This window comes from Erysipelothrix sp. HDW6A, assembly GCF_011400295.1.
In the GTDB taxonomy this organism is placed as follows: Bacteria; Bacillota_I; Bacilli_A; order Erysipelotrichales; family Erysipelotrichaceae; genus Erysipelothrix.
The window spans coordinates 1,730,145-1,845,487 of sequence record NZ_CP049859.1 but is presented as its reverse complement, the minus strand read 5'-3'; the positions used below and the strand labels follow the sequence as shown (position 1 = coordinate 1,845,487).

The window sequence follows — 115,343 nt, the reverse complement described above, 5'->3', positions numbered from 1 at the left end:
GATTCTTGTGATAACACATGGAATAGGAATTGGGATTTTATGGGAAATAGAAATGATTGGGAAAATTAATTAACTTTAGGAAGGACGTATATTATGGATTTTTATACAGATGGTTCAGCTATCGGAGTTGTAGCAAGAATTTTTGTAATTATACTAAGTGCGCTATATGTTTAAGAACCCCCAGATTAAAATCTAGAGTTGTAGGATACAAAAATGTTTTCAATAAGTTGCCTGTTGCTCTTTATCAGGACAAAGTATTTTAACTTAAGATGCTATCTAAAAAGCAGTATTATGTTATTCATTTTGAACCACCTCATCTACAAAACGATTCTTCTACCATATGATTCTAATGAGCAAATGTTGTTTATTACAATGTTGTATTTTCACTCATTTTATCAAGAAAGCGCTTGCCACTGAAAAAACTTTGTGTTAGTATGAAAATGTAATTGGATAGTGATTGTGTAAACAAGCTAAACCTACATATCGACGGAACATGTGTTCTGCTTGTTGTGTAGGTTTTTATTTTTTCTAGCATAAACTCATATTAACAGGAGGGGAATAGCCTTGATTATCGAAAAAGTACTCAACAACAATGTTGTTGTTATTAATGAGAACAACATAGAACAAATCGTAATGGGACGTGGTATAGCGTTTCAGAAGAAAGTTGGCGACAACTTAGATGAATCAAAAATTGATAAGGTATTCACTCTAACTGACAAGGAAGTAGCAGGTAAGTTTCAAGAGCTACTAGTTAGTATCCCAATGGAACATATTGAGTTGGGTGAAGAAATTGTTACATATGCTAGAACTAAATTAGGTAAAAAGCTTAATGATACGATCTATATTAGCCTTGTTGATCACATCGATACAGCGATCACCCGTTCCAAAGAAGGAATTAATATCAAAAACTTCTTACTGTGGGATATCAAGCGATTCTATAAAACAGAGTATGAAATAGGCTTGAATTCTCTAGCAATAATTAAAGAGAAGACAGGTATCAGTCTTGAAGATGATGAAGCAGGATTTATTGCTTTACATATCGTTAATGCTGAGATGGAAGAAGATAAAATGCATGATGTCTATCAAATTACCAAAGTCATGCAAGAAATAACGAATATCGTAAAATATGAATTCAAGATAGAGTTCGATGAAGATAGTGTTTATTTCTATCGATTCATTACACATCTTAAATTCTTCGCGCAACGACTAATTGAGGGTAGAACTTACGGTGATGGTGAAGATGATGAACTGTTAGAGATTGTAATGATGAAATATCATAATGCTTATAGCTGTGTTATGAAAATTAGTGATTTCATTCAAAAGAAATACTTCTATTCAATATCTGATGAAGAAAAAGTATATCTAACAATTCATATCGAACGAATTGTCTATAAAACAAATTAATATCTATAAGAGAGGAGGTTAAGGTGAAATGTAGGAGAGAAAGGACACAATAGATAGAATTAACTTAACAACGGATGGTGACATTAAGTTGGCCAAACCTTCATATATTTACAAATAAATGGAGGAGAAAATTATTATGGGTAAATATTCAAGTCTTGCAAAGCAAATAGTAGAAAATGTTGGTGGACCTGACAATATTAATGGTCTTTCACACTGTATAACACGTTTACGCTTTCGATTAAAAGATGAAAGCAAAGCGAATGATGATGTTCTAAAGAATATGGATGGTGTAGTAACTATCATGAAGAGTGGTGGACAATATCAAGTAGTTATTGGAAACCATGTTCCTTTAGTTTATGAAGAAGTAGTTGCGGCAGCAGGTATTGCTGATGCTGGAACTCAAGGCGATGCACCTCAAGGCTTATTCAATAAGTTCTTAGATATTATTAGTGGATGTTTCCAACCATTCTTAGGAGTGTTGGCAGCGAGTGGTATGTTAAAAGGGGTACTTGCGCTACTCGTATCATTCAAAATGCTTGATCGTACAAGTGATACTTATCTCTTGTTCTATCAGATTGGTGACGCAATCTTCTATTTTATGCCAATCGTTATTGGTTATACTTCAGCTAAGAAATTTAAACTTCATCCAATTGTAGGTATGGCAATCGGTATGGCGATGTGTCTACCAACCTTACAATTATCAGGGTTCGAAGCTTCATTCGCAGCTAAAGAACTAATTCCAGAAACAATTTTTGCTGGTACACTTTTTGAAAGTAAAGTTTACATGAAAATATTTGGAGTCATTCCAGTTATTTTGAATAACTACACAAGTTCAGTAGTTCCTGTAATCTTTGTTACAGCATTTGCTGCACAAGTTCAAAAAATCGCAAAACGAGTAATTCCTGAAATGATTCAAAACTTCTTTGTTCCGTTTGTTGTCTTATCTATTGCTGTTCCAGTTGGTTTTGTAGTAATTGGACCAGTTATCTCAGTACTTACAAATGTACTTCAAAATGGATTCTCAAACTTAATGGCATTTAGTCCTATTCTTTATGGATTAATTCTTGGTACATTCTGGCAAGTTCTCGTAATCTTCGGATTACACTGGAGTGTTGTTCCATTAATGTACATTCAAATTGCACAGTTTGGTACATCACAAGTTCTTGTACCTGCATTTACTGCTTCATTTGCACAAACTGCAGTAGTACTTGCAATGTTCTTTAAACTTAAAGATCAAAAACTTAAGAGTCTTGCAATTCCTGCATTTATTTCTGGAATCATGGGAGTTACAGAACCAGCAATTTACGGTTTAACATTACCTAAGAAGAAACCATTTATCTTCTCATTAGTAGGAGCTGGTATCGGTGGTATGATTATGATGGCATTTGACCTTGTAACGTATCAATCAGGTGGATTAGGTATCTTTGGAGTCTTTAATTACATTAAACTTGATGGAGATGCATCAGGGGCTATTAAAGCTTTAATTGCAGTTGCTGCTGCAGTATCGACAGCATTCTTATTAACAATGTTCTTCTGGAAAGATGACTATGTTGATGAAGAAGAAACAACAGAACGAAAGGGTATCCTAGATCGTGAAGATGTACTTTCACCAATCACAGGTACAATCATTCCCTTAGCAAACGTTAAAGATGAAGCATTTGCAATGGGAACAATGGGAAATGGACTTGCTATTCAACCTACTGAAGGTAAAGTAGTTGCTCCATTTGATGGTACAGTAACTGCATTATTCCCAACAAATCATGCTATTGGAATTACATCTGATAATGGCATGGAACTACTAATTCATGTAGGTCTAGATACAGTACAACTTGATGGACAATACTTTGAAGCACTTGTTAAACAAGGTGACAAAGTAACTCAAGGTCAAACACTACTAAAGTTTGATATCGATGCAATTACAGAAGCTGGTTACAATTTAGAAACACCAATAATTATTACGAATAAAGATGATTATCTTGATATCTTGCCAATCGATGATGCAAGTGCAAAACAAGGTGATATTATTATTAGAACGGTTATTCGATAGGAGGATGTATGTCGTTTAAAGAAGGATTTTTATGGGGAGGAGCAACTGCTGCTAACCAATGTGAAGGTGCTTGGAATATTGATGGAAAAGGACCAAGTATGCAAGACCACAAACGTGGTGGGGGTTAAACAAAGCGAGACTATTCGATGATCCAATTATTGAAGGTCAGTATTACCCAAGTCATGAAGCGATTGATCAATATCATCGTTATAAAGAAGATATTGCTCTCTTTGGAGAAATGGGATTTAAAGTATACCGTTTATCAATAGCATGGAGTCGAATTTTCCCAAATGGTGATGATGAGACAGCGAATGAAGAAGGTCTTGCTTATTATGACCGTGTCTTTGACGAATGTGCTAAGTACGGAATCGAGCCTCTAGTTACATTAAGTCATTTTGAAGTTCCAATGGGAATTGTTAAAAAATATAACGGCTTCTCTGATCGTCGTGTGATTGATTTATTTGTACGTTACACTACAACTGTCATGGAACGCTACAAAGATAAAGTTAAATACTGGTTAACATTCAATGAAATTAACTTTGGTATGATGCCTCATGGTTCTTTAAGTGTATTAGGGATGCTTGATGAAGGAACACAAAATCATAAAGAAGCAATCGATAATCCAAAAGAAAGAATGCAGGCACTTCACCATGTATTCATTGCAAGTGCACGTACAGTCATTGAAGGACATAAGATTAATCCAGAGTTTAAGATAGGAAATATGATTGCATATCTCACGTTCTATCCACTAACACCTAAACCAGAGGATGTGTTGAAAACTCAACACGATGATAATATTATCAATAACCTTTGTGGCGATGTTCAAGTATTTGGTGAGTATCCATACTTTGCGAAGAAATATATGAAAGAGATTGGTCTTGAGTTGAAGATTGAAGATGGAGATATGGAAATTCTTAAAGAAGGAACCATAGACTTCTACACATTCTCATACTATATGACAAACTGTCTCAGTGTTACTCAAGGAACAGAACTAACGATGGGTAATCTGATGGGTGGTCAAAAGAATCCTTATCTTGAGACAAGTGATTGGGGATGGCAAATTGATCCTGTTGGACTTCGTTATACATTAAATAAACTGTATGATCGCTACCACATCCCACTCATGGTTGTAGAAAACGGCTTTGGTGCGGATGATGTGATTGAAGAAGATGGAAGCATCAATGATGACTATCGTATTGATTACATCAGAAAACATGTTGTTGCTATGAATGATGCTGTAGAAGACGGTGTTGATTTGATTGGTTATACAACATGGGGTCCTATTGATCTTGTATCTGCTGGTACGGGAGAAATGAAAAAACGTTATGGCTTTATCTATGTAGATAAAGATAATGATGGAAATGGAACCCTTGATCGTAAACGTAAGAAGTCATTCTTCTGGTATAAAGATTTAATTGCATCAAACGGTAAAAATATAGACTAAAATAAAAGACTGCGAGGGCAGTCTTTTTTATGCAATATCATCATTTAGGAAACTCGAGCGAGCTTTGGGTCCGGTGCGGAAGAGGTTATTAAGAATAAATAACAGAACAACACTTAAGATAAGTATGAAAAAGAGGTTCATAAGATTATTTTGTTTTAAAAACTCTCCAAATAGCATTACTGAGAAATAAATGATTAAAGAAATAATTGCTGAAGGAGTACTTCGATTCTTCTCACTGTTGTTAATGTTGTTTAGTACTGTATTGAGAAATACTTGGACGGATAAAATGTAAACCATTAGTAATATAAGTGTAGAGATGATGGTCATAATATCGAGTGCATGCTTCATGCTTAGAAGATCAACAAGCGAGAATATGATATTTGGAATTGCGATTGCTGCGAATATTTTTCTGTAAAAAACCGTAAGTTCGCGTAACACCATTTTCTTACTATACCCACGAGTTAGTAATTGCACAAGTGTTCCTCGTGTTAGGAACAATCCAACCTGTGCACCCGCAGTTATGACACAAATGAGAAAGACAACTGCTTGAGCAATGATACCCCAGCTAAAAAGCGCTTTAAAGAAATTGCTGCTGACAATTGAACTCAAGAAAAGGCTAAATATGCCACTTCCAAAAATAAGTAAAGGGTGATTTTCTTTAAAATAAGGATTCATAGCGCTTCATCCTTTCAATATTGTGAAGAAGATCTGCCAGTGATAAGCGTTCAAGTTCAAGTTTTGGATAAAGGGTCTTATCAATAATCGCTTGTGTTGTGTACTCTGTTTCCCAGGTGTTTAAGGTTTGTTCTGGAAGTGTTTCCTTAGTACCACTCCACAACATATAACGATCAAGTATGTCTTCAGTATAGCCTTCAAAATACACCTTTCCATCCTTTAAATAGACAAGATAATCTGCTAAGGTATCAAAGTCTTCTACATTATTACTTGCGATAATAAGAGTATTCGTTTCATCGAGAAGTTTTTCTTGTACTACTTCTCTTAGAATGGTTCTATAATTTGAATCTAAGTTTAAGCTGGGTTCATCAAGTAAAATGAGGCTTTCAGTATTAGCGAATGTTAAGGCTAAGAGTGTTCTCTTTTTCTCGCCTTTTGACATTTCGATGATTGGCTTATTAAGAGCAACTCCAAATCTTTTTGCATATTCTCTAAATAGATTTTTGTCGTAATATGGATAAACATCTTTCATCCAGTTTGAATACATATAAGGTGCATTCCTTTTTTCATAGTAAGGGAATTGATCAGGCATGTAATTAATACCCTCATTCTGTAGAAATGTGAAGAGGTCTTTGTCGTTAATGATGATACTTCCTGAGTCCATTTCAATTATTCCTGATAAAAGCTTGAGTATGGTCGATTTACCTTTACTGTTTTTACCTGCAATAAGGGTAAGTGAGCCATCTGGTATCGAAGCACTGATAGGTCCGACAGTCATTGTATCTCGTTTCTTAATTACGTCTTTAAACTTAATCATTGTGTATCCTCCTACCTTGCATTTTCTCCACAAAATCATGGATAGAATGAACCTTGCCATTAATGTCTCTTTTTTCTAACAATGTGCTTGCTTCATCATAAAAGGATTCGATGTCGCTCGCAATCAGTGGTATCCCTTGTTGTAAGTAGATGACATAATCAACACGATTACCCAGTTCTTGTACGTTGTGCGTTGAGATGACGGCAGATGCTTGGAATTTGTAGAGGTAATCATTAAGTATCTGCATAATGTCATAACGTGTTGCGGGATCAATACCTTCCGTTGCTTCGTCAAATACTAAGAGTTTTGCTTGATGAGAAAGGGCTATAGCAACTTGGAATCTTTGAAGCTTCCCAACACTCATTTTTTTGAATTTCTGCTTGGGATCAATCTCAAATCGATCTAACAGCTTTTGATAAGTAGTCCAATCCCAATTTTTATAGATAGTCGAAAGAAGTAATGCAATCATTTTGGGAGTGTAGTTCATCTCAAATGGAAAACTATCAGGAATAAAGCCGATATCTTCTCGAAAATCTTTCTTATCATCAAATGTGATATCAACATTAGGATTGTTGTAGGACTCGACAAGAACATTAACGATACTCGATTTCCCGCTTCCATTAGGACCTGTCAAAAGACAAACGGTTCCTGGTTCCATCGAAAGTGTTAGAGGACCTATATGGAAGGCTCCAAAGCTAAAGTTAAGCTTATTGATGTTTAATGAATTCTTCATATTGGATCCTTTCTGTTATTTTTCTATTGAATAAGTAAGGAGTCGTGCTAAAGACTAGTGTTTGCAGTGTTTTAAAGAGTGTAAATACAATTACGAAACCATGGAACGGTGTGAAGCTGTGAATCATATTGTTTGAAGAATCAATGAAAAATATAAATAGTCCAATTCCTGCTACAAGATTCATTACAAAATTAATTTCCCAATATTTATGACGGTATTTGATTTTTTGATAGACTGTAATGTACTGAGAAAGAAAGAGTATCATAAGGTAAACTGGAAGTGAGAAGGGTTGTCTACTAAATAGAATATAAATAAAGTAGAAGACAATGCCATCAATAGTAAGAGTTACACAATATCGTATGATTTTACCGATAAATGAATCGGGAAATGATTGATACATAACAGTACTCTTATTGATTACTAGTGAATTTCTTAGGTCATTAATATTGGCGATTGAGTATCCTATGAAATATGCAGGGACCTCTAGTCCAATAAGCAAGAGAATTGCGAGAAGATATCTAACCAACAAAAGAGCGTAATTAACAATATAGTTTTCATAAAACGAACGTTTGATGTTGCGTAGAATCATACTAATTACCATCCTCTTCTAAAATTGAATAGAGTTCTATAATTTCTTTTTTTGAAATATTTGCAGCTTGAGCGAGTACGAGAATATCTTCAAGATGGTCTTGAATTTGACTTAGATAATTTTCACGATGAAAATTAGGGTCTTGTTGCTTCACAAAACTACCTTTTCCTGGCACTGTTTCAATAAACCCATCACGTTCAAGTTCTTCATAGGCACGCTTCGTTGTAATAACACTTACAGATAAATCTTTGGCGAGTAAGCGTATTGATGGAAGTGGCTCCCCAGCTTTCAGTATGTTTTGGACTATATTGTCCTTAATTGCTTCTGCAATTTGCTCGTAGATTGGTTTATCAACGCTGTTACGTATCTTTATATTCATAAGTTATCACCTACTGTATATATATTATATACACAGTATATACAGATGTGCAAGACTTATTGATTAAAAATATAAAATTGAGTAAAATAAGAATAGTAAAATGGAGCGTATTATGAAACCAAATGTAGCTTTTATCTGTGTCCACAATTCGTGTCGAAGTCAAATGGCTGAGGCCTTAGCTAAGAAGTTTGCTTCTGAATCGTTTAACGCGTATTCAGCAGGCTCAGAACTTAAAAAAAGCATCAATGAAGATGCTGTTCAATACATCATTGAACGAATTGGAGTTGATATGACTTTAAGTCAGAAACCTAAGTTATTGGATGCATTACCAGAGATTGATATCGTGATTACTATGGGGTGCTATGATGTCTGCCCAAGCATACCATGCAGTCATCGTGAAGATTGGGGCTTGGAAGATCCAACAGGAAAGGGCAAAGAATTCTTTGAGCTGACAATTGATAAAATTATTGATAACATAGAGAATCTAAAAGCACGTATCGATGCTAATAAACTATAAAGACTTCCAGGCGGAAGTCTTATTTTTTTAGATTTTGATAATAGAATATCGCGAGTTGTGTGCGATCTCTCACTTCAAGCTTCTCTAGTAATGCACTGATTTGATTACGAACAGTTCCTTCACTGTATGCAACTACTTCAGCAATTTCTTTATTATTGAGTCCCTTAGCTACAAGTTCAATTAAATGATGTTCCTTATTGCTTAGTTCATCATGCTTAAAGCGTTGATGACGTGGTTGAAGTCTATTCATAACCCCTTCACCAAAGACAATCTGATTTGCCATAATACTTTTTAGTGCTGGTACAATATTCGCAAAGTCTTGCTTCAATAGATATCCCTTTGCCCCGAGGTTCAATGCTTCATCCACATATTCATCATCAAGAAATGTAGTAAGATATACAATTCGTGCATCGGCATCGTAAGCCATAATTTTCTTTCCAGCTTCGATACCATTTGTTTCTTTCATACGGATATCCATAAGGATAATATCGGGACTGTGTCTCATGTAGAGTTCAAGTGCTTGATTGCCGTCAGAACCTATCTCAAGCACCTTAATGTCAGAATTCACTTCTAAAATTGTTTTTAATGATGCACTTACGATTGGGTCATCGTCAATAAGTATCAGTTTCATAGATTACTCCTTTGGTATACTTAGATACAGTCTATAGCCGTTCTGTGTCTGGATATTAAGGATTCCTTTGTGATTGAGAACCCTCTTTTCAATGCTAGCCAGTCCAATTCCAGGATTTGGTGAAGGCTTGCTGATTGAACCGTTATCATGAATAACACAATAAATATGATGTTCTGATTCAGTAAGTTTAAGATGAACAGAAGTAGCGTTACTGTGCTTAGTTGTATTGGTTAGAGCTTCTTTAATACAGTAAATCAATGTTGATTGAACCTGTGTAGGTATGTTGGAATGTAACTGATATATGTAGTCAAAGTCTAAGTTAGTATAAGTAGTAAGTATCTGTGATATTTCTCGATTAAGGTCATAAGAATCCTTATAGAGTGCATGAACACTAGTTCGAATCGAGTTCATTCCGTCATCTAATGTATCTTTTAGAGTAGTGAATAAAGGGTCTAGTGTTTCGTTTGAATTGAGTGATTGCAAAGCACCAACCTGTAGTAAGGAACTGCTAAGTAAGTGACCAACATTGTCGTGAATGTCTCGAGCGATGCGATTTCTTTCATCAAGTACTGACATCTCAAGTTCAATTGCTTGGTTATGTATAAGTTCTTGTCGAAGTTTATTTTCATGGATTCCTTGGGATTGAAGTTCGTTATTAAGAGAAGTATGTTCATGAAGTAATTGCGTATAGCTCTTTGATAAAATTGAGTAAGCTTAGACTAGAATAATTGCTAATGCTTGAATTAAGAGTGTTGGCATGGGATTAAGAACGATAACTGTACCCAAAACGATCGATAATCCAAGTGGATTCTGTATATCCAGAATAAGGAGACATAATCCCCAAAGTAGCTGAGGATAGAAGTAAGCTAGAATACAGTAAACACCTAATATTATTATTTTGAATATTTGATTCTTAATTAATGAAACAATAAGCATTGCGGATGACAAGAGTAACCACACTAAAACACTATCCATGGTAATGCCTGAATAGAAGGTGAGAGCTGTAAATACACCATAGAGTATGAGTTTAATGATTAATGGGTTCATCTTATACCTCGATGAAGCTATTATACCAATGCAAGGAATAAATGACAATTGTCATTATTAGTGATTATTATCATCATAGTGATGACAGTGAACACTAGAATGTCATTGGTGAAATCATTATTATTAAGAGTGAACAGGGGGTACAGATAATGCCACTATTACAGGTTAAAGACTTAGTTAAAAGATATGGAGATTTCACAGCAGTGGATCATTTTGATTTGGTACTAAATGAGGGTGAGATTTTAGGACTATTGGGTCCAAATGGAAGTGGAAAGAGTACCACCATCCACTGTATTTTATCCCTTCTTAACTATGAGTATGGAAGTATTAAAATATTTGGTAAACCAATGCATCCAGCTGCTTATGATATAAAAAGAAATATCGGAATCATACCTCAAGATGTGGCAGTGTTTTTAGAGCTGACTGTCTATGAGAATATTGACTACTTCTGTAGTCTTTATATTAGCGATAAAAATATACGTGATTCTTATGTAAAGGAAGCAATATCATTTGTAGGCTTAGAAGAATTTAAGAATCACTATCCAAGAGAATTAAGTGGTGGTCTTCTCCGTAGACTGAATATTGCTTGCGGCGTTGTCCATAAACCACAGTTAATTATTCTTGATGAGCCTACTGTCGCAGTTGATCCACAAAGCCGACATAAAATACTACAAGGGATTCTTGAGTTAAACAAACAAGGAGCAACAATTCTTTATACATCTCATTACATGGAAGAGATTGAACAGTTATGTGATCGTATCGTTATCATGGACAGAGGTAAAGAAATTGCCCAAGGAAGCAAAGAGTCCTTGAAGCAATTAAGTCAGTATGGAGAAACTATCACATTTGAGTCGTATCAATTAAACGATGAATTCATCGAACTTATTAAAAAGCAAGATAATGTACAAGACATTGAACAAAATATGAGTGAATTAAAGGTTCGTTGTAAGAATGCAGATCAGAATCTATTCTCACTGATTAGTTTGTTTGAGAAGTATGGTGTTGAATATATTAGTGTTCGTCACGAACTGCCAACATTAAATGATGTTTTCCTAGAAATAACGGGAAAGGAACTGCGTGACTAGTATGCTAAAACAGTTTTTATACCGTTTAAAGATTATCTTGAGTGATAAATCATTATTGTTTTGGACTTTGCTCTTTCCAATGACCTTAGCATTCTTCTTTAATCTAACGATTAGAAATGCCTTTGAGATTAAGCCGATTGAGGTTATGCCACTTGCCAGTGTCAATGTATCTAATGTGGAGGTCCAACAATTTCTCGACACTTTGGAAGAGGATTACAGTCTTATTCAAATCAGAGACTACCCTTCAAAGGATGAAGCACTTGTTGATCTTGAAAATGGATCCATCCAAGGCATTGTAGAATACAACAATCAAATCAATCTTACAGTGACTGAGAATAAGAACAGCAATACTACGATTATTGCCAATGTCTTCGCTAGTTATAATAATAAACAAGCCATCATACAAGAACAGTTACAAGTCGATGCTTCAAAGGTAACACCTGAGTTTATTGACGAACTTGTTAATTCACAAACTTATTTGGATGCGAAACTTGATAGTAAAATCAATGATGTAGCGATGATTAATATGTATAGCACTATAGCAATGATGTGTATTTATGCCTCCCAATGGGGTGGACACAGTGGTTACTACATGCAAGCTGACAAATCTAAACTTGCAATTCGTACAAGTACATCTCCTACGAAGAAAGGTTATATTGTATTGATGGATTTAGCCGTTGTTTACCTTATATTCATTGTAGAGTTTGTCATTCATATCTTATTCCTTAAATACGCATTGAACGTATCAATGGGCTCTCAACCTCTTATACTGATCGTAACTGGATTGGTAGGTGGGCTTCTAAGTGCTGCCATGGGGTATATGTTGAGTGTATCGTTTACAGATTCAGAAAGTACTTTTTCATACCTTGTTTCCGGTATTGGTGTTTTACTTAGCTTTCTTTCAGGGATGATGAGTGTTGATGTGAAATACTTTATTGATACAAATCTACCGATTGTGAACAAGTTAAATCCTGCTGCTCTCATCACTGATAATTTTTATAATTCGTACATGGGGAGAAGCATTGGGGACTCTTTAGTAAACATACTGATTATGGTGGGTATGACATTGGTGTTTGGATTGATTGCTTATAGAAGGTTGAGAACCGTTTCTTATGACAGTATTTAAATCATTCTTTAAGATCGCAAACAAACGTAAAGCAAGCATCGTAATACCACTCCTAATTAGTGCTGCTTTTGCGCTTCTTAATAGAAGCAGTGTGATTGAGAAACAGGAGGAGTTTTCAAAACAACTTCCTAACATTGTACTTATTAACCATGATGAAAATTCAATTTCTTCAGGACTAGAGTCCTATCTTGAAGGCAAAGTTATCTTTGAAAGTTTCGACGAAAGTGAAATAGAAGAGGCGCTTTTCTATCGTCGTATTCAGTTTGCATTAGTTATACCTGAAGGCTATTCTCAAAGATTTATTGAAAAAGGGGAAGTACTGAACCCAGAGATACTTATTGATTCATCAAATGCTTATATTGCGGAATCATATATTCAGGAGTATTTGAGTAGTGTGAAGGCTTTGGTGAACCTTGGATATTCTGAAGAGCTTGCAGTTGAACGTGTTGTTGGATTAAAGGCAAACGATCCTTCAGTAAGTATTCATCATTCAGGTCAAAACAAGAGTGGAAACCTCTATGTTGGTTTCTCTACTATAGAAGTATATCCAATAATGTTTACGCTGATGTCAATCCTTATTCCAAGCTTGGCGGTATTCAAGGTTTATGGGGTAAAACGTAGGTCAGAAGTTGCATATATGAGCTCTTTCAAAAGAAATGCAATACTAATGGCAAGTACTGTTGCGTATGGTCACGCCTTATGGATATTCATGAAGAGTTTCTCGATCATTCTACTAAGAGATAATATAGAACTCACTTCATTCCTCTATTCTTCCTTAAATTCCTATGTTTTCTTATGGATAGTTATTGCCTTATCCTTTATGGTCAGTGAGATTGCGAAAACAGAAAGTAGTCAAATTGCCATTACAACGGTATCTTCGCTAGGTATATCCTTTATTTCAGGAGTTTTTGTTCCTAAAGAATTATTGAGTCCGGCTATCTTATCAGTAGCAAAGCTGTTTCCTGTATATTGGAATATTGAAGCGAATAGTGCTATTGCATCAGGTAAGGATATAGTGTCAACGATGAGCACTCCCTTGATTATTCAATGCTTATTCGCAGTTGTCTTTGCGGGTATTGGTCTTTTTGTAGCAAGAAATAGAAAAACTCGTTCAGGGTATTAGAAAAGGCGCATCCGCGCCTTTTGTGTTTTTAGTAGTGAGTATGATCGGGTCTAGATTTATTAGTAACTGTTGTGATTGTACTATGAGGGATAATATAGATTTCATCCAAGTCATGATTTCTTAAGGTTGTAGTTCTTAGCTCAATCTTCTCAACGATACCTGATCGTGTTGCTAAGACTACATCATCACCAACCCCATACTGTTCTTCAACGAGAATAAAGATTCCTGTGATGACATCTTTAATTAGTGTTTGAGCGCCAAATCCTATAGCAACACTACCAACACCAGCTACAGCTAAGATAGACGTTACGGAGATTCCAAAGATGTCTAAGACACCACAGATTACAAAGAAATTGATGATGTATTTGGCACCGCTTGTAAATACTTGAGTTAAGGTTTCTCTCTCGGTTGGTTTGCGTCGTAGGAATACAGAATGAATCACTCCTTTAGATATTCTAAAAGCAATTCTACCTAAAATTAGAATGATAGACACACGAATTGCCGCAACCACAATATCATGGACAAATCCCTTTGGTAGAATTTCTTCCAGTGTCGCTGCAAATACAAAATAGCTTGATATATTAAACATAAGATAGACCTCCAAATCTTCATGATGTATTATATCACAGGTATAAAACGACTTGCTAATACAGTTCAATCTATGAAATATAAATGCAACGATTTTGTAAAAACGAGAAAGAATAATTCAAGTAAAATAACGCTATATTAAGCCTTATTTTTACTTTTTAATAATGTATTTACATGTTTAACATACCTTTGTGCAAAGTTGAGTATAATTGCACTAAGTATGACAAGAGTAAACAGTTTTTGAGATTGACCGTTTCTAGTATTAATGCTATTATTAAGTTGTAAATAAACTAGTTGGCCAGTTTAAAACACAACAAGAAATTAATCGAATTATTAATTTTGGGGGTGTTTTAGAGTGGTTTTTTTGTGCATATTTTTATAGATAAAGGGGATATTACAATGGCGACTATGGATATTACGAGTATTGATTTAGTCAGTGAAATGTCACTGTTTAATCAAGGTCTGAATTTTAGAAGTTATGAATTTCTTGGATGCAAACCTTGTGACGAAGGATTTTGCTTCACTGTTTGGGCACCTCATGCTAAATCGGTGTCATTAGTTGGTGATTTTTCCGAATGGAACCCATTACCAATGGATGCATTATTTGAAACGGGTGCTTGGACACTACGATGTGACAATGCAAAAATAGGAGATTGCTATAAATATCGTATAGAAGATCAATTCGGGCATACAATCGATAAGATTGACCCTTATGCCCTGCAACATGAAGTACCTCCTAAAGATGCTTCAATTGTTTCGGTACTTCCTAAATTTGCTTGGAAAGATGCTACATGGCTTCGTTCGCGACGTCATAAAGTTCAGTTGAACCAAGCAATAAACGTCTATGAGGTTCATGCTACATCGTGGAAAAAAGCTGAAGATGGAAGAGATTTAAATCTTCAAGAACTAGCGGATGTACTGATTCCTTATGTTAAGGATATGGGATATACCCATATTGAGTTTATGCCTGTTATGGATCATCCATTGGATGCATCGTGGGGTTATCAGATTACTGGATACTTTGCAGTTGCCGGACGATATGGAACAGTAGAACAGTTTATGTATCTTGTCAATGAAGCTCATAAAGCCGGTATCGGAGTGCTTCTGGACTGGGTTCCAGGTCACTTCAATCGTAATGAGGTAGCTTTATCTTATTATGATGGAACTCCTACTTATGAATATCAAAGTCATATACGTGCGACAAATGTTCGCTGGGGAACGTTAAACTTTGATTTAGGTAAAAACCAGGTTCACAGTTTCCTTATATCTAACGCCATGTTCTGGCTCAAAGAACTCCATATCGATGGAATTCGAGTTGATGCCGTAAGTAACATGCTCTACCTTGATTATGATGAAGGACCACATGAACTTAATGAAGATGGCGGCAATATTAACCGAGAAGGTGTCCAATTCATTCAAAAGATGAATACAGAAATCTTCAAAGCATTTCCAGATGTGTTAATGATTGCTGAAGAAAGTACCAATTACCAAGGAATAACAAGTCCAGTACATCATGGTGGATTAGGCTTTAATTTAAAATGGAATATGGGGTGGATGAATGACACTTTACGATATTTTGAAACAGATCCAATCTATCGACCATACCATTTTGATTTACTAAACTTCCTGTTTGTATATATGCATAATGAAAACTATATGTACGCATTATCGCATGACGAGGTTGTTCATGGTAAGCATTCATTACTCGGTAAAATGCCAGGAGATCGCTATAAACAGTTTGCACAGCTCCGTTTATTGCAAGGCTTGATGTTAGGGCTACCTGGTAAGAAGTTAAACTTTATGGGATATGAAATTGGCCAATTCTTAGAGTGGCGATTCAAAGACGAGTTAGAGTGGAATGTCTTATCATATCCTCATAATAGTGAGTACAAGCATTACATTAAAACATTGAATTCAATCTATACGTCTCACAATGCTCTGTATCTTAATGATTTTGAAACCGAAGCAATTAAAATACTAGAAGCAGATGATCCAATCATGATCTTTACACGTTATGGAAAGATTCATCGTGACTTAATCATTTGTATCTATAACTTTTCTTTCGAAGAGAAGAAGGATTACAGAATTGGAGTTCCTTATCGAGGAACTTATGAAGTGTTATTAAATTCAGAAATGCAAGAATTTGGAGGGTGTTGGCAACAAAATCTTGAAGTCATGGAGACTCAAGTAAGTGAAAATCATAATGAAACCTACGCAATTGATGTATTAATTCCGTCGATGTCTGTTCTGTTTATTAAACCAAAAAGAATTTATAAAGAATAGGAGAATCATATGAAAACAGAAATTGCTGCAATGATATTAGCTGGAGGACAAGGATCACGTCTTGGAAAGCTTACAAAAGAGACTGCAAAACCAGCAGTACCCTTTGGAGGTCGATATCGTATTATTGACTTTGCTTTAAGTAATTGTGCGAACTCAGGCATTTATAATGTCGGTGTTATCACACAGTATCAACCTTTAGAATTAAACGAGCACATTGGAAATGGAGAAGCATGGGGACTTGACCGCTACAACAGTGGTGTCAAGATTCTTCAACCGTATTCAAGTGAAGACGGTGAAAAGTGGTTCAAAGGAACTGCTAATGCTATCTATCAAAACTGTGCATTCATTGATTCTGTAGATCCAGAATATGTCTTGATATTATCAGGAGACCATATTTATAAAATGGATTACATGAAGATGTTGGAAGATCATAAGAAAAACAATCCTGCCCTAACTGTTGCGGTTATTCCTGTAGAGCTAGAAGAAGCTTCTCGCTTTGGAATTATGAACACTGATGGCTCTATGCGTGTTATTGAATTTGAGGAAAAACCAAAAGTTCCAAAAAGTAATTTAGCTTCAATGGGGATTTATATTTTCAACTGGAAAATACTAAGAAAATATCTTGTTGAAGATCAAGCGAAAGAACGTCGATTAGAAGACTTTGGGAAACATGTTATTCCTGAGTTTATTAAGAATGGTGAAGCAGTATTTGCCTATTCATTTGAAGATTATTGGAAAGATGTTGGAACCATTGAGAGTCTCTGGGAAGCAAACATGGACTTTATGAATCCAAATCATGAGTTAGAAATTCGTGATGCTAACTGGCCAATCTACACCAAGTCACAAGCTTACCCACCACAATTTGTAACTGAGACAGGAAACATTAAGTACTCCATGGTTTCTGATGGTTGTTACATCGCTGGAGAGGTAACCAATTCTTCTCTATCCGAGAATATTAAATTAGGTACTAATTCAAGTATTGATCATTCGGTAGTTATGTCAGGAGCGACACTAGGCAAGAATGTCCGTGTTGAATATGCCATTATCGGCGAGAGCGCAAAAATCGCTGACAACGCCGAAGTCATAGGAACACCTGATGAAATTGCAGTAGTAGGATATCATGAAACAGTAGGAGGATTAAAAGATGACGAGGAATAATCAGTTATGTGCAATACTTAATCTATACAAGAATTTTGATGAATTGAAACCTCTATCGCGTAATCGTCCTGTAGCTTCATTGCCATTTGCATGTCGTTACCGTGTGGTAGATTTCATGCTATCAAGTGTAAGTCATGCAGACATTAGCTCTGTAGCAATGTTCATTAATTCCAGTGGCCGTTCTCTTTATGACCATATCCGTGGTGCTCGAGAATGGAACTTAAATACTACAATCACAGGAGGTATCTTTACTTTCTCACAACAAGACTGGAAGAAGAACTACTTCATTGACAGTGCCCAAACAGGAGACTTCTATGAAGACCATCACCTTTTCCTACAACGTTCTCGTTCAGAATATGTAGCCGTCATGAGTGGAGAAATTGTTATGAACATTGACTTATCAGAAGTGATGAGAATCCACGAACATACAGACTCAGATGTAACACTTGTTTATGCTACACGTACTCAAGAGGGAAGTTATAAGCCAGAGCAATATTTACTCATTGATGATAATGATTATGTAACAGCTTATGAAGATACTTTTGAATTTGGTAAGAAGATGAATATCAACATGGAAACAAGTATTATGAAAGTATCAACACTTCAAGCAATCCTTAAGCAAGCAAATGAAGATAAGTATTATGAAGAAATTGGAACAGTACTTCGTAAATACTTATCAGAAGGTGAGTACAAGGTTAAAGCGTATGAGTACACAGGATACTTTGCAATCATTGATTCCATTGAAACATACTACAAACACAACATGGAAATGCTGGATATTAATAAATACAATGCTTTATTCCATAGTAGTAAACACATTATTACGCGCTCAAAGAGTGGTATTCCAACGTTCTATGCCGACAATAGTGATGTGAATAATAGTTTATTTGCTTCAGGATGTATGTTGTATGGAGATGTAAAGAACTCCTTAATGTTTAGAAATGCAATTATTTTAGAAGGCTCAGTAGTTCGTGATTCAATTATTTTACCGGGTGTACATGTTGGTAAGAATGCCGTAATTGAGTATGCTATTCTTGATAAAGGAGTAACAGTTGATGAAGGAGTGACCATTAAAGGAACTCCAGAAGCAATAATTGTCGTACCTAAGAACACTCATGTAACTCAGGAGACTCATTTATGAAAATATTGTTTGCAGCAACAGAATCCGCACCCTTTTATAAAACCGGGGGTTTAGGAGATGTCGTTGATTCACTATCTATTGAACTCAATAAACAAGGAGATGATGTACGGGTAATTCTACCGTACTTCAAATCCTTCCCAAAGAAATACAAAGATAATGTCAGAGATATTATGTATTTCTTTGTTCAGATGGGATCAAACTCAATGTATTGTGGAATCAAAGAATTAGTCTATAAAGGTGTTACATATTACTTTGTAGACAATGAGTCATATTTTAATCGCGATAATTTGTACGGATATTGGGATGATGGCGAGCGTTTTGCTTTCTTTTCAATGGCTGTATGTGAAGTAATGGAAAAGATAGACTTTATTCCTGATATCATTCATGTTCATGATTGGCATGTGGGAATGGTGCCTGTTTTATTAACACATAAGTACCATTGGATTAATGCATATCGCAATATTCGTAAAGTTCTTACGATCCATAATCTACAATTCCAAGGAATTTATGATCCGTTAATGCTTGATGTCGTCTTTGGTATGGGATATGATGCATATAAAGATGATGGCTTAAAGTATAATGATCGTATTAATTATCTTAAAGGAGCGATTCATTACTCTGACCGTATTACTACTGTGAGTCCAAGTTACGCCAAAGAGATTCAAACTTATGAGTTTGGCGAACATTTGGATGGAGACCTACGATACAATAGCTGGAAGATACGAGGTATCTTAAACGGAATTGATGTTGAAACTAATAATCCAAAAACAGATGAACGCATTGCATATCAATTAAAAGAATCTTTCCCACGCTACAAAACGATGAATAAAGTAGCCTTACAAGAAAGACTTGGCTTACCTACAAATGATGCTATGTTAGTTGGTATGGTAACGCGTCTGACAGATCAAAAAGGTATTCAGCTCGTTATCCAAAAACTACATGAAATCATGCAACGCCATGTACAAGTTGTAATCTTAGGAACTGGAAATCCTGACTATGAAAACGAACTTCGTCATATTGCATCAATGTATCCGGATAAGTTAAGAGCAATTATTGAATTTGATATTGGTTTAGCGCAACAAATTTATGCTGGAAGTGATGTCTTCCTAATGCCTTCTGCCTTTGAACCTTGTGGACTATCGCAGATGTTCTCATTCCGATATGGAACCATTCCATTAGTTCATGAGACAGGTGGATTGCGTGATTCAGTAATACCTTACAATCCATTAAGTCATGAAGGTACAGGATTTAGTTTTAATACCTTTACAGCAGATTCAATGTTAGAAGTCATTGACTTATCATTAAATCAATACTTTGATTATCCTGAGAACTGGAAAGCTCTTGGTGAAAAAGCATTAACCCTTGATTTTAGTTGGAAGCAATCTATCAAACAATATCAAGAAATGTATCAAGAACTGTTGAACGAATCTTAATCAATTAACCAAAACAAAAATACTTCAGTCTGATTACTGAAGTATTTTTACCCAATAAATAATAAAGAAGGGTGGAAATCAAATGATTAATAATGCACAGGTTTTTGTACTTGAATCAAAGAAGTTAAGAGTTTCAATTACGAATTATGGAGCTCATATACTGCGTGTTGAGATGTTGAATAGAAATGGAAAATGGTCGGATTGTGTCTTAGGTTATGAGACACTAGAAGATTATAAAAAGTATGATGGATATGTAGGAGCTACAATAGGGAGAGCCTGCAACCGAATTAAAGACGGTCGTTTTACCTTGCATGGAAAAAACTATCAACTGGGATTAAATGATGGCGACAAGTCACTTCATGGTGGAATCCATGGATTTGATAAGCGTATGTTTGTAGCGAGTATTTATGATGAAGGGATGCTTCAACTGCAATACCGAAGTGTCGATGGTGAGGAAGGTTATCCTGGAACTGTGGATGTGATTATTACCTATCGTACCTTTGACGATACGTTATCAGTCACTTACGATGCGGTATCTAATAAAGATACTCTTGTGAACTTGACCAATCACAGTTATTTCAATTTATCCGACACATCGAATCAATTGAAGAATCATACATTACAAATTCAAGCTCATGAGTTTGCGGAAATCGATGAAAACCTAATAACTACCGGTAATTTTATTCCGGTTGCTGATACTTTGTTTGATTTCAGAAAGCCACAAGAAATCTATCAACAGTTACAAAAGAATCATCCTCAAAAAGAACGTGCAAAAGGCATTGATCATCACTACAACTTTTCCACATCTACCAATCAAGTTGTACTCGATTATCCACCATTAAAAAGAAGACTAATCGTAAGCACGAGTATGCCTGGAGCACAGATATACACTGCAAACTTCTTAGATAAACGTTGGTTTAGAAATAATAAAGAATTTGGCTTTAGAGATGCAATCTGTATTGAAACCCAGGCGATAAGTAATTCAATCAACTTTAGCGAAGGTCTTGAAGTGATACTAAGAGCATTTGAACCCTATCATGAATGGACGAACTATCGTTTTGAGTCTTATGAATAAGTAAAAGAGCTCCCTAGCACTGTAAATATGGTGTTGTGGAGCTTTCTTATTATTTTACCGAAACTAGGCATATTTTATGGTTTATTAATGGTATAATATCAATATAAGTAAACGCTTACATAGCGTCTAAACCAAAGGAGGTTTATCTATACATGAAGTATGTATATATGTTCTCAGAAGGAAATAGTTCAATGAAGGAGCTATTGGGTGGCAAGGGTGCAAACCTTGCAGAAATGACAGTCTTGGGCTTACCAGTACCTGAAGGGTTTACAGTTACTACAGAGGCTTGTCTTCGATATTATGAAGATAATAAAGAAATTGCCCCAGCGATCAAGTATGAAGTCCGAGACTATATCAAAAAACTCGAAGAAGTGACAGGAAAGAAACTAGGAGACAAAACGAATCCATTACTTATTTCTGTAAGAAGTGGTGCTCGTGCATCAATGCCTGGAATGATGGACACAATTCTAAATCTAGGGATGAATGATGAAGTAGTTGAAGGATTAGAATCACTTACCAATAATAGAAGATTTGCTTATGATTCTTACCGACGATTCATTCAGATGTATTCCGACGTTGTTATGGAATTGCCAAAAGCAGAATTCGAGGCAATGATCGAAGAAATAAAAGAAAATCGTGGCATCACAGAAGATAATGATTTAACAGCTGATGACATGGTTGATATGGCGAATAAATTTAAATCTTTCTATAAGGAACAAGTAGGGAAAGACTTCCCACAAGATCCATTTGTACAACTCTTTGCTTCTATAGAAGCAGTATTTAGATCTTGGAATAATCCACGGGCTCTTTACTACCGTCGTATGAATGAGATTCCTAATAATTGGGGAACTGCAGTAAATATTCAACGCATGGTATTCGGTAATATGGGAGAAAACTGTGCAACAGGGGTTTGCTTTACACGTAACCCAGCAACAGGAGATAAGCATATCTTCGGTGAGTTCCTCTTCAACGCTCAAGGTGAAGATGTTGTTGCTGGTATCCGTACACCTTATAATATTGATGAACTAAAACCTGTTATGCCTGAAGCATACCAAGAATTCGAAGAAATCTGCCATCGGCTCGAACAACACTACAAAGATATGCAAGACGTTGAGTTTACGATTGAAAACGGAAAACTATACATGCTTCAAACACGAAGTGGTAAACGCACCTCAAGTGCATCCTTAAAGATTGCTGTTGATTTAGTTAATGAAGGACTAATTGATAAGAAACAAGCACTCATGCAAATTGATGCGCGTATTCTTGACTCAATGCTACACCCTCAGTTCAGTGAAGAAACACTGAAAGATGCTAAAGAGATTGGCCAAGGGTTAGCGGCGTCACCAGGAGCAGCAGGTGGTCAAGCAGTATTTACAGCTGATGAAGCAGTCCGCTATCATGAGCAAGGCAAGAAAGTAATATTAGTGCGTTTAGAAACATCACCAGAAGATATTGAAGGAATGCATATTGCTCAAGGTATCTTAACTGCACGTGGTGGAATGACCTCTCATGCTGCTGTTGTAGCACGTGGTATGGGAACATGCTGTGTTGCTGGATGTTCCGAAGTGGTGTTCTTAGATGAAACATCCTTTAGACTGGGCGGTAAGGTGTACCACGAAGGGGATGAGATCTCACTTGATGGTAGCACTGGTAAAATTTATGATGGATTAATTCCTACTGTACCTGCACAAATTTCAGGTGACTTCGAAACTATCATGAAATGGGCAGATGAATACCGTACATTATCCATTCGTACGAATGCTGATTCACCAGCAGATACTCGCCAAGCTATTGAGTTTGGTGCGGAAGGTATTGGCTTGATTCGTACAGAACATATGTTCTTTGAAGCAGACCGTATTAAAGCAATGCGTGAAATGATTCTAAGTGACACTGTAGAAGAACGTAAACTTGCTTTAGATAAACTATTACCAATGCAACGTGGAGATTTTGAAGCTATCTTTGAAACATTAGAAGGTCGACCATCAACAGTGCGTTATCTTGATCCACCATTACACGAATTCTTACCTACAAAAGATAAAGATATTATTGCTTTAGCCGAAGAAATGAACGTAACAGAAACAACGTTAAGAGAGCGTATTACAAGCCTTCATGAGTTTAACCCGATGATGGGACACCGTGGATGTCGTCTTGATGTTACCTATCCTGAGATTGCAGTAATGCAAACAAAGGCTATTATCGAAGCTGCAATTAATGTCAATAAAAAACAAAGTGACTATACTGTAAAAGTAGAAATCATGATTCCACTTGTTGGAGAACTTGAGGAGCTTAAGTTTGTAAAACGTTATGTTGTGGAAACTGCAGATCGTATCATTAAGGAAAACAATACTCACCTTGACTATATTGTGGGTACAATGATTGAACTTCCTCGTGCTTGTGTGACAGCAGATCATCTTGCATCGGAAGCAGAGTTCTTCTCATTTGGTACCAATGACTTAACTCAAATGGTCTTTGGTTTCTCAAGAGATGATGCATCGAAGTTCTTACCAGCTTACTATGATAATAAGATCTTTGAACAAGATCCATTTGTCCGCTTTGACCAAACAGGTGTTGGTCCATTAGTGAAAATGGCAATTGATAAAGCAAAATCAGTGAAACCTAATATGAAATTAGGGGTATGTGGAGAACATGGAGGAGATCCAAGCTCAATTGAATTCTTCCATAAAGCAGGATTATCTTATGTATCTTGCTCACCATACCGTGTTCCTATTGCTCGATTATCAGCAGCTCAAGCAGCAATTAAGTTTGGATAGTACGAACAGGCATCGTTATTGATGCCTGTTTTTTTCATGCATTATCGACCACTTGCAGATAGAATTATGCAACTTACCAGTAAAAATAAGTATAATTTCATGATTTAAGTATGATGGAGTCAGGTGATCAATATGGAAAAAAAGAAAAGAAGCGTTATCGAAAATATTAGGTATTACTTTTCTCAGATTAGAGAAGATAATCCTAAAATATATGTGTATTCAGGGATTCACATCCTAGCAACAATCGTAGTTGTTTCAATTACGAGCATTATACCAACATTACTCATTGGAATCTTAACTAAGAGTCCGGAGAATGTGGGATCTCTTAGTCCAGTATTCTTACTATTTGTCGTATTAGGAGTCTTAACATACACACAACTCCATACTGGGATAGTCAAGGACATACAAAGTATTATGGTGCGTATCCTATCATTTGGTAGAAAAGTATATGTAAAATTCCTAACGATGGATTATGAAACACTTGAGGAAGATGATGTACAGAAACAGTATCGTCGTGCTACTGAAAATGGACTCAGTAATAATTCTGCTGGTACAGAATCAATGTTTAAGCATGTAGAAACAATACTCATTAATGTCGGGATTATCTTAATATTTGGAATTTTCCTTACGACATTTAACCCAATTGCATTTCTACTCATTCTAGCAGTAGGAATACTTAATTCGTATCTCTTAACTTTTACGCGTAAGTATCGTGAGAAAACACGACCAGAGTGGACAAAGATAGAAACGCAACGATATCAATTAAAACGTGATGCACTTAAATCAGAAAATGGTAAAGATGCTCGTATCTATAATGTTAAAGAAATCTACAATAAAAAAGTTGATGACTTAACAGAGAAACGAATGATGTATGAGCGCAAAGAAGCAAACATCACTCTAATAACAAGCATAATTGGTACAAGCGTAACTTTAATTCGTGATGTATTCATCTATACTGTGCTCGTGAAATCAGTGCTTGATGGTTCAATGAGTATTGTCGAGTTTACTTTGTTCTTCAATATTATGGGGATGTTCAACCAATGGATAACAGCAATTGTTGATTCGATTCATCAAGTTGGATTAGCTTCTCAAGATATCGACGATGTTCGTAACTTTTTAGAAGTGGAAGATACTACAGATGGAATCGATGTACCCAAAGCAGATTCATATACCCTTGAGTTTGACGAGGTATCTTACCGTTACCCTGGTCTTGCTGAAGATACACTGAAGAACTTGTCATTCTCCTTATCAGTATCACACTCTATTGCCTTAGTTGGGATAAATGGAGCTGGTAAGTCAACAATAGTAAAACTCATGTTAGGACTTATCCGACCAAGCACGGGTGTTATTCGACTTAATGGTATTGATATTACTGAGTTTAATCGTCGATCCTATTTTGAAATGTTTGCACCTGCTTTCCAAGAGAATGAGGTGTGGGCGCTTACATTAGCTCAAAATATAGCAATGTCATCGGATGAACTTGATGAAGCTAAAATTGAGGAACTCTTAGGCGAACTTGGTTTGAATGATGTGGTTGATGACTTACCTAAAGGGATTCAAACAAACATGACAACAAATATTCATTTAGACGGTACCAATCTATCCGGTGGGCAAAGTCAGAGATTGATGCTGGCACGAGCACTCTTCAAAGATGCACCATTCTTAGTGCTTGATGAACCTACAGCTGCACTGGATGCAATTGCGGAACAAGCAATGTATGAGAAGTATCACGAGTATTCAAGTAACAAGGCATCCCTATTCATTTCTCACCGACTCTCATCAACACGTTTCTGTGATGAAGTACTCTTCTTAGAAAACGGTGAAATTATTGAACGAGGAACTCATGCTTCCTTATTAAAGAATGACGGCCCTTATGCAAATATGTTTAAGGTTCAAAGTCAGTATTATCAGAAAGGGGAAACCAATGAAGAAACTAATTCAAGTGTTGCAGCTTGTCCAATCAATTAATCCCTGGGCAATCTTTAATGTATTAATAACGCAAGTACTAACATTGAGTCAACCCTATGTTCTCTTATTTTACAGTGCAAAAATTATTAACTTATTAATAGACACTACGCAATATGAAGTAGTGATGAGAGAAGTTATTGTATTCTTAATTATTATGTATATCTTATCCATTCTAAAAGATGTATTTACTCGAATTAATACAGTAAGTAAAAACGATGTCTATTATCGTTTAGATGATAAACTAACGAAGAAGTCACTATCAATGGATTATGAAGCACTCTGTGATCCTGAAAACCGTTTAAAGTTTCAAAGAGCAGAAGAGGGATCAAACTTCAGTGGTGGAATCTTTACCTTTCTTGATGAAGTATTAGGGTTTATTTTCTCAATCATTATCAGTATTGGTGTTGCAGGAACTGCTGTTGTGCTCTTGTTCACATCAAAGTCAGTGGAAACATCTTCACTAGCTCAATTTTCTAATTCATTTATATTTTCGTTAGTATTAGTATTACTCATGGTTATTCCTGTTCTTGTGTCAGTTGTCGCTAACTCAAAAGCTTCCAATCTTCAATTTGAAGGTTTCCAAGCTATTACACTTATTAACCGTGAGTTCTCCTATTACTCGCAGACAATCTTAACGGATAACACTGCTGGTAAAACAATTCGTCTTTACAATGGCGATGCAATGATCCTAAAGGTATTTGAAGAGTCAAGTCTTAAGTTCTCCGAAAGGTTAACAGAAGTGCATACAGAAAGTCTTCGCTATAGAGGTGGATCACAAATTGTTACCTTACTTGCAATGGGTATTCTCTACAGCATGATTGGTGTCAAAGCAATGGTAGGTGCAATCACAATTGGTTCAGTACTTATGATTTCTGGATACATCCAAACACTTGTGCTTACACTTGTGAATGGATTAGGGAAGATTGCTTTCCTCCAAAACATGGTAAACTACCTACAGTTCTTTATTGATTATTTGAATCTACCCGATGCTCCTAGTGGTGATAAACCTGTAAAGGACCTAGATACATTTGAACTTAAATTTGACAATGTCTCATTCTCTTACCCGGGTAGTGATAAGAAAGTACTGGACTCTATCAACCTAACAATCACTGATAAAGAAAAGATTGCGATTGTTGGTCAAAATGGAGCTGGTAAAACAAGTTTTATTAAACTTATCTGTCGACTTTATGAACCAACTTCAGGAACTATTAGTTTAAATGGTGTTGATATTAAGGAAATGGATCGTGAAGATTACTTAAGACAATTATCAGTAGTCTTTCAAGATTATCATTTATATCCTTTTGAAATTGCAGACAACGTGACATTAGGTACAGCTTTTGATGAACAGCGCGTCATGGAGTCTCTTGAGGTTACAGGAGTAAGTGGCAAAGTGAAGAGTCTTGAAAAGGGAATTCACACATCGTTAAAGGGTCAATATGATGATGGTGTCCAACTTTCTGGTGGTGAATCGCAAAAGATTGCGATTGCTCGTGCATGGTATAAGGATACACCACTTGTTATCTTAGATGAACCAACTGCTGCCCTAGATCCAATCTCAGAGTATGAAATTTATCGAAACTTTGATGAGCTCATGGACAGTAAAACAGCCATCTACGTATCCCATCGTATGAGTTCTTGTAGATTCTGTGACCGAGTGCTTGTATTTGACCTTGGAAAGGTAATTCAAGATGGTCATCATGATGAACTTATAGAAGTTGATGACATGTATGCTCACCTGTTTAATGCCCAAGCACAGTACTATATTAATTAGAAGCACTGAAAAGTGCTTTTTCTTCACGCTAACAATTGTTTGTGAAAATAGTTGAATTGTGAACTAGTTTGACTAAGTATTCACAAGTGTTATTATTTAGGTAGAGAGCTGATCAAAATTTCTCCAATTATGCAAGTTTCTTTCTTTGGTCAGCGCTCACTTGTTTGAGCGCACAAAGAGACTGATGAGCACAATTGGCTTTTGGACAGTCATAAGGAGGAGCTATGAGCAATAGAGTTTTAATTATTGGTGGAGTTGCTGGCGGCGCATCTGCTGCAGCACGGGTACGCCGTCTTGATGAACATGCTGAAATCGTAATGTTTGAACGTGGACCTTATGTTTCATTCTCAAACTGTGCTTTACCATTTCATTTAAGCGGTATAGTTGAAAATTCTGATGATCTAGTATTGATGACGCCTTGGGAATTTGAACATCAATATAATATCGAAGCACGAGTTAATTCAGAAGTTATTAAAATAAATCGAGCAGATAAAACAGTTGATGTTAAGAACTGTTTAACAGGGGAAGTGACACAAGAACGTTACGATGAACTTGTGTTATCACCAGGTGCTAATGCAATTATGCCTCGTAGTATTACAGGTATTGATAGTGAACACGTCTTCTCAGTAAGAAATGTTCCTGACATCGCAAAGATTAAAAAATATATCGATGACAACAGTGTTGAAGATATAGTGGTTGTAGGTGCTGGATTTATTGGTTTAGAAGTTGCAGAAAACTTACGTATTGCTGGTAAAAACGTCACAATCGTTGAAGCTGCACCACAAGTATTAACACTTTTAGATTATGATATGGCACAAACATTACATCATGAAATTATGAAACATGGTGTTGATTTAATTGTTAGCGATTCTGTTACTGAAATTACAGATAATGAAGTTATCTTAAATTCAGGAAAACATGTGAGTGCTAAAGCTGTTGTTATGGCAATTGGGGTAACACCAGAAGTTAGTTTAGCTAAAGATGCAGATCTTGAGCTTGGTGTAACAGGTGGTATCAAAGTTAACCATCATTATCAAACAAATGATCCTCATATTTATGCAGTAGGTGATGCAATTGAAGTAACTCACTTTATCACAAAGAAACCTACACGTCTTACATTAGCAGGTCCTGCTCAACGTCAAGCACGTGCAGCAGCTGGCCATATGTATGGTAAGACATACCGTAATAAAGGGGTTATTGGATCATCAGTTGTTCAATGTTTTGATTTAAACGTTGCAACAACAGGATTGAATTCCCTTCAATGCGAAAAAGAAGGCATTGATCACCGTATCGTTTATGTAATTCCTGGAGATAAAGTAGGCTTAATGCCAGATTCAAATCCTTTATTCTTCAAACTCATTATTGCTTATCCAAGCGGACAAATCTTAGGAGCACAAGCTCTTGGTAAGGGTGCTGCTGATAAACGTATTGATGTTATCGCAACAATGATTACAATGAACGGTAATCTTGAAGACTTAGCAGAACTAGAGCTTTCATACTCACCAATGTACAGTACAGCTAAAGATGTTGTTAACCATGCAGCATTAGTTGGCTTAAACTTATTAAATGGTGATTATAAACAAGTTGAAGTTTCAGAAGTTCGTGGTTTAGTAGAGAGCGGAGCATTTATTATTGATGCACGTGAACCAGACGAGTATGCTGAAGGTCACCTTGTAACATCCGTCAATATTCCATTAAGTCAATTCAGGGGAAGACTTAATGAAATTCCTAAAGATCAACCAGTTTATGTACACTGTCGTTCAGCTCAAAGAAGTTACAACATGACACGTGCATTAAACCAATTAGGATATGACAATGTGTTTAACATTTCAGGTTCATACTTAGGAATTAGTGAATTTGAATGGTATAACGATCAAGTTCTTGGAAGAAAACCAATCGTAACTGAATATAACTTTAATTAAAAGGAGAAATCATGGGAAAGAAAATTAATGTTACAGAATTTCTTATCGGATTTATCGTCTTAGCTGTTTCTCTATTCTTAGGAGTTACAAAGCTAGCTTCCGGTATGTTAGTATTTAGACTTGTAATTGGTATTGCACTTGGATATGTATTATCCAGAGCTTATACAGGATTTGCAGGTAGTGTGAACCGTGCCTATAATGGTGGTTCTACAAAACTTATGCGTGCAATGGTTATGATGTTCTTTGTATCATCAGTAATCGTTGCTGGTTTACTTGTATTCAACTTAAATGAAGCAGGTGAACCAATCACTAAATATAACTTATGGGTAAACCCAATTAACTTAGGTTTATTACTTGGTGGATTACTCTTTGGATTTGGTATGACATTCTCATCATGCTGTGCATCCGGAGTTATGACTGACTTAGTAGCTGATTTACCAAAAGCATTCATTACTTTAATCTTCTTTGGTATTGGTGTATTCGTAGGATTCCCAATACAAAACTCAGCAGATTGGATTAATGTATCATGGTTTAACACAGCAAGTTATCCTAAGGGAGTATTCTTACCAGACTTATTCAAGGGAACACCATTAAATGGTTACCTTATGGCAGTAGTAGTAACAGGTATCTTATGCTTACTTGTTGTGATTGCATCACACTACTATGAGTCATATAGAAAACGTCAAGGAACATATCATCCAATTCCATCAGAAAGATTACAAGAAAGCTTAAACAATGCAGACGCACCAGTAGAAAAAGCATCCATGAAAGACTATCTATTCAACAAGATCTTTGTTGATCCATGGTCACTAACAACAGGTGCATTCTTACTTACAATCTTATTTGGTACAATGTTTATTGTTACGAAGACAGGTTGGGGTGCATCAACACCTTACGGACATTGGGTTGGTAAATTCTTAACATTAGTAGGCGTAAGCGGAGAATCACTCGAAGCATTTACTAAAGTTAAAGCTGAAACATTCACAGCACCATTCTTTGCAAACGGTACTACAGTTCAAAACATTGGTATCGCAATTGGAGCATTAGTCTATACACTTACAAGTGGACAAATGGCACAAACAGCTAAAGGATTCTTTAACTATCCTAAGTGGCAATATCTACTCTTTATCATGGGTGGATTCACAATGGGATTCGGTACTCGTTTATCCAATGGATGTAACGTTGGTGCTCTATATTCACCAATTGCTAGTTTCTCACTTGCAGGTTGGATCTTCTTTGTTGTCTTGGTTCTTGGTGGTATCATCGGGAATATCGTACAGAAGAAAATATTTGATGCGGCAGGTTCAGGTAACTAAGAAATGTCAGGGGACACAGCAATATAAAGTGTCCCCTATTTTTTACTAAATGGAGTGGAGAAATGAAAAAAGAAAAGAAACAACATCGATTGCTAAGTATTAGTACATGGGTACTAATTCTTGCCATTTGGTATCTTGTTACAAACCTAGGTGTAGTTAAGAGTACATTAATGCCTACACCACAACGTGTCTGGAATACATTTATTGTCGTATTGAACCAGGGTTATAATGGTATTCCATTTATGAAACATTTTGGAATGAGTATGGGACGTTTACTCTTTGCAGTAGTACTTGCAATTGTAACCGCAATTCCTTTGGGCTTATTAAGTGGCTATTTCTCACGAGTACAGGCTGTATTAGATTCGCTTGTTAACTTCTATCGACCAATACCACCTATGGCTTACTATGTTCTCTTAATGTTCTGGATGGGAATCTACGAAGAATCAAAAGTGATGCTTTTATTTCTAGCTGCTTTTGCACCTATTTATATTTCTTGTTCAGCTGCAGTCGGACGTATTCATCATGAGTACATTCACAGTGCAGAATCACTTGGAGCTAATAAATATCAAATATTCTTCAACATTGTCTTGCCAGCATGTGCACCTGAGATTGTTGTGGGTATAAGAACTGCCGTAGGGGTAGCTTATACAACACTTGTATCAGCAGAAATGATTGCTGCTACATCAGGTATCGGATGGATGGTTATGGACGCATATACCTATATGAAGACAGATGTTGCCTTCGTAGTCATTATTATCATGGGAATTACAGGAATCTTATTGGATGCCGTTGTATGCAAAACTGGTGATAAACTCGTGTTTTGGACAGATAAGTAGAGGAGTAACAATGAAGAAAAAGTTATTAATCGTATTAACATTAATTTTGCTACTAGCAGGATGTGGTAAAAAAGAGGAAACAAGTGATACCCCTTCTAAAGTTAGAATTGGTATTATTCGTGTTCCTAATGATACTGCAGTAGCGATTCAAATGAATTATTTTGATAAGTATTTTAAAGATAAAGGAATTGAAACAGAGTTTTTATTCTTTGATTCGGGAGTGTCTGCGAATCAAGCCTTTGTATCAGGTTCTATCGATTTTGCAGAAATGGGATTTACTAACGGAGTAGTAGCTCTTGCAAAAGAACTCCCAGTAAAACTAATTTGGATTCATGAAATATTAGGAACCAATGAAGCTTTAGTAGTCCGTGATCCAGCAATCACAGACGTTAAAGAACTAAAGGGTAAAACAGTAGCTACAATCTTTAGTTCAACCTCACATCTAAGTTTACTTAAAACACTTGAGATGAATGGGATGACTGAGAAAGATATTACATTACTCAACATGGATACTGCTCCAATAGTAGCAGCATGGGAACGTGGCGAAATTGACGCTGCCTATACATGGGAACCAACCCTTACAAAAATTAAAGAAACAGGTAAAGTCTTAATTAGCAGTGAAGACCTTGCGAAACAAGGAATTATGACTGCAAACATTCGTTTAGTTCATAAAGACTTTGCAGAGAAATATCCTGGATTGGTTGTGGATTTCATTCGTGCTTTAACAGATGCAGGAAATCTATACCGTACAGATCCAGATAAAGCAATTCAAGCAGCAGCTGATTATATTGGAATAAGCTTTGAAGAAGCGAAAACACAGATTGAAGGAACACAGTGGTTAACTCCTGAACAAGAGATGTCATCGGATTACATGGGTGATAATGGTGCTTTTGTAAAGATGTTTAAATCTACATCCGAATACTGGAATGCTCAAGAATTTACATCCCGTGTACCAAGTGATGAAGAAATTCGTGAATTTATCGACATAAGTTTCATCAAGAAATCATTAGAAAATTAGGTGGCAACAATGCGTGAACCTATTATTAGTTTAAATAATGTTGGTAAAACATTCTCTCGTTCAAATCAAGAGACAGTTGCTGTGAAGAATATCTCACTGGATATTTACCCAGGAGATTTTGTGGTTGTATTAGGACCTTCAGGATGTGGTAAGAGTACCTTACTTAATATCATTGCTGGTTACTTAACTCCTAGTGAGGGAAGTTGTACAATGCATGGAGAAGAAATTGTTAAGCCAGATGCAAGTCGTGGTGTAGTCTTTCAATCGGCTAATCTCTATCCATGGTTCAATGTAAAACAAAACATTAGTTTCTCACTACGAATGAAAAAAGAAGATAAGAAGAGCATTGAGACAAAGACGCAAGGAATGCTTGATGAAATCTTACTGACAGATTATGCAAAGTACTATCCTCATGAATTGTCAGGTGGGATGCGTCAACGTGTATCCTTAGCACGATCATTGATTAATGACCCAGAACTTCTTTTATTAGATGAACCCTTCGGTGCTTTAGATGCACTCACACGTTTATCCATGCAAACTCTACTCTTAGAGTTATGGAATGATAAAAAGAGAACACTCTTTCTCATAACGCATGATATCGAAGAAGCACTTGTTTTGGCATCAAGAATCATCGTCATGAAAAAAGGACCGGGTGAAATCATTTCCAGTTTTGATATAGACTTCAATAAACGAATTGAAAATGATCCGGAATATCGAGTCAATCTCGATCCTGAATTTATAAAGATGAAAAATGACATTATCGATTTAATTCGTTAATGTCTTTTTTTAATGAGATAGTTTCAAGGATAATTTAAATTTTGTGAAATAATATGGTATATTATATAGTAAGAATTTGGAGAGATAAAATGAAAAAGACAATTGTACCCGAAAACTATCAATCGACTCTTGGTAACTATGAAACTCAGACTGCGATTGGCTTTATCAAACGTTGTTTTGAGGAAGCTTTGACTGGAAGTTTGAAATTAAAGCGTGTGTCAGCGCCTTTATTTGTTTCGCATAATTCCGGTCTGAATGATGATTTAAGTGGGGTTGAACGCCCTGTAAGCTTTGACATTCCAGCTCTTGAGGGAGAGCGTGGAGAAGTTGTGCATTCTTTAGCTAAATGGAAACGTAAAGCATTGTATGATTATGATTTTAGAGAGGGTAATGGCCTCTATACTGACATGAATGCAATCCGTCGTGATGAAGTGCTTGATAACCTTCATTCTATCTATGTTGATCAATGGGATTGGGAGCGCGTGATTACCGAAGAGCAACGTACCATCGACTATCTAAAGAAAACAGTATGTGACTTAGTGAATGCGATTGTCGAGACATCCAGTCGTCTTCATACTAAATACCCATCGGTAGATGTTATAATAGATTCAAAGGTATCCTTTGTTACAAGTCAAGAGCTTGAAGATATGTATCCTAACTTAAGTTCCAAGGAACGTGAAGATGCCTATGTAAAAGAACACCCAACAACCTTTATTCTTCAAATAGGAGGAGCGCTTAAGAGTGGGGAACCCCATGATATGCGTGCTCCTGACTATGATGATTGGTCGTTGAATGGTGATTTACTTTTCTGGCATGAACCTTTACAGTGTGCAATGGAATTATCAAGTATGGGTATTCGTGTTGATAAAGAAGCCCTCTTGTCGCAGCTTGAAATTCGTGGAGCAATGAGCCGTCTTGAGTATGAATTCCACTCAATGATTGTAGATGGAACACTTCCTCTAACAATTGGTGGTGGTTTAGGTCAATCAAGAATGTGTATGTTACTTCTAGGTAAAGCACACATTGGTGAAGTTCAAGTATCGCTGTGGGATAAAGAAACTCTAGATGCATGTAAAGGAAAGATACCTCTTCTCTAATAGAAAGGAGTGGTTTCTTATGAAAGCTGTATTTCATTTTGACAATACCAGTCAATGGACAGTATTAAGTGCAAATATCACAAACATCATTAAATCTGGCGAAGATATCGAAGTATGTGTTGTAGCGAATAGCCAGGCTGTAGAACATTTTCAAGACAAAGAATTAAAGCTGATTGAAAACGTTCCCTATTATGTTTGTAACAACGCTCTAAACAGTCGAAATATCGCACCAGAGAGTCTTGTCGATGGTGTCGAAGTCGTACCAAGTGGTGTTGTTAAGATAATTCAACTCCAAGAAGCTGGTTATCATTATATAAAGCCATAAAAAGATCCTTGTTCATTGAACAAGGATTTCTTTTTGTATTAGAGTAATTCCAAGAAATTTCGAATTGAGATGTCCCAGAATGCCCATTCGTGGTCATATTCATCATAGAAGTCTGATACTTCTGCATCATGACTTTGAAGATATTCTACGAACTTAACACTCTCTTGATAAAGGAAATCTTTCGTGCCACATGTGATGTAGAATTTTGGAAGTTTCTTTGTGTCCTCAATAAGTCTGTAGAGTTCTAAATCTTCTCCGTTGGATTCAATGAGACCTTTAAAGCTCACACCACCAATTTCTTGGGGAAGTCTTTGCTAGTATATCCTACAGGAATTATTGGAGCTGAGAAACAACCGATGTATGAGAATGTATCATTTGCGACTAAACCAGCACGCAAGGATCCAAAGCCACCCATCGATAAACCTGCGATGTAAGTATCTTCATATGCTAACGATACTGGGAATAGTTTTCTAGCAAATTCCACAAGTTCTTTTCGGACCAGTGTTTCGTATAATTGTCCATTGTTTTTATTATCGACGTAGAAACTATTATCGCCATTAGGCATAATAACAACAAGGTTCTTTCCTGATAAATACGAAGTGAGTCGAGTTTGTGTTAACCAATCTACATTAGAACCATGTAAGCCATGTAATAGTATTAACAGACGATAGGGTCTTGGGTTGTCGCTACTTGCATGGATAACGTCACTGTCATCAATTGGTAAATATACATTAATATTGATGTTTCTTCTTAATGCATTTGAAAAATATGTAATATTAGATAATGCCACTTAAATACCCTCCTTATGTCTATACTATACCACTACAGTTGTGAAAATAGAATTATATTTAAGATGCGATAATTTAAGTTCGTCACAAATAACAATATTTATCGGTGTTTAATTTGGAGTTCTTTATTATAGTTTGGTCGAACTCTTTGAAGTGCTTTAAGAAGAATGAAGAATAGAAAAGTGTTCGCAATAGCAGTAGGGACTACAATAACTAATATCATCTGAATAAAGTCCATAGGTAGTAGACCTAAGAAAGAGAGTGTTATTAAGAAAATACTTCCTGACAACAGAGTCCCTAAGGTGCCAAGTGTAAGAGATTGAAGAAGAGGGGACATTTGTTTAACTCTTTGACCTAAGACAAAGACAATCGGTCCACAGACAAGCTTGTCAACGATATTGGAGACTTCTCCTCCAGGCATCGATGTAGTCATGGAAGCAAGGATTGCGCAAGCTACGGATACTGTAATGGCTTCCTGTAGTGAATCAAGCAGAAAGAGTGCCATGAAGAAGAATGCTACGAGGAAGTCTGGCTTCATGAGTCCAAAGATACCAGGAACTAGGGTATGGAGAACTAGTCCAATTGTAAGTAATAATGCTGATAATATTAAATTTTTATTTTTCATATGTAATTTGATCCTTTCATAATATTGAGTATTTTGATGCATATCTGCTCTTCATACCATAGTTGTCACCTCCCTTATAACAAACAAAAAACCCACGCCACACAGGGCGAGGGTTCGCGGTACCACCTGAATTTTCCACTTAAAAAAAGTGGCTCGTAAAGAATACTATCATATTCTCTGCTTACGATAACGGGAGCTTCCGTCGAGAACTACTTACAAAGTGTTCGTTCTGCCTTTCATGAGTCCATTCACATGTTTCACAATACATACTTCCACCATCCGTATGCTCTCTATCATTGATTCGCGTGCTACTTCTCTCAATCACTAAGTTTGTTTGACCACATAATACCACACTAAAATCTAGTGTCAAGAATATTAATTTAATTCTGATAATGTTGATAAAATTTTCATCGTTCTGAATTGTCTTAAAATTGATACTTTTAGCTAAAAGTGATATCGTATATCTATAAAGGGAACATGATTAAACTTGTTCTTAACGACTGTTTTACATACTGTGATACTACTTTTGATTAGAAACTGATGGATTCGAAGATGAATCTTTTTTGTCTTTTTAGGAGGCTAATAATGATAAATAATTATAATGAAAAAGAACTTATCCAAGTCCAGCAAAACCAACGGTATATCTTAGAGAGGTTTCAAGACTTCTGTGAGATACATAATTTACATTATACTTTAGATTTTGGAACGATTCTTGGAAGTCTACGTCATCAAGGTTTTATACCTTGGGATGATGACATTGATGTCGCGATGCTACGTTCTGATTATGATCGCTTTTTAGAGATTGCAGGAAGACATATGACTCAAGATATTTTTGTACAGTCTTATGAAACAGACCCAGGATTTATTCACTGCTTTACACGATTACGTTTGGATGATTCTTTAGCACTTCAAGAAGATTGGAAGTATTTAGATTGTCATCATGGAATATTCATTGATGTATTTCCATATGACACAGTTCCTGAGGATGAAGAACTTAGAAAGAAACATCAGTCTGATATCTATCGTTATCAAGAATCAAAGCTTCATAAAGTGCGTTTGATGCGTGCTGATTATGGAAAGGTTGATTGGCGTGACTACCATGCGTATCCTTTAGCTATGTTGCCACTACACGTTATCAATAGAATTCAGACATCATTAATTTCAAAGTATAATGCAGGATTTAACGATGATGATACAGTTACACATATGACTCAAGGATTTAAATCATACATGAGTGATATTCGTACAGTCTATGAACACAATCATTCGGTACTTTCAGAGTTTGAAGGGAAGATGTATCCCATCCCTTTACACTCTGAAGAAATACTTACACGAATTTATGGTGATTTCATGACGTATCCTCCTAAAAAGGAAAGAGAACCGCATCATGATGTCATTAAATATCGTGTAAGAAAAGATATCTGTGAGAAGTATGATGAAATTGATAAGAAACGTAAGAAAGAGATGCTATAACAGCACCTCTTTTTTTCCGTAATAATGTGTCATTAGTGATACTACGATAGCACCAAATATCATGACAAAGGTTGAATAATAAATGTAGTTTGGATCAGGGAACAGATTCGCTAGTACAACAATCGCTCCAAGTCCTGCAATACGTCCTAAACTGACGTAGATTTCAAGACAAATAACGTTTGCAGTTACGTTGAAATTCTCGCTTTCTTCAGTAATCGACTTCATTTTAATCATGTTGAAGGGATTACTGTATAAAGGTGAACCAACGGTATTTAGGATACCAAATGCCATAGCTCCTAGGATATGTGTTGAGAAGGTTAAGAATACCATCGCAACGATTAACATAAGATTCCCGAGTTGATAGGCATACTTCATTTTGTTATGTGGGATATATCGAGCAACAATCTGATAACATACAATACTTAAAATAGACATTGCAGCATTAAAATATGATAACAGAGCACCTGAATTATCAAACAGTTGATAAATCAAGATACTACTTAATATAATCGTATAGGCTTCACGTAAACAGTTGAAGAACATAATCCATTTCTGATAAACCCAGCGTTTATTTTTACTTCGCATCAGTTTAATAACTGAGAAATCACGGGTTAGGTAATCAATTTCAAGCTGACTTCCTTGGAATGCAACGATTCCATAAATGAAGATAACAGCGATAAAGATTACAATATAACCCTGAATGTCGCTTGGTGCCATATTAATAATGAGTGATGATACAAGTGGAGCAACAATATTAGCCAGTCCATTCCATACTCCTAAGGAACTTAAGAATAGGTTACGAATATGTACACGTGCTACATTCTGGTTAAGCACGTTCATAATAAACCAATACAATCCCTCACCACTACCAATAATAACGCCAACAACATAAGCAAGCCACACCATAGTTGGGATACTTTCTCGTATTGTAAGCAACATAACGTATGCAAGAATAATCAAAATTAAACCAGCGGTTATAATTCGATTAATCTTCATTTTCTTGTTGAGATAGCCCCCAAGCCATGCAAATATAGGTATTGTGATATATCGACAACACGCATATAAAGCAGTTAATTCCAATGAGTTTGTGTAATTGAAGATAAAAACACTCACAAAGACATTACTCATGGAAGTACCAAAAGTATACAATGCATTCATTCGTACAACGTCACGTTCTACGGGTAAAAGCTCTTCCATATATACTATTCTCTCTCTCTTTTTTTGATAGTAGGTCCTTCTTCCGTACTACCTTATGTCCATTATAAAACATCTGTAAGCATTTACAAGGTTAAATGAAGACTATTTTAACAAATTGTATATATAAAAAGTACTGGACGGAATGTCCAGTACTTGGAGTGTTTAAAGTTCTCTCATACTTTCAATAATACTGAGTCGTTTGCTCTGTGATCGCAGAGTTATGAGGTTAATAGCAACCGCAACGGCAATAAAGATTAGAGCAATTAAATAAGATTTAATATCAAAACTAAATCTAAATAGTGAACTCTCAATTTGTGTAGATAGTACTAAGTAGAATACATATGAAACAACGGTCCCCAGTACTAAACCAAGTATTAATGGCTTAGAGAACTGAAACAGTGATTCATAAAGATACATTTGATTCATTTGTTTTTGTGTCATTCCAACAGATTGATATGATGCAATGGTACGCTTTCTCAAGTTAAAGTTTGTGATCGTGATATTGATCATGTTTAGTATTGAGACAGCTCCAATGAAGAAGAGTATGCTGGAAACAATTGTATGAATCGTATCGGCAATTTGACGACCTGATGCTTGCTCTTTAGCTAGATTTGAGAACCAGACATCGTTTGTGGAGATATCTAAGTCCTTCAATAACTGTTCTGTTGCATAAGGGTCTTTTGATTCGCTAAAAAGGTATGTTCCGTAATAATCGTGTGACATATGTTTATCGGCAGAACTATTTTCAATTCCAGCAATCAATCTTGCTCTAAGACTTTCTGGAACATAAACAGTAACGATGGGATAATTCGATATTGAAGGTGACAAATAGTCAGGGTACTCTTTGATAACACCATCGATATGAAACTCTTGAGAATAATTAATGAGTTCTATTTTTTTTGTAGTATCACTGTGTTCTAGTGTTTTAACTCCTGCTCTAATAGTGTTTCTATTCTGTAAATCTAAGATTGATCCGCTATATTTCTTACTTCCAACTTTATTCCCGTCAAGAAATTCCATTTCTCCATCGAAGTAATTGTAAATTAGTATCCCTGTCTCTTGATTACAATTGAGCTTATTAAGGGTGCATAAGTTCCTATAATCTTCATCGGATATTATAGAATAAGTCACATTTTCACTGATTTCTCTTGCTTCACCTCGTTTTGGTATCGATGGATCAGAGGGTATATCATTTAATTCACTATCGAGTATCGATGCCTTAAAATCTATACGGTAATGAGAATCTATGGTATTGGAGTCGCTAATTAGAGCATTCCTGATCAGTGGTTCATATTCCAAAGAGCTTTCGTAATTTCTTGCATGTATTGTTGCCTGAACATTAAAACTATAGTTCTGAGGACTAATTTGTGTCAGTGTCGAGGAAATGATTGATGATATCGCAATAAACATAGTGATCGAAACCACAAGTGTTGCTTGGATTCCACGAACTTTTGTCTGAGCATTTTTATTATTAATCTGCGCAATCTGAAGTGGTAGCGATATTTTTTGATTAAGTGTTTGTACCATCTTCTTTTTACGTTTACGTTTCTTTTCGGTGCGTCGTAGTGATTCTATAGAAGTTAATGAGAAGAGTCTTCTAATGGTTCGATTCATAGGGATTGTAGTCATCAATAATGATGAGACTGCAACAGCCACTAGACTCCACCACGGTAAGATTGCTGTAAAGTATAGATTTAGTCCAGCTTCATAAACTTCTTTGCTTATTTGAATCTGGTAGTTAATATATGCAGTTAATGCAGAGGCTATACCGAATCCAATAAGGCTTCCAAGGCTTGTACCAAGAATCGACAAAGTATAGCCTTCAATTCTTACGATTCTCTTAATCTGAGGCTTAGTAGCACCAACACTTCGTAAGAGTCCGTATGTTTGGATGTTTTGTTCAACTAGGATGTTGAAAGCGTTGAAAATGAGTGAGAAGGTTGCTGCAGAAAGAATGATAACTAAAAATAGAGTAGCACCTATCATTACTTTTTTAGTTGTGGTAAAGACTCTTTGCATTCCCTTATAGGTATTGAATTCTTCCGAGTAACGAACGCTGTAGTGTTTGACACCATTTTCATCTTCATATTGTTTAACTATGTCTGTGTTAAGACCTTTTTCAATATAGTCTTCAATGTTTTTTGTACCGTCTTTAAACTTTATATCGAGGTAATATGCATTATCGGTAGTGTTCATATCTAACACAGGAAGTGCCTTTGTACTACTATAGTAATAGGAACTGTTGTATTCAATAAATCCAACGATAGTTGCATTTCTAGCGAAAGTGACTACTCTGGTAGGTTCTTTTAATCCATCTTGAATATATTCCACAGAGTAAAGCTCGACAGTATCTCCAATTTCAATGTTACCTAACCTTTCACGATCGTAACTCGTGAGTACAACTTCGTTTTCATTTTTAGGGAGCCTTCCAGATGTCGGTTCGTTTTTGGCATACTTTGATGCTTTAACAGGTAAAAAATTCGCTTCTTCTAAAATGTCGAAACCTACGACATTAGTATAATCCTGATGCCCGCCTTCTGGTAGTTTAATAGACAATTGATAGTTAGTGGCTGTATATGCATCAACCACATCACGTCCAATACCATCAATGAATGATTCAATGTCATATACACCACTGACGCTCACATTGCTTTGGCGACTGTTTTCTAATGTTTCACGCTTCATTTCATTATAGAAACCAAACATGATTGATACGACCATGGTTGTTAGTGACACTGACAATGCTACTGATACGATTGTAAGTAAAGAACCACGTTTATTCTTAAAAATATTATTAAAGGCAAGTTTACGAATTAATTTCATCGTAAAACCTCATCTCTAAGTATTTTACCATCTTCGATATAGATAACTCGATCTGCTTGTTGAGCAATCGTTTCATCATGAGTGATAAGTAAAATAGTTTGGTTAAGACTTGTGTGTGATTCCTTAATTAGACGAATGATTTCTTGCGAGTTTGTTTGGTCAAGGTTTCCTGTTGGCTCATCTGCTAGGAGTAAAGTAGGACGATTCATTAAAGAACGGGCAATAGAAACACGTTGTTGTTGACCGCCAGATAACTGATTGGGAAGATGGGTAATACGATTTTCTAAATCAAGATTTTGAACAAGCATTTCATAATATTCTTGGTCAATTGGAGCACTATCCAATAAAACTGGCAACTTAATGTTGTCCTCAATATTGAGTGTTGGTATTAGGTTATAGAACTGGTAAATAAGACCAATGTGTCGTCTTCTAAAAATAGTAAGCTTTTCTTCATTTAAGTCATTGATGTCAACACCATCAATCTCAATAGAACCTGATGTTGGTGTATCGACACAACCTAAAATATGTAGGAGTGTTGATTTACCACTTCCACTGGGACCTACAATCGCAACAAACTCTCCTTTCTTGACGCTGAAAGAAACATCATCGAGAGCTTTCACGATATGTTCTCCTTGGGTATAATGTTTTGAAACATTTGTAACTGTTAATATATTCATACGATTCACCTCATGATTATCTTACGATACTTAAGTGATTCTAATTCTTACAGATTCATCACAATTGCGGTGTATTGGGGAAGGAGAAGACAAAAGTATTATCATCTTCTAAGCTAAGATTACCTCCCATTTGCTTCATTGTTTCTTGAGCAATGGATAAACCAATACCAATTGAATCGGGTCGTTTGTTCTGACCTGAATAAAATCGTTCAAAGAGGTGATCTCTATCCGTGGAATGAATGGCTTCTCCATCATCGGATATCTTGATTAGCGTTCGTAGTCCTGTGTAGGAAGTGTGTATAGTGATTTGTGATTGTGCATAGTAAATCTTATTTGTCATTACATTATTCAGTGCCTCAAGGGTGTGTTGAACGTCACAGTGAAGTGGATAATCATTTCCTATAATATGTAAGTTTAGATTATTATCACTTAACGAAGGAGCATTTACTGTTTTTAGTTGCTCCAGGAGGTGATGGGTAGAGTAGGGTTCATCTTTGAATTCAATAAGTTTTGCATCAAGTTTCGCAATGTGAAGAAGACTCTTCGTTAGATTCTCAAGCCGTTCTACTTGAGTCTTACTTTTGGATACTAAGGGGTCTTCTGGATCTTGAAGCTCATTAAGTATTAGAAGCGAAGTAATGGGTGTTTTTAGTTGATGGGATATGTTTTCTAATGATGTCTGCAGGAACAGTTTTTGATTCATTAAGTCATAGTTTGCGTTCTTTAATAAAATCATAGTCTTATGAAGCTCTGCTTGCAGTGTTTGTAACTCACCTTCATCATAAGCTGCTAAGTTGTAGTGATAGTCACCACGATTTAATTTTTGGAGAAATGTAAGCAATTTTTGAATCGATTCGGACCGTTTCTTTAAATAGTACCAAAATGAAACTAGGTATCCAAGAGCACCGATAAGAAGTCCTAAAAGTGGAATAAAGAAAAACGTAATTAAAGAAATTACGCTAGTAATAATAAGGTTTCGAATAAGTACGATAACGGCTTTATCAAAGGTGTGGCTCATGTTTTAGAAGGTATCCTTTCCCATGGATTGTTTCAAGTTGTATTGCATCTCCAAGTTTCTCACGCAAGCGTTTTATAGTAACTGAAAGGGCATTATCACTAATATGTTCATTAGTATCCCAAATGACAGTATTGAGCTCTTGTCGTGTGATAAGTTTATTGGTGTTACGAGCTAAGTATACAAGTATTTTAAACTCTTGAATGCTAAGTACAATATCTACATCATTTATCTGAACACTTAACTTTTCAGTGTCAATCGTAAGACAGCCAATACTGATGATGTTTGCACGAATTCTACGAGTAATTGCTTGAATTCTTCGACTCAGTTCAGATAAGCGGAATGGTTTCGTCATGTAGTCATCAGCGCCAATATCGAAAGCAGTGTTGATTGTTGCTTCGGAATCATTGGCAGTTACAAAAATAATTGGGGTGTTATGGTTTGATTTATACTCTTTTACTACTTCAAGTCCTGATCCATCGGGAAGATTAACATCAACAATAAGTAAATCATAGACATTCATAAAATATCGGTCTACTTCACGTACAGTGCTTGCTACATGTACATCATAACCAATCTGATTTAAGTGTCTTTTTATGCCATAAGCGATGGTTGTATCATCTTCGATAAGTAGTATTTTCATAAATACAGTATACCATGTAAATACTTTCTCAAATCTTAAAGTTTTCAAAAGAAAAAGCTAACAGGGGTTAGTCTGTTAGCTTAGCACGGTAATAAATTGCATGGGTTTTTATCTCAGTAAGACGAGATTTCAGAAGTTCTTCAACAGTTACAAGCTTGTATCCTTCGTTTACAAGGTCCTCTACAAAACAGTCTAAAGCGTCAGCGCTTGATTTGTAAATATCATGCATGAGAACAATGGATCCATCAAATACATGATCTTTAACAACAGAACATATTTTCGAAGCGTCCTTATCATGCCAATCATAGGAGTCAACGGTCCAGTTTACAAAGGTATGATCGTTATTCTTGAGTACTTCTTCGTTGGCATTACCATAAGGTGGTCGAATCATAATTTTAGATTCAAGTCCTGTTGCTCGTTTGATTTCTTGGTTTGTTTCAAAGATTTGACTTGCAACGACTTCTTGATCGTTAGCGTTGAAATTCTTATGGGAGAAGCTGTGGTTTGCGAGTTGATGTCCAGAGTCTAGAGAACGACGTAATAGTGCTTCCTGACCTGCTATACGACTTCCTAACATAAAGAAAGTTCCTTTAGCATTATGCTTATCCAAGGTATCTAACACTTGCTTTGTATAAGCATAGTGTGGTCCATCATCGAAAGTTAAAGCTACAAGTTTTTCTTTTGGATCGGTACCTTTATCAAGATAGACAGAAGGGATGTCTTCTCCATTAGAATCACTAAAGTAATTTGCAAGCTCAGAGCGATTATAATCATATCGTTTTTGATTTACTACAAAGGTTATAATATCTTGTGACATTGCCCAGTCTTTGGCTTCGTTCATATCAGTAGCGTGTAAGAATGGAATATCGTTGTTTTTGTATCCGATGCTGGTACGTAAATCGTATGAAAGTTTACGTGCACCACGTTGGTTTAAGAATGCTATTGGACTAGAAAATTCTTGTGTATCCAGATTAAGAACACGTCCTTCATGTGCAATGATTTCTTCGTTTTTAGAAATTGTGAAGAGTACGGAAACGTTGGTATCATTAACTTGGTACGATTCATAATCAATTAAGATCTCTTCCTTGTTCTCAGGTGTTGATTGTGGTCTGTATTTTTTATCGATTTCTTCTATGTATGAATCCATTGCATCACCCTTAATTTTTGGGTAATGGAATACATAAGTAAGCTTATCGTCTTTAAATTTATCGGTACGATGTGAACCAACTTGTTTAATGTCCTCATTAACTTTTGTCATATATTTAGGATAACTAGGTTTTAATAATCTTGTGACTAAAAGTCCTACGACAAGTACTGCTAATAATGATCCTAAAACTACTAGCAATTGGTATTTTTTATTCAGTTTGTTCATCATTGTATCATCTCCGCTATTACTGTAACATTATTGTAATACAAAGACATTCTGTGTGCACAATAATTTTGAAAATAGTTTGTTAAAAAGTAGAAATGATTAACAAATTACAAGAATCATTAGAACAATGTGAGGAAACTTTATTGAATGTTAGTTTTGTGGATTGACAATTAACGACTTATGAGAATAAAATAAGATGTATTGTGCAATTCGCTAGATAAAAAACAAAAGATATTCACAAACTCTTGTATTTAATTGAAAAATTGATAATATAATAGTGTACTATGGAGGTAATTATGAAAACAACAATCGTATACGCGCATCCTTGGGATGGTAGTTTTAATCACAGTATCTTAGAAGATACAAAAGCAGCATTGATTGCAAAAAATCATGATGTCGATGTTATTGATTTGCATGCCGATAATTTTGATCCAGTTATGAGACCGGCAGACTTAAGAGTATTTGGACGTGGAGAATACCATGATGAACTAGCATTAGATTATAAAAATCGTTTACAAGCTAGTGACGAAGTAATCTTCATTTTCCCAATTTGGTGGTATGGACTTCCAGCAATTCTAAAAGGTTTCTTCGACAAAGTTATGCTTAAAGGTCATACATACAGCGAAGATGAAGACCACAATTTAGTGGGATTACTTGATGTAAGTAAAGCAGCAGTCTTTACAACAGCTAACATCAATAAAGAAATCTTCGGATACCTTGGAGACCCAATTCAAAATGCATTAATCTCAGGACTCTTCAAAACAGTAGGCATCAACAATGTTACATGGATTCACTGTCCTACAGTTCACTTAGAAGAATCACGAAATAACTTCAAACAAGAAATCAAAGAATACTTAGCTAAGTAAATGAAAAACGAACCTCTCGATAAATTCTAAGGGTTCGTTCTTTTTTTGCGAAAATTTATTGCGATTATAATTGCTACGATACTAATACCTAACATATTGCATGCCATATCTTTAATCGTATCAAAGAGAACATCACGTTCCGATAAACCTAAATAACGCTGCATGTTTAAGTTCATTAAACCATCAAAGATATACTCGTAAAACTCCCAAAACACACCCAGGGTCATTGAGACAGTGGTAGATGTAAGTAAGAGCAATCGCTCTGATACCTTAGATTTACTATATACAGGTAGTAATATCTCGTATGAGACAAGCGTTAGTAATCCACCACTATAGATATGAAGCATTGAATCAAAATGATCCCATTTATAGTAAAACCCATAGGTTTCTCCTAAATATAAAGTGAAGAATATAAAGAGAAAGTATAGAGTTATGGATGTGTTAGATAATCTCTTCAGTAATGATGAGCGGAAAACCAAAGGCACAATGATTAATAATATTCCAATCACAAACTTTATATTAGATAAGGGTACAAATTTACTGTAGAGTAGTGAATTAATTAGGTTAATACCAAATAAAGCTACAATTAGAATTGCAGAGCTGTACATTATTGTTTTAGATGTTGATTTCATTTTATCCCTCAATTCATGACATCATATGATATAGTTTAGTACTTTCTAAAAAAAATACAATCTTATTGAAAGTAAATGAAGTGTATTTGCGTTTTTACTTTACATTTGGGGAGATTATGTATAAAATAGTAAAGCAATGGAGGTTTAGCTCAGTTGGGAGAGCATCTGCCTTACAAGCAGAGGGTCAGCGGTTCGAGCCCGTTAACCTCCACCATTAAAAGATAAACTAGAAAACCACAAGACGTGGTTTTTTTTGTTGTCCATTAGAAATTGATGCACAGCATTGTGTTCCAAATGGAAGGTGCTATGATTAAGAGGAATGGATACTTATATAAGAGTATATTAGTATGAAAGAATCAACTTGAGAGACTTCATTGAAAGAAAATATAATCAATATTAAAATTAATTTTATACCGTAAATTATAATGCAGGAATGTAGCTTAGGTTTTGGTAAAATCAAATAAATGGAAGGGGAATTCGGAATGCTCGAAATAATTGATGCTAGTATTTATGGATTTATTGTGGGAGATGCATTAGGAGTTCCTGTTGAATTTATTGATAGAAAGAAACTGATTGACAATCCCGTTGTAGACATGATGGAATATGGAACTCATAATGTTCCAAAAGGATCGTGGTCTGATGATACGGCGATGATGCTCGCTACCATGGATGCTTTTAAAGAATTTGATAATAACGAAATTGATTATTCAATGATCATGGATAATTTTCTATTATGGATTGATCATGGTAAGTACTCCTCTACAGACAAAGGATGGGGAATAGGTCGGGGCACTTTATTAAGTGTTGCTGCTTATCATCGAGGAATTCCGCTATCAGAATGTGGCGAAAATGACTTTAAGAAGAATGGCAACGGTAGCCTTATGAGAATACTTCCGATGGTTTTATATTGTCATTATAATAACTTAAATGACAAACAAACTTTGGAAGTAATAAAGAAAACATCACAATTAACGCATGCTCACGAAATCAGTGTAGTTGCTTGTTTTCTGTACACACGATTCTTTAGGGCGGTACTGGATACAAAAGATATAATCCAATCATATGAATACATGAAAAGTACACCAATTTCATTTGATTCAATGGACTCAAAAGAGGTCTTTCAAAGAATTTTAGATAGTGATATTGGGTCATATCCTGTTGATGAAATGCAATCTTCTGGCTATGTGATTCACACCTTAGAAGCAGTGTTATGGGTTCTATTGAATAGTGACAATTACAAAAATGCACTCCTAAAAGCAGTTAATCTTGGTCAAGATACTGATACGATTGCTGCATTAGTTGGTGCAGTAGCGGCTGTAATTTATGGAATAGAAGACATACCTACGGATTGGATATTGAATATAAGAAAAAGAGATTTGCTTGAAACAATTCTTCAGGAGTTTAAACAAAACTTAATTGAGAATAAAAGGTAAATATCAAGGTGCTTTTTGAAATTTCTAGTTCAAGGGTACCAAATAGAAAATATTACTTCTATCAATACATTGTAGTAGGCTAAATATGTACCCGCAACTAAAAGGTTCTTTGTAGTTTATATGAAATCTGCTATATTTTATTCAGGAGGGAAGTCTATGATAATCAATAAGCAAATAAAGAAATATCGGGAGATTAACAATTGGAGTCAGGATAATCTTGCGGAGAAAATGAATATTAGTAGACAGTCGATATCTAAATGGGAAAGAGGAGAAGCATTGCCTTCTATTGAGAACCTAATTCGACTAAGTGAGATATTAGAGATGCCTTTAGATCTATTGGTAAATGGATCCGACTCTATAGACTATCCTATTGTTTTTGGTAAAGCTAAGTCTAAACTCCCATTTTGGTTTGTAACTGCTGTTCTCTTACTTGTCTCAATTATTACGTATCTTAATACTAACAGTATTATTGGAGCTATCTTGTTCTTAATAGTGGGAGTTGGATTTGTCTCAGTTATTACTTTCTTTGATTATAATAAATACTATAATTACTTTATTGTGGATAACTATGGAATCAGAGTCTATGATGGAACAAAAGTAAAAATCCTGGCAATATTAAAAGCTGTCTTTAACATTAGAAAAGAAACTCTAATTCATTATTCATCAATCAACGCAGTTGAAATATACTTTAACAACAGAGGCTTTAACCCTGAAAGTAGTGAAGCCTTAAATTATCGAAAACGACAAATATATATAATTAGAGAAAAGTTCTCTATGTTTGTCTACACAGATGATAAAACATATGATTTAAGTCTTGATCCTTTGTTTTACCATTACGATAGTGACTTTGAAGTCTTTCCAAAAATTATTGAGATTCTTCAGAACAAAGATATAAAGATAATTGATGATTTTAATGTTGTAAAGGCAATAAAAGCCGAAGAAGATCTTATTAATGCTGCTTATGAGAGTGAAAGAAAAGGGAATATAGCTTAATTTATAATAGTAAAAATGCTAAAAGCGATAGCTCAATGTGAGTCATCGCTTTTATTATGAGAAAAGATAAGTGTTAAATTTGGAAAGATTATCAATACAAGAAGTTTAACCGAAGTGAAAGATATGATGCTCTTTGATATAATTTGATTAAGAAACAATACAATGATACCTCAAAACAAAATAGTTGTAAGAGTTCTGAATGTAAAGTTAGTAATAATCAAGGAGAAGTGATACATGGATATAGTGTGACTTACGAAGAATAAAAACAAAGGAGAGAAGAATGTATGAATGAAAAAACAAATGTATCAAACAATAAAAAAATTATTGCTGGAGTTGGAATAGTATTGGCGGTAGTGCTAGGAATTGTTGTCTGGAAGTTTTCAAGTCCAAAACAAGAAAAACCAGTAGAGGAACCAGTTATCGTTTTTAACGAGAATATTGTCTTTGAATTAGGTGAGGAAATACAAAAAGAAGCGTTAAGTACTCAAATAATTAATAAGAGCCAATCAAAATTTGATGAAGTGCTTAGTTTTGAAGGCATTGATACATCATCGGTAACTGTTAGTTCTCCAGTAAATGAGAATGAACAATCATACTCTGTTTCAATCGACAATCAATCTGGATATGCTACAGAACTTAATAACAATCTATTTACTGTTGACGATGGTACGAATAAGAAGACTTACGATTTAAGCAAATTTCCAAATATCGAAATATTACTAACTGCTGACGGTAATATAGTAGAGAAAACTACAAACAAGAACCTTGATGAATTCTTGAAAGTAGATGCTGCAGTTGACAATAAACCACGTAAAGCTAGCGTTAAAGTTAAATTTGGAAAGACTGAGAAGACCTTCGAATTTAGCTACGACGTTAAAGATACCAGGTCTTAGTTTCGTTTATGCAAATAACAAAAGAGCCGTAAGGCTCTTTTGTGTTTATATACTGATGGTAAGATATTAATTAAACACCGTATATTTTCCCAATAGGCATAGAGAACATAAATGCTATGTTGGGGATTTTCTCAGCGTCAATATATGATTGAACCATATCCGTTACATTTTCTAATAGTTCATCATTATGAATAACTGTAAAGATTGTTTTTGAATACGGATGATCACGGTCAAAGAATGCTTTCAATGTTCCAAACATTGGTACATCATCATTGTTACCTGTTGCGATCACAGAGCCCATTCCTTGTGAATCAAGAATTGTTGCCCCTTTGACTCCTGCCTTTAACATGATGGCAAGAACATCATCAAGCTTATCAATACGATTTAAAACGATAAAGAGTACATGCATAGGTTTTTCCTCCTTACGAATTTGGTATTTCACCAGCACGTGTTATTGCTACTTTTGCAAGAATTGGTCCTGCAATTTCAAAAACTAAAACTGAGAATAAAATAAGGGTTACAATTGCTTCACTGAACTGTGGTAACTGTTGTGAGACAACCAAGGATAATCCGATAGAAATTCCTCCTTGAGGCAATAATGCCCAACCAAGGTATTTCTTTACAACGGGATCACTTTTCGCAACAATTGCTCCAAGTGTTGTTCCAAAAACCTTCCCTACAAGACGTGCCGTTACATATCCAAGCCCCAACAAACCAATTTGACCTAAGATACCAAAGTTAATACTTGTTCCTGCAAAGGCAAAGAAGAGGACATTAAACGGTGTCATAAAGTTATTGATTGTAGTAAAAGCTCTAACTGCTTGACTGCTTACGTTAATATAAACAGCACCCATCATCATTGCAGTTAATAATGAACTTAAGGATAGAAGTGGAGCTAGTCCAGCACACATTAAGATAAAGACTAGAAGAATAAAGAGTTGTTCTTCTGAAGTAGAAACCTTTTGAGTAATCTTGCTAAGAATAAGTCCTAATATTCCACCAACAAATAATGATGCGAATATTTCAATAAATGGTGACATTACTTGGAAAACAATAGACCCATCGACAAGCCCTAATGTTGCTTTCGCAAGCGATAGAGCCAGCCCGAAGACCATAATCCCTAAAGCATCATCAAGTGCAGCTACTGGTAATATTGTATCACTCATTTTACCACGTGCACGATATTGACGAATAACCATCATGGTTCCAGCTGGAGCCGTAGCGGCAGCCATGGATGCAACCATGATGCTAAAGACAAAGTCTTGATTAAAGATAAAGTACATCATTCCAAATACAATTGAAACGGCACCTAAGACTTCAAAGACAGTAATAATAAAGATTTCTTTTCCTAGTTTCTTTATGGTAGAGATGAGGAACTCACCTCCAATATTAAATGCAATTGCAGATAATGTAAATTCATTTACGAAACTTATGATAGAAGAATCCTGGCTTGTAACGACATTCAAGACCGACGGACCTAGGAAAATTCCTCCAATTAAGTAACCAGTAACACTTGGTAGATTAAACTTTCGAGCAACCTTCCCACCAAAAGCCCCCAAAAGTAACACACTCGCTATTTTCAGATAAATATTCAATGTAAACCCTCCATATCTTCAATAGCATACGCACATCTTCGACTAAAGTCAAAAAAATATCCAAAGTAAACTGTATATTTCGGAATATACTGTGATTAAAAATACTGTGTCTATTAGTTAAGAAGATAGAAATCATGATATAATTTAGGCATGCAAATCTGTTAAGGAGGGTGATGAAAGTGAGCTTATTGCATTATGAACATAAAAGATTCATTAATAAAGCAGAAGACTATATTAACGATCATTTAGACTCTGCAATTACACTTGATGATATTGCTAAATCTATTGGTGTATCTAAGTTTTACTTTCATAGACTCTTTAAAGACCAGTGTGAGGAAACGCTTAATCAGTATATCGTAAGAATCAAAATGGAACGATCAGCTATTTTTCTTCTCGTACATAAGGACATCACGATTGCAAAGATTGCGCAAGGCTATGGTTACAATGACTCGAGTAGCTATATTCGGGCATTTAAACGCGTTCATGGGATTACTCCTGATGAGTATCGAAAAGCAAGAATAGACAATACAAGTATCTAAAAATGAGGTATCTTTAAATTAAAGGAGACATAATTATGGAAAATCCAATAATCACTAAAGAACATGTACGAATGAAAGTTATTTATATACGATTTCAAGGAACCTATTTAGAGTTTCGAAAGAATAGTAGAAAGATGTTTAATCGTTTATTTTCGTTTGCTGAGAAAAATAATCTAGTAGACGAAAGTTTCACCAAGGTATTAACGATTTATCATGACAATCCTTATATAACAGAGGATACCAATTTACGAACAAGTGTTGCGATGACAGTGCCCCTTGATGCAAGTATTGAAGAACAAGAGGATATAAGCGTGCTAGAGTTTTCGGGAAACTATGCAATCCTACAGTACGAACTGAAGCTCAATGAATATGATAAAGCTTGGAACGAAACGTACCACAAGTGGATCTTCCCCGATAAGACCTTACGTTTAAGGGATACCTTTCCTTTTGAAATGTATGTAAGCGAACCACCACGAAATATGAAGACATCAAGTACTACATCGATCTTCATTCCTATTGAATAAATTAAAGGAGGTATCATCACGATACCTCCTGTTCTATTGGTCGTATTCATAGAGACGGTAGGTCTCAATAATTTCTATAAGCTTTGGTGCGTATCCTGGATCTGTTTCATATCCTGCATTCATAATTGCAGTTGCTTGATCACGATAATTACTAATTTGAATAACGTGCTTATACCTATTGTTGTTTATGAGTGTTATGTAATCTTTCACTGAATCATGAAGTGATGGGTATTTACGAAAGGGAGCTTGGATTGTTATCCACTCACCATGCTTAACTTCTTGTGTTTCTACAGATACAAAATCACCTTGAAATGATCCTTTAATTCCAAAATAATTATTAGCATCTTGAGTTAGTTGACTTTGTCCCCATTGTGATTCCAAAATAGCTTGAGCAATAATAACACTTTTATAGGGGCGTTTATCCTCATAACTAGCATCAATTGCTAAAGACACACTTTCAATGAATTCTTGTTTTGGATCAGCAGTTTGTGGTTTCTCAAGATGTACTACTGCTGCAATCAGTAAAACAAATGCAATTAAGAAGAATGGAAATGCTTTATTCTTCATCAAGTTGTGTTAAGAGACGAGGACCATCTTTTGTGATTACAAGAGTATGCTCGTATTGACAGGATAGAGATCCATCAGTAGTTCTTGCAGTCCACTGATTACTGTCTATTGTACAAAAACCATTTCCTTGGTTAACGATAGGTTCAATTGTAATAACAAGTCCTTCACGAAGACGAACGCCTTTACCGTATTCACCAGTAAAAGGAACTGCTGGAGCTTCATGGATTGTTGGTCCAAGACCGTGTCCACTAAAATCGACGGCCATTGTATAACCGTACTTTTTAATGTGTTCATCCATAACAGCACCAATATCACCTGTACGTTTTCCAACTTGTGCTTGTTCAATACCTAAGAAAAGAGCTTCCTTAGTAACACGCATGAGTTGCTCAACCTCATCACTTGCTTCTTCGACAGCATATGCCCAGCAAGAGTCAGAGAGGAATCCTTTTAAATCAACACAGAAGTCAACCTTCACAAGGTCACCTTTCTTAAGTACTTGATCTGTAGGGAAACCATGACACATTTCATCGTTAACACTAACACAAGTTGCATAAGGATAATTGTTGTAACCTTTTTGGGGAGCAGTCGCTCCGTTTGCTTCAATAATACTTTGAACATAATCGTTAATTTCCATGGTTGTTATCCCTGGTTTAATGTAAGTTTGGAGTTTTTTATGAATGGATGCAAGCAGTTGTCCTGATTCATACATACCATCAATTTCACGTTGTGATTTTAAACTAATCATAATGCACCTCAATTTCTATAAAACTATTCTATCATAATAGGTGGTTCTATGTTGAAAACTTGGTATAATAATAACTGTCTTAGAAATGGAGGACACATATGGATACTTATATTGGTTTAGGAATTGTCCTTAAAAATGACATTAACATTACTAAAGAACTTGAAAACTTCTTTGATTTCTTAGAGATTTATGTACATCAGATACAAGTGAATTTTCCTGAAGAGGGAGATTACGAAGACTGGGAAGAAAAGATTCTTGTTGATAACTATGTTCAACTTATTGATTTATTGGCGTTTAGAGGTGCCTATGCAAGCTTTGACTTAGAGTTCAACCACGAACACTTCGCAACGCGTTTAAGCTTGTCAAACGAAGGGGATGACCTTGTAGTCCACTTGGCTTTACATCATCCTTTTGAGAAACGTGATATTCAAAGTCTTGAGCTCTTAACGCAAGGAATCGCAAGCTTCATTGATACAATTGATACGCATGTAGTTCATGACTATATCTTCTGTGATAATGAGGCAGAATACCTTTATAAAAAAGAAAGAATGTTGGAACTTGGATACAATCCTTATGCAATCCTCAAATTGCATGATCGTATGCTTGTTCAGGCAGCGTGGTATCTTGATGGATTCACTGAACGTGATCTATCTCAGAAACACTAACAAAGCAGTATTAGAGAACTCCGGTTCTCTTTTTTTGTGCTTAGAAACATGGTAAACTAGGAACAAAGAGGTGGAACTATGAAACGAAAACCAAATGATCGTCCAGTTATTGCGATTTGCTATGATTTTGATAAGACATTAACGCCTGATGATATGCAGGCTCAAGGCTTTATACAGTCGGTAGGATTTGATGTAAAAGACTTTTGGGATGATGTGAATAAGATTGCGAGTGAACAAGATATGGATACAAACCTCGCTTATATGTATAAGATGGTCCAAGAGGCTCGAGGCAAACATATTTTTAATCGTGAGAGTCTTCAAGAGTATGGTTCAAAGATTGATTTATTTCCAGGTGTAGAGTCCTGGTTTGACCGTATTAATAAATATGGTGAACTATATGGCATGGATATTGAACACTACATCATTTCTTCAGGATTAAAAGAAATGATTGAAGGTACTGTTTTAGGTAAACGTGATGTGTTCAAAAGAATTTATGCAAGTTCATTCTATTATGATGATAAAGGTGAAGCAGTGTGGGCTGCTCAAGCCATAAACTATACGAATAAGACTCAGTTCTTATTTAGAATTGAAAAAGGAGTATTGGATATTAACGATGATGAAGTAAACTCTTACTATAAACCTGGTGAACATCGTGTTCCATTTACTCATATGGTTTATATTGGAGATAGTGATACAGATATTCCATGTATGCGCCTAGTATCAATGAATGGTGGACATTCAATTGGTGTCTACAATCCTTATACTCAAGATAAAGCCAAAGTATATCGAATGATTCGTGAAAAGCGTATTCAACATTACGCTGAAGCTGATTATTCAGAAGGTAAAGAATTGGAAAGCTTAGTTAAACTAATTATTGATAAGTTAAGTGCTGGTGATGTGCTCGATCAACAAACTCAAAAAGATAAAGAGGAAGCACTCCATGACTATTCAAAATCTGAATGAGCAATTAAAACCTTATAAAAAGAAACTTCAGCGTTACTATTTATTAAGTGTAGTCATCGCCATTACGTATATCATTGTGTTCTTTAATCTTGTAATTTCAGGTGTTGAAGATGGTGCTTTATTTATCTTGATTATTGGTTCTGGTGTTCTAGCATATGTTGTGATTAAAATGATCCAACCCGTAAAGGCAGAATATCAAGATGTCTTGAAATCCTTGATTAATAGTCATGTATTCCAAAAAGAGTTTGAAAATGTAAAATACTATCACGATGATGGCATTCCACTGGAATTAATGAGAGAAACAGCTGTCATTGATTTGGGTATCGATTATCAGTCCAACGACTTAATGGAAGGATCGTACCATGGTGTTGACTTTGTACGAGCTGATGTTTTAACGAAGACGGAAACGCAAGCAGGTAAAAGTAGAGTAACAATCATTCATTTCCATGGGCAAGTCTATGTATTTGATTTCCATAAGAATACACAAAACTATGTAAGAATTCGCTCTAAAGGGCCATTGTTTGGTGGATTTACGAAGGGTAAGAAAATAGACCAGTCAGAGAAGATTGAATTTGAAGATTCAGAGTTTAATGATGCCTTTCATATTTATACAAACAATCCTCAAGAAGCTTTCTACATTTTTACACCTCACTACATGGACCGAATAAAAAGATTCTATAAAGGCTTAGGACAAGAAATAAGTGTCGTGGTTAAAAATGGTATAATGTATCTAGCCATTTATTCATCTCGTGATGCTTTTGAGTTATCCAGCTTTAGGGACCTTGATGAGGCTTATATTAGTGATGTGACGGATGATGTCCGAATGATTAAGTTTATTATTGATGATCTGGGCTTAGATTCAGACCTATTTAAGGAGTAAGATATGGAAATTCTATTAGCAGTACTTGGTATTGGACTCATTTGGTTCATTTATTATTATAATAAGATTAAGAAGTATAGTATTTCGGTTGAGGAAGCAAGTTCTGGAATTGATGTAGCATTGTCGAAAAGATTTAGCTTAATTCCTAACCTTGTAGAAACTGTAAAGGCTTATACCAAACATGAGAAAGAAGTTTTTGAGATTGTTGCTAAGTCTCGTAGTGAGATGATGACTCGTGTAAACTATGAGAATCAAATGAATGAAACAATTACGAAACTTCTGGCTTTAAGTGAAGCCTATCCTGAGCTCAAGGCGAGTGAGAACTTCCTACACCTGCAACGATCTCTAGCTGATACAGAGGAGCATCTACAGGCAGCAAGAAGGCTTTACAACCGTAATGTTGCGAACTTAAATGAAACAATTGCGGTATTTCCTGGTTCTTTAGTGAATGGACTTGCTCATGAAAAGCGCGCACCATTCTACGAAGCTGAAACTGAAGAAAGAAAAACACCATCTGTCGACTTCAAGAATTAAAGTGTAATTTGTCGATGCTTATGTTAAAATAAAACATGTGTTATTTGAGGTGAAACTATGGATTTTATATTAGAATTATTAAAAGTTACGTTTTTAGGAATTGTACAAGGGATAACCGAGTGGTTACCAATTAGTAGTACAGGACACATGATTCTTGTCGATAAGTTCTTGAACTTACAAGGATCGGCAAGCTTTATATCCGTGTTTATGGTTGTTATTCAGTTTGGATCAATCATTGCTGTTGTCCTTCTCTATTGGAATAAACTGAATCCTTTAAAGAAGAAAAACGATAAGTTTTATATAGAACAAGATGTTATGTCAATGTGGATGAAGGTTATTGTCGGATGTATTCCAGCAGCGATTGTTGGTGTCTTCTTTGATGATTTCTTCGAGAAGTATTTCTATAACCCAGTATCTATCGCAATTATGTTAATTATCTTTGGTGTTCTCTTTATTGTTGTAGAAAACAATAATAAAGGTAAGAAACCTAAAATCAATTCAATTGCAGAAATGTCATATCAAACAGTCTTTATTATCGGTGTATTCCAATTAATTGCTGCAATGTTCCCTGGAACATCACGTTCTGGAGCAACAATCGTAGGAGCTCTTATGATTGGTGTATCACGTTATGCAGCTACTGAATTTACATTCTTTATGTCTGTTCCTGTAATGTTTGGAGCAAGTTTGTTGAAGATTGTGAAAGCTGGATTTGCATTTACAGGTGCTGAAGTAGTCCTTATGTTAGCAGGAATGTTTGTTGCATTTATCGTATCAGTTGTCGCAATTCGTTTCTTATTGAATTACATCAAGAAAAACGACTTCAAAGTATTTGGTTGGTACCGAATTATTCTCGGTATTATTGTTTTAGTTTTTTCATTTGTTTAAAAAACGGAGCGCTTGCTCCTTTTTAAATACACGAGAAAGTAGGTGATAGTATGGAAAAAGAACGCGTAGTACTAGTTGGTATTCACACACCAAAAAGCACGATGGATTTAGCAGAGTCAATGGAAGAACTCTATGCTTTAGCTGAAGCGAGTGGTGCTGAAATTGTAGGTCAAGTGACTCAAGTTCGTGATGCACGTCACACTTCAACATACATCGGTAAAGGGAAACTTGAAGAGATCAAGACAATCCTCGATTATGAAGAAGGTCACACAGTTATTATTAATGATGAACTATCCGGTTCACAAACACGTAACTTAGAAGCAATTTTAGAATGTAAAGTTGTAGATAGAACAATGCTTATTCTGGATTTATTTGCTCAAAGAGCACAATCATCTGAAGGGAAGCTACAAGTTGAACTTGCTCAGTTAAAATATCGTTTGCCACGTCTTGTAGGCTTCTATGGAGCCTTATCTCGAACCGGTGGTGGTATTGGTACCCGTGGACCTGGAGAGCAACAGTTGGATACAGACCGTCGTCATATCTTACGTCATATCCATCAACTTGAAAAAGAACTGGACAAAGTGATCATTCAAAGAGAAACAAATCGTAAGAAACGAGAAAAGTCTCAGATACCTGTTGTTGCCTTAGTCGGATATACAAACGCAGGGAAGTCTTCAATTATGAATGCTAGTTTACGTTTTGGAGGAGAATCTAAAGAAGTCTATGTCGAAGACATGTTGTTTGCGACATTAGATACGAGCTTTAGAAGAATCACCCTTAACAACGGTCAAGCGATGATTCTTACAGATACAGTAGGCTTTGTATCAAGACTGCCTCATGACTTAGTTGCAGCATTTAGAAGTACTTTAGAAGAAGTAAGATACGCTGATTGTATCCTTCATGTGGTTGATGCATCCAATGGTAATCATCAAACACAAAGTGAAGTAACTCATGAAATCTTAAAATCGTATGACATTAATGATAAGAAAATTATTACTGTCTTTAATAAGATGGATCTTGTGGATGATAATTATCATGTGAATTACCAAAACAATAGTAACCGCCTTTATATCTCAGCATACAATGAAGATGATATTGACATGTTGTTTGATGTGGTTGAAGATGTCGTTATGGAATCATACCGAAAGATTGTTTTTGAAATCCCGTATGATAAGATGAGTGACTTCAATAAGATTGCAGAACAATACGAGTTAGAGAATATTGAACATCATGAGGCAACTATTACATTCCGTGCGAATGTATCTGCTCAAGATGCAAAGAGATATCAAGAATATGTAAAAAAGGCTTAATTCAAACGAATTAGCCTTTTTGGTTTTTTAAGAGTAAATTGAGTTCGGATACTTCCTCTGCATTAAGATATCGCCATTGACCTTGTTTGAGATCACCAAGATGAATATTCATGATACGAGTTCTCTTAAGACTTGTAACACGATATCCTAAAGCCTTGGTCATACGACGTATTTGTCGGTTAAGACCTTGTTGTAGGATGATTGTAAAACGATTAGAACCTTCTCTTGTCACGGTACAAGGTTTGGTTACTTCATGACGGTGAGCAGCTTGATTATAAATCTCGACACCTTCCTGCATAGAATATACGAATGCTTCATCAAAAGCCTTATGTACGGATACGTCGTATTCTTTATCATGCCCGTTTTCTTCACGTAGAATTTTATTTACAACATCACCATCGTTGGTAAGTAAGATAAGTCCAAATGAATCTTTATCAAGACGACCTATTGGAAATACTGATTCTGGATGGTTTAAAAATGAAATGATATTTGTAGGGTCTTTAGGATCAGTTGTTGATGTTATACCACGTGGCTTATTCAGTGCGATATAAAATCGATGTTTTTGGTTGCTTACTGCTACACCGTCAAGACTGACAGAGTCATCCTCATATACTGACATTCCAAGTTCTGCAACGATACCATTGATGCTTACGCGTCCTTCTTGAATGAGACGATCAGCACCACGACGTGAGCTTACACCAGATTCACTTAAGAACTTGTTAAGGCGTGTAGCTTCTTCTTGCTGATGTTCGACACTGTTATGTGGAGGTTTCTTAAGACCTACCTGTTGTGCTTTAATCATGACGTGACTCCTTATAGTATTTACCTTGCCAGGTATTACGCTCGACCATGAGCTTATCAATGTCATTAAGAACGATAGTTTTCTTACGGGTCCACTCAGGAGCAATCAAAGCATCACCAACACCATCTCCAGTTAAGCGAGCAATAATCATATCTTCAGGTAAACGTTCCAATTGTTTGACAACAATATCAATGAACTCATCTTTTGTAAGAAGATGGAATGGCTCTTTCTTGTATTGGTATGCTAATTTGGTATCTTTGATTACATGTAGCATGTGGATCTTGATCATATCTGGTTTAATTCGAGCTACAAAATCAATGGTTTCAAGCATCATCTTTTCATCTTCTACAGGGAAACCATTAATAATATGAAGACAGGTACGAATATTAGCTTCTTTAAGTTTTAAGATGCAGGATTCAACCGAATCTAAATCATGACCACGATTCATCCAAACTCCTGTAGATTTATGAATGCTTTGGAGTCCTATTTCAATGGTAAGGTCTTTATGTTTTGCCATTTCTTCGAAGTATGCGATTTTATCATCATCAAGGCAATCACTACGGGTAGCGATATCAATTCCAATGAAACGATCATCATAGAAATAAGGGTGTATAGTTCTTTCAAGTCTTCGAGTGGTGCATGTGTGTTGGTGTATGCTTGAAAATAAGCAATACCTGCAGCATCAGGCCATTTGTTTCTCATAATAGCTTCACTATGTACGATTTGATGTTCAAGTTGAGGATCTTTTAAGATCATATCTCCTGAACCACGAGCGCTACAAAAATTACAACCACCACTACCGCAAGTTCCGTCACGATTCGGACAAGTAAAACCAGCATCAAGACTAATCTTAAATGCTTTTGTACCGTAATGTGTTTGGGTAAAGTAGTTATAAGTTTGATATCGTTTATTATCAAATGTGTAAGGGTATGGATTTATCTTTTTCATAGGACTATTCTATCACGACTTATCTAAAGTACAAAGTATAAAAATTTGGTATAATGGTTCTATAGAGTAAACGAAAGTAGGAATAGACATGAGTATTGAAGTAGTTGCTATGAGATTAATTCTAGTAACGGTTTTGTCGGCGGTTATTGGTTTTGAGCGAGAAGTAAATAATGCGAATGCAGGGCTTAAAACACATATGATCGTTGGCGTAGGGGCTACGATTGTGGCATTAATATCGGAGCAGATAGAGTTTGAGACAATTGAACGCGTGATTAGCATGCAAGAGATTTCAAGTGCATTTAGAGTTGATCCATCTCGATTGATTGCTCAAGTAGTCAGTGGCATTGGTTTCTTAGGGCAGGTACAATTATCGTCACGAAGCGCCACGTTTCAGGTTTAACAACTGCAGCGTCCATATGGGCAGTAGCTTCATTAGGTCTTGCTGTAGGTATGGGTTTTATGAATATTGCATTACCAGGATTTGGTATCCTGTTCTTAATTCTTTTTATTACAAGAAAGTTTCAAGCTCATGCTTTTGCTGAGAAACTTCACATCAAATATGTTGGTGGAAACGAAACATTAGAAACGATTCAAAGTGTTTTCCAAGAGATGGATGTTCTGTATTCGCAAACAAAGTATGATGTTAATATGTTTGGAAATGAAAGAATCTATACGGTGGTATTTGAAGTACATGGTAAGTTTAAATTTACCTTTAATGATTTTGTTTCGAGATTATCGAAATTAGATACGATTGTTAGTGTTCAATCCACAAACTTGGAGTAATTATGAGTGTAAGAAAAGCAAGAGTCAAAGATAGTTCAAGAATATTAGAGTTACTCCAAGAGATTGTAGAGTATCATCATCAACTTGAACCGAGCATTTTCAGAGAAACAAAACCTAAATATGATATTAATGAAGTAGAGTTAATGATTCAAGAAGGACTCAAGACAATCTTTGTCTATGAAGAAGATGGAGAAGTCTGGGGATACCTAATTGGATGGTTTGAAGATTCATATTTCTTTGTCGACGATTTATGTGTTGATAAGAGACGACAAGGTGAGAAGATTGGCCACAAACTTATGGATGCATGTTCTGAGTTTGAAGAAGTGCGTTTGAATGTTTGGGCAAAGAATGAATCAGGTATTGCCTTCTATGAACGTGAAGGATATGAAGTATTAAAGTATGTCATGATTAAACGAAACAATGAATCGTAATAAGTGTTGCAGTTCTTCTACTGTGTAAGGCTACTACTACTAAAGAAAGAGGCACATTATGACAAGTACATCATGTTGGGATCAATTAGGGATTGAGATAACGTCGGATGTTGAGACGATACACTCAGCATTTCAGTCACGTGTTACAGAAGAAAAATTAGTGGAAGGTTCTTCAGAATATGATGAACTGTGTAAGGCGTACCAAGAAGCCTTAGGGTATGCACAAGACTCCACAAAGAAACTACATGAAACTGACCCACTAGTCTTTTTCACCGAGTCCAATGAGAAAGATACTAATACCCAACATGAAACTCACATTAAAAACATTGATGCCTTCTTTTTACAGATTAAGATTCTAACGATTATTAATGTCGAAAATCTTATGAAGCAAGCATGGTTTCAAGAAGTAATAAAGAACGAAGATGAAGTAAACTACTTCTTAAACAAACTTGAAGATCACTTAAAATCACATCCGTACTTTAAGTTTTCAACTTTGAAATATCTACTGAATGCTATTTATAAAGAATGGCCGAACGATAGTTTTATTGCGGAACAAGTTGAGGAAATACGAGCACAACACAGTGTTATGAACTATTCCGATGATGAAGTATTAAAGGTCGTTAAAATACTTGGTATTGTGATTCTCATTGTGCTTGTAATGGCTTTGCTCGCGCAAAAGTCTGAACCAGAAGAGTACTATTATCCTAATATGCCTCCTGTAGATGGTGTAGATCATAGTAGATTAGTAAATACATCCCTTAAGCTTGAATTCAAGAATGATGATGCAAGTGAGCAGTACTTCTTACATTTTAATAATAGTGGCGAATTAAGCATTACAAGTATTTATTTTTCGGATTATTCTAAGTCAGTTCAAAGACACAGTGTATATCATTATGTTTTAGAGATGATTTCAAACTCAGAAGTGGGGAACTTGTATGGATTTAGTCTTGAAGATAAGAATATTACCAATAACACAAGCCGCTATTTAATGCTTGTAAAGAGTAGTGATGACGAATACTATGGAAAAGTGGTTGATTATGAAGAGTATAGTCAATTTACTCAAACGCAGCATCAAGACTCAAAACCAATTGTTAAGCTTGAGGATGGCTATCTAGGATTCACAAAGGCAGACAGTGTTGATGAACTTGAATTTGATACCTTGATACAAGCATCGCTCAATGGATATCAGGAATACAATGAATACAGTCCAGTATATCAAGACCTCAGGTCACTCTTTGTTTCGGCTGATGTAGTATCATTGCTTAAGAATCCAGAGACAGGACATGCTGACTTTTTGGTTGAATTCCGAGTAAGTGACAGGATATTATCAGGAAGTTATGATATAAAAGCGAAGAAGTTAGATACACTTCTTATTAGTGCACTAGTATACGATGATATGGACCTTAACCTATCCACGCTGATTCAGGTCCTGGTAGACCTTCAAATAAGTAGTGTACTCACGGACAAAGATGTTTCAGAACTAGAAAAAGCTCTTGTAGAAGCACGAAACAAGAATAACTTAAAGTCTGACTTTGATTATGAAAACACGAACTTAAGTGCAAGGTTTATTGCTGAGAATCGATATTTACTCCTTAGTTTCAAAAACTAAAGATACACTAAAAAATCACTTGTGACTTTCCGTGTTCTTCAATATTATGTATAATTTCTATAGATAATACTTTTGAGGGACCTATGGAATTAATAATGACACTATGCATTGCCTTAATTGGCGCAATCATTGCGACAAAACTAAAGATTCCTGCAAGCTACATGATAGGATCTTTATTTTCTGTCGTTTTTTTTAGTATTTTAACTGGGAAAGCAAGTATGCCTACAACTGTAAAGCCACTTGTTCAAATCGTTACAGGTGCATACATAGGTGCAGGAATATCAAAAGCAAACATCATTGGTATGCGTCGTATTCTTAAACCAATAGCGTATTCACTAACTTCGATAATAATTGTAATGATGTTTTCTGCCTATATGTTGTATAAGGTATTTGGATTTGATTTACCAACTGCTTTACTTTCTTCAGTACCTGGTGGTATCTCAGATATTACCTTACTTAGTTATGAGTTTAATGCAGATATCACAACTGTAGCTCTTATTCAAACAATGAGACTCTTCTTTGTGTTAGCTGTATTCCCAATACTTATTCAGCGAATTACCACAAAAAATAAAGTCTACGATGAAGAACTTAAAGCTTATGATAAACCTTCAAGTATTACTGACTGTATCATTACTTTAATAATAGGAAGTATCTTTGGTATCATTGGCTACCTCTTAAAAGTTCCAGCAGGACCTTTAAGCTTTTCTTTATTTGCGACTGCATTCTATAACATTAAGACTGATAAGGCATACGTACCGGTATCAATGCGTAAAGGTGTTCAACTTTTATCAGGTTCATTAATAGGTTGTAGTATTACAATGGCCAGTGTCGTACAATTTCCAAAACTAATTGCCCCAATCTGTTTTATTATGGTCGTTTATTTTGGAGCTAATTTCCTTATCTCTACCATTCTATCGAAGAAGACGCATGTCGATCTTGCGACGGCAATGTTCTCAACTGCACCAGCAGGAGCCAGTGATATGGTACTCATTGCAATGGATATGGAAATGGATGTTGATCGAACAACGATTGTATTGATGCAGATTGCACGCTTAGTGCTTGTTGTTACTGTAATTCCAAATCTTATCAAACTTGTCATTAATGTCCTTGCATAAAAAAACGATAAACTGTGAAAGTTTACCGTTTAGTGATATTCCTGGTAGGAATAATTTGATACATCTCCAATTTAAGGTTAGGAGGTGTTTTTTTATGCAATGTGTATTACCGCAAAATGCAATGATCTTAGAGGGTGATATCCTTCATACCATCGGTGGTGGGGATGCAACCCGTTTCTTTAAGAACGTGACAGGCATGATGACGACGATGCCTTTGGTGAAGCGAGCGTTAGCCGCAATAGGGTTTAACTCAACCAAGTTTAATGCTGTACTTACCATGGGTTATGTAGGTGCTGTATCCAAGTTTGGAGTAGCAGCTACTGTTAGCGCAGGAATAGTTGGTGGAGTTCTAGCGGTTGCTGGCTTCTATGCATTATGGAACTATCGTATCTTCTATTGATTTAGAAAGCAGGTAATAGAGTTTTACTGTTTTGTTCGTTGGATAAGAATTCTTTTACTGCATCACTTGTCATTGCTTTTTGTAATGCTTTGATTTTATCAGAATCTTTATTGTCTTCACGTGCTACTAAAGAAATTGAATAGTAGTTAGCTGTGTCGTTTTCAAGAAGTAGGGCATCACTTGGTGTTAGTCCTACTTCTTTAATATAAGTAGGGTAGTTAAAGACTAAGTCAACCTCTGCATAAGCATGCGATAGAGTTAGTAAGTCAACTTCTACAAATTGAATGTCAGTAGCTTCTACATCTTTAAGTGTTGCATCATGACTTGGGTTGGATAGTTTAATAATATTGTTGTCGTGAAGTATTAATAAGGCACGAGCTTGGTTAACACCATCATTTGGAATCGCAATCTTTGCATTACTTGGTAGCTCTGAAATGTTTTTTAGATCTTTAGCATAGAAACCAACTTTAGCGTTGTAGATTGCTTGAATGCCAACTAAGTTTCCTTTGTTTGCTTCATTGAATTGTGTCATATAAGGAACGTGTTGGAAGAAGTTCGCATCGATTTCTTTATTGTTTAGTGCTAAGTTTGCAGCAACGTTATCATTAACTGCTACTAGTTCTGGTTTGTAACCTTCTTTTTCAAGTTCCTTCATTGCGATTTCCACAACGGTTGTCATAGGTTCCATGTGTGATGCAATTTTAATGGACTTGTCATCATTGTTTGATGTTGTTGAACATGCTGTTAATACTAGTAAGCTTAGTACGATTGCTGATATTTTTTTAATCATTTCTATCTCCTTTATATTTCAATGCAATTGAGTTACCTATAAATTGGATACTTTGCACAAGAAGTATCATGATTACTACAGTTGTATACATTAAAGTATTATCGAATTTTTGATATCCGTAACGGAACGCAAAGTCACCGATACCACCTCCTCCTACAACGCCCATTACTGTTGAATAGGAAAGAAGGCTAATGATTGAGGATGTAAGTCCTAGAATCATGCTTTGGCGTGCTGTAGGGAAGATAAAGTAGTGTAAGGATTGCTTTAGGTTTGCTCCTAAGGATTTGGATACTTCAATAATTGTATAAGGAACATCAAGTAAGGATTGTTCTACAAAGCGTGCATAGATTGCGATTCCAATTAAGGAAAGAGGCAATGTAGCAGCTACAGTTCCTAAGGACTTACCAAGGATAAATCGTGTTACGGGTATCATCGCAACAATAAATATTAAGAATGGAAACGAACGAATCGTGTTTACATAAATGTTTGCGAGTGAGTAGGCAAGACGATTGGGTCTCATTCCTGACGGTCTACTTAAATAAAGTAAGGTGCCAAGCATCATTCCAAATAGAATTGCGAATAAGCTCGCAGTCCCGACAAGAATGAGTGTCTCAAGTAATGCTTTAAGAATTGCATCTTGATGCTCAAGAATATGTTCTATCATAGTGACAACACCTCTTTTGCTATTTCGGTGTAGGACTTGGAAGTATCAATTGTAGAATTTCTTACAGGGATTATATCTGTAATGGATCCGTTCTCTAAGACTGCGACACGATTACATATTGCTTTTGCGACATCCAAGTTATGGGTTACAAGCACAATAGTAGTTTGGTAGGATGTGTTCACATCTTTAAGGACATTTAAGATATCCTGTGTAGTTTTGTGATCTAAGGATGAGGTAGGCTCATCACAAAGAAGTATTTTAGGTTTCGTTACAAGAGCACGTGCAATTGCCACACGTTGCTTCTGTCCGCCAGAAAGCGTATTTGGATAAGAGTGAGCTTTATCTTCAATGTCTAGAAAAGCGAGCACTTCCGCAATAGCTTGAGGATCACTTTTGTTCTGAAGTTTTAAAGCCAAATTTATATTCTCATATACCGTAAGATGGCTCAGTAGATTAAAGTCTTGAAAGACGACGCCAATGTCTTTTCTCAAATGTCGAAGTTTCTCTTCACTGAGATGTTCAATAACTTGACCATCAAGTGACAAGGTGCCATGGTCGTGGGTTTCAAGTTGATTAATGATACGGAGTAGGCTTGATTTACCAGCACCACTTTTACCAATAATCCCAAATACTTCCTGTGCAGCGATATCAAAACTAATATCATGAAGTACTTCTAAAGAGTGGTAGGACTTACGGATTTGATGAAATGAAATCATCACATATCTCCTTTCTCTTTTTATTATAAGGAAGCTTGTCCGGAGTTTCATGCCTTGTGCATGAGATTTGTTAGCTCTTTGATGTGATGATTTTATCAAGCGATAAACTATTCTTAAAGACACTGTTAATGGGCTAAAACAATAAATAATTATTAGAAATGTGATAAAGTGTTAGTAAGGAGGACGATTAATATGGCAGAACTTTATCGTACAGTTGCTATTAACGATAGCGAAAATAATTATACAGGCATTGAAGGTGATTGGAATATCATCGTTACCGGTCCAACTTCAGGTGAACCAGGAGCTAACCCCGAACAATTTATGGGGATGGCTTGGGCAACATGCTTAAATGCTACAATTCAAGCTCTCTTTAAAAATCGTAAGTGGACCAATAGAAGTCGTGTTCGTGTTGTTGTGACACTGAATCCAGAACCAAGTGGAAGTGGATTGTACTTCACAATGACAGCGTATGTTGCTGTTGAAGGTCTCGATGATGTCGAGACAGCTAAAGCTGCAGATCAAGCACACCGTCGTTGTCCAGTATCGAAACTTATCAATGCTTATGAACACGTGAAAGTTGAAATCGAAGCATACTAATAACTTTTCTTTCACTATGGTATAATTGAGACTCAAGTGAGGGAAAAATAATGATTATTCTAGAAAATGATTGTTTAGTCGTATCTATTGCTCATCATGGGGCTGAGGTACGCGGAGTATTTGATAAGCGTTTAAATAAAGAAAGAATGTGGAATGGTGACGCCAACTATTGGGGTCGTGTATCTCCAGTACTCTTTCCTATTGTTGGACGTGTAAAAGGTGGTAGCTATAAGATTGATGATGAAATCTATTCACTATCACAACATGGTTTCTTACGTGACCAAGATTTCGAACTGGAGTCACAAACAGAAACTAAGGTGGTATTTGTCTTCAAAAGCAATGGTAAGCTGCAAGAAAAATATCCTTATGAACATGAGGTTCGTATTGGATATGAGCTGATTGAAGATGAACTCAAAGTAATTTGGGATGTAAAGAATGTTGATTCAAGAGAAATGTATTATTCAATTGGAGCACATCCTGCCTTTTTATTAGACCCAGAAGGATCCTATACTTTTGAACTTAAAGGGACAGAAGATAGTAAATTCATAACGCTTAAAGAAGGGTATGTCGATCAATCAAATGATTACGACATCAATGAAGTTATTACTGTTGATTATGAAAATTTCAAGAGTGACGCACGTATTTATTCACATCTAAACCAAGTTGTCCTTGATAATAATCTTGGAAAAGATGTAATTCGTTTAGAGTGTGACGGTTTTGACTTTGTAGGTTTATGGAGTGCAACTCAACATGGACATCTTGCACCATTCATCTGTATTGAACCTTGGTTGGGGATTACAGACGCTTATGAAGGTAAAGGAAACTTTAAAGAAAAATTAGCGATTAAGACCTTAGAGTCTGGTAAGAATTCCGAGACATTTTATACCGTACAATTCGGAATTAAAGGCTAGTTACTACAATTTGTTATATTTTTCACAATGAAAACGCTTAGATAGAAGTGTTTTCTTTTTTATTGCTAAAACTTAGTTCTTTTAGGACAGAAACGGTTGGGTAAAACTCGTATCTACGGTATATTAAGTATGTGAAATATATAACAAGGAGGAAGTTATGGCAGAGAAAGTACATGACATCGATAACGAAGTAAATGAGCTGGTTGCAAAAGGACAACAAGCCCTACAAGAGTTTCATAAATTAAATCAAGAGCAAATCGACTTCATCGTTGCTAAAGCGAGTGTAGCAGGAGTTGACCAACACGGTAACTTAGCACTTTTAGCAGTTCAAGAAACAGGACGAGGAGTATTCGAGGATAAAGCTACAAAGAATATGTTTGCGTGTGAACACGTAATCAACCACATGCGTCATCTTAAAACTGTTGGTATTATCAACGAAGATGATGTAACAGGAGTTACAGAAATTGCAGATCCAGTTGGAGTTATTTGTGGTATTACACCAGTAACAAACCCTACATCAACTGCAATGTTTAAATCATTAATTTCATTAAAAACAAGAAATCCAATTATTTTCTCATTCCATCCATCTGCACAAAAATGTAGTATTGAAGCAGCACGTGTAATTCGTGATGCAGCTGTTGCAGCTGGTGCTCCAGAAAACTGTATTCAATGGATTGAACGCGGATCAAAAGAAAAATCAGCAGAACTTATGAATCATGAAGGTGTAGCAACAATCTTAGCTACAGGTGGTAACGCAATGGTTCGTGCAGCATACTCATGTGGTAAACCTGCATTAGGTGTTGGTGCTGGAAACGTTCCTGCATATATCGAAAAATCAGCTAACATTGATCAAGCTGTTAACGATATTGCATTATCAAAAGCATTTGATAACGGTATGATCTGTGCTTCAGAACAAGCAGTTATCGCTGATAAAGAAATCTATAAAGAAGTTTGCGATAAGTTTACAAAATATGGTGTACACTTCCTCAACGCGACTAATAAAAAGAAATTAGAAAAATTCATGTTTGGTGTTGCTTCAACAGATAAAAACTTTGCAGAAGCAGTATTAAACCCAGACGTAGTTGGTAAAGATGCTACATGGTTAGCAGAACAAGCTGGATTTGAAGTACCAGCAAACACAGTTATTCTTGCAGCAGAATGTAAACAAGTAGGACCTAAAGAAGTTCTTACACGTGAGAAACTTTCACCAGTTCTTGCATTCTTAGAAGCAGAATCAACAGAAAATGGTATTGAATTAGCAAAACAAATGGTTGAGTTCAATGGACTTGGTCACTCAGCTGCAATTCATACAAAATACAAAGAAATCGCTGATAAATTCGGTGAAGTTATTCCAGCAATCCGTATTATTTGGAACTCACCATCAACATTTGGTGGTATTGGTAACGTATATAACGACTTTATACCTTCATTAACACTTGGTTGTGGTTCATATGGACATAACTCAGTTGGAGATAACGTTGGTGCTGTACACTTACTAAATATCAAAAAAGTTGGGAGACGTAACAATAATATGCAATGGTTCAAAGTTCCACCAAAAATTTACTTCGAAAGAAATTCAATTCGTTATTTAACAGATATGCGTGATGTTGAACGTGTGTTCATCGTAACTGACCGTTCAATGGTTGACTTAGGCTTCTACAACATGGTTGTTGATCAACTAAATAGAAGACGTCATCCAGTAAGTATTCAACTCTTTGCAGACGTTGAACCAGATCCATCAGTAGAAACAGTACGTAAAGGATTTGAATTAATGCAAGCATTCCAACCTGATACAATTATTGCATTAGGTGGTGGTTCACCAATGGATGCTGCTAAAGGTATGTGGATCTTCTACGAACATCCAGAAGTAGACTTCAATGACTTAAAACAAAAATTCATTGATATACGTAAACGTGCATTTAAATATCCTGAATTAGGACAAAAAGCTAAGATGGTATGTATCCCTACAACTTCAGGTACAGGTAGTGAAGTAACACCATTTGCAGTTATTACAGATAAGAAAGCTAATAAGAAATACCCATTAGCAGACTACTCAATGGTACCTAACGTTGCTATCGTTGACCCAATCTTTACAACAAACCTTCCAGCATCTGTTACAGCAGATACAGGACTTGACGTATTAACACATGCTACAGAAGCATATGTTTCAAACTTCGCAAGTGATTACACAGATGGACTCTGTATTCAAGCAATCAAGATTGTATTCGAATACCTAGAACGTAGTGTTCACGATGGTAAGAATGACTTAGAAGCACGTGAAAAAATGCATAATGCTTCCACAATGGCAGGTATGGCATTCGGTAACGCATTCTTAGGAATCAACCACTCATTAGCTCATAAGATTGGTGGTAGATGGCATGTTCCTCACGGACGTATTAACGCTATCTTAATGCCTCATGTTATCCGTTACAACGGTACACAACCTGAGAAACCATCATTATGGCCAAAATATAACGTATACCGTGCAAACGAACGTTATGCAGAACTTGCTCGTATCTTAGGACTTCCAGCTTCAACTGTTGAAGAAGGTGTTGAAAGCTATGCACAAGCATGTCATGATTTAGCAGTACGTTGTGGCATCACAATGAACTTCAAAGATCAAGGTATCGAAGAAAAAGACTTCTTAACACACGAAGAAGAAGTTGCTTACCTAGCATACGAAGACCAATGTTCACCATGTAACCCACGTCTTCCACTTGTAAAAGATATGCGTGCAATTCTTAAAGCAGCATACTACGGTGAGAAATTCGATCCAAAACGTATCTAATATTTTATGCAAGGAGCTCAAAAGAGCTCCTTTTTCTATTGCTTCAAGACAGCTTAAAAGATAAAATAGGTAAAAGGAGCAATACATATGAAAAAACTTAATGAATCGGATCGAAAAGACTTAGTGGAATTTCTCTCTCAAGACCCACATATTAATTTATTTTTAATTGGAGACTTGGATATGTTTGGGTTTAATGATGAAATACAGACATATTATGGAGATTATCGTGATGATAAGCTTGTTGCTGTTGTATTTAGATATCGTGATGATAGTATTCATATTTTTGCAGAGTCACTTGATGATGAAGCAATTCAATTTATTCGTGAACTAACTTTAGAGATAAAGCCGAAACGATACATGATTGGTGAGGCAACCATGAAACATGTTGGAACACGTTTGGATGACTTTATACGCGATAATAAAGCTTCTACTTTATCCGTCTATTATCCTAAAGAAGAACCTTTAGAGAATCATAAAGTAGAGATACTTAAACCTGATGATGCTGAAGAGATACTATTCTGCCTAAGAAGTGCTTTTGATGGTTATGAAGGTACGGATACTGCTACATATCGTAAACGTATGGAAAGCGAAGATAGTGTAGTGTATGGTGTTCGTAATGAAGTAGGTACCGTTGTGAGTGTTGGATCCTACACAGCATCAACTGATAACTCAGCAATGATTATAGGGGTTGCAACCTTACCTAATGAACAACAAAAAGGGTATGCTAGTGCTCTTGTAAAGGTAATGAGTGATGACTTACTCAAACAAGGAAGACATGGTGTTCTTTTCTATACCAATCCTAAAGCAGCCCGTATCTATGAAAGAATGGGCTATACTCCTCATAGTGTTTATCATATGATTGATTTAAAACGATAATTTCAAAAATCATGGTATAATGAGCTTACATATTCAAGGAGGAATTTATGGCAACAGCACATATTAATGCAGAAAAGGGACAAATCGCTAAGGTAGTATTAATGCCTGGGGATCCACTTCGTGCAAAATTCATCGCTGAGACATTCTTAAAAGATGTAAAGCAATTTAATGAAGTTCGTAACATGTTCGGATACACTGGTACTTACAATGGTGTTGAAGTATCTGTAATGGGTTCAGGAATGGGGCAACCAAGTATTGGTATTTACTCATACGAATTATATTCACAGTATGACGTGGAAGCAATTATTCGTATTGGTTCAGCAGGATCATATAAAGAAGAATTAAAAGTATATGATGTCGTTATGGGACACAGTGCATATAGTGAGTCAAGCTTTGCGAAAATTGCATTTGGTTATGAGGAAGATATTATGGAACCAAGTGAAAAACTAAACAATGCTTTACGAGCAAGTGCAGAGAAATTAAATATTCCATTACACGAAGGACGTATTCACTCAAGTGATGTCTTCTACCGTGATTCAGGTGTTACATGGCAAGACTTACGTGATCAACATGATGTAGGATGTGTTGAAATGGAATCATTTGCACTCTTTACAAACGCACGTAAATTAGGAAAACATGCTGCATGTATCGTTACTATTTCAGATTCATTTGTAACTGAAGAAGTTACAAGTGCTGAAGAGCGTCAAAACTCATTCACAAAAATGATGGAAATTGCTCTTGATACTGCAAGTACAATCAAGTTCTAAAAAACAATGAAGACTGGATAAAAAATTCCGGTCTTTTTGTTTGCAATCTCACTAAAACAGTGATAGACTACAAATGTAAACGATAAGGAGATGTTCATATGGAAAAAGTATTAAATATTGAAGGAATGTCATGTCAAGGATGTGTTCGACATGTAACGAAAGCATTAGAAGCAGTAGAAGGTGTTAAGGCAGTTGAAGTAAGTTTAGAAAACAAAAACGCAACTGTTTCAAGTGATCAAGAAATAAATACAGAAGTACTCGTAAAAGCAGTAGAAAATAGTGGTTATAAAGTAGTTTAACAATTAAGTTGAGGGATTGCGTATGAAAGAGATTGATTTAAAAATTGAAGGAATGACATGTGCGTCATGTGTGAGTCATGTCACAAAAGCTATTGAAGGTATTGAGGGTGTTGAACGTGTTGATGTTAACCTATTAACGAATCGTGCTCATGTTGTTGGTGATGTGATACCAGATGCAATAATAAAAGCAGTAGATGACAGTGGTTATGCTGCAATACCTTTAAGTAACACAAAGAAGTTAGTTCTTGAAATTACTGATATGACATGTACTCAATGTGCGGTAAGTATTGAAAGTTCGATAATGAGTCTTGAAGGTGTTGAGTCAGTTACTGTGAATGCTGTGAATGAAAAAGCAACGGTCATTTACCACCCTGATCAAGTTAAAACCTATGATATTATTGCGGCAGTTGAAGCTGCAGGCTATGGGGCAAAACGTTCTGATGATAAAGAGAGTCAAGAAGAAATAAAAATTGATAAGCACTGGGATGTGAAGATTGGTGTAGCCCTTGCGGTAGTGATGATTTATCTCACAATGGGACAAATGTTTGCATTCAAGTTGCCAATTCCAAATTTTCTTAACCTTGAAATCAATCCAATACTCTACACACTTGCCCAATGGCTTATTACAATTCCCGTACTATGGATGAACCGACTTATCTTTATTCGTGGTTTCAAATCTCTATTTAATAAAACTCCGAATATGGATTCATTAGTTGCAATTGGAACCGGTGCTGCCGTTGTTTACAGTATCTATGGTAGCTTACAAATATTCATGGGAAACATGCACTATGTTCACCACTTGTATCTTGAATCAGCTGTAGTGATTGTAGCTCTTATTCGTTTGGGTAAATATTTTGAATCTAAGAGTAAGGCAAAAACTACAGAAGCTATTAAATCCTTATTAAACCTAAAGCCTAAAACAGCAATACTCAAACGTGGTGATGAAGAGATCACAATCGATATCGATGATGTACGTATTGGTGATCATTTAATCGTTAAACCTGGTATGAGTATTCCTATTGATGGTAAAGTCATAACAGGATATTCAAGTATTGATGAAGCAATGCTCACGGGTGAAAGTATGCCTGTTGATAAAACAGTGGATGATACGGTCATTATGGGAACAATGAACCAAAACGGACATCTTGTGATTGAAGCTTTGGTTGATAGTGATAATACGAAATTAGCTCAAATTATTGAACTTGTAGAAAATGCTCAAAATGATAAAGCTCCGATTGCGAAGATTGCCGATAAGGTGTCAGGTGTCTTTGTACCGGTTGTGATTGGTATCGCAATTCTATCAGCAGTGTTCTGGTTCTTCTATCAAGGTGATCTTGAAAGAAGTCTTACAGTCTTTGTTACGGTACTTGTGATTGCCTGTCCATGTGCACTTGGATTAGCGACACCAACTGCAATTATGGTTGGTACCGGTGTTGGCGCTCAAAATGGTATCTTCATTAAGTCAGCTGAATCACTTGAGGAAGCATCACATATTGATACAGTTGTCTTTGATAAGACAGGGACCCTTACTATTGGGAAACCAGTTGTGACTGATATCTATGCTAAGAAACTTACAGAACATGAATTAATGTCGTATGTGACATCGATTGAAAGTTATTCAGAACACCCACTTGCTCAAGCTCTTGTTTTAAAAGGGGATGAGATGGGCGTGCCTCGTGTTGATATCCGTGATTTCCAAGCAGAAGTTGGTCGAGGCGTTATTGCTTACTCTGGAGATACATTTATTCAAATTGGTAATGAAAAATTAATGGCAGCAGAAAACTATGATTTATCAGAGTATCAAGACGTCATTCTCAAATGGTCAATGCAAGGAAAAACTGTAATGGTTGTGGCTTTGGCTCATGAGATTGCAGGTCTTGTAGCGGTTGCTGATGTCTTAAAAGAAGAAGCAAAGAAAACAGTAGATGCTCTTCATAGTCTAGGAATTCGTGTTGTTATGATGACGGGAGATCATGCACTAACTGCTCAAGCAATTGCAGACCAAGTTGGTATTGATGAAGTTATTGCAGAAGTAATGCCTGATGAAAAAGCAAGCAATGTTCAAAAACTTCAAGAAACATCAAAAGTAATGATGGTTGGTGATGGTATTAATGATGCAGTTGCTCTTGTTCAAAGTGATATTGGTGTTGCAATTGGTCATGGTAGTGATGTAGCTATTGAATCTGCAAGTATAGTATTAATGAAAGAAAGTATTTATGATGTCGTTAAGACTATTAATCTTAGTCGTAAGACAATGCGTAATATCAAACAAAACTTATTCTGGGCATTTGCATATAATGTTATAGGGATTCCATTTGCAATGGGAGTCTTCTACTTACTCTTTAATGGACCATTTTTAGATCCAATGATTGCTGGTGGAGCTATGGCGTTCTCGTCAATTTCAGTTGTTGCGAATGCACTTCGTCTTAAAAATATAAAATTATAACGGTATACTCTACCGTTATTTTTTTGTAGCTACTTACATACTTAGCAATAGCTGTGATAGGATAGGACTATTAAGAATCAAGGGGGGATGTTTACCATGTTAATCCAGAAATTAAGAAAACAAGAATGTTTTAGTAGCTCTGAACAAATTATTGCAAAGTATATTCTTAACTATCCGAAAGAGTTTATCTTTGAGTCTATTGATCGTATTGCGGAAAAGACGTATACCTCACCAGCAACAATCGTTCGCTTTAGTAAGAAATTAGGCTTTGAAGGTTTTTCTGATTTGAAAATACGAATAGCATCTGAGTTAAGTAGTTTTGATTCCTTTGATAAACTGATAGAAGTAGATATGCCATTCTTACCCGATAGTAGTACAGAGACGATTGTGGAAACATTTTTCAAACTACCTTCACAAGTACTCAATGACGCCTATAAGCAAATTAATCGTAATAAAATTATAGATGCAGCTAATCTTTTACGAGCTGCAGATTCCATTATACTTCTAGGTTCTGGCCCATCACACCTTATCGTATCCAATTTACATTACAACCTTAGGCGCTTAGGAATGAATGTTAAGCATGATGCGACGATTGGTTATCAGCATCATGTACGGATGAAGAACTCTAAAAGAGAGGTAGCTTTCATCGTATCCAACTTTGCGAATAGTAGTTTAGTAAGCGATTGGATTCATCAACTGCGTAATCAAGATATTAAGATTATCTTAGTAACGACCAATGGTGAAAGTCCCTTCATTAATCTTGTAGATGTAGAAGTAGTGATTAATATAGAAGAGAATCAAGTGTGGAAGATGGGAGCCTTTGCTTCCCGTACGGCTTTAACGTATGCAGTGGATTGCATCTATGGTGTACTCTTTAATATGGACTACCTTGAAAATGTAGAAACACTCTATAAAAGTACAAAACGTCTTGGTTATCAAGATGATATTGACTTAGAAATGTATGAGCTTGAGGATGAAAAAACATCCAAAAAGTCCAAATAATGAAAATATCTTTCATGCTTTTTTAATGATTTTCCTAAAAAGATGGTAATTAGTTCCAATACCATCTTTTTTTATTGACCGAATCTAAGCGTTTACATAAAATGAAGTCATCTTAGGAGGATGAATATGGAAAACAATAAGATTATGGATAAATTCTTAATGTTTGCAGCGAAACTACAAGGTAACCGTTTCATGTCTGCAATTAAGAATGCATTTACTGCTTTACTTCCACTTACAATTGGGGGAGCCTTCTTTACATTGATTCTTAACGTTGTTTTATCAACAACAACTAAAGGGATCAGTTTAGCGAAATTACCAGGTATGGATTGGTTAGGCCAATTATCACCAATCTTCAACGCTGCAAACTACGCTACAATGAGTATTATTACTCTCGGATTTGTTGTATTAGCATCAATCGAGCTTGGTCGTTCACACGGACGTGATGAACTTGGGGTACCAGTTATTGGTTTATCAAGCTTTATTGCTTTAATTGCTACTACTGCTGTAGTAACAGCACCTGAATCAAAAGAAGTAGTACAAGTTGCGGGAGTTATCGCAAGTAAATTTACAAGTGCTACTGGTTTATTCTTGGGTATGTTTGCTTCAATGATTTCAATTGAGATTTATTCTCGTCTTGCAAACAGTGGTAAGCTTGAAATTCGTTTACCAGACAGTGTACCATCAAACGTTGTTAAATCATTTAACGTATTGTTCCCAGGTATCTTTACAATTACATTTATGGCTATTCTAGGATTCGTATTCGAACAACTTGTTGGATACTCAATCTTTGATGCAATTACTGTATTTATTCAAACACCACTACAAGGAGTCTTAACTGGTCTACCTGGATATATCGTTATCTTCATGATGACTACAATCCTTTGGATGTTTGGTATCCACGGAACACAAGTACTTGGTCCTATCTATACAGCATCAATGTTACTTGCATTATCTGAAAATACAGAAGCAGTGTTAAATAACTTACCTGCACCAAATATTCTTAACCGTGCATTTATCAGTGTCTTTACAATTCCTACAGGAGCAGGTATCACTGGTGGATTGTTAATTGCTATTCTATTATTCTCAAAACGTGAGGATTACCGTACAATTGCTAAGATTTCAACTGTACCAGCAGTCTTCAACATTAACGAAACAATGTCCTTTGGACTTCCAATCGTGTTGAACCCAATCTTTGCAATACCATTTATTCTCTCACCAGCCGTGAGTGCAACAATTGGTTACTTCCTTACAAAAGTAGGATTTGCTACAGTTCTTGCTTATGACGTACCTTGGACAACACCACCACTCTTATCAGCATTCTTAGCATCAGGTGGACATATTCCAACAGTTATTACTCAAGCAATCGCAATCTCAGCATCAATCTTAATCTACATTCCATTCGTACTATTAGCTAACAAGCAAATGGTTATGGAAGAAGCATTAGTTGAAGAGAAGAAGGAGATTTAATGAAAAAGCTAAAAATAGTTACAATTGGTGGAGGTAGTTCATATACTCCAGAATTAATCGAAGGATTTATTAACCGTCAAGATCAATTAAACATTGGAGAAATCTGGTTAGTTGATATTGAAGATGGTAAAGAAAAATTAGAAATCGTTGGTGAAATGGCAAAAAGAATGGTTAAGGCTGCAGGTCTTGACTGGCAAGTTCACTTAACACTTGATCGTCGTGAAGCACTTAAAGATGCTGACTTCGTTACAACACAATTCCGTGTAGGTTTACTCGATGCACGTATTCGTGATGAACGTATTCCTTATAAATATGGCATGATTGGTCAAGAAACAAACGGTGCAGGGGGGATTTTCAAAGCATTACGTACAATTCCAGTTATCTTAGGAATTATCAAAGATATGGAAGAGTTATGTCCAAATGCATGGTTGGTAAACTTTACTAACCCAGCAGGAATGGTTACTGAAGCTGCTATTAAAGTTGGTGGATGGAAGAAAACTGTTGGACTCTGTAATGTTCCAATTGGCTCATATAAAATGAACCACAAAGTTATGAATAATGAAGATGAAACACTTTATCATAAATATGCTGGATTGAATCACTTCCACTGGCATCGTGTTTGGGATAAAGATGGTGTTGAAGTAACAGACCAAATTATCGAAAAAGTATTCAACCTTGAAGAAGGTGCAGAAGCAATTGCAGAAGTTGCTAATATTCAAAAGATTCCATTTACATACGAACAAATTAAGAGCTTAGGAATGTTACCATGTGGCTATCACCGTTACTACTATATTACTGACTTAATGTTTGAAAGTGGACTTGAAGATTATAAGAAGAATCAAACACGTGCTGAAGTTGTTAAACAAACAGAGAAAGAACTCTTTGAACTTTACAAAGATCCAGCTCTTGATTACAAACCAGAACAGCTTACAAAACGTGGTGGAACACACTACTCAGATGCAGCGTGTGAACTAATCTGTTCAATCGTTAATGATAAGAAAACAGTCATGGTTGTTTCTACACAAAATAAAGGAACAATCGATGATTTACCATACGATTCAATCGTTGAAGTCACAAGCTATATCACAGCTCATGGACCAGAACCACTAAACTGGGGATCATTTGGACCGGAAGCACGTGGTATGCTCCAACTTATGAAATCAATGGAAGAGCTTGTTATTAAAGCTGCAGTAACAGGTGATTACAATACTGCATTACAAGCATTCACAATTAACCCACTCGTAACATCAGGGAAAATTGCTAAAGAATTATTGGATGAAATGTTAGTTGCAAACAAACATTACTTGCCACAATTTGCAAGTAAGATTGCTGAGCTTGAAGCAAAAGGTGTAACATACATCCCTTCATAATAAAAACTAAAACTGTAATAACGTCACTTATTACAGTTTTTCTTTGCGCTAAATGAGAAATAGGAGTGTTTTTCTAGAACGATGTTATGGAGCAAGGTGATGGAATACCTAGATATCGATTTCTTGATAAAGAATGAAAATTATAGGTTGATTACCTTGGAAATGAGGTCGCAAGCACAATTTTGTTTCATAGTGGAATAATTGTTTGGTTATCAAAGTAATCATTACATTAAATGAACTGTTTATTACATCGCAATAAATCGTTATTGTTAAGTATGTTAATCTATTAACAAGTATTACAAGGAGGAAATTTTGACAAATTACTGCAAGAAATTTACAGAGAGAATTATGTGTGTATTTGCTTTGATTATTACAGTTTTATGTGTTAAATCTTTACCTATTAATGCATTATCTGAAATAGTGGAAGTTGGTTCTTATGACCTATTAATCAGTGAAATAGGAAGCACCCAATTTCAAGAAAGAAAAGAAATTAGAATTACTCAAGATATTATATTAGAAGACACTGTATCGATTCCAAGTGGAGTTGAAATAACACTTACCTCAACAAACAATTCAAGCATTCGTGTTGATGCGAACTGGACTGTTAATAAGCATCTTATTCATATTAATGATGATGCAAAATTAACTGTCGGTGAAGAAGTAGGGTATGGAATCGATATCCAGGGTAATGGAAATGTAGGAGTTGCAGTTATTCGAAACTCAGGATCATTCATACTTAATGATGGTTCGATTTCTGGTTCGACTGGAAGTTTAGGGGAACCAGGTGGTGGGGTTTACAACTCCTCTGGAGTATTTGTAATGAATGGAGGGGTTATTCATGATAACCAAGCATCTGGCTTAAACTGGTCAAATGGTGGAGGCGGTGTATTCACTGACGGTGAATTTATAATGAATGGGGGAGTTATTGAAAATAATTCTGCTTATGAAATTGTAAATGGCGAACTTAAAGGTGGTATCGGTGGTGGCATATTAGTCAGAGCTGGTAAGGCAACACTAAATGCAGGAACTATTAGAAATAATAAAGCTGGTAGTGGTGGCGGTATCTATATTTATGGAGCTGGAAATAAACCAGGAGAGATGGGAGTTTTGGAATCAACGAATGTTCTTATTCTAGATAACACGGCAGACATGTCAGGTGGCGGTGTTTGGTTTTGCCCCACGGGTCAAATGTTTAGTGATTCAACACAAGGGGTAACGATTCTACGAAACACAGCAGGTAGAATAAATAATAACCCTGTAGGATCTGGAGACGATATTTTCGTATCCGGAATAAAAGATGCAAGTTATTCGATGCATGTCCCTTATCGTACCTTAACTGGAGAAAAAGTATCCTGGTATTATGATGATCAATTTAATAGATACCCTGAAAATAAGGTTAAGGTAGAACGTGATAATTTAGAGTTATTTGGAATGTTTGGCTTGGTGTCCGACTACTCTGGATTAAATATAGAAAAACAAAAACAACACGCGACAGTCATTGTTGAAGGAAACTCTGCTGAAACTGGCGGAGGAATCAGCTCAAATGGAGTTGTAAGGTTTGGACTAGAACACAATGATGTTGATGTGTTTGTAGAAAAAGTATGGAATGATGATTTGGAAGAGCACTCACCAATAAGTGTGCAATTGAATCGTTTCTTGGATATCAATGAAAATGGACTGATTGATGAGGATGAAAAATCAACAATTACAAAGGTAGATGAAAGTATAGAATTAGGCCAACATAATTCATGGAAATATATGTGGGAAGGACTTCCAAACAAGGGATTAAGTAATGGGGTGCTTGTTGATTATCTTTATGAAGTAATTGAAGAGAACATTCCAGAAGGCTACCTAGCTGAATATTCAACAATGTCATTTGATTCAATCACAAGGGTATATTCACTTATTATTACGAATTCTAAGGCTAATGAAGAGAAAATTCAATTTTCAGTAACTAAGGAATGGGTCGATGATAGACACGCCGATAAACGCCCAGATAGCATCAATATTGAGTTGTATGCTAATGACGAGCTTATTGATACTGTAGAAGTCACTGAAGACAACGAAGGAAAGTGGATTCATCATTTCTTAGACCTTCCCAGATATGATAAAGACGGTGAGATTAAGTATTATGTTAAAGAACAAACATTAAGTGAATATCATGTTGAAATTACTGGAAATCAAGAAATAGGTTTTTCCATTATTAATACATATACTGAATTACCATCAAAACCAACTGATCCAACAGACCCAACAGACCCAACAGACCCAACAGATCCAACAGATCCAACAGATCCAACAGATCCAACAGATCCAACAGATCCAACAGATCCAACAGATCCAACAGATCCAACAGATCCAACAGATCCAACAAACCCAACAGACCCAACAGATCCAACAGATCCAACAGATCCAGCAGATCCAACGAATCCAATGAATCCAACAGATCCAGAAGAAGAGACTCCGACATTACCTTCGACTGGAATTAATAACTTAAATTCCTCTATGTTAATGGGTATTGTACTTGTTGTTATTGGGTGCGTATTCATTTCTATTAATAAAGTAAGAAGAGACACCTCTATATAGTAAATTAGATAGTATTGAAGTATTTGATTTCTTTACTTAGTGATTTTGAAGTGCATTAAGATTAAAAGACAAAATCAAATATGATATTATCGAAATTGAGGAGGATGTACCTATGAAAAAAAATTACACATCCACATTATAAAGACTACCCAGAACAACCATTTATCTCAAGTGATCGTGACTTAGAAGCATGGGAGAAAACACCTGAGAAGTTCCCTTACGGATATATTGAAAAGAAAGATATGATTCGAATTGAAGAAGGCTTATTACCTGGTGATATGGTGTTGTTATGGCGTATTAACTTTGGGAATATAACCAATGAAATGGAGTTGCCTCAATATTTTGAATATCGATACGGTGTTGATACTGTTGAGAGTTTCAAACTACTTCATGAAAAGGAATTGATTCGCGATGCTTCGATGTATGAAGTGCTGGGTGTCATCAGTGTTCCTATATTAAAACGTATCCTTAAAGACAAAGGTTATCCAGTCACAGGAAAGCGTGAAGATATCGTACAAAGAGTGCGTGAAAATATATCAGAAGAGACTTTAGCTCAAATGATTCCAACTCGTCTCTACGTTATTACAGATGAAGGAAAAGCATTGCTTGATAAGTATCCTGAAATTATTAAACGTCACGGACCAAAGAAAATGTAAATAGAATAAAATAATGAACCGATTTCTCTGTCTTAATATAAAGATAGGAGGTCGGTTTTTTTTTGATGTGTTTCGATTATAATGAATACAAGGTGGTATGACTTATGAAGCAAGAGAGACTTTTTAGATTAATTCAATATATATATTTAAATGGAAAAACAAGTGCTCAAACATTGTCTGATGAACTGGAAGTTTCGCCAAGAACAATTTATCGAGATGTTGATTCATTAATTCTCTCAAATGTTCCGATACTTAGTACAAAAGGAAAAAATGGAGGAATTTCTCTCGATAGTAATTATGTCATTGACCGTAATTATTTAAATGATAGTGAGCAAGGAAGTTTGCTCGATTTACTGTATGGATTTAAGACAATAACAGGTAGAGAAGATGTGCTCTTAGAGAAGTGTAGACTTGTCAATGATGTGAGACCTCATTAATGATGATTTAATTCGTTTTAGTGAATAACTATTATTAAAAAGTTATAATTAAGACAAAAGGAGGCGATGTTAATGATTATTCTTATTAAACCTAGTGAAGAATATATTTCTGAAATAGAAAACTATCGTGATGAACACATAAAAAATAATGGTAAAACCCCAATTATTGGAGCAAGCGGTCTCGAGAAATTTGAAAATATAGAAGAATGGATTAAAAAAATTAGAAGTTACGAGCATTTTGACACTGTTCCTGAGGGCAGACTTCCAGCTACAACATTATTGACAATTCGAAAGAAAGACAAAAAAATGGTAGGTATAGTAAACATTCGTCATAGCTTAGACACAGAATATCTTTTTAATTTTGGAGGACATATTGGTTATAGTGTAAGAGGTTCTGAGAGAGGAAAGGGATACGGCAAAGAACAACTTAAGCTAACCTTAGATATTTGTAAGGAAATGGGGATAGCCAAAGTATTAATAACATGTAACGATGAAAATGTTCCCTCAGCAAAAGCAATTGAAGCAAACGGTGGAATTCTAGAAAAAATCAGTTTTGTGGAAAACGAAATGACAAGAAGATACTGGATTAATTTATAGACTCATTTGATTGCTTTTAGATAGAATTTTTCTTTTTTCATTTGGAGTAATATAACCTAAAACAGTCATTGCAGTATTATTTGCACGTTTTAGATAAAGTTTTCCTTGGTATCTTAAATCATCAAGAGAATAAAACTTAAGAAATCTATAAAAGCGCTCATTATCGTTACGATGACTTCTTTCCACCTTACCATTGTGTCGAGGTGTTCTTGGGCGGATTAGTTAATGAGTTATCTCAAGGGAGTTGCATAGTTGATCTACTGGATGCACCTTATCAGTCTTCATAATGTATGTGAACTCGTTACCATTATCACTTTGAATTATCTGAGGTTGGTATTTAAAATAGCTAATTGCTCGTTTAATGAAGTCAACAGAGTTGTAAGCAGTTTGTTCGTCATAGTAGAATAAGAAGCGTTCTCTTGAAGCTTCATCAATCGCTGGATACTGAAAAAACTTCTTATCGTGAGGCAAAGTTGGCGCCTTACATTCTGATGGTACATACTTAACGTCAACTTGCCACTTAACACCTAATTTAGTAGGAGTGTCATATGGTTGTGGTTTATAGGGTTTCTTCTTTGGCTTTTCTTTCTTATAGTAACCCTGTTTTCTAAGAAAACGAAATAATGAAGCTGGGTTTCTCGAATAACCACGATTAATACGTAATTTGGTGTAAAGTTCAATCATAGATATGTTTGGGTTGCGCCTTAAGTAATTATTAATCCATTTGATTTCTGCGTCTGTATGAGAGTTTGGGTGTTTAGAAAGTGGTATATGAGATTTATCCATCAAAGATTCTTTAGAGCCATCATAACGGTTCATCCAGCGCATTAAAGAAGCCTTAGATACCTTATAACGTCTACAGACGAAAGAAACACTATACCTTCTTGTATCATAAAGTTTACAAGCATGAAATCGAGTAATTACTTCATGAGGTAAGTATCGTTGTGTATGGTGAAGTTTTGACATAACTATCAACTCCTTAACTTCATTATGGTCTCACATCAATTGTAACGCTACAGTAGAGAAGATGTGCTCTTAGAGAAGTTATCGAGTTTGTTTAATAAGCAAGCGATTGATTGGCTTGATGTCGATTTTTCAAGATGGGGAAGTTCAAAAGATTCATCGAAATTCACACTCATAAAAAATGCGATACTAGAGTCTAAAGAACTATGTTTTGACTATATTAGTTCTAGTTCAAAGCAGAGTCAGAAGTGTGTGCATCCTGTTCAATTGAAATATAAATCCAGAGACTGGTATCTAATCGCCCATAGTGTTAAGGATAATGCACTAAGAACTTATAGGATATCAAGAATTTTAAATCTTAGACATTCTGGAACAAGCTTTAATGAAAGTTATAGTATCTCAGATAGTGAGGGTGCACAAACTAATGTTGCTAATCTCGTTGAACTAAAGCTACTCGTGAAAGAAACAAGTGCCTTTCATTTATACGATGAGTTTGAGGAAGAATACATTTCAAAAGAAGAGGATGGAAAGTACCGTTTAAGGGTACAGCTTCCTGATGATGCATGGGTTATTTCATTCTTGATGTCTCTTGGAACTGATCTTTTGGATATAGAACCGAAACAGATCAAAGATCGTTATAAGAAAACGATAATGAATCTACAAAATTCTATTATATGACATATGGTGTCATATTAAGCTTGTTATAATGGAGATATATTAAGGAGGTCGCGTATGGCAAGACCACAAACAAAGTCAGATTTAATAAATGCATCGGAAGAGAGTTATACGAAACTAATAGATCTAATCCAATCAATGGATCATTCAGTACAGATTATGCCTTTTGATTTCAGTAAAGGACCAGAGCGCAAGGAGGCCCATTGGCAAAGGGATAAAAATCTAAAAGATGTAATCATTCATCTATACGAGTGGCATCAACTGCTCCTAGAGTGGGTAGAGTCAAATCAAAAAGGTATTCAAAGGACGTTTATACCAGAGCCTTATAATTGGAAGACTTATGGGGAAATGAATCGTACGTTCGTTAGAAAACATGAGAATACCAGTTTAGAGGAGTCATTAAAACTGTTTGAAGGGTCTCATCATAAAGTGATGAATCTAATCGAAGAGTTTTCAAATGACGAACTTTTTTCTAAAGGTGCTTTCAAATGGGTTGGTGGAAGTACTTTGGGTTCCTATTGTGTCAGTGCGACTTCAAGCCACTACGAATGGGCACTCAAGAAGATAAAAGTTCATATTAAAAATCAAAGATAGATATTATTCAAGACTGTTCCCGGTGATTGATTTATGAGAAACAAATGCTTGTGTTATAATAAGATGACTTGGGGGTAAATTGAATGAAAAACAATACAATGAGACAAACAATGATTGATGCGATCAATGACTATTACGATAGACTTGAAAGCAATGATAGTCCAAAGACCTACATACCTGCAACAACAGAAAACTATGAATTCATAAAAGAACTATCAATACCTAAAGCTGGAAGAAATTTAGAGGAAATGGTGAATGTGCTTCATGATGATGTGTTCCCATACCGAATTGATGGCGAACACCCACGTAGTTTAGCCTTTGTGCCTTCTCCTGTAAGTGATGTATCAAAACTTGGCGATATCATCACGACTTTATACAATCCCAATGCAGCTGGATGGTTTTCTGCTCCGATAGTAGCGCAAATTCATCAAGAATTAATCCGATGGTTTTGTGGTCGCGTAGGTTATGGCGAAAGTTCAGGCGGTGTCTTTGTGTCAGGAGGCTCTCTAGCTAACCTTACATGTATCATTGCTGCACGAAACGATAAATTACCGATTGATGAAATTCATAAAGGTGTTGCATATGTTTCAGAACAAGCACATCACAGTGTTAATAAAGCATTAAGAATGATTGGTATTCCTGATACACGAATTCGTAAAGTAGAAACTGATGAGAATATGCGAATGATTCCTGAATCCTTAGATGCATTAGTGCAAGAAGATAAGAAATCAGGACTAATTCCTTTTGTAGCTATTGCTACTTCAGGTACAACCAATGCAGGAACTATTGATCCATTGGAAGATTTATCACGTATTTGCAAGAAACATAATTTATGGTTTCACGTAGATGGAGCGTTTGGAGCTTCAATCCTAGCAAGTGATACGAACAAGCGTCTTCTAAAAGGTATTGAAGAAGCGGATAGTGTCATTTGGGATGCCCACAAATGGCTATATCAAACATATACTTGTGCCGTTGCACTCGTTAAGAACCAACAAACACTTCTCAATAGTTTTAGTGATAATCCATCGTATCTTAAGGATGCCGCTTCGGGACAAGTCCAATCATGGGATTTAGGTCCTGAGTTATCACGCTCCGCACTAGGAGTTAAGTTGTGGCTTACAATGCAAGTCTTAGGTACCGATACCTTTGCGAAGAACATTGACTACAGTGTTGGTATGGCAAAGAAGATGGAATCAATTGTACTGAATACAAAGAATTGGGAAATCGTAACACATGCAAGTTTAGGAATGCTTACCTTTGCATACCGTGATTCACGATTCTCTGATGAACAAATGGATAAATTCCACTCCAGTATCTGTAACTCCATTACAAATGATGGAATCGCAACAGTACTTACTACGGAAATCCATGGTCGCAAAGTTGTACGTATTTGTACTATATCGCCGGATGTAACTGTTGAAGATTTAGAACTTACAATGAGCGAATTAAATAAGAGAATGCAATCACTTATTGCTTAGTAATTTTTATATTATGTAAGATTGGGTGATTAACACTCTTATCACTGTATTTTCAAAAATATTCATGTACAATAATGACAGAGGTGAAGTATGAAACATATTATTTTCGTGGAAGGACTTAAAACAGAAGAAGACAAAGTTCGTATAGAAGAAGAATTATTGAATACACGTCTTAATGTTTTTATTAGCCTAGCAACAGAAAGTGTTACTGTAGAAGGTTCAAATGATGCAGTTTATACTGCTAAACAAGCAATCCAACAAGCGGGTTATCGTATTCGATAACCTTTTGTTTTTTATAAACAAGTTATGAAATCGCTATCACTTAGCAAAGTTGTTAAGTTTCTTGACAATATCAAGATGCTTTTGTGAAAACATTGACTAGAGCTGGAAATTTCATTGTTTATGGGGTTTAACTTTGTTATAATTATTACGGTATATAAGGAGGCAAATATGACAAAAAGAACTGTCACAGATTTGGATGTAGCTGGCAAACGTGTCATTGTACGTGTAGACTTTAATGTTCCATTAAAAGATGGCGTCATTACAGATGATAACCGTATCGTGGGTGCATTGCCAACAATCAAATATTTGGTAGAAAATAACGCTAAAGTTATTCTTATGTCACACTTGGGAAAAGTAAATCATAAGGATGCTGAGAAAACAGAAGCGGATAAAGCTAAAAACAACATGGCTCCTGTAGCTGTTAGACTGCAGGAATACTTACCTGGTGTTGAGGTAACATTTGTACCTGTAACACGTGGTAAAGAACTTGAAGATGCAGTTGCTGCACTTGAAGGTGGAAATGTTGTATTAATGCAAAATACACGCTATGAAGCTGGGGAATCAAAAAATGACGAAGGTCTTGCAACATATTGGGCAGGACTTGGCGATCTCTTTGTAGAAGATGCATTCGGTTCAGTACACCGTGCACATGCTTCAACAGTTGGAATTGCAAGTCAATTACCTTCAGCATTAGGATTCTTAGTTGAAAAAGAAGTAAAATTCTTATCAGAAGCGATTTACTCACCAAAACGTCCATTCGTTGCAATTTTAGGTGGAGCTAAAGTTAGCGATAAAATTAATGTTATCGAAAACTTATTAGATGTTGCTGACAAAGTTATTGTTGGTGGCGGAATGGCTTATACATTCTACAAAGCAATGGGTCGTGAAATTGGTACATCACTTGTTGAAATGGACCGTATCGATGTTGCGAAAGCAATTATGGAAAAAGCAGGGGACAAGTTGGTTCTTCCAGTTGATACAGTTGTTGCAAGTGAATTCTCTGCAGATGCAGAACCAGTAGTAGTTCCAGCTGATGGAATTCCTGCAGACATGATGGGCCTCGACATTGGACCTAAATCAATTGAACTCTTTACAAAAGAATTACAAGGTGCACAAACAGTAGTTTGGAACGGACCAATGGGTGTCTTTGAATTTGATGCATTTGCTAAAGGTACTTTAGCAATCTGTATCGCAATTACAGAACTTCCAGGAGCACTAACTGTAATTGGTGGTGGCGATTCAGCTGCTGCAGCAATTCAATTAGGATTTAAAGACAAAATCTCACACATCTCAACAGGTGGTGGAGCAAGTCTTGAGTTTATGGAAGGAAAAGAATTACCAGGTATTGCGGTAATTCAGGATAAGTAATTATGAGAAAACCTATTATTTTCGGTAACTGGAAAATGAATAAAACAAATGCACAAGCACAAGTCTTCTTTGACGGTGTTGATGCAGCAGTTACAGACAAAGCTGATTTTGGAGTTGCTGTTCCTTTTACAGCATTACAAACATCAGTTAATGCAGCTAAAAACTTACATGTTGCTGCAGAAAACGTTCACTGGGCAGCAAACGGTGCTTACACAGGTGAAGTTTCAGTAGAAATGTTACAAGAAATCGGTGTTAAATGGGTTGTTCTTGGACACTCAGAACGTCGTCAATACTTCAATGAAACAGACGAAGAAGTAAATAAAAAAGCAGCAGCATCAATCGCAGCTGGAATTACACCAATCGTTTGTGTTGGAGAAACATTATTTGAATTTGAAGCAGACAAAACAGAAACAGTAGTTCGTAAACAAGTTGCTGGATGCTTAAGTGGACTTGATGCAAAAGATGTTGCAAACTTAGTTATCGCTTATGAACCAGTATGGGCTATTGGAACAGGTAAGAGCGCAACAGTTGAAATTGCACAAAACACATGTGCTTTAGTACGTGATGAAGTTCACAACTTATTCGGAGACGATGTTGCAAGTAAAGTTCGTGTACAATACGGTGGATCAGTAAAACCTGATAACATTGCAGAATACATGAGTCAAGAAGACATTGATGGTGCATTGATTGGTGGAGCTTCATTAGAAGTAGATTCATTCAAAGCAATCATTGATGCAATTAAGTAAGTCATAATAAAGGTATAGGAGGACAAAAAATGCCATATATTATTGATATTCATGCTCGTGAAGTTTTAGACTCACGTGGTAACCCAACAATTGAAGTAGAAGTAGCTACAGAATCAGGTGCATTCGGACGCGCAATGGTACCATCAGGTGCATCAACAGGTGAACGTGAAGCTTTAGAGCTTCGTGACGGTGATAAATCACGTTACTTAGGTAAAGGTGTTTTAAAAGCTGTTGCTAACGTTAACGACATTATTGCTGAAGCATTAATCGGATTTGACGTAACAGACCAAAACTTAATTGACCAAACAATGATCGAATTAGACGGTACAAAAGACAAGTCAAAATTCGGTGCTAACGCTATCTTAGGTGTTTCAATGGCTGCAGCTATTGCTGCTGCTGATTTCTACGGAATGCCATTATACCAATACCTTGGTGGATTTAACGGTAAAGAACTTCCAGTTCCAATGATGAACGTTATCAACGGTGGATCACACGCTGACTCATCAGTAGATTTCCAAGAATTCATGATTATGCCAATCAGTGCACCAAACGTAACAGAAGCTATCCGTATGGGAGCAGAAGTATTCCACGCACTTAAAGCAGTTCTTAAAGAAAAAGGACATGTTACAGCTGTTGGAGACGAAGGTGGATTTGCACCTAACTTAGCATCAAACGAAGAACCATTAGAAGTAATCGTTGAAGCTATCAAACGTGCAGGTTATGTACCAGGAACAGACATCGTTCTTGCAATGGACGTTGCTGCTTCAGAATTCTTTGATAAAGAAAAAGGTGTATACGTATTAAGTAAATCAGGCGGAGAAGTATTAACTTCAGACCAAATGATCGACCTATACGAATCATTCGTAGACAAATATCCAGTTGTTTCAATTGAAGATGGACTTGGAGAACGTGACTGGGATGGATGGAAACGTCTAACAGAACGTCTTGGAGACCGTGTTCAATTAGTTGGTGATGACTTATTCGTTACAAACCCAGCAATCTTAGCTGAAGGTATCGAAAAAGGAATTGCAAACTCAATCTTAATTAAAGTTAACCAAATCGGTACTTTAACAGAAACATTTGACGCAATGGAAATGGCTAAACGTGCAGGATATACATCAGTTGTATCACACCGTTCAGGCGAAACAGAAGATTCAACAATCGCTGACATCGCTGTAGCATTCAATGCAGGTCAAATTAAGACAGGTTCAATGTCACGTACAGACCGTCTTGCAAAATACAACCAATTAATCCGTATTGAAGAAGAATTAGGAACAGCAGCTAAATACTCAGGTGCTAAAACATTCTTCAACATCAAAAAATAATTGATTGAATAACGTATTTACTCAACACTTCGGTGTTGAGTTTTTTTATCCGTGAAACACCCTTGAAGCATACAAAAACATGCTTAAATAGTGTAGAATAAGATAAGAGATGGGGTGTGTTTGTGGAATTATTAGAAGAGAGATTAAAGCGTGATGCTAAAGTAATAAGTAGTGATAAATTGGATGTTAGTTTATTCTTAAATGGTCAAGTTGATGCCTTACTTATGTCTGAGATAGGGAAGGACTTTGCGAAGGCGTTTCACACTATTGATTTTGATGCTTTTGTGACTGTGGAGACCTCTGGGATTGCGCCAGCAGTATTCGCTAGTTATGCATCGAATAAACCGCTGGTAATAATAAAAAAAGAAGATAGTATAAAAGCAGATGAATTTGTACAGGTAGAAGGATACTCCTTCACAAAGAACAGTTCGTACTATTTGACATGTAAGAAACAGTTCCTTGAAGGCAAACGAGTGATCCTTATTGATGATTTCCTCGCTAATGGTAGTGTAGTTGAAGCAGTTGGAAAACTTGTGAATAAGGCGAATAGTGAGCTTGTAGGTGTTGGTATTTGCATTGCTAAAGGATTTCAAAAAGGCTTGAAGATTGTTGAGTCTTTTAATGTTCCATTGTACATTCAAGCGACAATTGAATCGATGGATCCAGATACTCAAGATATACAATTTGTGGGGGAAGTAAAATGAGTAAAAAAGATTATAAATCAGTATTTGATATTATAGGTCCAGTTATGATTGGACCAAGCAGTTCTCATACAGCAGGAGCTGCTCGTATTGGTAATGTAGCGTATCAATTGTTTGGTAAAACACCACAGACTGCAAACTTCTACTTGTATGAATCCTTTGCTGAGACTTACCAAGGACATGGTACCGATGTTGCATTAGCTGGAGGACTTCTAGGAATGAAACCAGATGATGATCGATTGCATGAATCACTTTTAATTGCTGTTGATAACGGTTGTGATTTTAGATTTATTCCACTTCTTAATGAACCTGCTGACCACCCTAATACTGTAAAAATAGTCATGCGCGATGGTGATACTAGTATGACAGTCATAGGAGCATCCATTGGTGGCGGAAATATAAAGATTAAGAAAATTAATGATATCGATGTCGAAATTGATGGTATGAAACCAACAATCCTAATCTTCCATAATGATAGACCCGGTATGATTGCTAAAGTATCTTCAATATTAAGTGAACTTTGCTTCAATATCAGCTCCATGAAAGTTGATCGAGCAAAACGTGGTCAAGATGCGTATATGGTTATTGAAGTTGATGAAGATGACTGTAAAGCATCACTGGGTATCTTAAAACAATTGGATAACATTCATGATGTTATCTACATTGGGAAGTAGGGGGTAGAGTATGTTTCTAACAATTAAAGATTTAATCGAAGATGCTGAAAACAATACCCAAAGTCTTGCTGTCTCTATTATGAATGAAGAGATGGCTGATCACGGGATGAGTCATGAAGAAATGCGCAACATTATGTTGAAACAACGAGATGTAATGATGCAATCAATCACACGAGGTATAGCTGGTGTTCATTCAAAAACAGGACTTACTGGAAACGATGCGAAGAGAATGCATGATTACCTTGAAAAAGGTGAGACCTTGTGTGGTGGTTTAATCTTGAATGCAGTACAGAATGCGATTGCAACCAATGAAGTCAATGCAGCAATGGGACGTATTTGTGCGACACCGACTGCAGGGAGTGCGGGTGTTGTACCAGGTGTTCTTAAGAGCCTAGTAGATGCCTATGATTTAACAGATGACCAACAGGTAGACTTCTTATTCGTAGCTGGTGGATTTGGTCTTGTAGTGGCTAATAATGCCTCTATTGCTGGTGCTACCGGTGGATGTCAAGCTGAGGTAGGAAGTGCTGCTGCCATGGCAAGTGCAGCAACTGTAGCAGTATTGGGTGGAAGTCCACAACAAGCAGGACATGCCTTTGCAATGACGATTAAGAATATGTTAGGACTTGTCTGTGATCCAGTTGCAGGATTGGTCGAAGTACCTTGTGTTAAACGTAATGCCTTAGGAGCAAGCCAAGCACTTGTATCCGCTGATATGGCCTTAGCTGGTATTCAAAGCCTAATACCGGCTGATGAAGTTGTAGAAGCAATGTATCAAGTAGGAAATGCCATGCCTTCAAGTTTAAGAGAAACAGGACTTGGTGGATTAGCAATGACTGAAACTGGTAAGGTATACGCAGAGAAAATATTTGGAAAAAAATAGAGATCCCTTACGGAGTCTCTATTTTTAGTTGGTACGAAGTTTAAATGTTTTGTGACCAATCAGTCGAACTGTGACTGTGGATATGATAAGGAAGAGGATTACTCCTCCAAGAATGATTAAATTAGAATAGGGTAAATTTAGTACATGATGACTGTATAGACCTAGATAGTATACAGCTAAGGTGATAAAACCATATAATGGACTATCCATATTCATATCTTTATCAAAGGGTTGTAGGATATAGTATAAGAATACATAGATGGTACTAAAGAATGCTGAGAACATGAGTAAGTTACTGATTACAGTAAACATCGTTGGAGTAAAGAAATCTATGAAACCAAGGAGCGAAGTCAGTGCCATGATAAGTGCAAAAACTAGGACAGGAATAAGGTTAATACCAATTAACATCGTTAATCGGACAATGTATTGCTTCCATATCGTTTCTTTGCGTTTGTAGAAAGCATAGTGTAATAAACTATAGTCACAGTTTAAGAAGCAAGCTTTCGTAATACGACGACTCGCATTAATACCATAGAGTCCCATTATCAAGATGTTTTGGAAAACGATGAGGAAGTCGTTATACTCATTTTGAACATTAATGAATTCTTCAGGCATAAAGAGTTTCAATCCAATAAATACAACGATTTGCACGACACCTAAACCGACTACCGAACGCACGGAGTTCAATAAAGGTTTGTACCACATACGACGATGTCGATCAAAGAAAGTTACGTTAAGAAGGCGATATCCTGTAAATTTATCAAGGAAATCGTGACTACGATTTACATCGAAACTTTCGTCAATTCTAAGTTCCTTCTTACTAAGTTCCATTGCTGATTGTTCGATATCACTACTTAATTTCATATTTGATTTCATCAAGATAACAATCGCATCGAATTGATTCACCTTCTGAAGTTTATTGTGAGCAAATATAGCTGAAAACAATACGATAAGCATATAGATTGGTAACAACACATTAAGATGCGTGTTTAGTAGAAACATTGAAAGTGGAACCATACAATAAACTAATGAAAGGGAAAACCACTCAATAGCTTTAACCAAACGTTTCTTATGTACAGTCCACTTGTAGGAAATGTAATTACTGATTGCAATGATACAACTTGGTAATATAAAAGCCCACAAACAATGATAGTATGATCCTTTGGCAATAAACATGGCAACTGTCGCAAAGATTCCGTAGATAAGTCTGTTGATGATTCGTTTGGTGTAAGACATTAGGAAAACTTGGTTAGGATTCATTCTAAAAATATTTATGAGTAACCATCGGGAAGGTGTATCTTCAAACACAAGTGGATAGACGTTGCCGAGAAGCAACAATAAGCTCCATAGAATGATAAATGCGTTAGCTCCGTTGATATCAAAATACTCAGCAGCAATATTACTTAAGATATAGACTGCTGCAAGATAAAGAATGTTTAAAAGTATAAATAAGAGTGCTTTACAAATGATTGCGAATGTTCGAAACCATGATTTAATATGTGGTTCACTATAGAGTCGTACTGATATATATTTCTTAATGAAAGGAATTTTTGATAACCAGTATATGAGTGAATTCGTTGATATTGCGGTTTCTATTTTCGAGAGGATACTATTATTCATGATCTTCTTTTAATATCTCTACAATTTCAGATTCAAAGGACTCACTTTGAAGATGTTCATTGGTTAGTAGTTGCACATGACCCTTATGTAATACAACGACTTCATCACAAATGTCTTTAGCAATTTGAAGAATATGAGTCGATAGAATCATAATACAATTATCTTTGATTTCTAGAAGTAGCTTTTTCATTTCTAAAGATGCGACCACATCAAAAGAAGTGAGGGGTTCATCTAATAGAAGTATCTTTGGTTGTAGCATTAAGATACAAATCATTTGGAGTTTATTACGCATACCATAAGAATAATCTTTTATTAATTTATGACGATCATCTAAAGAGAACTGAATCTTATCAAAGAAATCATGGATATCATTACGGTGAAGATTCTTATCCTTATGAATATCAATAAAGAAGGATAGAAATTCATAACCAGTTAGAAACTCAGGGAGCATCGGTGTAGCATACACATAGCCAAAATCTTGAGAACTTACTTCAAGTCCATCATCAAAGTAAACATGACCAGAATCGCTTGAGATTTCTTTACTAAGGCAATTAAAGAAAGTCGTCTTCCCACTTCCATTTCTTCCAAGTAAAGCATAAATCTTTCCTTTTTCAAAACTAGCATTAATGTCTTTTAGAACGTGATTGTCTTCAAAGCTCTTGTTTAAACCTTCCACTATTAATTTCATAGGGCCTCCAGTGTCTTAGTATATTAATACAACTATAAGATATTAGCCATAAAACTTCAAGATATTTTTTTCACATATAAAACCATTAATACAAAAAAACCTCGGATGAGGTTTCAATGTGTAGATTATTGTTCAGGAGTGTTCGATACTACTTCAACTTTTTCAGTTGTGTTATGTTCGTTTGTTTTAGTGATATTTCTCAATTGATCAGATATTCTTTCGAGATTGCTATTAACTGACATTAGTTGAATAAATATGAAATATAGTAACAAGCCAAACACAAGAGTAACAATAAGACCAACCATAGAATGACCCTCCTTAGATGATATCTAATTTAAGTATATCAAAATCAAAACAAGAATACTTTGGATATTTCTCATGATGTTACTATAATATGGAAATAATATCGATTCCTGATGATGAAGGGAATATGATGTTGTGAAATAATGAAATTATACGATAGATTGCTGAGGTTTTATTATGGATTTATTATTACATGCTTTAGAAACAGCGTATTTTTTGACTGCTTCGATTAAGGTGCTTACGAGTTTTAAAGAGTCTCATGAAAAATTGGATAAAATGAATCCAATAATCTATTACCCTTTAGCTGTTCTAATCTTGTCAGCTCTGCTTCTCTTGATATTTGTGATTATCTTGAGGATAATACTATTTAATTATTAAAGCACTTCTCTTTGGACAACAATTATCCTTCTCCAATAAAGATAACTTTTATTTACTCCCATTAATATTCAAAAATATACTATAATGAAATTAAGAAAAGGATTGTTACGATTTATTACATTATGATCTACATAGGCAAGTGATGCTGTGATTATCGGTAGATTATTAATAAAATGTAATAACGAATAATGATTATTCAACTCAGATGTTTTTGACAATTCTACTTGTGGAATGATTTAAGATTTTTGATAATGTAGAAAAGAGGAAATATTATGAAAAAAATCTTAGTTTTAATATGTACGTTACTAATTATTACGAGCTGTGTAGTTAAGGAAGAACAAACACAGACTTCTACTAAGCTAATTTCGAAAAGAGACGAGAGTAAAGAATACTTCTATGTAAAATCTAACGATGAGTATGATCTGATGAAAATAATTGCCGAAAGTGGTAGGACGAATGATTTTGACTTTATTAATGATGCAACAATTACTTTTTTTTCCGAAGGTATTCCAAACTTTGATACCAAAAGAGCAATGATGAATGAAAAGATTGTTGTTAACCTTGATTCTTACGATGCAGGTCAAATCGAAGAACGTTTAAACAAAAAATTCTCGGATAATCAAACCACGAGAGCTCGAGCAGACTTTCAAATAAGAGGTAATGATACTTTCTTCCCTTGGTCAACTCAGTATCTCTATTCAAGCAATGAAAGTAAGTTAACATTATCACTCACCGTTTATAATTTTGCAGGTGCATTCCCTGGAGAAGGGTATACCTCGCTTGCTTCTTATGTATTCTCGAAAGAAGATGGAAAACTTCTCAGTAATCAGGAAGTCTTAGAAAAGACAGGCGTAGACAATAATAAGCTTAATGATGCCATTAAGAAAGATTTTGTGGAAAATAAATATGAATCAGGTGGTCAAATATATAACAGAATCTTAGTATCTACAATAGAACAAGTGAAGCAAGAAGATCATGAGAATCTTTATATAAGAATAAAAGAAGAAAACGGTATAGATATTACAGATAATGATCTCTATGTAATTTTAGAAACTTATTCTGCTCTTCATGGAGACTTTACCAGTCCAAAAGTCTTTCAGATACCAATCAAAGAAGTAGAATAATCTATTAATAGATATTTACCTTAACTACATGGAAATAGATGGGAGCAATATCATATGACGTCAATGAACAAGAAAATAAAAACAAAACGACGAATTATTGTCGCTTTAACAGGTGTGTTATTAGTAACATCTGTTGCTGTTCTTATGTTATATCTAAATCGAGAAACCACACGTGTTGTATTTAACGATAATATTATCTTTGAATATGGTGATGAATTAAGTAATGAGTCTCTTAAAGAGAAAATCATAAACGTTAAGGAATCAAAGTATAAGACGCTTGAACTCACCGATTCACTTGACTTATCTAAAGTAAGTCGAAAAAATGGCGAGCCTGTAAAGCCGATTTCCGTTGACTATACTATGATAGTGGATGGTAAGTCACAGACGAAGAAACTTAGCTATGAAGTTCTTGATACCAAAGCACCGATACTTGAAGGTGTTACAGATGTAAGTACTGAAGAAGGTGTTAAATTCGATTTCAACAACATTTTCTCTTCAGTTGACCCAATAGATGGTAAGACTGAATTAATCATTGAGGGAATAGAGACTATAGATTACTCAAAAGTAGGTACTGTTGATTTAGTGGCAGTCGGTGAAGATAAACACGGAAATAGAAGTACTCAAGATTTTAAGCTTACAATTACTGCTAAACCAAGTGTCACAAAACCAGAACCAACAAAGCCTCAAGGAAACACATCAGAAACATATACAGATTCGAAACCTGCGAATCTTAGTGAAGGAAATCTAATCTTAGTTAATAAGAAAAACCATTTGCCAAGTGATTGGGCTCCAAGTCTTGTAGTGATTCCCACTGGCTATGCAGTTTCTGATGGATATAGAGCTACGAAAGAAACCAGTGATGCATTTGTAAGTATGGTGGATGCAATGCATGCAGAAACAGGCTTATGGATGTATGTAACGTCATCGTATCGAAGCTATGAGACTCAGAGAAACCTCTATAATAACTATGTAAGGAATCATGGACAGAAGGAAGCAGACAGATTCTCTGCCAAACCAGGTAAGTCTGAACATCAAACAGGACTAGCAATTGATATTGTTTCTAAAGGTGGCTCAATGTGGACCTTTGGAGAAACTAAGCAATCTCAGTGGCTAAAAACGAATGCTCATAAGTATGGGTTTATTATTCGATATCAAGAAGGTAAAGAAAGTATCACAGGATACATGCCAGAGGCGTGGCATGTTCGCTACTTAGGTAGATCTGTAGCGAGTGATGTTTATTCTAAGAATGTAACCTATGAAGAGTACCTTGGAAGACAGTAAACAGAGAATACAAAATAAAAACTGGAACGATGAAAGTTCCAGTTTATTTTTTATCATGGTGCTCCGTCACGGGCTCGAACCGTGGACCCACTGATTAAGAGTCAGTTGCTCTGCCGACTGAGCTAACGGAGCGTACGTATATTATAACGCTGCAACGTTAAAAAACCAAGAGGTTTTTTGAAAATATTTGAAATGGAAAAAGATTGCGAGAAATCGAAATCTTTTCATGATTATTTAAGTTGAATTATATGAAGATGAAGGAAGATATTCTATGTATCAGGTGCTATCATTTACTAATTAGGAGCTAAGAAATATTCTTAGCTCTTTTTACTTGGTATGAAAATACTAATGTTTTTAAACTTTATTGAAATTTGGTGTATAATTAACAGTGCAGATATTTCAAACTAACCGAAACAAATAGAAGAAAAAGAGAGAACGAAGGTACATTATGATATATACAGATGCATTAATAATAGGTAAAGGTCCCGCTGGTATTCAAGCTTCCATATATTTAAAACGTGGGAATGTTGATCCACTAGTAATTGGTAAGAATGTTGGAGCAAGTGCTCAAGCACGTCACGTTGAAAACTATTATGGTATCCATTCTATGGGTGGAACTGAACTTATTGAGCATGGAATAAAACAAGCTGAGAATCTTGGTATCCCTGTTATTACAGATGAAGTAGTGTCGATATCATTTGATGGTACCCACTATCGCGTGAAGACTGTGGAAGAGACCTATCAGGCCTTATCGGTTCTTATTGCAACAGGTTCACATCGTAACATTCCAAGAATCCGAATGATTCGTAAATATCATGGGATGGGAGTATCTTATTGTGCTGTGTGTGATGGTTTCTTCTATCGAGGTAAGACGGTTGCGGTAATTGGTGCAGGTGAATATGCAGCAAGTGAAGCATCAGAACTTGTTGAGCTTGCAGAGAAAGTTATCGTGCTTACCAATGGTGATGAGATTACCGGTGAGTTTGATAGTCGTTGTGAGATTATTACAGAAAAGGTTATTGCTGCCTACGGTGAGTCTAAATTAGAAGGTCTTACTTTAGAAAGTGGTAATTTAGAACTTGATGGTATCTTTGTAGCTATTGGATCAGCAAGTTCAACAGATTTAGCAGTAAAATTAGGAATTGAAGTACAGAATGGTAGAATCGTGGTAGATGAAGAGCGACAAACTGCAATGCCAGGATTGTATGCAGCTGGAGACTGTATACCAGGAGTACAACAAATCGTTAAAGCGGCTGCGGATGGATGTATTGCAGGTTATGCAATGACTTCATTCATTCGAGCGAAAAAGAGGGAGCTTAGTAAAGAATGAGTTATGTATTTGTAAGTGATTATGATGGTACTTTATATATTGATGAAGAAGTAACCGAAACAGTATTGGAATCAATTCATGATTTTAAGAAACAAGGGAATCATTTTGGAATTTGTACAGGAAGAAATATCCATTCAATTCAAAAAGAGATTGATAAGTTTCAGATTCCTGTTGATTTTGTGATTGGTAATAATGGTGGGGTTGTCCTGAATGGCAAAGGTGAAGAGATATTCACATCCACAATTACTACTGAAATTGCTGAAGCAATGACAGAAATACTGGAAGAGTACGACATTATATTTTATGGTGTATCGGATGGTTATCATTTGGCACGTATTTACCGTGAAGGTGAAGAAGTTACCCGTGCTGAAGATCCAGAAGAGTTCAAAGTAATTTTGAAAAATGGCCCATGTGGTTTTTATATGAAAATGGCAGAAGAAAAAGATGCGATTCATCTAGCTAATCGTATTAATGAACTGTATGCTGATTACGATATTGTTGCATTTGCTAACGATGACTATGTTGATATTGGTAAAAAAGGTGTTGATAAAGCCACTGGTATTCAAACGATTGTGGACTACTATAAGTGGAATGATGAAGTTGTAGCTATTGGAGATAGTTACAATGATATTCCGATGCTTCGTGAATTCTATAGCTTTGGGATGAGTCATGGAGTGGAAGCAATTCGTAAACATGCAAACCATCTTGTCGATACAGTAGCAGATGCAATTAAACATGTAAATATGCAGAAGTAGTGTATAATACAAACGAAGAGGTGATTTTATGAATCGTGAATTAACACCTGAAACAATTGAAAAACTTCAAGAGAATCTCTTGGATGCAGAGGTCTACAATGACCTAGCTTTACTGTTTAAAATGTTTGCAGATCCTACACGCTTGAAAATTTTTACAGCACTTTCAAAACAAACCATGAGTGTCGATGACTTAAGGACAGTTGTTGGTATGACACAGTCAGCTATTTCCCATCAGTTATCATCGTTAAGAAAGTTAAACCTTGTTAAAGTTGAGAAAGAAGGGAAGTATTCCTATTATTCTCTTGCAGATGATCATGTTATGCAAATTTTCAAACAAGCTTTAGATCACGTATTGGAATAAATTTAATCCTGAATATATTGATCATAATAAAGATGGGGCTGAAATTCTTTTCATGAAACATTTACCTGTTTACATGCGTTGAAAGTAAAGGTATAATAAGTACAGAGAGAAAATAGGTGATACCATGCAAGACTTACTAAACAATGGTTATTTCTGGCAAAAGATAGACTCGCTTGCCTTATCGACAAACATTGTTATATCCCAAGAAAAAGGATCGAGACATCCTCAATACCACAATATGGTTTACCCAGTTGATTACGGTTATTTAGGTGATACTGAATCCATTAAAGTTTTTAAAGGTAGTGTTAAGCGATCAACCATTGATGCAGTCATGATTGTTGCAGATATACTTAAACGAGATTTAGAAGTAAAACTTATATGGGGATGTAATGAAGAAGAGGAGCTTGCTATCCTTCGTTTCATTAATCAAACAGATTACCAAAAAGGTATTCTTGTACGTCGAGGAAATACAATGCCTGAATGGGCAATTACCGATTAATACAGTAAGTATCAGGAGCACAGCGATGTGCTCTTTTCTTTTTTCATTACCTTTAGATACAAATCTAAATAAACTATTTGACAAGAATAATAAATATGTGTATATTATCGTTAGAGGTGGTTCAAATGATAAAATCATATATAAATCTAAAGAAGTATCCAGACTTCATAAAAGTTTGGATTGCAGGTCTTGTAAATACTATTGGTGATAATTTCGATGCACTGGCTTTATCCTGGCTAATTTATGAAGTTACGGGTTCCAAATACTGGTTCGCAATCAACTTCACCTTAAATGCAATTCCTAATTTATTGATTCAGCCGTTTCTTGGAGTATTTATTGAACGTATGTCCAAGAAGACAGTCATGGTCTTAACAGATTTAGGAAGAGCAATCTTAGTTGGCATACTCATATTTTTAATCTCAATAGGTGTAAACAATCCCTATCTCATTCTTTGTTTCACATTCGCTATGACCTGTCTTGAAACATTACGTCAACCTGCATCAACGGCACTCATCCCTCACATCCTTGATTCTGAGGATTATGAAGTAGGAACTTCAGCACGGCAGATTACAGGTACGCTCGTAGCACTAGTATCAACTGCATTAGCAGGTATTGTGATTGGAACCTTTGGTACAGTGGTAGCTCTTTGGGTTGATGCATTATCATTTATCTTGAGTGCACTAATTCTAAGTACCTTAAAAACAGATGCAAAGAATCCTAATATCGAAGGTCAATCGTATAAGAAGTCACTATCAGTAGGGTGGAATACCTTTGTCAAGCATCCATACTTTATTAAGCTCACTGCTATGACTTTTCTTCTCCAACTCTTTTTAACAGGAGTTAATATAGTACTAACACCTATGATTGTTGAAGTGCTACATGGCGGGCCAAAAGAGATAGCTTATATTAATACTGTCTTCTTGGTTGGTTCACTATTGGGAGCATTCGTGTATCCACTCTTAGCGAAGAAATATAAGACTTATGTAATCTTCCTTGGTTCCGGTGCTTTTGGTTCCCTAGGACTAGCGTTAATTGGCTTGGTTCCGTATAGCTTCAATATGTTTCTAACGACAGCTGTGCTCTTTCTTATCCTAAGTCTAGGCTTTGGAGTACTCAATCCATGTCTGAGTGTTTCATTAATGAGATCTGTTGACAAAGAACAGTTAGCTAGGGTTAGCTCTTTCCTTAATGCTGCAATCTATGGTTCGATGCCTTTAGGATCCTTACTAACTACTTTATTTATGATTCAACTTTCTTTACCAGTGATTATGTCTCTCTATGGTATAATACTCTTAGGAATTATCTTCTTATTTAGAAATGATGACAAACTACAAGGGATGGTATAACTATGGAGATTCAATTCAAACCTTCAACAACAATCTATAAAGAACTTGAGATATACTTAGCACACCGCTATTCAGGACATGTTCCGTATATAGATGACTATATTCAAAAAGAATATATTGGTAGCGTGGATGAGGCGCGAGTACTATTTAAACGTGTTCTAGCTCTTCACGAGACAATCGAAAGCTTTGGTATCCTTGATAATAACGAGTATGAGTTGTTCTTTAAACCATTTGGTCCCAATAGACAGACTAACCTTGGTTCGTTCTTCTTTGAAAAAGAAAGTGATACTTATACAGAAGAGACATTCATTGCATCGATAAACGAACAATTAGGTACAGAGTTTGAGGACCGTGATGCAATTCTAGATTATGTAATGATGAATGAAGACTTGGATGCTGAAAGTAAGTATCGTATGCTTCTTCTCCTTCAAAACTATGACGGTGTTGCGAAACGTTTTAGAACGTACATGGAACATTACCGACCATTGATAAAAGAGTTGGATGCTTTGTTACCTGACTATAATAAGACATACCAAGAAACTGTGGATATCAATAGCTTGATTGCCTTTATTAAGAACTTCATATCAGATATTGATAAAGCAGAGAGTGTCGTCATAACACCCTATATGCTAACGATTGATAACATCCGAGTTCAGATGAGTAAATTATCATTTGAAGAGGTGACTGTATCGGCTTCATTAGAGATGCTTGCGTTAAATGCCTTAAGCTCGAATACTGAATCCTTAGAGAAGCAGTTTCAAGAAGGGGTGAAAGCTCTAGCAGAACCGATGAAATATGCAGCTCTGAAGTTATGTCTTAAAGAAGAGAAGTATGGATCACAACTTGCAGAGGAACTTGGAATTAGTGGCGCAACCGTGAGTCATCATATGCAGGTTCTTGTGAACCTTGGCTATATGTTTACTCAAATTAAGAACAAACGGGTCTATTATCGTACGAACTTAGATGCGATTGAAAAAGATTTAAGCCTCTTAAAAAATCTATTTGAGCAGTAAAAAAGAAACCAGCAATGGTTTCTTTCGTTTTAGTTGAAGTCAATCAGTGTTTCAATAGCATGTGCAATGCCATCATCAACAAGTTTCTTCGTTACAAAGTCTGCTACTTCTTTTAAGTGTTCGGGTGCATCACCCATTGCAACACCAATACGAGCTGCTTCAATCATATCAACATCGTTATCAGCATCACCAAAAGCAATTACGTCATCCCAGCTTAACTCAAGCTTTTCAAGAACAACTTCTATACCTTTCATCTTACCTGCACGTTTGGAATAAACATCGTAAGCATCATGGTATGCTTTTGATAAGTAAGAATCTTCCAGAAACTCACGTTTAGTTTCAATGGTTGCTTCATCACCCATTAAGAAGATACCCTTAGGCATTTCATCATCTTGACCTGCTAAGACCTCAGATGAGTAATCTTTAAGAATGTAAGCCTTAGGACTTCCTTGTAGATAAACATCTAAGAAGATTTGGAAGTTACTATAGATATGCATGTCATCACGGAGTTTATACCCAATACCAAGATTGTGCTCACGCGCAAACTTCGTTAAAGTATCTACTTCGTTGAATAACATAGGCACTTCATGGACTACTTCTTTATTCTGATTGTATACTAAGGCACCGTTAATTGTGACATAGTAATCGGGGTTAATACGTTCGTGAATATCATCTTGAATAAAGTAGAAAGCACGACCTGTTGCAATCATGACATCAATGCCATTATCGCGCATACGATTAATAGCTGTGATTGCGGATTCTGTTATGTGTGTGTCACCTCGTTTTATGAGGGTGCCATCGATATCAAAGATGGCTAATTTTGGATTTTTTTTCATCATATTGATATTTTAGCATATTTCTCTAGCATATTGTGATTAAAGTCTGTATAATAATCAATAAGATTTAAGGAGGAAGCCCATAAATGATGAATGGAAAAGTAATCAAAGAAGCGTACACGTTTGACGATTTATTACTTGTACCGGCAAAATCAAGTGTTGTGCCAGCACAAGTAGATATTAAGTCACGTTTGACTGACAAGATCACATTAAACATCCCTATTGTTTCAGCAGCAATGGATACTGTTACTGAGGAAGCAATGGCAACGATGTTAGCAAAACTTGGGGGACTTGGTTTTATTCACAAGAATATGACTGTAGAACAACAAGCAGCAATGATTGCGAATGTGAAGAATTCAGAGGTAGATAAGGAAGCTTTCCCAGAGGCAAATGTCGATGGACAAGGACAATTGCGTGTGGGAGCTGCGGTAGGTGTTGGTGAAACGACTTTAGAACGTGTGAAGGCACTTGTGGATGCAGGGGTAGATATTATCACTGTTGACAGTGCTCATGGGCACTCTGATGGCGTTATTAATACAGTGCGTATTATAAGAGAAGCATATCCTGAATTAGATATTGTAGGTGGTAACATTGTTACTGCACAAGGAGCTACAGATTTAATTTATGCGGGAGCAAATGTCATTAAAGTTGGAGTTGGTCCTGGATCAATCTGTACAACACGTGTTGTATCAGGTGTTGGTGTTCCACAACTTACAGCTGTTAATGATGTATATCAAGTTGCGAAACAGTATGGTGTTGGTGTTATTGCTGATGGTGGTATTAAACTATCAGGAGATATCGCTAAAGCACTAGCTGCAGGAGCAAACTGTGTTATGCTTGGTGGACTATTAGCGGGTAGTGAAGAAACACCAGGTGAAGTATTAGAAGTCTTTGGAAAACGTGTTAAATCATACATTGGTATGGGATCACTTACAGCAATGCAACGTGGATCAAGTGACCGTTACTTCCAAGGTGGCGTTAAAGAATTAAGTAAATTAGTACCAGAAGGTATTGAAGCAACAGTTCCTTATAAAGGATCAATTACTGATGTAATCTACCAAATGCTTGGTGGAGTGCGTTCCGGTATGGGTTACTGTGGTTGTGCAACCATTAATGAAATGCACTCAAAAGCACAATTTGTGAAGATCACAGCACCTGGTTTAAGAGAGAGTCATCCCCATGATGTAGATAACGTCAAGGATGCACCTAATTACCAAAAATAAAGGGATTACAACGGCATAGAGTCAAAAAGTGATTTTATGCCTTTTTTGAAATTAAAAGACGAAGGGGACATTCATGAAACAAGATATGATAGTAATACTAGATTTAGGAAGTGTTGAAAATGCTGAATTAGCACGTAATATTCGTGATTTAGGAGTGTATAGTGAAATCTATGCACACGATATTACTGTAGAAGAATTGCAAGCACTACCTAATGTAAAAGGAATCGTTTTAAATGGTGGACCAAATCGTGTAGTCGATGGAACACCAGTAGATATTAATGAAGCAATCTATGATTTAGGAATACCGATGATTGCTGTAGATCACCCATCATCAAAAGCTGAAATAAACTATACACAGTTACCAACTCAAGAAGAGTTGAAACACTTCGTATTCGATGTATGTAAAGCAGAAACAAACTGGAATATGAAGAACTTTGTACATGACCAAGTTCAACGTATCCAAGATGAAGTCGGCGATAAAAAAGTGCTTCTAGCACTATCGGGTGGTGTAGACTCATCCGTAGTTGCAGCACTTCTTATTAAAGCAATTGGAAAACAATTAGTATGTGTTCACGTAAACCATGGTTTAATGCGTAAAGGTGAATCTGAAGATGTTGTTGAAATCTTTAGAAATCAATTAGATGCAAACTTAATTTATGTGGATGCAAGTGAGCGATTCCTTACAAAACTTGAAGGTGTTAGTGATCCTGAAGAGAAACGTAAGATTATCGGTAATGAGTTTGTTTATGTCTTTGATGAGGAAGCAAGCAAGCTCGATGGCATTGATTTCTTAGCTCAAGGAACAATCTATCCAGACATTATTGAAAGTGGTACTAAGACAGCGAAAGTGGTCAAATCACACCATAATGTAGGTGGTCTCCCTGAAGATATGCAATTCAAACTTATTGAACCACTTTATCAGTTATTTAAAGATGAAGTACGTGCTTGTGGATTGGAATTAGGATTGCCAGAACATATGGTATTCCGTCAACCATTCCCAGGACCAGGACTTGGTGTGCGTTGCCTTGGAGCAATTACAGCAGACCGTCTTGAAGCAGTACGTGAGTCAGATGCAATTCTTCGCGAAGAGTTTGCGAAAGTAGGTCTTGATAAGAAGGTGTGGCAATACTTTACAGCAGTACCTGATTTTAAATCAGTAGGTGTTCGTGATAATGAGAGAAGCTTTGAATATCCAGTAATTATCCGTGCAGTGAATACAGTGGATGCAATGACTGCAAGTATTGAACATCTTGATTGGGAAGTGTTGACTGTGATTACAGATCGCATTCTTAATGAAGTGAAACATGTAAATAGAGTGCTTTATGACTTGTCACCAAAACCAGTGGCGACGATTGAGTGGGAATAAGAAATATAATGTGTTAAAGTAATTGAAGAGTCCTATAAAATATATTTGAGTAGAAATATTATCTACTTAATAAATGATTATTTCTTAGGATCAGAAAGCAAGAGTAAGATCTTGCTTTTTTTAGTTGAGGGTTTCGTATATAATGATAATATTAGGTAAAGAATTAGTTTAACAAAAGAATAATAATAACAATAAAGTCAGAAGCAATTTACAAGATATAATTTTAGAGTTGATATTTTGATTATATTGGAGTTTTGAATGTGGTTGAGAGAGTAAGCATAGTAGTCGCATAGTTAATTATGTAGATGAGTTACATCGCTTTTTTAGCACAAAAAATTAGGCTACTAGGAGAAATCTCAAAAATACGAAAAGTATATTTCCGTGAGAATATAGGTAGTGGGGAGTATGTTTACAGATAAAGCTATCTTTTAATTCAACTATATGAATGTAGTTTAACTAAAAATATTTTTAAGCAATCATGTTAAAACTGGAAAAAATAACTATATAGTTTGACGTGTATCTTATACAGAAACTAGATTAAAGGTGGATAGTCTTGAAAGGAGTTGAGATCACCCCTAAAGAGTAATGAAGAAATTTATTAAGTAAGTACAAGTAATTTTCCAAGTAAAGAAAGAGGATAGATATAATGGTAAAAAAAGCAAGTGAAGTAGAATTTTTCCCGTATAACTCCAGACACAATTGCTACATGGTAATTAATGATAACGGAAAGTTAGAGCAAATTCAGCACGGAGTTGATAATATGAAAGAATTGTATGAGAAAGTAAAAAACAATGACTCGGATTTATACATTGTCTGGCCAGGACGCTATAGAAGTGATTTATTTATAGTTGACAACCTAGAACTATTTGCTGAAGCTTTTAAAATTATTATTTGATTTTGGAGGTAATAAATGATTTCATACAATACTCAGCACTATCGACTATATAATAAAATAATTGCAAAGTTCTTTGATATTGAGTTAGACGATATAAGCTATGATGATTTGGTTGATGAAATAGCTCCTAAATACTTGAGACGAGAGCAGTTTCAAAACTGTAAGACATCACTGATTGAGTTGCACGAATGGAGTAAAGATTCATTCATACACGAGATGAGTTCTCTACATGAGGTTTTATTATACTGTTTTCTGAAACGAGTTGAATCTAAACGTGTTCAGTATAAAGAAGATTACGAGTTAATTTATTTCACTAATGAAATCAGAGAGATGATAAGACAATCTTCCGAAATTGATTTAAGAGAAGCGAAATTATTCGACATTGAAGAAAGCTTTACAATAGATGACTTCGAAGAACTATACTATGATGTTAGATATTATTATGATGAATTGTTTGAAGACACTGATTTTCTATCTATCGATATTTTCTATAATGACGAGATTTACTCAGATGGTAAAATAGTTGAAAGACTTGGTGCATCTGTAGATTTCTATTGGGATATCTTACCTATGGACATTCGTCGTCTTTTTCCAAGTAAAAGCATTACTTTAACTGGAGAGGTTTCAAAATTTATTGAGTATGTCCAGAATAAGTTATCTAAATCAGATTTGGCGGAATTGTTTTGGGAAGCCGGAAGTTCCGTCACTGAAGATCGAATTCAACTAATCTTAATGCACCTTCTAGACTCATATTTTCTTAATATGAATGTATATATTGGTCGTGAAGCACGACTAGGAAAGAATAAGATTGATATTCTTCTGTTTAGAGATGGTAACGAGGGAGATAAGGTATTGATTGAAATAAAGAAAGCCTCAAGTAAATATCTTGTTAAAGGATATGAGAAGCAACTACTTAATTATATTGAAACCTCAGGATACAAGAATGCATTTTATGTTATTGCATGTTTCACAGATAAAGAAATTAAGTTAGCTGAATCTTTTATCTCAACGCATGTATACACTAATCAATATTACTTATATATAAATATTGTTATCTTTGACTTTAGAATTAAGAAACCTGCATCCAGATAGAAAACATTAGTTATATCAAATGCTAATAGGTAGTGGATGGGCTACACTTTAGTGGACAAATAAATTAGTTATATAACGACAAACAAAAATTATTTGATAAGATGTAATAAAGAAAGAAGGTATCCGCTATGGCACTAAGAGCTCGACGCACATTTACTGAAGAGTTTAAAACATAAATCGTAAACTTGTTATTGAAGATATACCAAATACAGTGTTCGAGTTAAATAATTCAATTGGAAGAGTAGGACGATTGAATGTAAACAACCTTATTACAGGAGAGGTAATTACATTGGGTGAAATTGATAAAAGAGTTATTTATGATTCGGATAAATGGGAAGAAATAACATTATTGTATGATGAGGCTGATATCATTAACAATGATGAATATCTTTATTTAGAAAAGAAAGATGGTACTCAAAAACATATAGAATATAAGAATTTCATTAATACTTTATATTAAGATATATGGGAAAAGATGACAGACTTAGGAAAATGTTGCTAGACTTTGATATTCCATCAATTGATTGTAACGCTGTCGTGGAGATGATTTCTAATATTGGACCATACGACAATCCGAAAGCTTCAGCAGTTTATAAGACACTGAAAGAAATAAAAAGGAAATCGTCGTATAGATGAATTATCACCTTTTACCAAAATAATAATAAATGATATTTAGTCGAGATATTTTTCATCCACAGAAACCTAACAAAATAAATGTCAAATTTAACTAACAACGAAACTGTTACATACGAGATATTAATAAAAATCTAGTCAAATAATAAATTGGAACACAGAATACAAAATGACTATACATTATATATAGGAGGATAGAATGTCTGAAATTTTCAGGAAAACGTCTTTAAAAACAATTACTTTTTCTATTTCCGGAGGAGCTAGATTAGAAAATGTTGAATCAATTTTAATAAGTAAGTTGAATATTATTCTGAACAATTTATATTATAATAGAAGAAAATACTATAATAAGAGTGAAGATAAAAATGAAGAAAATGAAAGCGTAGAAAGGGTACTGAGAGGCTTTAAGTTAGATTGTTTCGAAGATGAATTCGAAAGTGTTCACTATGGAGAATGTGACAAAATAGCAGAGTTCTTTAAGCGGTTTTTTGTTGTAGGTGCGAAAGGAAATGCTTATCGAGATAATATAACAAGAGACGATAATATAGCATATTTTACTAATAGAGAATATAAAACAGAAATTCATCGTCTACTAGATTTGATAAATTCGGTATTAGAAAAAAATGATTTTGGGAAAATTGATTATGACAAACTAAGAGATGTTATTGGTGAAGAGTCAAAGATGTATGAATTTTTACTAATTTTGGCGCATAACGTAGGGAATAAATGGGAAAATAAGAGTAAATCTCCTTTTCTTTCTACAACATATGGAAGAGATGCTTTTAAAACTGCGCTTAAGTTCGCTCAACATAAGAATAAAGGTAAATACTCGTACATTATTTTTGCAATCTCAAACGACAAATCAAAACATGGTTTTAAAACGGTAGATTTTGATCAGTACTTAAGAAGATTAAATGTTGAGTGGTACGATGACATTCATAGTGAAAAAATAATTAAAGATGCAATATTTCCACATCATATTATAGGGGTTTTTCAAGTTGATAACTATTCAAAATCAAAGAGTTTTATTATTAATCCTTATTTGTATCGTATGATTGAAACTGCAGTTAAGAGCAAGTGTTTTAATTATTACAAATTACACGATTATATTTGTAACTATGGAATCCAGGTAGAACAGTCTGACTTCGCTCAGTTTGCGTCAGCATTGGGTTATAAATCATATGGTCTTTTGAACGAAGAGAACGAGGTTCATGCTGGATTAATTGGAGAGAACGTGAGTTTACATCTTAGATAATGTTTTTAATTAGAATATATTTGGAGAAGCGGTTGATAAAGACTAGCAAAAGTACAGATAGATTGCCTATTGAATATATCTAGGCTAGGAGTGAAAGTTTTTCTTATAATAACTTGGATGGGATATACTTTATTTACAGAATGATGAGGGACTCCTAGAAGAATAGGATCTAATTCTCACTCAATAGTTATTTTGTAAATTTGTGAGTTCGTAAATTTTGGTGTTGCTGATATATTATCATAAATTGTTGAGCGTAGCACCCTTTTTCAATATGTGCTTTTAGAATAAAAAAAGACATACAAGACATATAGGTTTGAACTAAATTAAGAATAAAGTAACAAGGAAACCTACCGCTAGTCACGGCGATGATCAGTTTAAACTGGATGCTCATAATTATTGTGAAGATAAGCCATAACTGTCGGTAATAGAAGCTTGTAGGAATTTGGTTCAAATAATTTAATATCAAATGATTCTAAACAAACAGCTTGACTTAAATGTGGCTTAGGGAACATATTTGACACTCTAATGATACTAAGATACATCAACTTCAGGGTATTACAAATTGGAATTTTTCAACTTTCTAAGAAAATTTATAGAAAAGAATAGAATTTAGTGTGCAATCAAGAAAATTCATAAGGATTAATGCGAAATAAACGGAGTACCAATAATTTTTGAATAATACTGTAAATTTAGTAATATTTCGAAAGACTGTTTAAAATTCACGAATAAAGAAGACAGCACACAATATTCTCGGGAAAAACTCTTTCTAAAAGATTAATACTAACGTTATACATGATTACTTCAAGTGAAACTTTTGAACTGAGGAGCGAGTGCAGTATGTTGTAGTGACGTTACTTGCATCTGGACCCAAACTATTTATGTTTATTAAAAATACATAAAGGGCACGTATTCTAAGAAGCCAATTGCTTGTGAACTACGTAAAGCACTACTTGTATATATGGTTGTTAGATCTCTTGATAGGGCAATAAGAGAAGAAATTTTATCAACCATTGATCCTTCATAGTGGCTGAGTATTCAATTACATATTGAACAAATACTATGAACCACTAGTTGATTTATGTATTCCTAATTTCACGCGAATGGATATCCTGTTGAATTATTTCAGTGTCAAATTATTCTATGAATTACTAAAAATGGAATACCTATCACATCATTATTTTCTTGATATAAACGATGTAAGATCTACGGTATATGGATGTATTGAGGCGTTCTACAATACAAATAGAATACTAAGCTAATATTTTACCATTCAACAACCGATTTGCGGTGAATTTTCCTTCTAGTTCATACTACTAATGATGGGTAAACCTATGGATTAAACTTGCTCATTCTCTCGATATAGTAACACATAATTATATTTAGTTATTTGGAAAAGTGTCATTATAGTTTCATTTGAAAATTTCTGATTTATATTTTTATAGTACCAATATTAGCACTATTCTAGGTATAAGTATTATACTTTATAAAAAAAATGATGATAAACACGTGACGACCCTGGGGATTATTGATTCAAAAAAATAGAATCCTTGTATAATATTTGGGTTTTTATATTCAATAAATCGACCGAAGAAAGTTTTATTATGATATGTTTACTTTTATTTATAATATATTACTGGTATCATAGTATAATGTTATAGTAGTTAATATATAAAAGAAGAGGTGTTTTATGAAAAACATTACTGCTGATAATAAACCTTTATATCAACAAGTAGAGGCAGGCATTAAAGATTCGATTATTACAAAGGAATATAAACCTGGAGAAAAACTTCCTACCGAGTCAGAGTTTGCTAAAGAGTATAATGTAAGCATTATTACAATTAGAAAAGCAATGGAATTATTAACTGAGCAAGGTCTGGTAGAGAAGATACAAGGTAAGGGAACATTTGTTATTCCACAAAAAGAAAATGTAAAATTAGGAATGGGTGGTGGATTCGATGCATTATTTGCATCAAAAGGACATCAAACTCAACACAAGATTCTCAGTACGGCTACCTTAGAAGCAGATGAATATTTAGCGAGTAAGCTTAACATTTCTCTAGGTGATGAAGTATCGGTTATTGAGAGACTTATCACTGAGGACTACTCTCCAATTGCAATAGATAAGGTATATGTATCAAATAAACTCGTACCCAATCTAATGTTTAAACTCTCAGAGAAGAAATCCTTATACCAAACCTTAAAAGATGAATACAACATTGTCCCTAAAACTTCAAGTCTACTTCTAAATGGGATAAGCGCTTCAGTAAGCTTGGCGAAGCTCCTTGATTGTTCAATTGGAGATCCAATCTTCGAACTTGAAAAAGTCGCGTTTACTGAAAACAACAAAGAGGTTATTCACTATTCGGTTTCTCAAATTAGATGCGATAGAATTACATATGAAATTGTAGTTTAATAAATACTTATTAATAAACAAGTAACTATTCATTAGTTACTTTTTTTTATGGTTGAATGAATGCGATTACATAATTATCGAAAAACTGTTGATTAAATATTATTATCGTATATAATAGTCATATAACCTTATATAATGACATATAATGATTGGGGTGATTTAAAGGACTTGTTTGAAATGATTCATACATATAGGGGAAATAATTCTACTAGATAATGGATTAGTAGAAAAAGCTTATACGATTCATAAAAAGGAGAATAGAAAATGAGAACTGAACATAAAAATCAAATTGAGACAGCACTTGAGGCCGTCAAAAGTCACAAGGGTATTACTAACATTTACTTTGTAGCTTGTGGTGGATCACAAGCAGTATTAATGAGTGGGCAATATATTTTCGATAAAGAAACTGATTTACCTTCTCAAGTGTATACTGCTAATGAGTTTATTTATGAG

The 115,343-nt window shown here is 35.5% G+C and carries 114 protein-coding genes, 2 tRNA genes, 3 pseudogenes and 1 other annotated feature (2 of these 120 cut by a window edge); of the genes and pseudogenes, 84 read left to right on the top strand and 35 right to left on the bottom strand.

Annotation, left to right across the window (positions count from 1 at the left end; all coding sequences use genetic code 11):
* From G7059_RS09465 to G7059_RS09450, 4 genes and pseudogenes are all read left to right on the top strand, one after another.
* Nucleotides 1-69: the end of a hypothetical protein gene (locus G7059_RS09465; protein WP_166080031.1), read on the top strand. The gene continues 813 nt to the left of window position 1, outside the view; only the last 69 of its 882 coding nucleotides appear in the window; its start codon lies beyond the left edge, outside the window; the stop codon is at nt 67-69.
* A gap of 495 nt (nt 70-564) precedes the next feature.
* Entirely contained in the window at nt 565-1,404 is an 840-nt protein-coding gene (licT, locus tag G7059_RS09460; protein WP_166081855.1) for a BglG family transcription antiterminator LicT, read from the top strand.
* A 136-nt stretch (nt 1,405-1,540) separates the two neighbouring features.
* The gene (locus G7059_RS09455) at nt 1,541-3,451 is read left to right on the top strand and encodes a beta-glucoside-specific PTS transporter subunit IIABC (RefSeq protein ID WP_166081853.1); all 1,911 of its coding nucleotides are present in this window, start codon (nt 1,541-1,543) and stop codon (nt 3,449-3,451) included.
* A gap of 8 nt (nt 3,452-3,459) precedes the next feature.
* A pseudogene (locus G7059_RS09450) lies at nt 3,460-4,895 on the top strand (glycoside hydrolase family 1 protein).
* Nucleotides 4,896-4,922: 27 nt separating this feature from the next.
* On the opposite strand, the gene G7059_RS09445 reads toward G7059_RS09450, so the two are convergent.
* Genes G7059_RS09445 through G7059_RS09425 form a run of 5 tightly spaced genes read right to left on the bottom strand, consistent with a single transcriptional unit; the run spans nt 4,923 to nt 8,088 of the window.
* Nucleotides 4,923-5,570 (bottom strand): hypothetical protein, encoded by a 648-nt coding sequence (locus G7059_RS09445; protein WP_166081852.1) that lies wholly within the window; start codon nt 5,568-5,570, stop codon nt 4,923-4,925.
* Nucleotides 5,554-6,387 (bottom strand): ATP-binding cassette domain-containing protein, encoded by an 834-nt coding sequence (locus G7059_RS09440; protein WP_166081851.1) that lies wholly within the window; start codon nt 6,385-6,387, stop codon nt 5,554-5,556. Before G7059_RS09440 ends, G7059_RS09445 begins: the two co-directional genes overlap by 17 nt.
* On the bottom strand, nt 6,380-7,120 hold the full coding sequence (locus G7059_RS09435) for an ATP-binding cassette domain-containing protein (RefSeq protein WP_166081849.1): 741 nt from the start codon (nt 7,118-7,120) through the stop codon (nt 6,380-6,382). Before G7059_RS09435 ends, G7059_RS09440 begins: the two co-directional genes overlap by 8 nt.
* On the bottom strand, nt 7,095-7,709 hold the full coding sequence (locus G7059_RS09430; protein ID WP_166081848.1) for a hypothetical protein: 615 nt from the start codon (nt 7,707-7,709) through the stop codon (nt 7,095-7,097). Before G7059_RS09430 ends, G7059_RS09435 begins: the two co-directional genes overlap by 26 nt.
* Before the next feature lies 1 nt (nt 7,710).
* Nucleotides 7,711-8,088 carry a GntR family transcriptional regulator gene (locus tag G7059_RS09425; RefSeq protein WP_166081846.1) on the bottom strand — a complete coding sequence of 126 codons (378 nt, stop codon included), beginning with the start codon at nt 8,086-8,088 and terminating at the stop codon, nt 7,711-7,713.
* Nucleotides 8,089-8,200: 112 nt separating this feature from the next.
* Between G7059_RS09425 and G7059_RS09420 the strand changes: the two genes are divergently transcribed.
* Complete coding sequence (locus G7059_RS09420) at nt 8,201-8,605, top strand: arsenate reductase ArsC (RefSeq protein WP_166081844.1); 405 nt, start codon at nt 8,201-8,203, stop codon at nt 8,603-8,605.
* Between the two features lie 19 nt (nt 8,606-8,624).
* On the opposite strand, the gene G7059_RS09415 is transcribed toward G7059_RS09420, so the two are convergent.
* From G7059_RS09415 to G7059_RS09405, 3 genes are all read right to left on the bottom strand, one after another.
* Nucleotides 8,625-9,236: a response regulator transcription factor gene (locus G7059_RS09415; protein WP_166081843.1), complete on the bottom strand. Its 612-nt coding sequence runs from the start codon at nt 9,234-9,236 to the stop codon at nt 8,625-8,627.
* 3 nt (nt 9,237-9,239) lie between these two features.
* Nucleotides 9,240-9,812 carry a sensor histidine kinase gene (locus G7059_RS09410; RefSeq protein ID WP_166081842.1) on the bottom strand — a complete coding sequence of 191 codons (573 nt, stop codon included), beginning with the start codon at nt 9,810-9,812 and terminating at the stop codon, nt 9,240-9,242.
* A 138-nt stretch (nt 9,813-9,950) separates the two neighbouring features.
* Nucleotides 9,951-10,283 carry a hypothetical protein gene (locus G7059_RS09405; RefSeq protein ID WP_166081841.1) on the bottom strand — a complete coding sequence of 111 codons (333 nt, stop codon included), beginning with the start codon at nt 10,281-10,283 and terminating at the stop codon, nt 9,951-9,953.
* 149 nt (nt 10,284-10,432) lie between these two features.
* On the opposite strand from G7059_RS09405, the gene G7059_RS09400 reads away from it, so the two are divergent.
* The 3 genes from G7059_RS09400 to G7059_RS09390 are packed head-to-tail and all read left to right on the top strand — an operon-like array spanning nt 10,433 to nt 13,617.
* Nucleotides 10,433-11,368: an ABC transporter ATP-binding protein gene (locus G7059_RS09400; protein ID WP_166081840.1), complete on the top strand. Its 936-nt coding sequence runs from the start codon at nt 10,433-10,435 to the stop codon at nt 11,366-11,368.
* Nucleotide 11,369: 1 nt separating this feature from the next.
* Nucleotides 11,370-12,494: an ABC transporter permease gene (locus G7059_RS09395; RefSeq protein WP_205700210.1), complete on the top strand. Its 1,125-nt coding sequence runs from the start codon at nt 11,370-11,372 to the stop codon at nt 12,492-12,494.
* Nucleotides 12,481-13,617 (top strand): ABC transporter permease, encoded by a 1,137-nt coding sequence (locus G7059_RS09390; protein ID WP_166081838.1) that lies wholly within the window; start codon nt 12,481-12,483, stop codon nt 13,615-13,617. Before G7059_RS09395 ends, G7059_RS09390 begins: the two co-directional genes overlap by 14 nt.
* Nucleotides 13,618-13,645: 28 nt before the next feature.
* On the opposite strand, the gene G7059_RS09385 is transcribed toward G7059_RS09390, so the two are convergent.
* Nucleotides 13,646-14,206, bottom strand: a complete 561-nt coding sequence (locus G7059_RS09385) for a mechanosensitive ion channel family protein (protein ID WP_166081837.1) — start codon at nt 14,204-14,206, stop codon at nt 13,646-13,648.
* Nucleotides 14,207-14,604: 398 nt separating this feature from the next.
* Between G7059_RS09385 and glgB the strand changes: the two genes are divergently transcribed.
* The 15 genes from glgB to G7059_RS09310 all read left to right on the top strand — a co-directional run bounded on the left by glgB (nt 14,605) and on the right by G7059_RS09310 (nt 35,096).
* Nucleotides 14,605-16,488: a 1,4-alpha-glucan branching protein GlgB gene (glgB, locus tag G7059_RS09380; protein ID WP_205700209.1), complete on the top strand. Its 1,884-nt coding sequence runs from the start codon at nt 14,605-14,607 to the stop codon at nt 16,486-16,488.
* A gap of 9 nt (nt 16,489-16,497) precedes the next feature.
* Nucleotides 16,498-17,646: a glucose-1-phosphate adenylyltransferase gene (locus G7059_RS09375; protein WP_166081835.1), complete on the top strand. Its 1,149-nt coding sequence runs from the start codon at nt 16,498-16,500 to the stop codon at nt 17,644-17,646.
* Nucleotides 17,633-18,787 (top strand): glucose-1-phosphate adenylyltransferase subunit GlgD, encoded by a 1,155-nt coding sequence (gene glgD / locus G7059_RS09370; RefSeq protein WP_166081834.1) that lies wholly within the window; start codon nt 17,633-17,635, stop codon nt 18,785-18,787. Before G7059_RS09375 ends, glgD begins: the two co-directional genes overlap by 14 nt.
* Nucleotides 18,784-20,220, top strand: a complete 1,437-nt coding sequence (glgA, locus tag G7059_RS09365; protein ID WP_166081833.1) for a glycogen synthase GlgA — start codon at nt 18,784-18,786, stop codon at nt 20,218-20,220. Before glgD ends, glgA begins: the two co-directional genes overlap by 4 nt.
* Before the next feature lie 82 nt (nt 20,221-20,302).
* Nucleotides 20,303-21,295: an aldose epimerase family protein gene (locus G7059_RS09360; RefSeq protein WP_166081832.1), complete on the top strand. Its 993-nt coding sequence runs from the start codon at nt 20,303-20,305 to the stop codon at nt 21,293-21,295.
* Between the two features lie 152 nt (nt 21,296-21,447).
* On the top strand, nt 21,448-24,066 hold the full coding sequence (gene ppdK / locus G7059_RS09355; protein WP_166081831.1) for a pyruvate, phosphate dikinase: 2,619 nt from the start codon (nt 21,448-21,450) through the stop codon (nt 24,064-24,066).
* Between the two features lie 132 nt (nt 24,067-24,198).
* Entirely contained in the window at nt 24,199-26,034 is a 1,836-nt protein-coding gene (locus tag G7059_RS09350) for an ABC transporter ATP-binding protein (RefSeq protein WP_166081830.1), read from the top strand.
* Nucleotides 25,991-27,805, top strand: a complete 1,815-nt coding sequence (locus G7059_RS09345; RefSeq protein WP_166081829.1) for an ABC transporter ATP-binding protein — start codon at nt 25,991-25,993, stop codon at nt 27,803-27,805. Before G7059_RS09350 ends, G7059_RS09345 begins: the two co-directional genes overlap by 44 nt.
* 224 nt (nt 27,806-28,029) lie before the next feature.
* The gene (locus tag G7059_RS09340; RefSeq protein ID WP_166081828.1) at nt 28,030-29,727 is read left to right on the top strand and encodes an FAD-dependent oxidoreductase; all 1,698 of its coding nucleotides are present in this window, start codon (nt 28,030-28,032) and stop codon (nt 29,725-29,727) included.
* A gap of 11 nt (nt 29,728-29,738) precedes the next feature.
* Nucleotides 29,739-31,043: a YeeE/YedE family protein gene (locus G7059_RS09335; RefSeq protein WP_240920491.1), complete on the top strand. Its 1,305-nt coding sequence runs from the start codon at nt 29,739-29,741 to the stop codon at nt 31,041-31,043.
* Nucleotides 31,044-31,105: 62 nt separating this feature from the next.
* Nucleotides 31,106-31,879, top strand: a complete 774-nt coding sequence (locus tag G7059_RS09330; protein ID WP_166081827.1) for an ABC transporter permease — start codon at nt 31,106-31,108, stop codon at nt 31,877-31,879.
* 10 nt (nt 31,880-31,889) lie between these two features.
* Nucleotides 31,890-32,897: an ABC transporter substrate-binding protein gene (locus G7059_RS09325; RefSeq protein WP_166081826.1), complete on the top strand. Its 1,008-nt coding sequence runs from the start codon at nt 31,890-31,892 to the stop codon at nt 32,895-32,897.
* A 9-nt stretch (nt 32,898-32,906) separates the two neighbouring features.
* Nucleotides 32,907-33,674, top strand: coding sequence for an ABC transporter ATP-binding protein (locus tag G7059_RS09320; RefSeq protein WP_166081825.1), 768 nt, complete (start codon nt 32,907-32,909; stop codon nt 33,672-33,674).
* A gap of 89 nt (nt 33,675-33,763) precedes the next feature.
* Complete coding sequence (asnA, locus tag G7059_RS09315; protein WP_166081824.1) at nt 33,764-34,771, top strand: aspartate--ammonia ligase; 1,008 nt, start codon at nt 33,764-33,766, stop codon at nt 34,769-34,771.
* A 19-nt stretch (nt 34,772-34,790) separates the two neighbouring features.
* The gene (locus G7059_RS09310) at nt 34,791-35,096 is read left to right on the top strand and encodes a DsrE family protein (protein ID WP_166081823.1); all 306 of its coding nucleotides are present in this window, start codon (nt 34,791-34,793) and stop codon (nt 35,094-35,096) included.
* 38 nt (nt 35,097-35,134) lie between these two features.
* Here the strand turns inward: G7059_RS09310 and G7059_RS09305 are convergent, their stop codons facing one another.
* The 3 genes from G7059_RS09305 to G7059_RS09295 all read right to left on the bottom strand — a co-directional run bounded on the left by G7059_RS09305 (nt 35,135) and on the right by G7059_RS09295 (nt 36,509).
* Entirely contained in the window at nt 35,135-35,383 is a 249-nt protein-coding gene (locus tag G7059_RS09305) for a hypothetical protein (RefSeq protein ID WP_166081822.1), read from the bottom strand.
* Nucleotides 35,380-35,886, bottom strand: coding sequence for an alpha/beta hydrolase-fold protein (locus G7059_RS09300; RefSeq protein WP_166081821.1), 507 nt, complete (start codon nt 35,884-35,886; stop codon nt 35,380-35,382). The genes G7059_RS09305 and G7059_RS09300 overlap by 4 nt, the downstream gene beginning before the upstream one ends.
* A 98-nt stretch (nt 35,887-35,984) precedes the next feature.
* A complete protein-coding gene (locus tag G7059_RS09295) occupies nt 35,985-36,509 on the bottom strand; it encodes a tryptophan transporter (protein ID WP_166081820.1) in 525 nt (174 codons plus the stop codon).
* Between the two features lie 99 nt (nt 36,510-36,608).
* Nucleotides 36,609-36,843 (bottom strand) — a binding site (T-box leader).
* A gap of 251 nt (nt 36,844-37,094) precedes the next feature.
* On the opposite strand from G7059_RS09295, the gene G7059_RS09290 reads away from it, so the two are divergent.
* Nucleotides 37,095-37,982, top strand: a complete 888-nt coding sequence (locus G7059_RS09290) for a phosphorylcholine transferase LicD (RefSeq protein WP_166081819.1) — start codon at nt 37,095-37,097, stop codon at nt 37,980-37,982.
* Here G7059_RS09290 and G7059_RS09285 read toward each other — a convergent pair.
* The 6 genes from G7059_RS09285 to G7059_RS09260 form a co-directional block, all read right to left on the bottom strand.
* Nucleotides 37,977-39,179: an MFS transporter gene (locus tag G7059_RS09285; RefSeq protein WP_166081818.1), complete on the bottom strand. Its 1,203-nt coding sequence runs from the start codon at nt 39,177-39,179 to the stop codon at nt 37,977-37,979. The two genes, G7059_RS09290 and G7059_RS09285, sit on opposite strands and share 6 nt — an antisense overlap.
* A gap of 162 nt (nt 39,180-39,341) precedes the next feature.
* Nucleotides 39,342-42,002, bottom strand: coding sequence for an FtsX-like permease family protein (locus G7059_RS09280; protein WP_166081817.1), 2,661 nt, complete (start codon nt 42,000-42,002; stop codon nt 39,342-39,344).
* Entirely contained in the window at nt 41,999-42,679 is a 681-nt protein-coding gene (locus G7059_RS09275; protein ID WP_166081816.1) for an ABC transporter ATP-binding protein, read from the bottom strand. The genes G7059_RS09280 and G7059_RS09275 overlap by 4 nt, the downstream gene beginning before the upstream one ends.
* A 58-nt stretch (nt 42,680-42,737) precedes the next feature.
* Complete coding sequence (locus G7059_RS09270; RefSeq protein ID WP_166081815.1) at nt 42,738-43,697, bottom strand: sensor histidine kinase KdpD; 960 nt, start codon at nt 43,695-43,697, stop codon at nt 42,738-42,740.
* A complete protein-coding gene (locus tag G7059_RS09265) occupies nt 43,681-44,337 on the bottom strand; it encodes a response regulator transcription factor (protein WP_166081814.1) in 657 nt (218 codons plus the stop codon). Before G7059_RS09265 ends, G7059_RS09270 begins: the two co-directional genes overlap by 17 nt.
* Nucleotides 44,338-44,404: 67 nt before the next feature.
* Complete coding sequence (locus G7059_RS09260) at nt 44,405-45,712, bottom strand: polysaccharide deacetylase family protein (RefSeq protein ID WP_166081813.1); 1,308 nt, start codon at nt 45,710-45,712, stop codon at nt 44,405-44,407.
* Nucleotides 45,713-46,005: 293 nt separating this feature from the next.
* On the opposite strand from G7059_RS09260, the gene G7059_RS09255 reads away from it, so the two are divergent.
* Nucleotides 46,006-46,575 (top strand): NAD(P)H-dependent oxidoreductase, encoded by a 570-nt coding sequence (locus G7059_RS09255; protein ID WP_166081812.1) that lies wholly within the window; start codon nt 46,006-46,008, stop codon nt 46,573-46,575.
* Nucleotides 46,576-46,601: 26 nt separating this feature from the next.
* Here G7059_RS09255 and G7059_RS09250 read toward each other — a convergent pair whose 3' ends face one another.
* Entirely contained in the window at nt 46,602-47,207 is a 606-nt protein-coding gene (locus tag G7059_RS09250) for a DUF2238 domain-containing protein (protein WP_166081811.1), read from the bottom strand.
* Nucleotides 47,208-47,345: 138 nt separating this feature from the next.
* Between G7059_RS09250 and G7059_RS09245 the strand changes: the two genes are divergently transcribed.
* From G7059_RS09245 to G7059_RS09230, 4 genes are all read left to right on the top strand, one after another.
* Nucleotides 47,346-47,421: transfer RNA gene (locus tag G7059_RS09245), tRNA-Val, on the top strand.
* A 268-nt stretch (nt 47,422-47,689) separates the two neighbouring features.
* A complete protein-coding gene (locus G7059_RS09240) occupies nt 47,690-48,640 on the top strand; it encodes an ADP-ribosylglycohydrolase family protein (protein ID WP_166081810.1) in 951 nt (316 codons plus the stop codon).
* Between the two features lie 156 nt (nt 48,641-48,796).
* Entirely contained in the window at nt 48,797-49,633 is an 837-nt protein-coding gene (locus G7059_RS09235) for a helix-turn-helix domain-containing protein (protein ID WP_166081809.1), read from the top strand.
* A 284-nt stretch (nt 49,634-49,917) separates the two neighbouring features.
* Entirely contained in the window at nt 49,918-50,526 is a 609-nt protein-coding gene (locus G7059_RS09230; protein WP_166081808.1) for a hypothetical protein, read from the top strand.
* Between the two features lie 70 nt (nt 50,527-50,596).
* On the opposite strand, the gene G7059_RS09225 is transcribed toward G7059_RS09230, so the two are convergent.
* Complete coding sequence (locus G7059_RS09225) at nt 50,597-50,935, bottom strand: hypothetical protein (protein WP_166081806.1); 339 nt, start codon at nt 50,933-50,935, stop codon at nt 50,597-50,599.
* A gap of 13 nt (nt 50,936-50,948) precedes the next feature.
* Nucleotides 50,949-52,121, bottom strand: a complete 1,173-nt coding sequence (locus tag G7059_RS09220; protein WP_166081805.1) for a cation:proton antiporter — start codon at nt 52,119-52,121, stop codon at nt 50,949-50,951.
* A 179-nt stretch (nt 52,122-52,300) separates the two neighbouring features.
* On the opposite strand from G7059_RS09220, the gene G7059_RS09215 reads away from it, so the two are divergent.
* Together G7059_RS09215 and G7059_RS09210 are read left to right on the top strand one after the other, a co-directional pair.
* The gene (locus tag G7059_RS09215; protein ID WP_205700208.1) at nt 52,301-52,660 is read left to right on the top strand and encodes a helix-turn-helix transcriptional regulator; all 360 of its coding nucleotides are present in this window, start codon (nt 52,301-52,303) and stop codon (nt 52,658-52,660) included.
* 35 nt (nt 52,661-52,695) lie between these two features.
* Nucleotides 52,696-53,184 carry a GyrI-like domain-containing protein gene (locus G7059_RS09210; RefSeq protein WP_205700207.1) on the top strand — a complete coding sequence of 163 codons (489 nt, stop codon included), beginning with the start codon at nt 52,696-52,698 and terminating at the stop codon, nt 53,182-53,184.
* 33 nt (nt 53,185-53,217) lie between these two features.
* Here G7059_RS09210 and G7059_RS09205 read toward each other — a convergent pair whose 3' ends face one another.
* Nucleotides 53,218-53,751, bottom strand: a complete 534-nt coding sequence (locus G7059_RS09205) for a glycoside hydrolase family 73 protein (protein WP_166081803.1) — start codon at nt 53,749-53,751, stop codon at nt 53,218-53,220.
* Entirely contained in the window at nt 53,741-54,496 is a 756-nt protein-coding gene (gene map / locus G7059_RS09200) for a type I methionyl aminopeptidase (RefSeq protein ID WP_166081802.1), read from the bottom strand. The genes G7059_RS09205 and map overlap by 11 nt, the downstream gene beginning before the upstream one ends.
* A gap of 98 nt (nt 54,497-54,594) precedes the next feature.
* On the opposite strand from map, the gene G7059_RS09195 reads away from it, so the two are divergent.
* The 6 genes from G7059_RS09195 (at nt 54,595) to hflX (ending at nt 59,733) form a co-directional block, all read left to right on the top strand.
* Nucleotides 54,595-55,161 (top strand): Imm64 family immunity protein, encoded by a 567-nt coding sequence (locus G7059_RS09195; protein ID WP_166081801.1) that lies wholly within the window; start codon nt 54,595-54,597, stop codon nt 55,159-55,161.
* A 78-nt stretch (nt 55,162-55,239) separates the two neighbouring features.
* Nucleotides 55,240-56,124: an HAD family hydrolase gene (locus G7059_RS09190; RefSeq protein ID WP_166081800.1), complete on the top strand. Its 885-nt coding sequence runs from the start codon at nt 55,240-55,242 to the stop codon at nt 56,122-56,124.
* Nucleotides 56,102-57,004, top strand: a complete 903-nt coding sequence (locus tag G7059_RS09185; RefSeq protein WP_166081799.1) for a DUF3137 domain-containing protein — start codon at nt 56,102-56,104, stop codon at nt 57,002-57,004. The genes G7059_RS09190 and G7059_RS09185 overlap by 23 nt, the downstream gene beginning before the upstream one ends.
* Nucleotides 57,005-57,007: 3 nt before the next feature.
* On the top strand, nt 57,008-57,538 hold the full coding sequence (locus G7059_RS09180; RefSeq protein WP_166081798.1) for a LemA family protein: 531 nt from the start codon (nt 57,008-57,010) through the stop codon (nt 57,536-57,538).
* A gap of 57 nt (nt 57,539-57,595) precedes the next feature.
* Nucleotides 57,596-58,423, top strand: coding sequence for an undecaprenyl-diphosphate phosphatase (locus tag G7059_RS09175; protein ID WP_166081797.1), 828 nt, complete (start codon nt 57,596-57,598; stop codon nt 58,421-58,423).
* Nucleotides 58,424-58,473: 50 nt separating this feature from the next.
* Nucleotides 58,474-59,733: a GTPase HflX gene (gene hflX / locus G7059_RS09170; protein WP_166081796.1), complete on the top strand. Its 1,260-nt coding sequence runs from the start codon at nt 58,474-58,476 to the stop codon at nt 59,731-59,733.
* Nucleotides 59,734-59,743: 10 nt separating this feature from the next.
* On the opposite strand, the gene G7059_RS09165 is transcribed toward hflX, so the two are convergent.
* Genes G7059_RS09165 through G7059_RS10565 form a run of 3 tightly spaced genes read right to left on the bottom strand, consistent with a single transcriptional unit; the run spans nt 59,744 to nt 61,483 of the window.
* Nucleotides 59,744-60,535, bottom strand: a complete 792-nt coding sequence (locus G7059_RS09165; RefSeq protein WP_166081795.1) for a pseudouridine synthase — start codon at nt 60,533-60,535, stop codon at nt 59,744-59,746.
* Complete coding sequence (locus G7059_RS10570; RefSeq protein ID WP_240920566.1) at nt 60,528-61,106, bottom strand: radical SAM protein; 579 nt, start codon at nt 61,104-61,106, stop codon at nt 60,528-60,530. Before G7059_RS10570 ends, G7059_RS09165 begins: the two co-directional genes overlap by 8 nt.
* Complete coding sequence (locus G7059_RS10565; RefSeq protein ID WP_240920489.1) at nt 61,019-61,483, bottom strand: hypothetical protein; 465 nt, start codon at nt 61,481-61,483, stop codon at nt 61,019-61,021. The genes G7059_RS10570 and G7059_RS10565 overlap by 88 nt, the downstream gene beginning before the upstream one ends.
* An 88-nt stretch (nt 61,484-61,571) precedes the next feature.
* On the opposite strand from G7059_RS10565, the pseudogene G7059_RS10700 reads away from it, so the two are divergent.
* From G7059_RS10700 to G7059_RS09130, 5 genes and pseudogenes are all read left to right on the top strand, one after another.
* Nucleotides 61,572-62,266: pseudogene (locus G7059_RS10700) on the top strand (MgtC/SapB family protein).
* Nucleotides 62,267-62,268: 2 nt separating this feature from the next.
* Complete coding sequence (locus G7059_RS09145) at nt 62,269-62,697, top strand: GNAT family N-acetyltransferase (protein WP_166081793.1); 429 nt, start codon at nt 62,269-62,271, stop codon at nt 62,695-62,697.
* Nucleotides 62,698-62,755: 58 nt separating this feature from the next.
* Nucleotides 62,756-64,306, top strand: coding sequence for a hypothetical protein (locus G7059_RS09140; RefSeq protein WP_166081792.1), 1,551 nt, complete (start codon nt 62,756-62,758; stop codon nt 64,304-64,306).
* Between the two features lie 83 nt (nt 64,307-64,389).
* Nucleotides 64,390-65,421, top strand: a complete 1,032-nt coding sequence (locus tag G7059_RS09135) for an AbrB family transcriptional regulator (protein ID WP_166081791.1) — start codon at nt 64,390-64,392, stop codon at nt 65,419-65,421.
* A gap of 94 nt (nt 65,422-65,515) precedes the next feature.
* Nucleotides 65,516-65,821, top strand: coding sequence for a hypothetical protein (locus G7059_RS09130; protein WP_166081790.1), 306 nt, complete (start codon nt 65,516-65,518; stop codon nt 65,819-65,821).
* Nucleotide 65,822: 1 nt separating this feature from the next.
* Here G7059_RS09130 and G7059_RS09125 read toward each other — a convergent pair whose 3' ends face one another.
* Genes G7059_RS09125 through G7059_RS09115 form a run of 3 tightly spaced genes read right to left on the bottom strand, consistent with a single transcriptional unit; the run spans nt 65,823 to nt 67,991 of the window.
* Nucleotides 65,823-66,611, bottom strand: coding sequence for a MetQ/NlpA family ABC transporter substrate-binding protein (locus G7059_RS09125; protein WP_166081789.1), 789 nt, complete (start codon nt 66,609-66,611; stop codon nt 65,823-65,825).
* The gene (locus G7059_RS09120) at nt 66,604-67,275 is read right to left on the bottom strand and encodes a methionine ABC transporter permease (RefSeq protein WP_166081788.1); all 672 of its coding nucleotides are present in this window, start codon (nt 67,273-67,275) and stop codon (nt 66,604-66,606) included. Before G7059_RS09120 ends, G7059_RS09125 begins: the two co-directional genes overlap by 8 nt.
* Nucleotides 67,272-67,991, bottom strand: a complete 720-nt coding sequence (locus G7059_RS09115) for a methionine ABC transporter ATP-binding protein (protein WP_166081787.1) — start codon at nt 67,989-67,991, stop codon at nt 67,272-67,274. The genes G7059_RS09120 and G7059_RS09115 overlap by 4 nt, the downstream gene beginning before the upstream one ends.
* A gap of 192 nt (nt 67,992-68,183) precedes the next feature.
* Here G7059_RS09115 and G7059_RS09110 point away from each other — a divergent pair, with 192 nt between their 5' ends.
* The 14 genes from G7059_RS09110 (at nt 68,184) to G7059_RS09045 (ending at nt 84,790) form a co-directional block, all read left to right on the top strand.
* Nucleotides 68,184-68,588, top strand: coding sequence for an OsmC family protein (locus tag G7059_RS09110; protein WP_166081786.1), 405 nt, complete (start codon nt 68,184-68,186; stop codon nt 68,586-68,588).
* Nucleotides 68,589-68,638: 50 nt separating this feature from the next.
* Nucleotides 68,639-69,499, top strand: coding sequence for an aldose 1-epimerase family protein (locus G7059_RS09105; RefSeq protein ID WP_166081785.1), 861 nt, complete (start codon nt 68,639-68,641; stop codon nt 69,497-69,499).
* A gap of 157 nt (nt 69,500-69,656) precedes the next feature.
* On the top strand, nt 69,657-72,287 hold the full coding sequence (gene adhE, locus G7059_RS09100; protein WP_166081784.1) for a bifunctional acetaldehyde-CoA/alcohol dehydrogenase: 2,631 nt from the start codon (nt 69,657-69,659) through the stop codon (nt 72,285-72,287).
* 87 nt (nt 72,288-72,374) lie between these two features.
* A complete protein-coding gene (locus tag G7059_RS09095; protein WP_166081783.1) occupies nt 72,375-73,163 on the top strand; it encodes a GNAT family N-acetyltransferase in 789 nt (262 codons plus the stop codon).
* A gap of 47 nt (nt 73,164-73,210) precedes the next feature.
* Nucleotides 73,211-73,930, top strand: coding sequence for a purine-nucleoside phosphorylase (gene deoD, locus G7059_RS09090; protein ID WP_166081781.1), 720 nt, complete (start codon nt 73,211-73,213; stop codon nt 73,928-73,930).
* Nucleotides 73,931-74,028: 98 nt separating this feature from the next.
* Nucleotides 74,029-74,229, top strand: coding sequence for a heavy-metal-associated domain-containing protein (locus tag G7059_RS09085; RefSeq protein ID WP_166081780.1), 201 nt, complete (start codon nt 74,029-74,031; stop codon nt 74,227-74,229).
* Between the two features lie 22 nt (nt 74,230-74,251).
* Nucleotides 74,252-76,675 carry a heavy metal translocating P-type ATPase gene (locus G7059_RS09080; protein ID WP_166081779.1) on the top strand — a complete coding sequence of 808 codons (2,424 nt, stop codon included), beginning with the start codon at nt 74,252-74,254 and terminating at the stop codon, nt 76,673-76,675.
* 96 nt (nt 76,676-76,771) lie between these two features.
* Nucleotides 76,772-77,677, top strand: coding sequence for a MurR/RpiR family transcriptional regulator (locus G7059_RS09075; protein ID WP_166081777.1), 906 nt, complete (start codon nt 76,772-76,774; stop codon nt 77,675-77,677).
* Nucleotides 77,678-77,803: 126 nt separating this feature from the next.
* Nucleotides 77,804-79,144, top strand: coding sequence for a PTS sugar transporter subunit IIC (locus tag G7059_RS09070; protein WP_240920488.1), 1,341 nt, complete (start codon nt 77,804-77,806; stop codon nt 79,142-79,144).
* A complete protein-coding gene (locus G7059_RS09065; RefSeq protein ID WP_166081775.1) occupies nt 79,144-80,514 on the top strand; it encodes a 6-phospho-beta-glucosidase in 1,371 nt (456 codons plus the stop codon). The genes G7059_RS09070 and G7059_RS09065 overlap by 1 nt, the downstream gene beginning before the upstream one ends.
* A 312-nt stretch (nt 80,515-80,826) precedes the next feature.
* Nucleotides 80,827-83,100, top strand: coding sequence for a Cna B-type domain-containing protein (locus G7059_RS09060; RefSeq protein ID WP_166081774.1), 2,274 nt, complete (start codon nt 80,827-80,829; stop codon nt 83,098-83,100).
* A gap of 242 nt (nt 83,101-83,342) precedes the next feature.
* Nucleotides 83,343-83,756 (top strand): SAP domain-containing protein, encoded by a 414-nt coding sequence (locus G7059_RS09055; protein WP_166081773.1) that lies wholly within the window; start codon nt 83,343-83,345, stop codon nt 83,754-83,756.
* 104 nt (nt 83,757-83,860) lie between these two features.
* Nucleotides 83,861-84,193, top strand: coding sequence for a YafY family protein (locus G7059_RS09050; RefSeq protein WP_166081772.1), 333 nt, complete (start codon nt 83,861-83,863; stop codon nt 84,191-84,193).
* A gap of 72 nt (nt 84,194-84,265) precedes the next feature.
* On the top strand, nt 84,266-84,790 hold the full coding sequence (locus G7059_RS09045) for a GNAT family N-acetyltransferase (protein ID WP_205700206.1): 525 nt from the start codon (nt 84,266-84,268) through the stop codon (nt 84,788-84,790).
* Here the strand turns inward: G7059_RS09045 and G7059_RS09040 are convergent.
* Nucleotides 84,785-85,756: pseudogene (locus G7059_RS09040) on the bottom strand (DDE-type integrase/transposase/recombinase). The gene G7059_RS09045 and the pseudogene G7059_RS09040 overlap by 6 nt on opposite strands.
* Nucleotides 85,757-85,843: 87 nt before the next feature.
* Here G7059_RS09040 and G7059_RS09035 point away from each other — a divergent pair.
* From G7059_RS09035 to sdaAA, 10 genes are all read left to right on the top strand, one after another.
* Nucleotides 85,844-86,431, top strand: a complete 588-nt coding sequence (locus G7059_RS09035; RefSeq protein ID WP_166081770.1) for a YafY family protein — start codon at nt 85,844-85,846, stop codon at nt 86,429-86,431.
* Nucleotides 86,432-86,485: 54 nt separating this feature from the next.
* Nucleotides 86,486-87,022 (top strand): ClbS/DfsB family four-helix bundle protein, encoded by a 537-nt coding sequence (locus G7059_RS09030; protein WP_166081768.1) that lies wholly within the window; start codon nt 86,486-86,488, stop codon nt 87,020-87,022.
* A gap of 83 nt (nt 87,023-87,105) precedes the next feature.
* On the top strand, nt 87,106-88,500 hold the full coding sequence (locus G7059_RS09025) for an aminotransferase class V-fold PLP-dependent enzyme (RefSeq protein ID WP_166081767.1): 1,395 nt from the start codon (nt 87,106-87,108) through the stop codon (nt 88,498-88,500).
* A gap of 90 nt (nt 88,501-88,590) precedes the next feature.
* On the top strand, nt 88,591-88,782 hold the full coding sequence (locus tag G7059_RS09020) for a copper chaperone (RefSeq protein WP_166081766.1): 192 nt from the start codon (nt 88,591-88,593) through the stop codon (nt 88,780-88,782).
* Between the two features lie 168 nt (nt 88,783-88,950).
* A complete protein-coding gene (gene pgk / locus G7059_RS09015; RefSeq protein WP_166081765.1) occupies nt 88,951-90,150 on the top strand; it encodes a phosphoglycerate kinase in 1,200 nt (399 codons plus the stop codon).
* 2 nt (nt 90,151-90,152) lie between these two features.
* Nucleotides 90,153-90,896, top strand: a complete 744-nt coding sequence (gene tpiA / locus G7059_RS09010; RefSeq protein ID WP_166081764.1) for a triose-phosphate isomerase — start codon at nt 90,153-90,155, stop codon at nt 90,894-90,896.
* 29 nt (nt 90,897-90,925) lie between these two features.
* Complete coding sequence (gene eno / locus G7059_RS09005) at nt 90,926-92,221, top strand: phosphopyruvate hydratase (RefSeq protein ID WP_166081763.1); 1,296 nt, start codon at nt 90,926-90,928, stop codon at nt 92,219-92,221.
* A gap of 122 nt (nt 92,222-92,343) precedes the next feature.
* Nucleotides 92,344-92,925 carry a phosphoribosyltransferase family protein gene (locus G7059_RS09000; RefSeq protein ID WP_166081762.1) on the top strand — a complete coding sequence of 194 codons (582 nt, stop codon included), beginning with the start codon at nt 92,344-92,346 and terminating at the stop codon, nt 92,923-92,925.
* Entirely contained in the window at nt 92,922-93,596 is a 675-nt protein-coding gene (gene sdaAB / locus G7059_RS08995; RefSeq protein ID WP_166081761.1) for an L-serine ammonia-lyase, iron-sulfur-dependent subunit beta, read from the top strand. Before G7059_RS09000 ends, sdaAB begins: the two co-directional genes overlap by 4 nt.
* Nucleotides 93,597-93,606: 10 nt before the next feature.
* Entirely contained in the window at nt 93,607-94,479 is an 873-nt protein-coding gene (gene sdaAA, locus G7059_RS08990; protein ID WP_166081760.1) for an L-serine ammonia-lyase, iron-sulfur-dependent, subunit alpha, read from the top strand.
* Between the two features lie 24 nt (nt 94,480-94,503).
* Here sdaAA and G7059_RS08985 read toward each other — a convergent pair whose 3' ends face one another.
* The 3 genes from G7059_RS08985 to G7059_RS08975 all read right to left on the bottom strand — a co-directional run bounded on the left by G7059_RS08985 (nt 94,504) and on the right by G7059_RS08975 (nt 97,092).
* Nucleotides 94,504-96,099 (bottom strand): hypothetical protein, encoded by a 1,596-nt coding sequence (locus tag G7059_RS08985; protein WP_166081759.1) that lies wholly within the window; start codon nt 96,097-96,099, stop codon nt 94,504-94,506.
* Complete coding sequence (locus tag G7059_RS08980; RefSeq protein WP_166081758.1) at nt 96,092-96,787, bottom strand: ATP-binding cassette domain-containing protein; 696 nt, start codon at nt 96,785-96,787, stop codon at nt 96,092-96,094. Before G7059_RS08980 ends, G7059_RS08985 begins: the two co-directional genes overlap by 8 nt.
* Nucleotides 96,788-96,912: 125 nt before the next feature.
* Nucleotides 96,913-97,092, bottom strand: coding sequence for a hypothetical protein (locus G7059_RS08975; RefSeq protein WP_166081757.1), 180 nt, complete (start codon nt 97,090-97,092; stop codon nt 96,913-96,915).
* A gap of 175 nt (nt 97,093-97,267) precedes the next feature.
* Between G7059_RS08975 and G7059_RS08970 the strand changes: the two genes are divergently transcribed.
* From G7059_RS08970 to G7059_RS08960, 3 genes are all read left to right on the top strand, one after another.
* On the top strand, nt 97,268-97,468 hold the full coding sequence (locus G7059_RS08970; protein ID WP_166081756.1) for a hypothetical protein: 201 nt from the start codon (nt 97,268-97,270) through the stop codon (nt 97,466-97,468).
* 272 nt (nt 97,469-97,740) lie between these two features.
* Complete coding sequence (locus G7059_RS08965; protein WP_166081755.1) at nt 97,741-98,592, top strand: hypothetical protein; 852 nt, start codon at nt 97,741-97,743, stop codon at nt 98,590-98,592.
* Between the two features lie 63 nt (nt 98,593-98,655).
* Nucleotides 98,656-99,873, top strand: a complete 1,218-nt coding sequence (locus tag G7059_RS08960; RefSeq protein WP_205700205.1) for a D-alanyl-D-alanine carboxypeptidase family protein — start codon at nt 98,656-98,658, stop codon at nt 99,871-99,873.
* A gap of 56 nt (nt 99,874-99,929) precedes the next feature.
* On the opposite strand, the gene G7059_RS08955 is transcribed toward G7059_RS08960, so the two are convergent.
* Nucleotides 99,930-100,005 (bottom strand) — tRNA-Lys (locus G7059_RS08955).
* 316 nt (nt 100,006-100,321) lie between these two features.
* Here G7059_RS08955 and G7059_RS08950 point away from each other — a divergent pair.
* The 6 genes from G7059_RS08950 to G7059_RS08925 all read left to right on the top strand — a co-directional run bounded on the left by G7059_RS08950 (nt 100,322) and on the right by G7059_RS08925 (nt 105,177).
* Nucleotides 100,322-101,203, top strand: a complete 882-nt coding sequence (locus tag G7059_RS08950; RefSeq protein ID WP_166081753.1) for an NAD(P)/FAD-dependent oxidoreductase — start codon at nt 100,322-100,324, stop codon at nt 101,201-101,203.
* Entirely contained in the window at nt 101,200-101,958 is a 759-nt protein-coding gene (locus tag G7059_RS08945) for an HAD family hydrolase (RefSeq protein WP_166081752.1), read from the top strand. The genes G7059_RS08950 and G7059_RS08945 overlap by 4 nt, the downstream gene beginning before the upstream one ends.
* Nucleotides 101,959-101,986: 28 nt before the next feature.
* On the top strand, nt 101,987-102,319 hold the full coding sequence (locus tag G7059_RS08940; RefSeq protein WP_166081751.1) for a metalloregulator ArsR/SmtB family transcription factor: 333 nt from the start codon (nt 101,987-101,989) through the stop codon (nt 102,317-102,319).
* Nucleotides 102,320-102,443: 124 nt separating this feature from the next.
* A complete protein-coding gene (locus G7059_RS08935) occupies nt 102,444-102,818 on the top strand; it encodes an Inorganic pyrophosphatase (protein ID WP_166081750.1) in 375 nt (124 codons plus the stop codon).
* Between the two features lie 125 nt (nt 102,819-102,943).
* The gene (locus tag G7059_RS08930) at nt 102,944-104,164 is read left to right on the top strand and encodes an MFS transporter (RefSeq protein WP_166081749.1); all 1,221 of its coding nucleotides are present in this window, start codon (nt 102,944-102,946) and stop codon (nt 104,162-104,164) included.
* A 2-nt stretch (nt 104,165-104,166) separates the two neighbouring features.
* Entirely contained in the window at nt 104,167-105,177 is a 1,011-nt protein-coding gene (locus tag G7059_RS08925; RefSeq protein WP_166081748.1) for a helix-turn-helix transcriptional regulator, read from the top strand.
* Nucleotides 105,178-105,206: 29 nt separating this feature from the next.
* Here G7059_RS08925 and G7059_RS08920 read toward each other — a convergent pair whose 3' ends face one another.
* On the bottom strand, nt 105,207-106,016 hold the full coding sequence (locus G7059_RS08920) for a Cof-type HAD-IIB family hydrolase (protein ID WP_166081747.1): 810 nt from the start codon (nt 106,014-106,016) through the stop codon (nt 105,207-105,209).
* Between the two features lie 83 nt (nt 106,017-106,099).
* Here G7059_RS08920 and G7059_RS08915 point away from each other — a divergent pair, with 83 nt between their 5' ends.
* The 9 genes from G7059_RS08915 to G7059_RS08875 all read left to right on the top strand — a co-directional run.
* Nucleotides 106,100-107,236 (top strand): IMP dehydrogenase, encoded by a 1,137-nt coding sequence (locus tag G7059_RS08915; RefSeq protein WP_166081746.1) that lies wholly within the window; start codon nt 106,100-106,102, stop codon nt 107,234-107,236.
* A 73-nt stretch (nt 107,237-107,309) separates the two neighbouring features.
* Nucleotides 107,310-108,602, top strand: coding sequence for a glutamine-hydrolyzing GMP synthase (guaA, locus tag G7059_RS08910; protein WP_166081745.1), 1,293 nt, complete (start codon nt 107,310-107,312; stop codon nt 108,600-108,602).
* A gap of 646 nt (nt 108,603-109,248) precedes the next feature.
* On the top strand, nt 109,249-109,497 hold the full coding sequence (locus tag G7059_RS08905) for a hypothetical protein (RefSeq protein ID WP_166081744.1): 249 nt from the start codon (nt 109,249-109,251) through the stop codon (nt 109,495-109,497).
* Nucleotides 109,498-109,512: 15 nt separating this feature from the next.
* The gene (locus G7059_RS08900) at nt 109,513-110,589 is read left to right on the top strand and encodes a hypothetical protein (protein WP_166081743.1); all 1,077 of its coding nucleotides are present in this window, start codon (nt 109,513-109,515) and stop codon (nt 110,587-110,589) included.
* 250 nt (nt 110,590-110,839) lie between these two features.
* The gene (locus G7059_RS08895) at nt 110,840-111,049 is read left to right on the top strand and encodes a hypothetical protein (protein WP_166081742.1); all 210 of its coding nucleotides are present in this window, start codon (nt 110,840-110,842) and stop codon (nt 111,047-111,049) included.
* Nucleotides 111,050-111,054: 5 nt separating this feature from the next.
* On the top strand, nt 111,055-111,225 hold the full coding sequence (locus G7059_RS08890; RefSeq protein ID WP_166081741.1) for a hypothetical protein: 171 nt from the start codon (nt 111,055-111,057) through the stop codon (nt 111,223-111,225).
* Between the two features lie 196 nt (nt 111,226-111,421).
* Complete coding sequence (locus G7059_RS08885) at nt 111,422-112,477, top strand: hypothetical protein (protein ID WP_166081739.1); 1,056 nt, start codon at nt 111,422-111,424, stop codon at nt 112,475-112,477.
* 1,687 nt (nt 112,478-114,164) lie between these two features.
* On the top strand, nt 114,165-114,890 hold the full coding sequence (locus G7059_RS08880; protein ID WP_166081738.1) for a GntR family transcriptional regulator: 726 nt from the start codon (nt 114,165-114,167) through the stop codon (nt 114,888-114,890).
* 264 nt (nt 114,891-115,154) lie between these two features.
* Nucleotides 115,155-115,343, top strand: the 5' portion of a protein-coding gene (locus tag G7059_RS08875; protein ID WP_166081735.1) for an SIS domain-containing protein. The gene runs 789 nt beyond the window's last position; only the first 189 of its 978 coding nucleotides appear in the window; its start codon is at nt 115,155-115,157; the stop codon falls past the right edge of the window.

Excerpts from the sequence above, each read along its gene's own strand:
- G7059_RS09455 (WP_166081853.1), top strand. The coding sequence starts at position 1,541 with ATGGGTAAATATTCAAGTCTTGCAAAGCAAATAGTAGAAAATGTTGGT.
- G7059_RS09445 (WP_166081852.1), bottom strand. The coding sequence starts at position 5,570 with ATGAATCCTTATTTTAAAGAAAATCACCCTTTACTTATTTTTGGAAGT.
- G7059_RS09440 (WP_166081851.1), bottom strand. The coding sequence starts at position 6,387 with ATGATTAAGTTTAAAGACGTAATTAAGAAACGAGATACAATGACTGTC.
- G7059_RS09435 (WP_166081849.1), bottom strand. The coding sequence starts at position 7,120 with ATGAAGAATTCATTAAACATCAATAAGCTTAACTTTAGCTTTGGAGCC.
- G7059_RS09430 (WP_166081848.1), bottom strand. The coding sequence starts at position 7,709 with ATGATTCTACGCAACATCAAACGTTCGTTTTATGAAAACTATATTGTT.
- G7059_RS09425 (WP_166081846.1), bottom strand. The coding sequence starts at position 8,088 with ATGAATATAAAGATACGTAACAGCGTTGATAAACCAATCTACGAGCAA.
- G7059_RS09420 (WP_166081844.1), top strand. The coding sequence starts at position 8,201 with ATGAAACCAAATGTAGCTTTTATCTGTGTCCACAATTCGTGTCGAAGT.
- G7059_RS09415 (WP_166081843.1), bottom strand. The coding sequence starts at position 9,236 with ATGAAACTGATACTTATTGACGATGACCCAATCGTAAGTGCATCATTA.
- G7059_RS09410 (WP_166081842.1), bottom strand. The coding sequence starts at position 9,812 with ATGTCAGTACTTGATGAAAGAAATCGCATCGCTCGAGACATTCACGAC.
- G7059_RS09405 (WP_166081841.1), bottom strand. The coding sequence starts at position 10,283 with ATGAACCCATTAATCATTAAACTCATACTCTATGGTGTATTTACAGCT.
- G7059_RS09400 (WP_166081840.1), top strand. The coding sequence starts at position 10,433 with ATGCCACTATTACAGGTTAAAGACTTAGTTAAAAGATATGGAGATTTC.
- G7059_RS09395 (WP_205700210.1), top strand. The coding sequence starts at position 11,370 with ATGCTAAAACAGTTTTTATACCGTTTAAAGATTATCTTGAGTGATAAA.
- G7059_RS09390 (WP_166081838.1), top strand. The coding sequence starts at position 12,481 with ATGACAGTATTTAAATCATTCTTTAAGATCGCAAACAAACGTAAAGCA.
- G7059_RS09385 (WP_166081837.1), bottom strand. The coding sequence starts at position 14,206 with ATGTTTAATATATCAAGCTATTTTGTATTTGCAGCGACACTGGAAGAA.
- glgB (WP_205700209.1), top strand. The coding sequence starts at position 14,605 with ATGGCGACTATGGATATTACGAGTATTGATTTAGTCAGTGAAATGTCA.
- G7059_RS09375 (WP_166081835.1), top strand. The coding sequence starts at position 16,498 with ATGAAAACAGAAATTGCTGCAATGATATTAGCTGGAGGACAAGGATCA.
- glgD (WP_166081834.1), top strand. The coding sequence starts at position 17,633 with ATGACGAGGAATAATCAGTTATGTGCAATACTTAATCTATACAAGAAT.
- glgA (WP_166081833.1), top strand. The coding sequence starts at position 18,784 with ATGAAAATATTGTTTGCAGCAACAGAATCCGCACCCTTTTATAAAACC.
- G7059_RS09360 (WP_166081832.1), top strand. The coding sequence starts at position 20,303 with ATGATTAATAATGCACAGGTTTTTGTACTTGAATCAAAGAAGTTAAGA.
- ppdK (WP_166081831.1), top strand. The coding sequence starts at position 21,448 with ATGAAGTATGTATATATGTTCTCAGAAGGAAATAGTTCAATGAAGGAG.
- G7059_RS09350 (WP_166081830.1), top strand. The coding sequence starts at position 24,199 with ATGGAAAAAAAGAAAAGAAGCGTTATCGAAAATATTAGGTATTACTTT.
- G7059_RS09345 (WP_166081829.1), top strand. The coding sequence starts at position 25,991 with ATGAAGAAACTAATTCAAGTGTTGCAGCTTGTCCAATCAATTAATCCC.
- G7059_RS09340 (WP_166081828.1), top strand. The coding sequence starts at position 28,030 with ATGAGCAATAGAGTTTTAATTATTGGTGGAGTTGCTGGCGGCGCATCT.
- G7059_RS09335 (WP_240920491.1), top strand. The coding sequence starts at position 29,739 with ATGGGAAAGAAAATTAATGTTACAGAATTTCTTATCGGATTTATCGTC.
- G7059_RS09330 (WP_166081827.1), top strand. The coding sequence starts at position 31,106 with ATGAAAAAAGAAAAGAAACAACATCGATTGCTAAGTATTAGTACATGG.
- G7059_RS09325 (WP_166081826.1), top strand. The coding sequence starts at position 31,890 with ATGAAGAAAAAGTTATTAATCGTATTAACATTAATTTTGCTACTAGCA.
- G7059_RS09320 (WP_166081825.1), top strand. The coding sequence starts at position 32,907 with ATGCGTGAACCTATTATTAGTTTAAATAATGTTGGTAAAACATTCTCT.
- asnA (WP_166081824.1), top strand. The coding sequence starts at position 33,764 with ATGAAAAAGACAATTGTACCCGAAAACTATCAATCGACTCTTGGTAAC.
- G7059_RS09310 (WP_166081823.1), top strand. The coding sequence starts at position 34,791 with ATGAAAGCTGTATTTCATTTTGACAATACCAGTCAATGGACAGTATTA.
- G7059_RS09295 (WP_166081820.1), bottom strand. The coding sequence starts at position 36,509 with ATGAAAAATAAAAATTTAATATTATCAGCATTATTACTTACAATTGGA.
- G7059_RS09290 (WP_166081819.1), top strand. The coding sequence starts at position 37,095 with ATGATAAATAATTATAATGAAAAAGAACTTATCCAAGTCCAGCAAAAC.
- G7059_RS09285 (WP_166081818.1), bottom strand. The coding sequence starts at position 39,179 with ATGGAAGAGCTTTTACCCGTAGAACGTGACGTTGTACGAATGAATGCA.
- G7059_RS09280 (WP_166081817.1), bottom strand. The coding sequence starts at position 42,002 with ATGAAATTAATTCGTAAACTTGCCTTTAATAATATTTTTAAGAATAAA.
- G7059_RS09275 (WP_166081816.1), bottom strand. The coding sequence starts at position 42,679 with ATGAATATATTAACAGTTACAAATGTTTCAAAACATTATACCCAAGGA.
- G7059_RS09270 (WP_166081815.1), bottom strand. The coding sequence starts at position 43,697 with ATGAGCCACACCTTTGATAAAGCCGTTATCGTACTTATTCGAAACCTT.
- G7059_RS09265 (WP_166081814.1), bottom strand. The coding sequence starts at position 44,337 with ATGAAAATACTACTTATCGAAGATGATACAACCATCGCTTATGGCATA.
- G7059_RS09260 (WP_166081813.1), bottom strand. The coding sequence starts at position 45,712 with ATGATGAACAAACTGAATAAAAAATACCAATTGCTAGTAGTTTTAGGA.
- G7059_RS09255 (WP_166081812.1), top strand. The coding sequence starts at position 46,006 with ATGAAAACAACAATCGTATACGCGCATCCTTGGGATGGTAGTTTTAAT.
- G7059_RS09250 (WP_166081811.1), bottom strand. The coding sequence starts at position 47,207 with ATGAAATCAACATCTAAAACAATAATGTACAGCTCTGCAATTCTAATT.
- G7059_RS09240 (WP_166081810.1), top strand. The coding sequence starts at position 47,690 with ATGCTCGAAATAATTGATGCTAGTATTTATGGATTTATTGTGGGAGAT.
- G7059_RS09235 (WP_166081809.1), top strand. The coding sequence starts at position 48,797 with ATGATAATCAATAAGCAAATAAAGAAATATCGGGAGATTAACAATTGG.
- G7059_RS09230 (WP_166081808.1), top strand. The coding sequence starts at position 49,918 with ATGAATGAAAAAACAAATGTATCAAACAATAAAAAAATTATTGCTGGA.
- G7059_RS09225 (WP_166081806.1), bottom strand. The coding sequence starts at position 50,935 with ATGCATGTACTCTTTATCGTTTTAAATCGTATTGATAAGCTTGATGAT.
- G7059_RS09210 (WP_205700207.1), top strand. The coding sequence starts at position 52,696 with ATGGAAAATCCAATAATCACTAAAGAACATGTACGAATGAAAGTTATT.
- G7059_RS09205 (WP_166081803.1), bottom strand. The coding sequence starts at position 53,751 with ATGAAGAATAAAGCATTTCCATTCTTCTTAATTGCATTTGTTTTACTG.
- map (WP_166081802.1), bottom strand. The coding sequence starts at position 54,496 with ATGATTAGTTTAAAATCACAACGTGAAATTGATGGTATGTATGAATCA.
- G7059_RS09195 (WP_166081801.1), top strand. The coding sequence starts at position 54,595 with ATGGATACTTATATTGGTTTAGGAATTGTCCTTAAAAATGACATTAAC.
- G7059_RS09190 (WP_166081800.1), top strand. The coding sequence starts at position 55,240 with ATGAAACGAAAACCAAATGATCGTCCAGTTATTGCGATTTGCTATGAT.
- G7059_RS09185 (WP_166081799.1), top strand. The coding sequence starts at position 56,102 with ATGACTATTCAAAATCTGAATGAGCAATTAAAACCTTATAAAAAGAAA.
- G7059_RS09180 (WP_166081798.1), top strand. The coding sequence starts at position 57,008 with ATGGAAATTCTATTAGCAGTACTTGGTATTGGACTCATTTGGTTCATT.
- G7059_RS09175 (WP_166081797.1), top strand. The coding sequence starts at position 57,596 with ATGGATTTTATATTAGAATTATTAAAAGTTACGTTTTTAGGAATTGTA.
- hflX (WP_166081796.1), top strand. The coding sequence starts at position 58,474 with ATGGAAAAAGAACGCGTAGTACTAGTTGGTATTCACACACCAAAAAGC.
- G7059_RS09165 (WP_166081795.1), bottom strand. The coding sequence starts at position 60,535 with ATGATTAAAGCACAACAGGTAGGTCTTAAGAAACCTCCACATAACAGT.
- G7059_RS10565 (WP_240920489.1), bottom strand. The coding sequence starts at position 61,483 with ATGAAAAAGATAAATCCATACCCTTACACATTTGATAATAAACGATAT.
- G7059_RS09145 (WP_166081793.1), top strand. The coding sequence starts at position 62,269 with ATGAGTGTAAGAAAAGCAAGAGTCAAAGATAGTTCAAGAATATTAGAG.
- G7059_RS09140 (WP_166081792.1), top strand. The coding sequence starts at position 62,756 with ATGACAAGTACATCATGTTGGGATCAATTAGGGATTGAGATAACGTCG.
- G7059_RS09135 (WP_166081791.1), top strand. The coding sequence starts at position 64,390 with ATGGAATTAATAATGACACTATGCATTGCCTTAATTGGCGCAATCATT.
- G7059_RS09130 (WP_166081790.1), top strand. The coding sequence starts at position 65,516 with ATGCAATGTGTATTACCGCAAAATGCAATGATCTTAGAGGGTGATATC.
- G7059_RS09125 (WP_166081789.1), bottom strand. The coding sequence starts at position 66,611 with ATGATTAAAAAAATATCAGCAATCGTACTAAGCTTACTAGTATTAACA.
- G7059_RS09120 (WP_166081788.1), bottom strand. The coding sequence starts at position 67,275 with ATGATAGAACATATTCTTGAGCATCAAGATGCAATTCTTAAAGCATTA.
- G7059_RS09115 (WP_166081787.1), bottom strand. The coding sequence starts at position 67,991 with ATGATTTCATTTCATCAAATCCGTAAGTCCTACCACTCTTTAGAAGTA.
- G7059_RS09110 (WP_166081786.1), top strand. The coding sequence starts at position 68,184 with ATGGCAGAACTTTATCGTACAGTTGCTATTAACGATAGCGAAAATAAT.
- G7059_RS09105 (WP_166081785.1), top strand. The coding sequence starts at position 68,639 with ATGATTATTCTAGAAAATGATTGTTTAGTCGTATCTATTGCTCATCAT.
- adhE (WP_166081784.1), top strand. The coding sequence starts at position 69,657 with ATGGCAGAGAAAGTACATGACATCGATAACGAAGTAAATGAGCTGGTT.
- G7059_RS09095 (WP_166081783.1), top strand. The coding sequence starts at position 72,375 with ATGAAAAAACTTAATGAATCGGATCGAAAAGACTTAGTGGAATTTCTC.
- deoD (WP_166081781.1), top strand. The coding sequence starts at position 73,211 with ATGGCAACAGCACATATTAATGCAGAAAAGGGACAAATCGCTAAGGTA.
- G7059_RS09085 (WP_166081780.1), top strand. The coding sequence starts at position 74,029 with ATGGAAAAAGTATTAAATATTGAAGGAATGTCATGTCAAGGATGTGTT.
- G7059_RS09080 (WP_166081779.1), top strand. The coding sequence starts at position 74,252 with ATGAAAGAGATTGATTTAAAAATTGAAGGAATGACATGTGCGTCATGT.
- G7059_RS09075 (WP_166081777.1), top strand. The coding sequence starts at position 76,772 with ATGTTAATCCAGAAATTAAGAAAACAAGAATGTTTTAGTAGCTCTGAA.
- G7059_RS09070 (WP_240920488.1), top strand. The coding sequence starts at position 77,804 with ATGGAAAACAATAAGATTATGGATAAATTCTTAATGTTTGCAGCGAAA.
- G7059_RS09065 (WP_166081775.1), top strand. The coding sequence starts at position 79,144 with ATGAAAAAGCTAAAAATAGTTACAATTGGTGGAGGTAGTTCATATACT.
- G7059_RS09055 (WP_166081773.1), top strand. The coding sequence starts at position 83,343 with ATGATTCGAATTGAAGAAGGCTTATTACCTGGTGATATGGTGTTGTTA.
- G7059_RS09050 (WP_166081772.1), top strand. The coding sequence starts at position 83,861 with ATGAAGCAAGAGAGACTTTTTAGATTAATTCAATATATATATTTAAAT.
- G7059_RS09045 (WP_205700206.1), top strand. The coding sequence starts at position 84,266 with ATGATTATTCTTATTAAACCTAGTGAAGAATATATTTCTGAAATAGAA.
- G7059_RS09030 (WP_166081768.1), top strand. The coding sequence starts at position 86,486 with ATGGCAAGACCACAAACAAAGTCAGATTTAATAAATGCATCGGAAGAG.
- G7059_RS09025 (WP_166081767.1), top strand. The coding sequence starts at position 87,106 with ATGAAAAACAATACAATGAGACAAACAATGATTGATGCGATCAATGAC.
- G7059_RS09020 (WP_166081766.1), top strand. The coding sequence starts at position 88,591 with ATGAAACATATTATTTTCGTGGAAGGACTTAAAACAGAAGAAGACAAA.
- pgk (WP_166081765.1), top strand. The coding sequence starts at position 88,951 with ATGACAAAAAGAACTGTCACAGATTTGGATGTAGCTGGCAAACGTGTC.
- tpiA (WP_166081764.1), top strand. The coding sequence starts at position 90,153 with ATGAGAAAACCTATTATTTTCGGTAACTGGAAAATGAATAAAACAAAT.
- eno (WP_166081763.1), top strand. The coding sequence starts at position 90,926 with ATGCCATATATTATTGATATTCATGCTCGTGAAGTTTTAGACTCACGT.
- sdaAB (WP_166081761.1), top strand. The coding sequence starts at position 92,922 with ATGAGTAAAAAAGATTATAAATCAGTATTTGATATTATAGGTCCAGTT.
- sdaAA (WP_166081760.1), top strand. The coding sequence starts at position 93,607 with ATGTTTCTAACAATTAAAGATTTAATCGAAGATGCTGAAAACAATACC.
- G7059_RS08985 (WP_166081759.1), bottom strand. The coding sequence starts at position 96,099 with ATGAATAATAGTATCCTCTCGAAAATAGAAACCGCAATATCAACGAAT.
- G7059_RS08980 (WP_166081758.1), bottom strand. The coding sequence starts at position 96,787 with ATGAAATTAATAGTGGAAGGTTTAAACAAGAGCTTTGAAGACAATCAC.
- G7059_RS08975 (WP_166081757.1), bottom strand. The coding sequence starts at position 97,092 with ATGGTTGGTCTTATTGTTACTCTTGTGTTTGGCTTGTTACTATATTTC.
- G7059_RS08970 (WP_166081756.1), top strand. The coding sequence starts at position 97,268 with ATGGATTTATTATTACATGCTTTAGAAACAGCGTATTTTTTGACTGCT.
- G7059_RS08965 (WP_166081755.1), top strand. The coding sequence starts at position 97,741 with ATGAAAAAAATCTTAGTTTTAATATGTACGTTACTAATTATTACGAGC.
- G7059_RS08960 (WP_205700205.1), top strand. The coding sequence starts at position 98,656 with ATGAACAAGAAAATAAAAACAAAACGACGAATTATTGTCGCTTTAACA.
- G7059_RS08950 (WP_166081753.1), top strand. The coding sequence starts at position 100,322 with ATGATATATACAGATGCATTAATAATAGGTAAAGGTCCCGCTGGTATT.
- G7059_RS08945 (WP_166081752.1), top strand. The coding sequence starts at position 101,200 with ATGAGTTATGTATTTGTAAGTGATTATGATGGTACTTTATATATTGAT.
- G7059_RS08940 (WP_166081751.1), top strand. The coding sequence starts at position 101,987 with ATGAATCGTGAATTAACACCTGAAACAATTGAAAAACTTCAAGAGAAT.
- G7059_RS08935 (WP_166081750.1), top strand. The coding sequence starts at position 102,444 with ATGCAAGACTTACTAAACAATGGTTATTTCTGGCAAAAGATAGACTCG.
- G7059_RS08930 (WP_166081749.1), top strand. The coding sequence starts at position 102,944 with ATGATAAAATCATATATAAATCTAAAGAAGTATCCAGACTTCATAAAA.
- G7059_RS08925 (WP_166081748.1), top strand. The coding sequence starts at position 104,167 with ATGGAGATTCAATTCAAACCTTCAACAACAATCTATAAAGAACTTGAG.
- G7059_RS08920 (WP_166081747.1), bottom strand. The coding sequence starts at position 106,016 with ATGATGAAAAAAAATCCAAAATTAGCCATCTTTGATATCGATGGCACC.
- G7059_RS08915 (WP_166081746.1), top strand. The coding sequence starts at position 106,100 with ATGATGAATGGAAAAGTAATCAAAGAAGCGTACACGTTTGACGATTTA.
- guaA (WP_166081745.1), top strand. The coding sequence starts at position 107,310 with ATGAAACAAGATATGATAGTAATACTAGATTTAGGAAGTGTTGAAAAT.
- G7059_RS08905 (WP_166081744.1), top strand. The coding sequence starts at position 109,249 with ATGGTAAAAAAAGCAAGTGAAGTAGAATTTTTCCCGTATAACTCCAGA.
- G7059_RS08900 (WP_166081743.1), top strand. The coding sequence starts at position 109,513 with ATGATTTCATACAATACTCAGCACTATCGACTATATAATAAAATAATT.
- G7059_RS08890 (WP_166081741.1), top strand. The coding sequence starts at position 111,055 with ATGGGAAAAGATGACAGACTTAGGAAAATGTTGCTAGACTTTGATATT.
- G7059_RS08885 (WP_166081739.1), top strand. The coding sequence starts at position 111,422 with ATGTCTGAAATTTTCAGGAAAACGTCTTTAAAAACAATTACTTTTTCT.
- G7059_RS08880 (WP_166081738.1), top strand. The coding sequence starts at position 114,165 with ATGAAAAACATTACTGCTGATAATAAACCTTTATATCAACAAGTAGAG.